Genomic DNA, 113,843 nt, shown 5'->3' on the forward strand with positions numbered 1-113,843 from the left:
CGGCGCCGCCGCGCCGGCCTCGCCTTCGTGCCGGAGGAACGCCTGGGCCGTGGTGCTGTGCCGGGCATGAGCCTGGCTACCAATGTCCTGTTGTCGCACCAGACGCGACCCTACGTGCGCAAGGGCATGATCTCGCCGAAGGCCGCCACCGGGCTGGCCACGGCGGTGATCGACCGCTTCCGCGTCAAGGCCAGCGGACCGGATGCGCTGGCGCGCAGCCTGTCCGGCGGCAACCTGCAGAAATTCATTGTCGGCCGCGAGATCGAAAGCGGCCCGAGGGTATTGATCGTGGCGCAACCGACCTGGGGCGTGGACGTGGGCGCCGCGGCGCAGATCCATAACGAGATCCTGGCGCTGAAGGCCACCGGCTGCGCCATCCTGGTGGTGTCGGAAGAACTCGACGAGCTGTTCGCGATCTGCGACCGGCTGCATGTTATCGCCAAGGGCCACCTGTCGCCGTCGGTGCCGACCGAAACTGCCACGCGCGAGCAGGTCGGCCTGTGGATGAGCGGCTTGTGGCAAGGCGGCCCCGCCAAGGCACACCCGGCGGAGGTGGCAAACCATGGCTGATGTGCGACGCCTCCTCCCCCGCTCCCCGCTAACGCTGGCACCGCGCGGGCTGCCGTCGCGCACCATGGCCTATGCCTCGCCGGTGGTTGCGCTGGCGCTGACGCTGCTGTTCGGCGCGCTGCTGTTCCTGGTGCTGGGCAAGGACCCGGTGGCCGCGCTCAAGGTCTTCCTGGCGGATCCGCTGCGCGACAAGCGCGCGATCGGCGAGGTGCTGCTGAAGACGGTGCCGCTGGTGCTGTGCGCGCTGGGGCTTTCGGTGTGCTACCGGGCCAATGTGTGGAACATCGGCGCCGACGGCCAGCTGATTGCCGGCGGCATCTGCGCCGGTGCCGTGGTGCTGTATTTCGACGTGCCGGGGCAGGCCCTGAACGGCACCGTGGTTCTGGTACTGGCTTCGCTCGCCGGCATCGCCGGCGGCATGGCGTGGGCTTCGCTCACGGCGCTGCTGAAAGACAGGTTCAACGCCAACGAGATCCTGGTCTCGCTGATGCTCACCTATATCGCGCAGCAGTTGCTGCTGTGGGTGGTCAACGGGCCGCTGAAGGATCCCAATGGCATGAACTTCCCGCAGTCCAAGGTGTTCTCGTCCGAGTTCCTGCTGCCCAACCTGATGTCGGGCTCGCGCCTGCACGCCGGCTTTGCGGTGATGCTGGTGTTGGTGGTGGTGATGACGGTGTTCGTGTTCCGCAGCTTTGCCGGCTATCGGCTGCAGGTCGGCGGTACCGCGCCGGCGGCGGCGCGCTACGCGGGCTTTTCGGCGCGCAGCGCGTTGTGGAGCGCGCTGCTGATCTCGGGCGCGACCGCGGGGCTGGCAGGCGCGTTTGAAGTGGTCGGACCGATCGGCCAGTTGCTGCCGTCGATCTCGCCGGGCTACGGCTTCACCGCGATCATCGTCGCGTTTATCGGCCGGCTGCACCCGGTCGGCACCGTCTTCGGCGGCATCATGATGTCGCTGTTCTATATCGGCGGCGAGATGGCGCAATCGCGCCTGGGCCTGCCGTCGGCCATAGGCTGGGTGTTCCAGGGCATGCTGCTGTTCTTCCTGCTGGCCTGCGACACGCTGATCGAAAACCGCCTGCGCTGGCGCGCCACCACGGCCTGAGCGGAGCAAGAAAAAACATGGAACAACTCGCTCCCCTCATTGCCACCGCCATCAACGCCGGTACGCCGCTGCTGCTGGCGGCGCTGGGCCTGCTGATCAACGAACGCTCGGGCGTGCTCAACCTGGGCGCCGAAGGCATGATGCTGGTCGCCGCGGTGGCCGGCTTCATGGTCGGCTACCAGACCCAGTCGCCGATGCTCGGCTTTGCCGCCGGCGCGCTGGCCGGCATGCTGATGGCCACGCTGTTCTCGTGGCTGGCGCTGGTGCTGGCCACCAACCAGGTCGCCACCGGCCTGGCGCTGTCGATCTTCGGCACCGGGCTGTCGGCCTTCATGGGCCAGCGCTTCGTCGGCTTCGCCATGCCGGCGCAGGCCAAGGCCGTGCCGGGACTGGCCAACCTGCCTTTCTTCGGTCCGGCGTTCTTCCAGCATCACTGGATGGTCTATTTCAGCCTGCTGCTGTGCCTTGCCATCATGTGGTTCCTGTTCCGCACGCGCGCCGGCCTGACGCTGCGCGCGATCGGCGAGTCGCCGGAATCCGCGCACGCGCTGGGCTATCCCGTGCGCACCATCCGCTTCGGCGCGCTGCTGTTCGGCGGCGCCTGCTGCGGGCTGGCGGGCGCCTACCTGTCGCTGGTCTATACCCCGATGTGGGTCGAGAACCTGGTCGCCGGCCGCGGCTGGATCGCGCTGGCGCTGACCACCTTCGCCACCTGGCGTCCGGGCCGCGTGCTGATCGGCGCGTGGCTGTTCGGCGGCGTGACCATCCTGCAGTTCTACCTGCAGGGCATCGGCGTATCGGTGCCCTCGCAGTTCCTGTCGATGCTGCCGTACGCGGCCACCATCGTGGTGCTGGCGCTGATCTCGCGCAACCCCGCGTGGATACGGCTGAACATGCCGGCATCGCTGGGGAAGCCGTTCCGGCCCGGCAATGCCTGATCGCCAGTATCTGATCGATTTTTTTGACGGAAATCCCCGAGCTACCAAACAATTCACACAAGGAGAAATCATGATCGTCACGCGCAGGAAGACCCTGGCGGCGCTGGCCGCCACCGCAGTGCTGGCCCTGGCCGGCTGTGGCAAGAAGGAAGCCGAGAAGCCTGCCGAGACCGCGGGCCCGGCCTCCGCGCCGGCTGCCGCTGCCGCGGGCGAGCCGCTCAAGGTCGCCTTCGTCTATATCGGACCGGTCGGCGATGCCGGCTGGACCTACGCGCATGACAACGGCCGCAAGGCCGTGGAAGAAAAATTCGGCAGCAAGGTCAAGACCACCTTCGTCGAAAACGTGCCCGAATCCGCCGCCGACGCCGAGCGCGTGTTCCGCGACCTGGCCAGCCAGGGCAACAAGCTGATCTTCGGCACTACCTTCGGCTACATGGAGTCGATGCTCAAGGTCGCCAAGGAATTCCCGGACGTGAAGTTCGAGCACGCCACCGGCTTCAAGACCGCCGACAACCTGGCCCAGTACGACGTGCGCACCTATGAAGGCGCGTACCTGGCCGGCGTGGTCGCCGGCAAGATGAGCAAGACCGGCAAGATGGGCGTGGTCGCGTCGGTGCCCATCCCAGAAGTGATCCGCAATATCGACTCGTTCACGCTGGGCGCCCGCAGCGTCAATCCGAACGCCACGGTCAAGGTGGTGTGGGTCAACAAGTGGTTCGACCCGGGCAAGGAGCGCGAAGCCGCCACCACGCTGATCGGCCAGGGCGTCGACATGCTGATGCAGAACACCGACTCCGCCGCGGTGGTGCAGACCGCGCAGGAGAAGGGCGTGCATGCCTTCGGCTGGGACAGCGACATGACCAAGTTCGGCGACAAGGCCCACCTGGCCGCGTCGGTGATCTCGTGGGGCGTCTACTACAACAAGGTGGTGGAAGACGTGCTGAACAACCAGTGGAAGAACGGCACCACGTGGTGGGGCCTGAAGGAAGGCATGATCGACCTGAAGTCGTTCAACGCGGTCGTGCCCGAAGATGTGAAGAAGCTGGTCGAGGAGCGCAAGAAGGGCATTGCCGATGGCAGCGCGCCGATCTGGAAGGGTCCGATCAAGGACAACACCGGGACCGAGCAGCTGGCGAAGGATCAGGTCGCGGATGACAAGTTCCTGCATGGCGTGAAGTTCTACGTCGAGGGTGTAGAAGGGAAGATTCCGGGCTGATCGGTGCACCAAAGCCGCCCGGACTAGCCTAAGCAAGGTGTTCTCCCTCTCCCGCGCGCGGGAGAGGGGAGAAAACCGCAGGCATTGGCAGCCGCACCCCCACCGCCTCTCCCATCACATTGCCCCCGCGGAACTTGAAGCCGCCAACAACGGCCCAAGCTATCTGCGTATGCGCCAGTGTCAGGCGCGCGCCATGTGAAGGAGGCCTCTCATGTTGAAGCGATTTTCGGCCCTGTGGACGCTGGTACGCCGCGACGGGCGGCTGTTCTGGTACGCGCTGCGCCACCCGGATGCCCCGGCATGGCTGAAACCCGCGGCGATCGGGCTGCTGCTGTACGCGATTTCGCCGATCGACCTCGTGCCTGACGTGGTCGCCGGGCTTGGCATCATCGACGACGTGGTGCTGATCCCGCTGGCCGTCCACCTGATCCTGAAGCGCCTGCCGCCGCATATCCTGCGCCAGGCGCAGGCGCGCGCCACAGCCACCACGGTCCGGCCGCACTGAAGCCGCCAAAGAAAAATCCCCGGGGCACTCGCTGCGCCGGGGATTTTTTATGCCTGAGCGGAACCGGATTCAGCGCGGCAGCAGGATGGTCGAGCCGGTGGTCTTGCGCGCTTCCAGGTCGCGGTGCGCCTGCGCCACTTCCGACAACGCATATTGCTGGCGGATATCGACCTTGACCTTGCCGGTCATGACCGCATCGAACAGGTCGGCCACCATCGGCTCGAGCAGCTCGCGGTGCACCACGTAGGTCATCAGCGTCGGGCGCGTCAGCCGCAGCGAACCCTTGTTGCCGAGCACCGAGAGGTCGAACGGCGGCACCGGGCCCGAAGCATTGCCGAAGCTCACCATGGTGCCGCGCGGCGCCAGGCAGTCGAGCGAGCCCTGGAACGTATCCTTGCCGATCGAGTCATAGACCGCCGGCACGCCCTTGCCGTTGGTGATTTCCTTGACGCGGTCGACGAACGACTCGCGCGTGTAGACGATGGTATGGGCGCAGCCGTTGGCGCGCGCCAGCTCTGCCTTCTCGTCCGTGCCGACGGTGCCGATCACGGTCACGCCAAGCGCCTTGAGCCACTGGCTGACGATCAGGCCCACACCGCCGGCAGCCGCGTGCAGCAGCACCGTGTCGCCCGGCTGCGCCTGGTAGCTGTCGCGGATCAGGTATTGCGCGGTCAGGCCCTGCAGCATCATGGCCGCGGCGGTGTCGAACGGGATCGCGTCCGGCAGCCGCACCACGATATCGGCCGGCATCACGCGCACCTGCGCATACGCGCCGGTCGGACGGCCGGCATAGGCGACGCGGTCGCCCACGCTCACGTGGCCGACGCCCTCCCCCACGGCCTCGACCACTCCCGCGCCTTCCATGCCCAGGCCGCCCGGCAGCGGCTGCTTGTACAGGCCGGTGCGGAAATAGACGTCGATGTAGTTCAGGCCCACCGCTTCGTGGCGCACGCGCACCTGGCCGGGGCCGGGCTCGCCCACTTCCACATCGACCCACTGCATGACTTCAGGACCGCCGGTCTGCTCGATCCGGATGGCTTTGCTCATCTGCGTCGCTCCTAGTTGTGGTGTTGCATCGATCGGGGGAATTCAGCTTGCCTGCGCGCCGTCGGCCTCGTTGGCCAGGCCCGCGATCAACAGTTCGGCAGTAGCCACGTTGGTCGCGCACGGCACGTTGTGCACGTCGCACGCGCGCACCAGCGCGTTGATGTCGGGTTCATGCGGCTGCGGCGTCATCGGGTCGCGCAGGAACACCACGGCGCGCACGCGCCCTTCGGCCAGCTGCGCGCCGATCTGCAGGTCGCCGCCCCACGGCCCCGACAGCATGCGCGTCACTTCCAGTCCGACCTCGTCGATCAGGCGGCCGCCGGTCGTGCCGGTGGCCAGCAGCTCGCATTGCGAGAGGAACGCGCGATGGCGCGTGGCGAAGGCGACGATATCGTCCTTCTTGTGGTCGTGGGCGATCAGCGCGATGCGAGGGCGTGTCATCAGTAATTCCTGGTTGGGGTGGTGAGACTGCAGCAGGCTGGTGGAAATCAGAACGTGCCGGGGTAGGCGCCGCCGTCGATCAGCAGGTTCTGCCCGGTGATATAGGCAGCCTGGCGGCTGCACAGGAAGGCGCAGGCAGCGCCGAACTCGGCCGGCTCGCCGAAGCGGCGCGTCGGGTTCTGCGCGGCACGGCGCTGCGCCACTTCCTCGACGCTCAGGCCGGCCTTCTGGGCGCCGCCTTCCATGGTCTTGCGCAGGCGATCGGTATTGAACGGCCCGGGCAGCAGGTTGTTGATGGTCACGCCATGCTGCGCCACTTCGCGCGCCACGCCCGCGACAAAGCCGGTCAGGCCCGAGCGCGCGCCGTTGGACAGCCCCAGCACGTCGATCGGCGCCTTGACCGCGCCGCTGGTGATATTGATGATGCGGCCCCACTTGCGCGCGATCATGCCGTCGACGGTGGCCTTGATCAGCTCGATCGGGGTCAGCATGTTGGCGTCGAGCGCGGCGAGCCAGTCGCTGCGCTCCCAGTCGCGGAAGTTGCCCGGCGGCGGGCCGCCGGCGTTGTTGACCAGGATGTCGAGGTCGCCCAGCCTGGCGGCGGCGTCCAGCGCCGCCTTGCGGCCTTCGGGCGTGGTGATGTCGGTCGCCACCGCGATCACGCGGCGGCCATGGCGGGCGCGCAGGTCGGCGGCGGCCTTCTCCAGCGCCTCGGCGCCGCGCGCCACGATCACCACGTCAACGCCTTCCGCCGCGAGGGCGTCGGCGCAGGCCAGGCCAAGGCCCTTGCTGGCGCCGCACACCAGCGCATGCTTGCCACGCAATCCCATGTCCATGTGTTTCTCCTTTGTCTGTTGTGTTGGTACGGCCGGGAGCGCCCGGCCGATGCATCAATTTCTCTTTGCCGAGAGCAGGTACATGCCGCCCATCACCAGCGCGCCGCCGGCCAGCTGCACGCCGCTGATCGGCTCGCCCAGCAGCCAGTAGCCGAGCAACAGCGTCGATACCGGGCCGATCATGCCGGCCTGCGAGGCCAGCGGCGCACCGATGCGCGCCACCGCGACCATGGTCATCGACACGGGCAGCACCGTGCAGAACACCGCATTGACGAGTGACAGCCACATCACCGGCGCCGGCTGCGCCAGCTCGGCCACGGGCCGGCCCAGCGCCACATACTGGATCACGCAGCAGGCGGTGGACACGCACATCGCATAGGCCACCAGCCGCAGCGAGCCGATGCGCCGCACCAGCTCGCCGCTCAGGATCAGGTAGACAGCGTACGTCATGGCACTGCCCAGGACCAGCGCGCCGCCCAGCCACACCTGGCCGCCGCTGACGTCGAGGTCATGGGCAAAGACCAGTACGATGCCGGCATACGCCAGCAGCAGCGACAGCCACTGGCGCGAACTGATCGGCCGCCGGAACACCAGCGCGGTGGCCAGCAGCACGAACGACGGCGTCAGGAACAGGATCAGCCGCTCCAGCCCGGCGGTGATGTACTGCAGGCCGATGAAATCCAGGAAGCTCGACAGGTAATAGCCGATGAAGCCGAGGAACACCACGCGCCCGCGGTCCGCCCACGACAGCGGCGCCAGGCGGCGCGACTGCCACCAGCCGATCGCCATGAACAGCGGCACGGCGAACAGCATGCGCAGCGTCAGCACCATCACGGCATCGACGTTGTAGCGGTACATCAGCTTGGCGACGATCGCCTTGGCGGAGAACAGCACCGCGCCGACGGCGGCGATGGCAAGCCCCGCGCGCTGCGGCGACGGCAGCGCGGCAGGCGCGGCGAGGGACTTCTGGGAGACGGACACGGGAATACGTGGAAAGCGGGCCGCAGGGCCGGCGCACCGGCCCCGCGCGGCCCCGCGAAGCGACCCGACGATTGTATTCGAAAAGACGCAACCGCATCGGCGGTGCCCCCGGCCCTGCCCTGCCTGCGGCCTATCCCCTACAATGGCCGCGCGCCGCCTGCGTCACGGCCGGCGCCACAATAACAACCCCAGGAGACTTCTCGCCATGCCAATCCACCCCGCACACGCCGGCCGCCGCGCGCTGCTGCTCGCTGCCCTGACCGGGGCCGCGGCGCTCGCCGCCAGCTTCAGCGCCGCCGCCGCGCCCGGCGACGGCTATCCGTCCCGTCCGATCCGCTTTGTCGTGCCCTACGCCGCCGGCGGCACCACCGACCTGGTGGCGCGCACGGTCGGCCAGCGCGTGGGCGAGAAGCTCGGCCAGCCGGTGGTGATCGAAAACCGCCCCGGCGCCGGCGGCAACGTAGGCATGGACGCGGTGGCCAAGGCCGCGCCGGACGGCTACACCATCGGCTTCGGCGCGATCTCCACCAACGCGCTCAACCCGCATATCTACAAGCAGGTGCCGTTCGACCCGCGCAAGGACTTCACCGCGATCAGCCTGCTCGGCACGTCGACCATCGTGCTGGAGGTCAGCCCGGCGCTGCCGGTGAAGACCGTCAAGGAACTGGTGGCCTACGCCAAGGCCAACCCGGGGCTGACCTATGCGACGGCGGGCACCGGCACCTCGATGCACCTGGCCGGCGCGATGTTCGCGCAGATGACGCAGACCAGCCTGACGCATGCGCCTTACAAGGGCAGCAGCCCGGCCATCAACGACATGCTGGGCGGCCATATCAGCGTGATGTTCGACAACCTGCCGGCATCGCTGCCGCATATCCAGGCGGGCAAGCTGCGTGCGCTGGCGGTGGCCGGCAAGCAGCGCTCGCCTTCGCTGCCCGACGTGCCGACGCTGGCCGAGGCGGGCTTGCAGGGCTATGCGGTCGAGCCATGGTTCGGGGTCTTTGGTCCGGCCAACCTGCCGGCGCCGGTGGTGCAGGCGCTGAACAGCGCCTTCGTCGAGGCGCTGGCCCGTCCCGATGTGCGCGAGAAGCTGGTGCAGGCGGGCTTCAATCCCAAGGGATCGAGCGCGGCCGAACTGCAGGCGCTGACGCAGTCGGAATACGAGCGCTTCGGCACGGTGGCGAAGACTGCCGGGATCACTGTGGAGTAGTAGCAGTAGCGGACCAGCAGGCAGCGGATATACTCGGGGCACGCTCATCCAACGCATCACCATCGACGTGCCCAACCCCTCCGCATCCTCCGCATCGTCAGCAGACCAGGCCGCCCCCGACTACGATTTCACCGAGCAGGTGGGCCACCTGCTGCGCCGCGCGTACCAGCGCCACGTGGCGATCTTCCAGCAGACCATCCCGGATTCGCAGCTCACCGCGGCGCAGTTCGTGGTGCTGTGCGCGGTCAGGGACCGGCAGCCGTGCTCGCTGAATGAAGTGGTGCGCGCCACGGCGATCGACCAGGCGACGGTGCGCGGCATCATCGAGCGGCTGAAGGCACGCAAGCTGATTGCGGTGTCGCATGACCCGAACGACCGGCGCAAGGTGGTGGTGACGGTGACCCCCGGGGGGCTGGCGTTGATCGACGAGACGGTGCCGTTTGCGAAGCAGATCTCGGAGCAGACGTTTGGCAGCCTGAATCCGGCGGAGCGAGTGGCGGTGACTTACCTGCTGCGGAAGATGAGCGAGATCGATGAGGGGAATGGCGGCGTGTAAGTGAGACCTCCACCATGCCGCCGGTTTGCTCCCTCTCCCGCTTGCGGGAGAGGGAGCAAACCACCAGTTGGTTAAGGGCGCTCGCTCCTTAGCGCCGCCAACACTGTCTCCGGCACGAACGGCGGCCGCCGCAGACGCACGCCGATCGCATCGAACAACGCATTGGCAATTGCCGGCGCCCCCGGCAGCGATGCCGACTCCCCTGCCCCCATCGGCGGCTCTTCCTGCCGCGGCATCAGCACCACCTCGATCGGCGGGATCTCCGGAAAGGTCAGCAACGGATAGCTGCCCCACTCGCGGCTGGCGACACCGTCGGCGTCGAAGCGCACCTGCTCCTTCAACACCCGGCTCAAGGCCTGCACCACGTTGCCGTGGATCTGGTGGCGCACGCCGTCCGGGTTGACCATCATGCCGGTGTCCTGCCCGACCACCAGTTTCTCCACGGCGATGCGGCCCGTTGCCGCCTCCACCGCCACGTCGACCACCCATGCCGCCCATGCCGCGCCGAAGCCTGGGAAGCGGCTGTGGATATAGCGCGCATAGGCAACGCCGCGCCCGCGCAGCATGCCGTCGTTGCCAGCCTTGCCACGCGAACCGTGCGCGCCCCGCTGCCAGCCCGCCGCGTCGGCCACCGCGCGCAGCAGTTCGGCTGCGCGCGTGTCCGGCAAATGACGCAGCCGGAAATCGATCGGATCGGCGCCGGCTTCGGCAGCCAGTTCATCGATCACGCATTCATGCGCGAACGAATTCGGCAGCGCCGATACGCCACGCAACCATGACGCGCGCACGATGGCGGGCGTGTCGTCGCAGCCGATGCGGCGCGCGCGGTAGTCATACGGCGGCACCGCGGTGCGGTCGCCCATTTCCAGCGTGCGCGGCGCGTTGGGCACGATGCCGGCGAGCACCAGCGCCAGCGTCGGCGCATCGTTGGACGGATAGCGGCTGGTGAAGTCATAGCCGAGCAGTTCGCCGTCGGCGCCCAGCGTTGCGCTGACATCCATCAGCTGGGCCGCGCCCTTGGGTTCCCACAGGTGCTCCTGCTCGCGCGACAGCTGCACGCGCACCGGATGGCCGACGGCGCGCGACAGCAGCGCGGCATCGGCGCAGACATCGTCCGCGCAATTGCGGCCGTAGCAGCCCGAGGCTTCCATGCGCACGATCTCGATGCGGTCCTCGCCCAGCCCGCACAGGCGTGCCAGGTCGATGCGCAGAACATGCGGATTCTGCGTGCCCGACCATACCGTCAGGCCATCCTCATGCCAGTGCGCAACCGCGCATGAGGGGCCGATCGAACCGTGCATCTGGTATGGCCAGACGTAATGGCGATCCAGCGTCTTGCCGGTACCGGCCGCAGGCATCTCGCCGTCATTCAGCAGTTCGCGCCGCGTTGCGGGGTTGGCGCGCAGCGCGGGTTCAGGGTCGGCGAGCGACGGCATCGGCGGCACGGGTTTCCACTGCACCCGCAGCTTGCGCGCGGCAAGCACCGCGTACTCTTCACGCTCGGCCACCACGCCGACGAAGTCGCCCTGCACCACCACGTCGACCAGTCCCGGCACATCGCGCACCGATTCGCGGTCGACCGCGAGCAGGCTGTTGCCGACGAAGCCGCCGCTGTCGCGCCCGGCGTAAGGTGGCCGCACCACGCGCCCATGCAGCATGCCGGGCACGCGCACGTCATGGACGAAAGTCAGCACACCGCGTGCCTTGTCGGGGATATCGACGCGTCCGGCCGGGCGGCCGACGATGCGGTAGGCCTCCACCGGCTTGATCGCCACGTCGTCTGCCAACGGCAGCGCCACGTGATCGCCTTGCACCAGCGCGCCATAGCCGATGGCGGCGTCGGCCCCGCGCACGCGGAACTCGCCATCCTGCGCTTCCAGCTGGTCGGGCGCCACGCCAAGCTGTTGCGCGGCGCGCGCCAGCAGCCACGCGCGCGCCTGCGCCGCGGCACGGCGCAGCGGGATCGCGGAAATCTGGATCGATGCGCTGGCGATGGTCGGCCCCTGGTTGGGGGTGGCTTCGGTATGGCCCAGCACCATGCGCACCCGCGACAGCGGCACGTCGAGTTCTTCCGCCACGATCTGCGCCAGCGCCGTGCGGATGCCGGTGCCAAGGTCGACATGGCCGTTGAAGGCCAGCACCTCGCCACTGTCGCGCACGGCGATGAAGATATCGGGCAGCGCCGGCACGTAGTCCGACGCCGCGCCGGGCTGGCCGGGCGCGGGACGCGCCGCCGCCTGCGGCGCGCGCGTGACCAGCAGCACGCCGACGGCCTGCAGCAACGCCAGCCGCAGTGCGCGCGGCGTGGCGGGATCGGCCTGTGCCGCGGGTTGCAGCGTTGTTGCGGTCATCGTCTTCCCATCTCCTTCAACGGGGCCCCCGTTATACTGCCAGCCAACGGAGTCAGAGCCACCAATCATCATGACGAACACCACCGCGGCGAAACCTGCCGCCAAGCAGGCTCCCAAGCGGGCTGCCCCAGGCACGCGGGCCAGGCAGGCGCAGGACAGCCGCGACCGCATCCTGAAAGCGGCGATCAAGGTCTTCGCCCAGCGCGGCTATGACGGCGGCCGCATCGAACGCATTTCGTCGCTGGCCAAGACCTATGACCGGATGATCTACTACTACTTCGGCAGCAAGGAAAAGCTGTTCGTCGAAGTGCTGGAGACCATCTACCTGCAGCTCAACGAAGCCGAGCAGCAGCTCGAGCAGGAACTCGACGCCGCCGACCCGGTGCGCGCGCTGTCGCAGCTGGTCGACTTCATCTGGCAGTACTACCTCGGCCACCCCGAATTCGTCGCGATCCTGTCCAGCGAGAACATGAGCCAGGGCAAGCACGCGAAGAAGTCGGTCCGCCTCAAGGAAATCTCCAGCTACGCGCTGTCGGTGCTCGACGGGATCCTCACACGCGGCAAGTCCGCCGGGCTATTCCGTCCCGAGACCGGCGCGCGCGATGTCTACATGGTGATCGCCTCGCTCGGCTACTTCTACAACTCCAACCATCATACGCTCAGCGCCTTCCTGGGCGAGGCCATGATGAGCCCGCCCGCCTTGGCGCACTGGCGCGATGTGATCCAGCAGACAGTGCTGCGCACGGTGACGCTGCCCGGCGCCGTGCCGGAAGCCAGCGTGCCGCCGGCTACGCCGGCGCGCAAGGCCGCACGCAACAGGCGCGCGGCTGCAGGCTGAGACGCGGCGCCGGGTCGCCTCAGGCGGCGGCGCGGACGCCCTCACCCGCAATCCGCGCCAGCGCCTCGTCGCGCGCCAGCACGGTCGCGTACTTCTGCGCCATGTCGAACAGGTTGGCATCGTGCGGCCCGATGGCGCGGTCGCCCACGCAATCGGACACCACCAGCGGGCGGAAGCCCAGCGACATCGCATCGACCACGCTGGCGCGCACGCAGCCGCTGGTGACGCAGCCGGCCACCAGCAGCGTCTGCACGCCGCGCTGCGTCAGCCACGCCGCCAGCGAGGTGCCGAAGAACGCCGACGGCACCGTCTTGCGCACCACCAGCTCGCCCGGCGCGGGCACGAGCTCGGGCACGAGCTGGCTGTTGTGGCCATCTTCCTTCAGCGTCAGCATGCCGGGCACCTTCAGCGTGAAGATGTTGTGGTCACTGTCGTCGTCGGCGAACACGATGCGGCTGTGCGCCACCGGCCAGCCCTGCTCGCGCGCGGCGCGCAGCAGCGGCTGCGTGTTGCGGATGGCCTCGGGGATATTGCCGCCACCGAACACGGCCGGGTCGGCAAAGCCGTTGACGAAGTCGATGATCAGCAGCCCGTACGGCGCTTTCAATTCCATCGACGCGCCGAACCCTTGGCGCTGGTAGGTCTGCACTGCGTCATCCATGGCGCGAATCCTTGTAGAGCGATGCGGCGGGAGCATGGTGCCCGTCCATCACCTTGCCGCGCACCACCACCGGCTCGCCGTCGAGGCTGACCGTGCAGTGGCGCACCGGGATATCGATATGGCAGGCAGTGGTGCGGCTGCCGCCTGCCTCGTTGTTGGGGCCGAACGAGCACAGGAAATTGCCTTCATACGCACGCGCGTCCATGCCGATGGTGGCCTCGCGGTCGTACATCGCCAGCGCCGACCAGCTGGCGCGCGGCTGCAGGCCCCAGCCGATATGCGACATCGCATACGCTTCCGGGTCGTTGAACGAGGCCATGTAGTCGGCCAGCAGCTCGGCATCGACACCGCCTTCGATGCGGCGCACGTAGCCGGCCTCCACCGTGATGCGGATCGGCGCCTGCAGATAGGACTTCATCGGCAGCAGGATGTCGCCGCGGTCCAGCACGATGGTGCCGTTGGTGCCGCCCTCGTCCGGCCAGGTCAGCACGAAGCCGCTCGGCCAGTGGTCCCAGCGGCCGGGCTCGTCGACAAAGCCGTACTCGCTGATTGCCGGGAATTCACCCAGCCTGCAGCGCAGATCCATGCCCGCCTCGGACACGATATGCATCTCTCCCGCGCGGCCCAGCCGTTCAGTGGCAGCCTTGACGCGGGCGCGGTCGGCCTCGGTCGGCACCAACCGGGCCAGCACTTCGGGCGGCTCCACCGCCAGCAGGATCTTGGTGCCGCCGGACAGTATCTCGTGCTGCTCGGGCGAGAACAGCAGCGTCATCAGGTCCAGCACCAAATCGCTTGCTTTCAATGCGGCAATCGCCGCCGGATTGCCGGTCAGCGGCGTGGTGCCGAGATAGGCCAGTGCGTCGCGGCTGAGCGCCTTCTCGCCGTTAACCGGCGGCAGGTCGAGCCGGTTGACGATGGCGCCCATCGACTGCGCCGCCACCATCGCCGTACGCAGCGTCTGCGGATGCGTGGCCGCGCCGGTCAGCACGGTGACGGTCTGCCCCGGCTGCAGCTTCGACAGCGTCAGCACCTGCTTCCACGCTGCGGTCAGGTCGTAATCGCTTACGGGCATGTTCCCTCCTTGATCAGTTCAGCGCCGCGCCGAGGAAGTCGCCGAAGGCACGATAGAAGCCGGGCTCATCGTCCCACGGGATCATGTGGCCGGCATTGGCGACATGCGCGACCAGCAGCGCGGGCAGCAGCCTGCGCATTTCCTGCACGTCTTCCTCGCGGATCACGTCGCCGCGGCCCGCGGTCATCAGCAGGACCGGCACATCGACCTGCGGCAGGTCGGCGTGGATATCGTCTTCATGGAAGCCGTTGAAGCTGGCCAGGATCGCGCGCTCGTCGCAGGTATGCAGCCATTGCGCGCGCAGGCGCAGCTGGTCTTCAGTCCATGTGGGGCAGAAGCGGCGCATGCCTTCCGCGTCGATGCCCTGCTGTGCCAGCCGGATCGAATCGATGTACCACGGCAATTGCGCCGGATAGGCGCGGCGCCCCGGGCCCGACACCGGCGGATCGACCAGCACCAGCCGCGTCAGGCCAGCGGGCTTGCTATGCGCGGCGCGGATGCCGATGCGCGCGCCCATGGAATGGCCGACGATGGCGTAGCGCTGCAGCCCGAGCGCTTCGGCAAACGCGATCACGTCGGCGGCCTGCGCATCGAGGCTATAGTCCAGCTCCGCGCCGGCCTGCGACAGCCCGCGGCCGCGCACGTCGAGCACATAGGTATCGAACTGCCGCCCGAACTGCTCGCCGACGAAGCCCCACGTGACCGCCGGGCTGGTGATGCCGGGCACGATGATCAAGGCATCGCGCTGCGCGCGCGCGCCGTCCTGGCCGCCATAGCGCAGGTAGTGCTGCCGGATGCCGTTGGCATGGACGTTGCCGCCGTAAAGGAAAGTACTGGTCGCCATGGCCGGCTCCTTCAGTAGGCGCCGGACAGCAGCGCGCCCGCGCCCGGCACCACCGGCTCGAGGCCCAGGCGCTTGAGCATTGCATAGGTGGTGGCGATGGCGGCGGTGACCACCGGCTTGCCCGTCATTGCCTCGACCTTGGCCACCGCCGGCAGCGACGGCATCTGTACGCAGGCGGACAGCACGATCACGTCGGCATCGGCGACATCCATCTGCGCGACGATCTCCGGCAGCCGCGACGGATCGTGGCGGCCGACGTCGAGGTTGTCGGGGATCTCCAGCGCGCGGTAGTCGACCACCTCGTAGCCCTCATTGCGGATGTAGTCGACCACCAGCTCGGTCAGCGGCTTCATGTACGGCGCCACCACGGCGATGCGCCTGGCGCCCATCACCTTGAGCGCATCGACCAGCGCGCCGGCGCTGGTGATCACCGGCGCGTCGCCGCCGTTCTCGGCGGTGTGCGCCTGCAGCCGCTGCTCGGAGACGCGGTGGTAGCCGTGGCCCATCGCCATGATCGCCACCAGGCAGGCATAGCCGAGCACGTCGACGCGGGCGTCGCTCAGCTCCACCGCGCAGCGGTCGGATTCGGCATCCATGGCCGCCAGTTCCTCCTTGACCACCTTCTTCATCCGCATGCGGCTGGAGTGGAAGGTAAAGCGCTCCGGACGCACCAGCTGGCGCGCGGCCAGCATCGCCGGGATCTCGGTTTCCATCGTGGTGTTGGAGCTCGGCACGATCTGGCCGATTCGGAAAACTTTCTGCACTGTCGACTCCGTTATCTGTTTGTCTGTCTACCCGCCTGCCCTGCCCGGATGGCCTTGCATGCTGCGAATCGATTGTAGTGTACACACTTTATATAGGCAAATAGAATCTGCACCAAGCGCGATTCACTCGTTCAGTGCATACTTAATTAACCAATCCCTTGTTTAGCGCACAAATTCACCGTATTAAAGCATCGTGCGCAGACATTCAAAAGATCATAAGGGTTTTCCATAGGATCCTCATTTTCTTCCTTGCCCTTGATATTTTGAGTGTGTACACTCGTTTTCAACGGTCGACCACATAGGTCGCCCAAGCCCCCATCGACCCATGTGTCATTGCCCCAGGAGAAATAACGTGCAAGGCAAACCGCGAATCGCAGTTGTCGGCGCCGGACTCGGAGGAACGGCCGCGGCCGCCCTGCTGCAGCGAGCCGGCTTCCAAGTCAGGCTGTATGAACAGGCACCGGCGTTCTCACGCCTGGGAGCGGGCATCCACGTGGGGCCCAACGTGATGAAGATCATGCGGCGCATCGGCATCGAGGACGCGCTCAACAACATGGGCTGCCACCCCGACTTCTGGTACAGCCGCGACGGCCTGACCGGCGAAGTGATCGCGCAGATCCCGCTGGGCGACTACGCGGAGCGGCACTACGGCGCCAGCTACCTGACCGTGCACCGCGGCGACTTCCACAAGCTGCTGACCGACGCCGTGGCGCCGGGCACGCTGTTCTTCAACAAGAAGCTGGAAAGCGTCACCGACCGGGGCGACGTGGTCGAGCTGCGCTTCACCGACGGCACGCTGGACCAGGCGGATATCGTGATCGGCGCCGACGGTGTCAACTCCCGCATCCGCGAGACCCTGCTGGGCGCCGAGCCTCCCAAGTACACCGGCTACGTCGCGCACCGCGCGGTGTTCCCGATCTCGCGCGTCAAGGGCTTCACGCACGAGCGCTGCACCAAGTGGTGGACCGACGACCGCCACATGATGGTGTACTTCGACACCAGCAAGCTGGACGAGATCTACTACGTCACCGGCGTGCCCGAGCCCGAGTGGGACATGAGCAAAAGCTGGGTGCCGAGCAGCATCGAGGAAATGCGCACCGCGTTCGACGGCTGGCACGAAGGCGTGCAGTCGCTGATCGAAGGCACGGTCGAAGTGACCAAGTGGCCCCTGCTGGAGCGTGACCCGCTGCCGCTGTGGAGCCGCGGCCGCCTGGTGCTGCTGGGCGATGCCTGCCACCCGATGAAGCCGCACATGGCGCAAGGCGCCGCGATGGCGATCGAAGATGCCGCCATGCTGACGCGCTGCTTCACCGAGACCGGCCTGGACGACTACGCCGCCGCGTTTGCGCTGTATGAAGCCAACCGCGCCGAGCGCGCCGGCAGGGTCCAGCTGGTCTCGCACAACAACACGTGGCTGCGCAGCAACGAGAACCCGGACTGGTGTTTCGGCTACGATGTGTTCAACGTGCCGCTGGTGTCGGCCGGGCGTACGCCGCTGTCCGCGGCGGCGTAACACCGACCTTAGGCCTGACCTGAACCTGCACGCCGCAGCCCCTCGCACGAAGGGGCGCGGCGTGCCTGCCGCGTGATCTGCAACTTGCCGCCCCCGATGAACACGCCTCGCCCCCTGACGCTACAAGTCAACCACGCGGAGCACACGCTCAGCGTGGCGCCCGACACGCCGCTGCTCTATATCCTGCGCAACGACCTGGCCTGCAATGGCCCCAAGTACGGTTGCGGGCTGGGCCAGTGCGGCGCGTGCACGGTGCTGGTCGACGGCCTGGCCGCGCGCTCATGCGTGCTGCCGGTCAGGGCCGCGGTGGGCCACGCGGTCACCACGCTGGAAGGCCTGGGCACGGCGGAGCATCCCGACCCGGTGCAGCAGGCCTTTATCGACGAGCAGGCCGCACAATGCGGCTATTGCCTGAACGGCATGATCATGACCGCGAAGGCGCTGCTCGCGCAGAATCCCGATCCTGACGAAGCGCAGATCCGCGAGGCGCTGCGCTTCAACCTGTGCCGCTGCGGCACGCATGTGGAAATCGTGCGCGCAGTGCAGCGCGCCGCGGTGCTGATGCGGCAGGCTGGCGTGGGAGCGGCATCGTGAAGCAGGAACTCGTGCGACAGGCCGTGCAAACCGGCGCCCTGGCGAAACATGAGCCACCGCCGGCTTCCATGTGCCTCGTCGCCCATGTGCTGACGCCGCCAGGGCTGCGCTGGATCGACGGCAAGCCGTTGGTACCACGCCTGCTCGGCGCGGAGCGCGATGCCGCGCTGGCGTTGCCCGGCGTGCGCGCGGCCGTGGTGCGCAACCAGTTTGCGGGCGTGGCCGCGGAAAGCGATGCCTTGGCGGCCGACGCCGCCAGGGCCCTGCAGGCACGCTGGTCGGCGCCGCCTCGCGCGGATGAAGCTCCCGTACCGCGCCACGCCGTTGCGCGGCGCGGTGACGCCACCCGCGCGCTCGCCAGCGCCGCCACGCGCCACGCGCAGCACTACCAGTGGCCGCTGGCCGGCACCGGGACCGAAGCGTTCTGCACCGCGATCGCGGACTGGCGCGACGGCATGCTGTATGTGTGGCTGCCAAGCCTGCGCCACGGCGCACTGCGCGAAGAACTGGCCGCGCTGCTGGGCATTGCGCCGCAACAGGTCGCGCTGGCCGGGTGGCAGGCGGCCGCCGACGCCGGCGATCCGGCCCTGCTCGCCCACCACGCGGCCGCCGACGCCGCACTGCTGGCCCATGCCGCCGGCAAACCCGTGATGCGCCGGCTGTGCGCCGGCGATATCGGCCTGTCCGGTGCGCAGCTCGCCGTATGCATCGACAGCGCGCGCAGCGGCAATGCCATCGACGCCTACGCCGCAACACTGGCCGGCACGGCTCCGCCGCCGGTGCCGCTGGCACTTTGGCTCACGCATACGGCGTCGCCCGTGACGGACACCGGCGACAGCGGCAGCGCAGTCATGCCGCCCTACCGCATTCCCGATGTCGATGTCGGCAGCGCCGGCGCTGTAGCCGCTTTCGATGCCGCACCGCTTGCGGCGGCGCGCGCCCATGTCTTTGCGCGAGAATCCCATCTCGATGAAATCGCCGCCGCATCCGGCACCGACCCGGTCGCGCTGCGGCTTTCGCACCTCGACGACTCACGCGGCTCGGCCCTCGTCAGGCAGGTCAGCGAGCGCTCCGGCTGGACGCCATCCGTTCCGCATGCCGCCACATCGGCAGGCAATGTGCGGCGCGGGCGCGGTTTTGCCTATGCGCACACCGTCGACCACGACGCCGGCCAGAGCTGGTCGGCATGGGTGGCGGAAGTCGAAGTCGATGGCACCACCGGCGAGCTGGCCGTCACGCGCGTGACGGTGGGGCATGACAGCGAATCGCTGGCGCCCGCGCAAGCCACACCTGCTGCGCGCTCGCTGGAGCAGGCTGTTGCCGACGCTACCCTGCAATTGACCGCTGTCAGCCCGGCATTCGATACCTGGCCTGCCACGGAGGCTTCTGCCAACCAATCGCTCCCCGCCGTCGCAACCAGCGCAGTATTGCCGGAGGTCCACCTGGCTGGCACGCTCACCGAGCGTGACCAACTGGCCGCAGGCCCGGCCGATACGCTGCCCGCGGCTGCCGCCGTGGCCAACGCCATCTTCGACGCCACCGGCGTGCGCCTGCGCACGCCGCCCTTCAGCGCCGAACGCATCCGCCTGGCGCTGGCCGAGAGTGAGGACAAGCGCGCCGGCAAGCGCAGCAAGCGCGGCTGGATCGCCGCCGCTGCCGCGACCGCGGCCGGCCTGTGCGCAACGCTGATGCCGTGGCGCGCGCCGATCGCGCCGGTCGCACCGCCCGGGCCCGGCTTCTATTCCGCGGCCACGCTGGAACGCGGCCGCCTGGTGGCCGCGGCAGGTGACTGCGCGGTATGCCATACCGTCCCCGGCGGCGTGAAGAATGCGGGCGGCCTGCCGCTGGAAACGCCGTTTGGCACGGTCTATAGCACCAACATCACGCCCGATGTGCAGACCGGCATCGGCAACTGGTCGTTCGCCGCCTTCGAGCGCGCGATGCGCGAGGGCATCCACCGGGACGGACGGCGCCTGTATCCGGCCTTCCCCTACACCGCGTTCGCCAAGGTCAGCGATGCCGACATGCAGGCGCTGTATGCGTACCTGATGTCGGCCGAGCCGGTGAAGTCAGAGGTGCCGCAGACCCGGCTCACGTTCCCGTTCAACCTGCGTCCGCTGCTGGCGGGCTGGAACCTGCTGTTCCATCGCGACGCACCCTTCAAGCCCGACCCCGCGCGCTCCGCGCAGTGGAACCGCGGCGCGTATCTCGCCGAGGGGCTGGGCCATTGCAGCGCCTGCCATTCGCCGCGCAACGCGCTCGGCGGGGAACAAGGCGGGCGCAAGTACCTGACTGGCGGCAGTGCCGAAGGCTGGGAGGCACCGCCGCTGACATCGCTCTCCCACGCACCGGTGCCGTGGACCGAGGCGGCGCTGTTTACCTACTTGCGCGGCGGCTATGCACCGCATCACGGCGCCGCCGCAGGACCGATGGCGCCGGTGGTGGAAGAACTCGCGCAGTTGCCCGAATCGGATGTGCGCGCGATCGCGCATTACGTCGCGTCATTCGGCACGCCGCCGCCAGCGCCTTCCGTGCTCGACGCGCAGGCTGCCAGACTCGAACAACGCAGCGCACAGGCTGCACGCACCCTCGGCGGCCCCGGTGAACGCCTATACCAGAGCGCCTGCGCGGTGTGCCATCAATCAGACCAGGGCATCGCGCAGTTTGGCGTAAAGCCGTCGCTCGCACTCAACACCAACTTGCACAGCAAGCTGCCCGACAACGTGATCCAGGTGCTGCTGCAAGGCATGCCCGCGCCGCCCAACAGCGAGCTGGGCGCGATGCCGGCCTATGCCGACACCTTCGACGACCGGCAGATCGCGCAGCTGGCGCAGTACCTGCGCGCGCGCTTTGCCCCCGACCAACCCGCCTGGCAGGACCTGGAGAACACCGTCGCGCGGCTGCGCGCGGCGCCTGCCCACTGAAGACCAGCGGAGGGCCTTCGCGGCCGGCCCGCCGCGCCTTCGCATCCATCCTGACAGTATCCGTGCCGTGCCTGGCAGGGCGCTTTGCCACCGGGCAGGGAGGCCTGCGCCGACAGATCGGCGCACTGCGCGCCAGGCGCGGGAAAACCCCAAGGAGAGAAACCGCAGTTCGGCCTTGCCCGCCAGTTTCATGTAGCTTACGCTGAACGATCATGTAGCGCGCACTACATGAGTGCCGGCATCGATACCAAAAGCCGCGCCGCGGTGCCTCCCGGCACAAGGACGGCGCAAGAACCGCGCACACAAGCGGCAGACGAGACAACAAGACCACAAGATTGGCCCTTTACATCACCGGAAGCGCTGGCCCCGGGGCTTGCGTAGTCCCTCGCCGTGCCGACCGGGAACCCGGGCCCGGACAACCAAGGGTAGACAACAAGGAGTGACTATGTCGTATCAGTACCAGGAAGGTGTTGCGAGAGGACTACCTGGCCAGGTCTGGCCTCGCTAGCTTGGGGTAGCCACAGGTTTCGCCGCATCGCGGTGCTTGGCTTCCGAATTCAAGAATCAGCCTATAAAGACAGGTAGACAAAATGTCGTCATCAATTTCCTCAATGGCAGCAACGACCATCCCCGAAGCGACGATCAGCGTGCCCCCGCAGTCAAGCGCGCGGGCATCGTCGTCCCAGACCATCACGATCGAGCAAGGCATCCGCGCAGCCGGTGTCGGCCGGTTCCAGTATCGGCTGTTCGGCATTTTCGGCCTGGTGTGGCTGGCCGACGCGATGCAGGTCCTGTCGATCGGATTCACCGCGCCTTCCATTGCCGCGACATTCGGCATCCCCGTGCCGAGCGCCTTGCAGACCGGGACGATGTTCTTCGTCGGCATGCTGATCGGCGCCTTCGCGTTCGGCCGGCTGGCGGACCGGATCGGCCGCCGGCCGGTGCTGATGATGGCGGTGATCCTTGACGCCATCTGTGGCGTCGCCTCCGCCTTCGCCCCGGATTTCCAGTGGCTCCTGCTGCTGCGCTTCCTGACCGGCATCGGCGTGGGCGGCACGTTGCCCGTCGACTACACCATGATGGCCGAGTTCCTGCCCTCTGACCGGCGCGGCCGCTGGCTGGTGCTGCTGGAGTCGTTCTGGGCCGTCGGCACGATCCTGCTCGCCGTCCTGGCGCTGGTCGCCGTCTCGCAAGGCAACGATGCCTGGCGCATGATCTTCTTTGTCACCGGCCTCCCTGCGCTGGTCGGCGTAGTGGTTCGGTTCTTTGTGCCAGAGTCGCCGCTCTACCTGAATAAATCGGGGCGCTCGGAAGAGGCCCGCGCTGTGCTGCAGCGCGTTGCCAAGGCCAATCGGGTTTCGGTCGAGATCGCCCCGCTGGAGCCGCAGAAGATGGAGCGCAAATCGGTGTTCGCGCTGTTCGCGGCCGGATGCCGGCGCCGCAGCATCTGCCTGCTTGCTGCGTGGATGCTGATCTCGATCGCCTATTACGGTGTCTTTGTCTATCTGCCGGTAAAGCTGGCCGGCCAGGGCTTTGGCTTCATGCGTGGCCAGGTCTTCCTGATCCTGCTCGCGCTGGTCCAGCTCCCCGGCTTCGCGCTCGCCGCGCACGGCGTGGAGCGCTGGGGTCGCAAGCCGACCCTGATCGGCTTCCTGCTGCTCAGCGCCGCGGGCTGCATGCTGTACAGCCTGGGCACGTCCACCGCGCTGATCGTCGGCTCCACCCTGTTGATGAGCTTCGCGCTGCTGGGCACCTGGGGCGCGCTCTACGCCTTCACGCCGGAGGTGTACCCGACGGACCTGCGGGCCAGCGGCATGGGCACCGCCGGTGCGATGGCACGATTCGGTGGCCTGTTCGCCCCTTCGATCATTGCGCCGATCATGGCCACCCAGTTCACGCTCGCGCTTGGGTTGCTTTCGTCGTTCCTGGCGGTGGCGGCGTTTGCCATCTTCATGGTGGATATCGAGTCCAAGGACCGCGCGCTGGACTGACGCCCGCCGGATAAGGCCAGCTTGCCGGGGACCGGGCCGCAGCCGCGCTGCGGCCCGCTTCCATTACAATCCGGCTACAACGGCGCGGCGGCCGGGTCCACCCGACCCGGCCGCCCGCTCCAGCCGCTTGCCCCTATCCCCGCCGAGCCCTCGCCGCCAGCCATGAAACAAGATCCGCGCTTTCCCAACCTGTTTATCCTCGACCACCCGCTGATCCAGCACAAGCTCTCGCACATGCGCGACAAGGAAACGTCCACGCGCACCTTCCGCGAGCTGCTGCGCGAGATCACGCTGCTGATGGGCTATGAGATCACGCGCAACCTGCCGCTGACCACGCGCCGCATCGACACGCCGCTGGTGGAGCTGGATGCGCCGGTGATCGCCGGCAAGAAGCTGACCATCGTCCCGGTGCTGCGCGCCGGCGTGGGCATGAGCGATGGACTGGTCGAGCTGATCCCGTCGGCGCGCATCGGCCATATCGGCGTGTACCGCGACGAGCAGCACCGCCCGGTCGAATACCTGGTGCGGCTGCCAGACCTGGAAGACCGCAGCTTTATCCTGTGCGATCCGATGGTGGCGACCGGCTACTCGGCCGTGCATGCGGTGGAAGTGCTCAAGCGCCGCGGCGTCAAGGACGAGGCCATCACCTTCGTCGCGCTGGTGGCGGCGCCGGAAGGCGTGGAGGTGTTCCAGAAGGCGCATCCGGGCGTGAAGCTGTTCGTGGCCTCGCTGGACAGCCACCTGGATGCGGATGCGTACATCGTGCCGGGCCTCGGCGACGCGGGCGACCGGCTGTTCGGCACCAAGAACTGACGCGTGCCGGCGCGGCGCGGGCTTGACCAGCCTCAATAGCCCGCGCCGCCTGGCTCCCTAAACTGGCGACACCCGCTGGCGACACCCGCTGGCGGTTCTTCCGCCGGCACATGCCGCCAACCCGAGGGAGCCAACCATGGAAGCCATCAAGATTCTCTTCAGCACCAGCACCGGCCTGATGAGCCTGGGCGTGATCGTTTTCATCATCGGCATGGGCTGGTTCTTCGCCCGGATGTTCGCGCGCAAGATGCGCGAGGATGCGGCGGCCGCGAAGGCGCAGGCCGGACAGCGGCAATAGCGCGTCCTGCGAGCTGATCGTTTGCTCCCCTACCCGGCGAGCGGGAGAGATGAGCAAACCAGCGGCTTTTCAAGGGTTCAACTACTTCTTCTTCCCTAGCAAGCTGCCCAGCACGCCACGAATCAGCTCGCGGCCCACCTGCGAACCCACCGTGCGCGCGGCCGACTTGGCCATCGACTCCAGGATCGAATCGCCGCGCCCGCTCTTGCCGGTGCCCTTGGTCAGCGTGCCGAAGATGTCGCCGGCAGTGCCAAGCCAGCCGCTGTCCTGTTCCGCTTCCGGCTTGGCTTCAGGTTTGGCGTCCGACGGCTTGCCCTTGCCATTGGCCACCGTCGGCACGCCGCCACGCAGCTTTTCGTAAGCCGATTCGCGATCCACGGCCGCTTCATAGGTCCCCGCGACCAGCGAATTCGCGATCAGTTGCCTGCGCTCCTCGTCGGTCGCCGGGCCGATGCGGCTACCCGGCGGCAGCACCCATGCGCGCTCGGTCACGCACGGCGTGCCCTTGGCATCCAGGAACGACACCAGCGCCTCGCCCACGCCCAGTTCGCCGATCGCGGTTTCCAGGTCCAGCTTCGGGTTGGCGCGCATGGTGGTGGCCGCCACCTTGACCGCCTTCTGGTCGCGCGGCGTGAACGCGCGCAGCGCGTGCTGCACGCGGTTGCCCAGCTGGCCGAGCACCGTGTCGGGGATGTCGACCGGATTCTGCGTGACGAAATACACGCCCACGCCCTTGGAGCGGATCAGCCGCACCACCTGCTCGATCTTGTCGAGCAGCGCCTTGGGCGCGTCGTTGAACAGCAGGTGGGCCTCGTCGAAGAAGAACACCAGCTTGGGCTTGTCGAGGTCGCCGGCCTCGGGCAGCTTCTCGAACAGCTCGGACAGCATCCACAGCAGGAAGGTCGCATACAGCCGCGGCGAGTTCATCAGCTTGTCCGCCGCCAGGATACTGACCACGCCCTGGCCCTTCTCGGTCTGGATGAAGTCTTCCAGGTTCAGCATCGGCTCGCCAAAGAAGACATCGCCGCCCTGCGACTCCAGCGCCAGCAGCCCGCGCTGGATCGCGCCGATCGAGGCGGCGGAGATATTGCCGTACTCGGTCGTGAACTGCGAGGCGTTGTCGCCCACGTACTGCAGCATTGCGCGCAGGTCCTTGGCGTCGAGCAGCAGCAGGCCGTTGGCATCGGCGATGCGGAACACCAGGTTGAGCACGCCCTGCTGGGTGTCGTTGAGCTCGAGCATCCGCGACAGCAGCAGCGGGCCCATGTGCGAGACCGTGGCGCGCACCGGGTGGCCCTTCTGGCCGAACACGTCCCACAACGTTGTCGGGCATCCGCCCCAGGCCGGCTCCGGCAGCCCCAGGTCGGCCAGGCGCTGCTTGAGCTTGTCGGACAACTGGCCGGATTGCGAAATGCCGGTCAGGTCACCTTTGACGTCGGCCATGAACACCGGCACGCCCAGGCGCGAAAAGCCCTGCGCCAGCGTCTGCAGCGTGACGGTTTTGCCGGTGCCGGTGGCGCCGGTGATCAGGCCGTGGCGGTTGCCCATCTGCGGCAGCAGCACCAGCTCGTGTTCGGCGTTCTTGCCGATAAGGATGGGGTCGGCCATGGTCTTCCTGGTAGCAAGTGCCGCGGGACTCGCCGCGGCAGCGGCGCGGGCAGGCCCGCGTGATAAAATCCTGGGCTGATTATAGCCAGCCGCCAGGCATATCCGTCACCTGGCGCCCGCGCCTGGCATCCCGCATTCCATCACCGCATAACACCTTTTCCGCCTCGGAGAGCATCATGGCCGGTCACTCGAAATGGGCCAATATCAAACACAAGAAAGCCGCAGCTGACGCCAAGCGCGGCAAGATCTGGACCCGCCTGATCAAGGAAATCACCGTTGCCGCCAAGCTCGGCGGCGGCGATGCCGACACCAACCCGCGCCTGCGCCTGTCGATCGACAAGGCCATGGACGCGAACATGCCCAAGGACAACATCCAGCGCGCGATCCAGCGCGGCGTGGGCGGCCTGGAAGGCGCCAACTACGAAGAGATCCGCTACGAAGGCTACGGCCTGGCCGGCGCGGCCATCATCGTCGACTGCCTGACCGACAATCGCACCCGTACCGTGGCCGAAGTGCGCCACGCGTTCTCCAAGCATGGCGGCAACATGGGCACCGAAGGCTCGGTGGCATTCATGTTCACGCACTGCGGCCAGTTCCTGTTCGCGCCCGGCACGCCGGAAGACAAGCTGATGGACGCCGCGCTGGAAGCCGGCGCCGACGACGTCGTCACCAATGACGACGGTTCGATCGAAGTGACCTGCCCGCCCAACGATTTCCCGGCGGTCAAGGCCGCGCTTGAAGCCGCCGGCTTCAAGGCCGAAGTCGCCGACGTGGTAATGAAGCCGCAGAACGAAATCAGCTTCGCCGGCGACGACGCGGCCAAAATGCAGAAGCTGCTCGACGCCCTGGAAAACCTCGACGACGTGCAGGAAGTCTTCACCAACGCGGTGATCGAAGACTAAGCTGAAGCAACAAGCCCCCCATGGCGGCGGCCCGGACTCAGACCAGGCCGCCGCCTTTTAGTATCTGTTTCTTTTCTGGCAGTGGATCATGAAAGTATTGGTTGTCGGCTCGGGTGGACGTGAACACGCGCTGGCCTGGAAATTGGCCCAATCCCCCAGGGTACAGGTGGTGTACGTGGCGCCGGGCAACGGCGGGACCGCGCTCGACAAGCGCCTGCAGAACGTTCCGCTGACGGATCCGGAGGTCATCGCCGCCTTTGCCGAGCGCGAAGGCGTGGCCTTTACCGTGGTCGGGCCGGAGGCACCGCTGGCGGCCGGCATCGTCGATATCTTCCGTGCCAAGGGCCTGCGCATCTTCGGGCCGAGCAAGGCGGCCGCGCAGCTGGAATCGTCCAAGGACTTCGCCAAGGCGTTCATGCAGCGCCATGGCATCCCGACCGCCGCCTACCAGACCTTCTCCGACGCCGCACAGGCGCATGCCTATATCGACGCGCAGGGCGCACCGATCGTGATCAAGGCCGATGGCCTGGCCGCGGGCAAGGGCGTGGTGGTGGCGATGTCGCTGGAAGAGGCCCACACCGCGGTCGATATGATGCTGGCCGACAACAAGCTGGGCGACGCCGGCGCGCGCGTGGTGATCGAGGAATTCCTGGAGGGCGAGGAAGCCAGCTTCATCGTGCTGGTCGACGGCAAGAACGTTCTGGCGCTGGCCACCAGCCAGGATCACAAGCGCCTGCTGGACGCCGACGCCGGCCCCAACACCGGCGGCATGGGCGCCTACTCCCCCGCCCCGGTGGTCACGCCCGCGCTGCACGCGCGCGCGCTGCGCGAGATCATCCTGCCGACCGTGCGCGGCATGGAGAAGGACGGCATCCCCTACACCGGCTTCCTGTACGCCGGCCTGATGATCGACAAGGACGGCAACCTGAAGACGCTGGAATTCAACTGCCGCATGGGCGACCCGGAAACCCAGCCGATCCTGGCGCGCCTGAAGACCGACCTGGTCGACGTGATGGAGCACGCCGTCGACGGCAAGCTCGACGCGATCGAGCTGGACTGGGACCGCCGCACCGCGCTGGGCGTGGTGATGGCCGCCTACAACTACCCGGACAGCCCGCGCAAAGGCGATGTCATCACCGGCATCCCGGCCGAAACCGACGACAGCGTGACCTTCCACGCCGGCACCACGCTCAAGGACGGCACCCTGCTGACCTCGGGCGGGCGCGTGCTGTGCGTGGTCGGGCTGGCCGACACCGTCAAGGCCGCGCAGCGCGCCGCCTATGCCGCGGTCGAGCAGATCCGGTTCGACGGCATGCAGTACCGGACCGATATCGGTTATCGCGCCATCAAGCGCTGATTGGCCACCGGCTGGCCGCCGGCGCGGCCTCAGCGGGCTCTGGCGACCACCTGGCCGCCCCAGCCGGTACAATCGTGACAACGCTGTGACGCAGCCGGCAGCCCCAGGGCTGCCGGAATGCCATCAGCCCGGTCCATCCGGTCCATTCGTTTTCCGCCCACCATGATCGATTCCCAGGCAGTCCGTGCCTATCTGCTCGGCCTGCAAGACCGCATCACCGACGCCATCGGCGCCATCGACGGCCAGCCGTTCCTGACCGACGCCTGGGAGAAGCCGCCCACCGAACGCCTGCGCGGCAGTGGCCGCACCCGCATCCTGGAAGGCGGCGCGGTGATGGAGCGCGCCGGCGTGGGCTTCTCGCACGTCAGCGGCGATACCCTGCCGCCGTCGGCCAGCGCCAACCGGCCTGAACTCTCCGGGCGCAGCTTCGAGGCGATGGGCGTATCGCTGGTGTTCCACCCGCGCAACCCCTACGTGCCCACGGTCCACATGAACGTGCGCTGCTTCCTGGCGGTCAAGCCCGGCGCCGAGCCGGTCTGGTGGTTCGGCGGCGGCATGGACCTGACGCCCTACTACGGCAATGCCGGCGACTGCGCGCATTTCCACGGCACCTGCAAGCAGGCGCTTGCGCCATATGGCGACGAGCTGTATCCGCGCTTCAAGCAGTGGTGCGACGAGTATTTCTTCCTGAAGCACCGCAACGAGGCGCGCGGTGTGGGCGGGATCTTCTTCGACGACTTCTCGGCGCTGGGCTTCGAGCGCAGCTTCGCCATGATGCAATCGGTCGGCGACGCCTTCCTCGACGCCTACCTGCCCATCCTGCAGGCCCGCAAGGACACGCCCTACGGCGAACGCGAGCGCGGCTTCCAGGCCTACCGGCGCGGGCGTTATGTCGAATTCAACCTGGTGTTCGACCGCGGCACGCTGTTCGGCCTGCAGTCGGGCGGACGTGCCGAATCCATTCTGATGTCGATGCCGCCGCTGGTGACCTGGCGCTATGACTGGCAACCGGAAGCGGGCAGCCCTGAAGCGGCGCTGTACACCGACTTCCTGCCGGCACGCGACTGGGCCTGACGGCAGACCTATGGCCAATCCCGCGCAAGACCATATGCCCGCCGCCGATGCGGGCGACCTTCCCGCCCGCCCCTACCGACTGGGTATCCTCGGCGGCACCTTCGACCCGCCCCATGTCGGCCACCTGGCGCTGGCGCGGCTGTGCATCGACCACCTGGGCCTGGACGAACTGGTGTGGATCCCCACCGGCCAGTCGTGGCAGAAGGGCACTGATGTGACGCCTGCTGCGGACCGCCTGGCCATGACTGAACTGGCCGCCGCCGCCCTGGGCGACACCGGCGCCAAAGTCCGCGTCAGCCGCATGGAAGTCGACCGCGCCGGCCCCAGCTACACCATCGACACCGTGCGCCAGCTGCGCGACGACTACGGCCCGCAGGCCTCGCTGTGCTGGCTGATGGGCGCCGACCAGTTGCTGCGCCTGCACACCTGGCACGGCTGGCAGGAACTGTTCGCGCATGTCCACCTGTGCACCGCCACCCGCCCGCGCTTCGAGCTGGCCGCGCTGGAAGGCCCGGTGCTGGAAGCGCTGTCGCAGCGCCAGGCCGACACGACCCTGATACAATGCACGCCCTCCGGCCGGATGTGGATCGACCAGACGCTCGCCGTCGACCTGTCTTCCACCCGCCTGCGCCAGCGCCTGGCGGCCGGCCAACCCGCAGATGACCAACTGCCGCCGGGCGTGGCACACTACATCGCCAGCCACGGGCTGTACCGCGACGCCCCGGCCAGGGCCTGACCCCCGGTTGCCCGCAACCGGCGCCCACCACCCAACCGATCTCAGCTGAACAAGAAGACACCATGGATATTCGTAAACTGCAACGCGCCATCGTCGACGGCCTCGAGGATGTCAAAGCGCAGGACATCAAGGTGTACGACACCAGCCACCTGACCGAACTGTTCGACCGGGTGGTGATTGCCAGCGGGACGTCCAACCGCCAGACCAAGGCGCTGGCAGCGTCGGTGCGGGATACGGTGAAGGAAGCCGGCGGCCATATCGTGGCGGTCGAAGGCCTGGAGACGGGCGAATGGGTGCTGGTCGACTGCGGCGACGCCGTGGTCCACATCCTGCAGCCGCAGCTGCGCCTGTACTACAACCTGGAAGAAATCTGGGGCGACAAGCCGGTGCGCATGAAGCTGGCCACCGGTGCCCGCAGCCTGGCCAAGGCCAGCGAGCCGATGGACGAGGACGAGGACGAAGTCCCGGCCGCGCGCGGCACGCGCCGTGCCAGCAGCCTGCGCCCGGCGCTGGCCCGCCTGCCCGAAGGCATGAAGGAGCCGTCGCCGCCGATGGGCCACGAGGACACCGACCCGGACGCCATTGCCACGGTGCGCAAGCCGGCGCGCAAGACTGCCGCCAAGACTGGGACCAAGACGGCAGCCACCAAGACGGCAGCCACCAAGACCGCCGGCACCCGCGCCGCCGCGCCGCGCAAGACCGCCGCTGGCACCACGGCACGCAAGACTGCACCCCGGACGGCGACCAAGACCGCTGGCAAGACGGCAGGCAAGACCGCCACCAAGACCGCGGCGGCCAAGCCGGCCGCGCGCAAGCGCACCACCCGCTCGGCCTGATGCCGCGGCGCGCGGCCGCCTGACGGCCGCGCCGCCTGCACTGGCCTCCGCACTGCCGCCAATCCGCCCTCATGCAACTGGTAATCGTGGCCGTCGGCCACAAGATGCCCGCCTGGATCGAAACCGGCTTCAACGAGTATGCCAAGCGCATGCCGCCCGAGCTGCGCATCGAGCTGCGCGAGGTCAAGCCGGAGGCCCGCTCGTCCAGCAACAACGCCACCACCGTGATGCAGCGCGAAGCCGCGCGCATCGACGCCGTGCTGGGCTCGCTGTCCAGGCAGTGCCGCATCGTCGCGCTGGACGAACGCGGCCGCGACTTCACCACCGTGCAACTGGCTGCGCAGCTGACCGACTGGCAGCGCGAGGGCGGCGATGTCGCCTTCCTGATCGGCGGCGCCGACGGGCTCGACCCGGCGCTGAAGGCGCGCGCCAGTACGCTGATCCGCCTGTCCAGCCTGACGCTGCCGCACGGCATGGTGAGGGTGCTGCTGGCCGAGCAGTTGTACCGGGCCTGGTCGGTCACGCAGAACCACCCCTACCACCGCGCCTGACACGGAACCGCGCCGCCGCGGGCGTTACAATTCACGCCACTGCCGGCCCGCCGCCGGCAGGTCCATACTCCCGCCTGCCCCGCCTGCCGCGATGCACGACTACCTCTACCTCGCCTCCCAAAGCCCGCGCCGCCGCGAACTGCTGACCCAGCTGGGCGCGCGCTACGAGTTGCTCCTTGCCGATGACGACGAGGACGCCGAAGCGCTGGAAGCCGTCCTGCCCGGCGAAACGCCCGACGACTACGTGCAGCGCGTCTGCGCGCTGAAGGCCGAAGCCGCGCTGCGCCGCCGCGAGCGCCGGGCCCTGCCCGACGCGCCGGTGCTGACCTCCGACACCACCGTCTGCCTGGGCGGCCGCATCCTCGGCAAACCCGGGGACGCCGCCGATGCGCACGCCATGCTGGCCGCGCTGGCCGGTAGCACGCACCGCGTGCTCACTGCGGTCACGGTGGTTTCCACCCTGGGCATGCACCACGCGCTGTCGGTCTCCGAAGTGACCTTCCGCCCGATGCGGCCCGACGAGATCGCGCGCTACGTCGCCAGCGGCGAGCCGCTCGGCAAGGCCGGCGCGTACGGGATCCAGGGCCGCGCGGCCGAGTTCGTCGAGCGGATCGCGGGCAGCTATTCAGGTATCATGGGCTTGCCCTTGTTTGAGACGGCGGCGTTACTTCGCCAGGCCCGCCTGCAGTTCTGAGCCGCGGCCACGCCGCCGCCCAGGACAAGACCCGGCCGCGCCGGGCAACCCCAATACCGCCGGGCCACCGGCGACCGCGTTTCACCGCTATGACTGAAGACATCCTCGTCAACATCACGCCCCAGGAGACGCGCGTTGCCATCGTGCAGCAGGCTGCCGTCCAGGAACTGCACGTCGAACGCACGCTCACGCGCGGGCTGGTGGGTAATATTTACCTGGGCAAGGTGGTGCGCGTGCTGCCCGGCATGCAGTCGGCCTTCATCGACATCGGCCTGGAGCGCGCCGCGTTCCTGCACGTGGCCGATATCTGGCACCCGCGCGACAACGACCGCAACGGCGGCACCCCGCAACTGGCGATCGAGAAGACCCTGTTCGAAGGCCAGGCGCTGATGGTGCAGGTGATCAAGGACCCGATCGGCACCAAGGGCGCGCGCCTGTCCACGCAGGTGAGCATCGCCGGGCGCACGCTGGTGTACCTGCCGCAGGATCCGCATATCGGCATCTCGCAGCGCATCGAGGGCGAAGTGGACCGTGAAGCGCTGCGCAGCCGCGTGCAGGGCCTGGTGCCGGCCGACGAGCGTGGCGGCTTTATCGTGCGCACCATCGCCGAAGAAGCGACCGACGAGGAACTCGGCAACGACATCGCCTACCTGCGCAAGATCTGGGGCACGATCCGCCAGAACGCCACCACGCTGCCAGCGCCGGCGCTGCTCTACCAGGACCTGAACCTGGCCCAGCGCGTGCTGCGCGACTTCATCAACGACGCCACCGGCGTGATCCAGATCGATTCGCGCGAGAACTACCAGATGCTGGTGGAGTTCGCCAAGGAGTACACGCCGGCGGTGCTGTCGCGGCTGTCGCACTACACCGGCGAGCGGCCAATCTTCGACCTGTTCAATATCGATGCCGAGATCGAGAAGGCGCTGTCGCGCCGGGTCGACCTGAAGTCGGGCGGCTACCTGATGATCGACCAGACCGAGGCGATGACGACGATCGACGTCAACACCGGCGGTTATGTCGGCGCGCGCAATTTCGACGACACGATCTTCAAGACCAACCTGGAGGCGGCCCACACCATCGCGCGGCAACTGCGGCTGCGCAACCTCGGCGGCATCATCATCATCGATTTCATCGATATGGAGAATGCCGAACACCGCGAAGCGGTGCTGTCCGAACTCAAGCGCGCGCTGTCGCGCGACCGAACCCGCATTACCGTCAACAACTTCTCGCAGCTCGGGCTCGTAGAGATGACGCGCAAGCGCACGCGCGAATCGCTGGCGCACGTGCTGTGCGAGCAATGCCCGGTGTGCCACGGCAAGGGCCAGGTCAAGACGCCGCGCACGGCGTGCTACGACATCCTGCGCGAGATCATGCGCGAGTCGCGCCAGTTCAATCCGCGCGAATTCCGCATCCTGGCCTCGCAGGAAGTCATCGACCTGTTCCTGGAAGAAGAAAGCCAGCACCTGGCGATGCTCGGCGATTTCATCGGCAAGCCGATCTCCCTGCAGGTCGAATCGACCTTCCACCAGGAGCAGTACGACATCATCCTGATGTAGTCATTGCCTGACGCCATGCTGCGGGATGGTCCTACTCCTAATTCGTCTTCGATCCGCTATAACTAAGCGAAGGTCGAGGGTTGCGAGAAGGAGTCCAGCATGAACGCCACGAAACATGGGGCCTGCCTGCTGGCCGTCCTGGTGTGCTCCGCCTGCGTGCCGCTGCCGATCGCGCAGCGCCGGCCGCCCCCACCGCCCCCCGCCGCACCGGTTGCCGAAGCGCCGCCACCGAAGGCACGCGCGGCCCCGATCGCCCCCAAAACCATTACCATCGCCGGCGCATGCAAGCGCACCGAGGAAGACGGCTTCCGCGAGGACGCGCTGATGGACGTCACCGCCAACAAGGTGGAAGCGTTGAAATGGAAACTGTGGGTATCGCGGCGCGGCAGCTGCGAGTTCAACCTGATCCAGTTCCGCCAGGTACGCACGACGCCGCACATCGAACTGCAGGCCATCGACGGCAGCCAGTGCAAGCTGCTGGTGTGGCAGGACCCGCGCCGCGTGACGCTGGCGCATAACCGCTGCGAGAAATACTGCACGCCGGGCATCTACGAGCAGGCCTGGCCAGTGCTGTTCGACCCCAAGAGCGGAAATTGCGCCGAGGTGCGCTGAGCCTCCCCGGCGCGCCGGCTCTCGCTGGCTCTCGCTGGCTCTACTTCGCCTTGGGCACGCGGCCCATCAGGTAGAACTCGTCGTTCGGGCGCATGCTGATGGTGTTGGCCATCCGGTTCGACAGCCCGAAGAACGCGGTGATCGCGGCGATATCCCACGCGTCTTCGTCGGAGAACCCATGCTCGCGCAGCGCGGCAAAATCCGCGTCGCCGACGTCATGCGACGCCTCACACACCTTCATCGCAAAGTCGAGCATGGCCCGCTGGCGCGGGGGAATATCGGCCTTCAGGTAGTTCACCGCAACCTGGTCCGCTACCAGCGGCTTCTTCTCGTAGATGCGCAGGATCGCGCCATGCGCCACCACGCAATACAGGCACTGGTTGGCGCCGGAAGTCGCCACCACGATCATCTCGCGCTCGCCCTTGGTCAGGCCGCCCTCCTTGAGCATCAACGCGTCGTGGTAGGCGAAGAAGGCACGGAATTCGTCGGGGCGATGCGCCAGCGCCAGGAAGACATTAGGGACAAAGCCGGCCTTGTCCTGGACTTCCAGGATGCGGGTGCGGATGTCGTCGGGGAGGTCCTTGAGCGCGGGGACAGGGTAGCGGCTGATGGGGAAGGCTGTGGCGGGCATGGTTGTCTCCTGTTGGCGATATGTTCTCGTCGACCTTGTCGGCCCTGATGGTTATTGCCGGGTACTGCTTCAAAGTCTACCGGATCGCCGGGACAAGGCCGTGCACCATGTTGCTCATGCATCGCAAAACCAGATGCCTGCGGGATAAGGCATACTACGTCCCTTCCTGAACAAGGCGAGCGCCCCTGGCCGCATGCGCCAACCCTTCCCGATGAAACGTATTCTCATCGTCAAGCTGACCTCGCTGGGCGACATGGTATTCACGCTGCCGCTGGTCGCCGACCTGCAGCGCGCATTCCCCGGCGTGAAGATTGACTGGATCGCGGACTCCTACTGCGCCGACGTGCCGCGCTGGAACCCAAATATCGAGCGTGTCATCGCCGCGCCGCTGCGCAGCTTCAAGAAGGCACGCAGCTGGGCCGGGCTGCGGGAGATCTTCCGCGCACTGCGCGAATTGCGGCGCGAGAAGTACGATGCGGTGCTGGACGTCCATGGCGTGTACAAGAGCGCGATCGTGACTCGGCTGGCGCGCACACGGCACCGCTGGGGCTATCCGGTGGCGGAACTGGGCGAAAGCGGTGCGCGCCACCTGTACAACCATGTCTTTGCGCCGTACATCGAGGCAGACTGCGCCCGGCAACGGATGCGCCGCGCGGTCAGCCGCGCATTTGGCTTCGAGCTGACCAAGGATATGGACTACGGCCTGGAAATGTCGCCGGACACGCCCGAGCCGGCGGCCAAGGGCCCATACGCCATGCTGTTCCATTCCACGTCGAGCGAAGAAAAGAAGTGGCCAATCGCCGACTGGATCAGCGTGGGCAGCGCCATTGCAGCGCGCGGCCTGCGCGTGCTGGTGCCCTGGGGCAACGAGTCGGAGCGCAAGGAGGCCGAGACCATTGCGGCCAGCGTGCCGGGCGCCGAGGTGATGCCGCGCCTGAGCATCACTGGCGTGGCGCAGATGGTAGGCAAGTCGTCGCTGGTGGTCGGCATGGACACCGGTTTCGTGCATATCGCCGACGCGCTGCGCCGGCCCACGGTGATCCTGTTCACGACGACTTCCAGGCACCTGTACGGAGTTGCCGAGCCGGGCCGCGCCGTCTCGCTCGGCGGCCACGGCGACGTGCCAACGCGGGCCGCGGTGCTGGCGGCCATCGATGAAGTAATGGGGGTGCAGCCGCCGGTGGCTTCGGCAAACTGAGCGAAGCGCCCAAAAGCAAAAAGGCCGGCGCATATGCCGGCCTTTGTCTTTTACATTGGTTTAATGGGTGGCGAACTGGATCCGGTGCAGGCCGGCGTAGAGGCCATTGGCCGCCAACAGTTCCGCATGCGTGCCCTGCTCCGCCACCCGGCCGTGGTCCAGCACGGCGATACGGTCGGCATTCTCGATGGTCGACAGCCGGTGCGCGATCACCAGCGTGGTCCGGCCCTTCATCAATTCTTCCAGCGCCGCCTGCACCTGGCGCTCGGATTCGGAATCCAGCGCCGAAGTGGCCTCGTCCAGGATAAGGATTGGCGCATCCTTGTACAGCGCGCGGGCGATCGCCAGCCGTTGCCGCTGCCCGCCGGACAGCTTCATGCCATTGTCGCCGATATTGGTGTTCAGGCCTTCCGGCAGGCCCTTGACCGTCTCGGTCAGGTACGCTGCCGCCAGAGCGCGCTCGACGCGCCCCATGTCGATCTGTTCCGACTGCGCCCCATAAGCCACATTCGCCGCCACGGTGTCGTTGAACAACACCACGTCCTGGCTGACAAAGGCGATCTGGTTTCGCAGGTCCTTCAGCGCCAGTTCCGACAACGGCTTGCCGTCGAGCAGGATCCGGCCCGCGGTGGGATCGAAGAAGCGTGGCACCAGGTTGACCAGCGTGGTCTTGCCGCTGCCTGACGGGCCCACCAGCGCGACCACCTCGCCCGGGCTGACGCGCAGATCGATGCCCTCCAACGCGGCACGCGGCGCCTCGCCATAACGGAAGCCGACACGCTCGAAAGCCAACTCGCCGTGGGCACGGCCGATTGCCTTGCCACCATCCTGGGGCTCGACTGGCTCGTCGATCAGGCGGAAGATCATTTCCGCCGCGGTGATGCCGCGCGTCAGCGGCTGGTTGATGTCAGTCAGGTGCTTGAGCGGCGAGATCAGCAGCAGCATCGCCATCACGAAACCGGTAAAGCCACCCACCGTGGTCTGGTTGCCCTGGGCCTGCACCATCGCGATGGTGATGATCACCGACAGCGCCAGCGCAGCCAGGAACGCCGTGACCGGCTGGTTCAGCCCGCCGGCGACCGCCATGCGCATCGAATAGTTCTTCAGCCGCTCGGCCACGGTGCGGAAGCGCGCCAGCTCGTAGCGCTCGCCGCCATGCAGCTTCACCACCTTGTAGCCGCCAACGGCTTCTTCCACCACATAGGCCGCGTTGTTGGTGTAGGTCTGGTGGTCGCGGTTGAGCTTGCGCAGCCGGCGGTTAATCTTGGACATCAGGTAGCCGATCACCGGCAGGATCACCGCCACGATCAGCGTCAGGCGCCAGTTTGTGTAAAAGAGGTAGATCAACAGCGCGACCACGGTCAGCGAATCGCGCACCAGCGTAATGAACACGCTGGTCAGGATCTGCAGCACCTGGTTGACCTCGAAGATCACCGCGTTGATCAGCGATGCCGCTGTGTTGCGGTGAAAGAACGCAGCCGGCGCGTGCAGCAGGCGCTGGAACATCTGCATGCGCATCTTCAGCAGCACGCGGTTCGAGATCAGGTTCAGCAGATATCCGGAAGCGAACTGCGCCACCCCGCGGATCAGCGCCACGCCGGTCAACAGGGCGGGCACATGCCATAGCGTTCCGGCGTATTGGCCACCGAAGCCCTTGTCGAGCAGGTCATTGACGACCTTGGGAATGACGCCTTCGCTGGCGGCGACCACCGCCATGGCTATGATGGCGCCGATAAAGACGCGGAGCTCGGGGCGCAGGTAAGACCAGAGCCGTCGCGCCATGGACTGCGACTCTGATGCCGTTTGACTGGACAAGAACGATTCCTCAGGAAGACTGAAACAGGCGGGCGCGCGTCGGGCAGCGCCGGCGCGAAGCTGCGGGATCACACAAGGTACAATGCGGCTCCCGGCTCATGCCCCCGTCGCACCACGCTATCCGCCAATGAGGATTTCCGCTGTCATCATTACCCGTAACGAGGCGCATAACATCCGCGCCTGCCTGGAAAGCGTGAAATGGTGCGACGAGGCGATTATAGTGGATTGCATGAGCGAGGACGCCACACGCGAAATTGCCCGGGAAATGGGCGCGCGGGTGGTTGAGACCGCCGACTGGCCGGGCTTCGGGCCGCAAAAGAACCGCGCGGTCGATGCGGCGAGCGGCGACTGGATCCTGAGCCTGGATGCCGACGAGCGCATCGGCGAAGCCTTGCGTGACGAGATCCTGCAATCGATCGCCCGCGCGGATGCTGACGGCTATGAAATGCCCCGCCTTTCCGAGTTCTGCGGCCGCTTCATCCGACATGGCGGCTGGTATCCCGACTATGTCACGCGCGTGTTCCGAAACGGCAAGGGGCGCTTTACCGACGCCTTGGTCCATGAGCGCCTGATCGTCGAAGGCCGGGTCGGCAGGCTCACCCAGGCGCTGATCCACCACAGCTACCGCGACTACTCCGACGTGCTGCGAAAGGTCGAGTCGTATTCCAGCGCAGGCGCGCTGCAGGCCTTGCGCAGCGGCAAGCGCTCCAGCCCCGCCGGCGCCCTGGGGCATGGCCTGTGGGCATTCCTGCGCACCTGGCTGATACGCGGGAGCATCCTCGACGGCACGGAGGGCTTCGGCGTGGCACTGATGAACGGACAGGCCAGCTACTACAAGTACCTGAAGCTCTGGCACCTGCAGCGCCAGCCGGAACAGTCGCCGCGCTGACCCAGCGGCCGCCCCGGCGGCCCGCCCATTTCCTATCGCAGAACCTCATGAGAACTGGCATCTCCTGCAACCGCTTCGGCCGAGGCGGTGGCTTCGAACGCTACGCCATGGATCTCGTGCGCGGCATGATCGCGCGCGGCGAGCGGCCGGCGGTATTTGCGCGCCGGTTCGACCGGGGCCTGCCGGAACTTGCCGCTATCGACGCACACGCGGTCCACGTGCGCTGGCTGCCGGGCAAGATGCGCGATTACGTGTTTTCCTGGAGCATGCGCCACGCCCACCGGCATTGCGACGTGCTGATCGGCTGCAATCGCGTGGTCGGCGCCGACCTTGCCATCTGCGGCGGAACGCACCGCGGCTACCTGCTAGCGGCGCAGCGCCACGCGACGTTCTGGGACCGGCGCCAGATCGCGCTGGAAAGCCGGCACTACGCTGCCGCGCGCCACGTGGTTGCCCACTCACGGCTGATGGCGCAGGAACTCAGGACGCTTTACGGTGTGCCGGAATCAAAGCTCTCGCTGCTGTATCCGCCGGTGGACTGCACGCGCTTCGGCACAGTGGACGCTGCGCACCGCGCCCGCTTGCGCGCCGCCTTTGGCTTCGGCGACGCGCCGGTCTTCCTGTTTCCTTCCTCGGATCATCGCCGCAAGGGGCTGCCGCTGCTGGAGCGGGCACTGGCGGCGAGCAACAGCGGCGCCATCATCGCCGTGGCCGGCCGCCCGGTGGGCGAAGCCCTGCCCGGTGTGCGCGAACTGGGTTACTGCGACAACATGGCCGACCTGTATCGCGCCGCGGACTACACCGTGCTGGCTTCGAACTATGAGCCGTTCGGGCTGGTGGGAGTCGAGTCGGTGCTGTGTGGCACCCCGGTGATCATGGCGGACAACATCGCCTGCCTGGAGGTGATCGCACCGGAGGCGGCGCTGACCTTCTCGCGCCAGGACGTCGCACAGTGCGCTAGCGCCATGGCGAAGGCAGCGGCGCTGGCCAGGACCGGCAATGCCCGGATCGCGGCCCCGCTGCAAGCCCTGTGCTACAACCCCGAGCCGGCCGCACACCTCGACGCGCTGCTGGCCCTGGCCGGCACCAGTCAGCACGCCTGAGCCGCACGGGCTGGCGGGTGCCGGTTCAGGCGGCGCCCTGCCTGCGGCGATTGGCGATGATGCCCAGCAATGTGGCCGTCGTTAGCGCATAGAACGCGGTATTCATCACCAGCGAGAAGACATCGATGGTCAGGCCATAGATGATCGTGCCGAACACCAGCACCAGACCCATGGTCGCGGCATTGGCCGTATCGGGATCACGGGAATGGCGATGACTCCAGAAGTAGCAGGCCGACCCCACATAGAGCAGCAACAGGGCGGCAAGGCCGACCAGGCCCATCTGCGCCAGCGTCGAGAAGATTTCGTTGTGCGAATGCGGATGGATGATTTCCTGCGAAGCCCGCCCCTGCCCGGCCATCTCTTCCAGGCTGCCCTTCAGGCGGCCCTTGCCGACCCCAAGCACCGGATGCTCCTGGAACAGCTCCCACGATGCGCGCCACAGTTGCATACGCAGGCCAATCGAGTTGTTCTCATCGCCCACAGCCATGCGGTGGAAATCGGAGACTGCGGCATGAAACCGCTCCTGCACCACCGTTGTGTTCGCCAGGCCCGACAAGCACAGCGCCACCAGCAGCACGCTGGCAATGCGCCAGACCGGCGTTGGCCTGTGCACCCGGCTGAAGCGCCCGGCGAACAGCCACAACATCACCGGCGCGGCGATCCAGGAACCACGGCTCTCCGAAGCGTATGAGGCATAGCATCCCGCCAGCAAGCCGGCCAGGCGCAGCACCCACTCCCAGCGGGGCCGCGGCGTGCCGTCGCCCAGCGAGATAACGCCCATGAAGCCCAGCGCCAGGGCAGTGCCGCCGAACGGGATAGGGTTGGTGAAGGGGTTGCCGGCCCGACCCGATATCACCCAATCATCCGGGGCAACCATGCTGACCACGGACCAGGCCGCCGCGCCGAAGGCGCCGGCGACGAAGCCCCACTGCACCGGCCGAAGGTCCCGGGCGGGCACGGCGGCGAGCAGCGCGAAGATCGGGGCGACGAACAGCAGCCGCGACGGGGCATCAAGGGCAGGACCGATGAAGGTACCGCTGATCGCCTGCTGCAGCACGATGACGAGTGGATACGCCGACATCGCGGCGACATACCATTTGTATTCAGCGAGCGTGGCCGCGGCCTGGCGCCGGTTGGAGGCATCGGACAACCAGACCAGTGCGGCGGCCATTGCCAGGAAATAGCAGTAGCCGGTCCCGCCCTGATACGTCAGGATAAGACCGGGAGAAAGCGCGGCAGACACAGCGGCCACGCGGACGGCGTACAGATTCAATTGCATTCAGGAAACTCTTACGCGGCAACGACAGCCACTGGCGAACTGATACACAGAGTTACGTTTGGGCTGGCCATGTGCACTGACCGCTACCGGTGCCGCGCCGCGACATGCACCGGAGGCCTGGCAACATTGGCGATGGCCCTGGCTGACTTTGACTTTTTGCATTATACCGGCCCACCGACCCCGCCCTGCCGCCGGCCGGAGGGGATCGGCATAGCCCACGTGGTATCGTTCTGCCTGGCTTAACACCGGGATATCCCATGAGTCTTGCCCGCGAGGAAGCGGGGCACGCCGCACCGCTTGCCAAAGCGGTCCTTCCGCCGGTCTCGCTCCTGCTGATCACTTACAACCAGGAAGCGTTCATCGCGCACGCCATCCGCGGCGCACTGGCACAGGACTATCCGGACCTGGAGATCTTGATCTCCGACGACGCGTCTACGGACACCACCTTTGCCGCGGCCCGGCAGGCCCTGGAAGGCTACGAGGGACCTCACAAAGTGACGCTGCTGCGCAATCCCGAGAATCTTGGCATCAGCGCCCATCTCAGCAAGCTGGTCGCTCAGTCCCATGGCGAGCTGATCTTCGTGGCGGCGGGCGACGATTTCTCGCTACCGACCCGCTGCAGCGAGGTGGTCCGGGCATGGCAGGCACACGGCGGCAAGCCGGATCTGATCGTCACGGACCTCGTCGACATGGCCCACGATGGGACCTTGCACGGCGACATCCGGCACAGCGACCTCGAGCCCTATGTCTCGTTCGAATACTGGGCGGCCCACCCTCCGCACGTCATCGGCGCGTCACATACCTGGACTCGGCGCATGTTCGAACGCTTTGGGCCGATCGCGCCCGGCATGATGTCCGAGGACCAGATCACCACGCTGCGCGCATCGCTGATGGGGGGTGCGCTGAACGTGCGCCGCCCGCTGGTGCATTACCGGCGCGGCGGCACGTCAGGCAAACGCAAGTGGCGTACGCCGGCCGACTTCGTGCAGCGCATTCGCTTCACCAATCGGAGTTCACTGGCGGAAACGCTGCAATTCATCGCGGATGCCGAACGGGCTGGCTGTGGCAATGCCATGCGCGAACTGAAGGCACGCAAGCTGGCGCGCGAGCAATACACCGCGGACATCTTCTCGGCACCGGACAATGTGGCGCGGCTGAAAGTGCTGTTTGGCGCGCGCCGGGTCACGCTGGGCCACCGGCTGCGCATGTTCCTGTACGCGGCCGTGCCGTCGGCCTACGCGCCTTTCTACTTCCTGGGCAACCTGTTCCGGCGCGGCTAAAGGACAGGGCCGCACGGGTGGCTCCCCGCCGCCCGATCACTCATACACCGTATTCACGCTCTCCGCCGACAGCGCCTGGCGCAGCGCGCCCAGCGCCTCGTCGGACGGCACCACCTGCCACTCCGGCCCCAGCACGGCTTCGCACGACGCGGTCCGGGCCTGGTAGCCGATCCGCACCGGCAGACCCTGGGCACCCGTGGCGCGTGCCAGGTGCGGCATCAGCAGTTCGCGCAGCAACCCGGTCGAAGAATTGCCGTTCATCGCCAGCCGCACCGCCGTCGCAAAGCGGATCCGTGCCGCGGTCAGGTCCATCACCGACTCCGCGGTAAAGCGCACGCCGCCGGTAAAGGTATCGTGCCGCGCATTGCCGGTGGCGATCAGCAGTTCATCCTCGCGGAACATCTGCCGGTTGGCGTCGAAGACCTCGTTGAACACCGTCATCTCGACCAGGCCGGTGCCGTCGTCCAGCGTCACGATCAGCATCTTGCCGCGCTGGGTCATCTGGGTGCGGATGCCGGAGATCACGCCGGCGATGGTCTTGCCGCGCACGTCGCGGCCGAAGCCGCCGCCGTTGCCCTGCACTTCCTTTTCCAGCGAGGCCAGCGTGCCCTTGTTGAAGCGGCGCACCTCGTCGCGATAGGCGTCGAACAGGTGGCCGGAGAAGTAGTAGCCGAGCGCCTGCTTTTCTTCCTGCAGCGTGCGCTTGGGGCTCCAGCGCGGTTCGTCGAGCAGTTCTGGGCGGTGCGCTTCGCCGGCATCGCCCATCAGGTCGAACAGCGAGACCTGGTTGGCGGACTCGGCCTTCTGCTCCGCGGCCTCCATGGCGATCGGCACCGAGGCCAGCAGCTGGGCGCGGTTGTCGTTCAGGCTGTCGAAGGCGCCGGCGCGGATCAGCGCTTCCATGGTGCGGCGGTTGACCTGGCGGCGGTCGACGCGCTCGCAGAAGTCGAACAGGTCCTTGAACGCCCCGCCCTCTTCGCGCGCGCGCAGGATGTCTTCGATCGCGCCCTGCCCGCTGCCCTTGATGCCGCCCAGGCCATAGCGGATGGTCTTGGGGTCGGTCGGCGCGAAGCGGTACTCGCTGGCGTTGACGTCAGGCGGCAGCACCGCGATCTTGTTGAGCTTGCAGTCCTCGTAGAGGATCTTGACCTTGTCGGTGTCGTCCATGGCCAGCGACATGTTGGCTGCCATGAATTCGGCCGGATGGTGGGCCTTGAGCCAGGCGGTGTAGTACGCCAGCAGCGCATACGCGGCCGCGTGCGACTTGTTGAAGCCGTAGCCCGCGAACTTCTCCATCAGGTCGAAAATGTCGTCGGCCTGCTGCGCGTTGAGGCCGTTCTTGTCCGCCCCCTCGCGGAACATGACGCGATGCTGCGCCATCTCCTCGGGCTTCTTCTTGCCCATCGCGCGGCGCAGCAGGTCGGCGCCGCCAAGCGAGTAGCCGCCGATGATCTGCGCCATCTGCATCACCTGCTCCTGGTAGACCATGATGCCGTAGGTCTCTTTCAGGACGGGTTCGACGCGCGGATCGGGATACTCCACCTTCTCGCGGCCGTGCTTGCGCGCGCAGAAGCTGGGGATCAGGTCCATCGGGCCCGGGCGGTAGAGCGCCACCAGCGCGATGATGTCCTCGAAGCGGTCAGGCTTGGCGTCCTTCAGCATGCCCTGCATGCCGCGGCTTTCCAGCTGGAACACGGCGACCGTGTTGGCGGTCTTGAGGATGTCGAAGGCGGGGCCGTCGTCGAGCGGGATCTGGCTGCAGTTCCAGTCGGCCTTGCTCGGGTCGAGGCGGCGGATATAGCGCTCGGCCCAGTCCAGGATGGTGAGCGTGGTCAGGCCCAGGAAGTCGAACTTGACCAGGCCGGCGGCCTCGACGTCGTCCTTGTCGTACTGGCTGACGACGCCGCTCATGCCGTCGTTCTGCGCGCCCTGCGTGTACAGCGGGCAGAAATCGGTCAGCCTGCCGGGCGCGATCAGCACGCCGCCGGCGTGCATGCCGACGTTGCGCGTCATGCCTTCGACGCGCTGCGCCAGCTCCAGCAGCTGGCGCACTTCTTCCTCGTTGTTCTCGCGCTCGGTCAGTAGCGGCTCTTCTTTCTTCGCTTCCTCGATGGTGACCAGCTTGCCCGGCTTGAACGGGATCAGCTTGGCGATGCCGTCGACAAAGCCATAGCCCAGGTCGAGCACGCGGCCCACGTCGCGCACCGCGGCCTTGGCGGCCATGGTGCCGAAGGTGGCGATCTGCGACACCGCGTCCTTGCCGTACTTCTCCTTCACGTACGTGATCACGCGATCGCGGCCGTGCTGGCAGAAGTCGATATCGAAGTCGGGCATCGATACCCGTTCCGGGTTCAGGAAACGCTCGAACAGCAGCGCGTACTTGAGCGGATCGAGGTCGGTAATGCCCAGCGCATACGCGACCAGCGAACCGGCACCGGAACCCCGGCCGGGCCCGACCGGCACGCCGTTGTTCTTGGCCCAGTTGATAAAGTCCGCCACGATCAGGAAGTAGCCGGGAAAGCCCATCTTGATGATGGTGCCGGTCTCGAACTCCAGCCGTGCGTAATATTCCGGGCGCTTCGCTTCGCGTACCGCTTCGTCCGGAAACAGCACCGCCATGCGCTTCTCGAGGCCGTCCTTGGCCATGAAGACGAGGTAGTCGTCCAGCGACATGCCGTCCGGCGTCGGGAACAGCGGCAGGCGCGGCTTGCCCAGTTCCAGCGTCAGGTTGCAGCGGCGCGCGATCTCGACCGCGTTCTCCAGCGCCGAGGGGATATCCGCGAACAGCGCGCACATCTCGTCCTGGGTCTTGAAGTACTGGTCGGTGGTAAAGCGCCGCGTGCGGCGCGGGTTGGCCAGCAGCTCGCCCTCGGCGATACACACGCGCGCCTCGTGCGCGGTGTAGTCGTCCGGCGTCATGAACTGCACCGGATGCGTGGCGACCACCGGCAACTGCAGTTCGGCCGCCAGTTGCACGGCCTGCTGCACGTAGGCATCGGTGCCGGCATGGCCGGCGCGCTGCAGTTCGATATAGAAGCGCTGCGCGAACACCGATGCCCAATGCTGCGCGGCACGGCGCGCGCCGTCGGCATTGCCGTTGGCCAGCGCCATGCCGATATCGCCGCCCATTGCGCCGGACAGCGCGATCAGGCCGGTGGCGAGCGGCATGTCGTCTTCGCCCGGCTCCAGGAACCACGACGGATCGATCTCGGCGCGGCCGCGGTGCTGGTTGCCCAGCCACGCGCGCGACAGCAGCATGCACAGGTTCAGATAGCCGCGCCGGTCCTGCACTAGCAGCAGCAGGCGTGCGGGCTTGTCGCGGTCTTCGGCATTGGTCAGCCAGACATCGGCCCCGACCACCGGCTTCACGCCCTTGCCGCGCGCTTCCTTGTAATAGCGGATCAGCCCGAAGGCGTTGGCAAGATCCGTCAGGGCGAGCGCGCCCATGCCATCGGCGGCGGCGGCCTTGACGGCGTCGTCGAGGCGGACGATGCCGTCCACGACGGAGTATTCGGAATGCAGGCGGAGGTGGACGAAGCGGGGTGCGGACATGGGCGACATTGTACCGGCTCGACCCGCCTGCCGGCCTCCAATATTGCGTGCAGGCGACGCGTGCCGGCCGCTGCGCAAAGCTGATCGGGGTGCTTGGGAATGAGCGGCAGAAGCGCCCGCTCGCGTTATAATTTCGCCTTTCCTATCAGGCAGTTATCGCAAGCCGCCAACGCCCTTCCCGCCCTCCCGGGTGCGGCCGTGCAGGCGCCGTCCCTCATGCAGATCGTAAATATTTCCGCTTACAAGTTCGTCTCGCTGGACGACATCGAGACCCTGCGCCCGGCCATGCGCGAGCGCTGCGAAGCGGCCGGCCTGAAAGGCACGATCCTGCTCGCGCCCGAGGGCATCAACATGTTCCTGGCCGGCCCGCGCGAAGCCATCGACGGCTTCATGGTGTGGCTGCATGCCGACGCGCGCTTCGCCGATATCGCGCCCAAGGAAAGCCTGTCGGAGAACCAGCCCTTCAAGCGCATGCTGGTGCGTGCCAAGAAGGAGATCATCACCATGAAGATGCCGCTGATCCGCCCCGAAGACGGCCGCGCGCCGTCGGTGCGGCCGGTGGACCTGAAGCGCTGGCTGGACCAGGGGCATGACGACGAAGGCCGCCCGGTGGTGATGCTCGATACGCGCAATGACTTCGAGGTGGCGGTCGGCACCTTCGCCGATGCGGTCGAGTACGACATCGCCAAGTTCAGCGAATTCCCCGAGGCTGTCGCCGCGCACAAGGCAGAGCTGGAAGGCAAGACCGTGGTGTCGTTCTGCACCGGCGGCATCCGCTGCGAGAAGGCGGCGATCCACATGCAGGAAGTCGGCGTCGAGCGCGTATACCAGCTCGAGGGTGGCATCCTGAAGTATTTCGAGGAAGTCGGCGGCAGCCACTATCGCGGCGACTGCTTCGTCTTCGACTACCGCACCGCGCTAAACCCGAACCTGGAGCCCGCCGGACCCAAGCAGTGCTTCGCCTGCCGTGCCGTGGTCACGCCGGAAGAACAGCAGAGCCCGCACTACGTGATCGGCAAGAGCTGCCCGCACTGCATCGGCACGAAACAGGCCGCAGCCTGACAGAACGCCGGCGGCGGCCGCTCAGGCCGCCAGCAGGTGGTAGAGATTGCGCAGCATGCCCGCGGTGGCGCCCCAGATAAAGCGGTGGCCGCCGCTCTCGCGCGGATAGGGCATGGCGTAGAACAGGCGTTCGCCGTCGACCCAGCGGAACAGGCGCCGCTCATGGTGTAACGGGTTCATCAGGAAGGCGAGCGGCACTTCGAAGACATCGGCCACTTCCGAGGCATCCGGGCGCAGCGTGAATCCATCGCGCACCAGGCCGACCACCGGACTGACGTGGAATCCCGTGCCAGTGATGTAGTCAGGCAGTGCGCCCAGCACTTCCACGTAGTCGCGCGCCAGACCCACCTCTTCTTCCGTTTCACGCAGCGCCGTGTCGATACGGTTCTTGTCCCACTGCTCCTGCCTGCCGCCCGGGAAGCTGATCTGCCCCGCATGCGCACTCAGGTTGGCATTGCGCTGGGTCAGCAGCACGGTCAGGCCATCGCGGCGTTCCACCAGCGGCACCAGCACGGCGGCATCGCGCAGGCCGCGGCTGCGGTCGTAGACGCGCGATTCGTCGGTCAGCTCCGGCGCCCAGGCCGGCGGCACCTCGAAGCGGTGGCGGATGAAGTCGACCTGCAGGCGCGGCTCGCTCAATGGCGCATTGCGCAGGTCGGTGTCGACGACGGGAAGGGATTCGGGATCGAAGGCGGGACGCATAGCAACCGCAAGTATGACAGAAGCGCGCGATTCGGCGCCGCAGCAAAATCGGATGTTGCCCGAACGCCAATGCAGCATGCAAAAAGGGCACCCATGGGGTGCCCTTCCTGGGGAAACGCTGGCCGGGTCGCCCCGGCCGGCATGTCCGGCTTACTCCGCAGCCTTGGCAGCGGCGGCAGCCTTCGACACCAGCTTTTCCTTGATACGTGCGGACTTGCCCGAACGCTGGCGCAGGTAGTACAGCTTCGCGCGACGCACGTCGCCGCGACGCTTCACTTCGATGGCAGCGATCAGCGGCGAGTACAGCTGGAACGTACGTTCCACGCCTTCACCCGACGAGATCTTGCGCACGATGAAGGACGAGTTCAGGCCGCGGTTACGCTTGGCGATCACTACGCCTTCGTAGGCCTGCACGCGCTTGCGGTTACCTTCCACCACGTTCACGCTGACGATCACGGTGTCGCCGGGTGCGAATGCGGGGATGGTCTTGTTCGCGGTCAGACGCGCGATCTCTTCCTTCTCGATCTGCTCGATGAGGTTCATCGTTTTTTCTCCGTTACCATCGTGCCGGCGTTGTATGCCCCAGGCATGTCCCGGGCCCCGGCAGAGGATGGGGTTTTACCTGGCGGGAGTTGCCTCCCGCCCTTCCTTCGCCGCCCATTCCGACAAGAATTTCTCGTCGGCGCGGGACAGCAAACCTTGTTCGCGAGCCGCCTCGATCAGGTCGGGGCGCTTTCTCGCGGTATTGGCCAGCGCCTGCTGGCGCCGCCATTTCTCGATCTCGGCGTGATGGCCCCCGAGCAATATCTCGGGCACCCGCACGCCTTCATATTCTTCCGGCCGCGTGTAGTGCGGACAATCCAGCAGGCCGTTGACGAAGCTGTCCTGCACCGCGGACTGCGCGTCGCCCAGCACGCCGGGCAGGTGGCGCACCACCGCGTCGATCAGCGCCATCGCCGGCAGTTCACCGCCTGACAGCACGAAGTCGCCGAGGCTGATTTCCTCGTCCACGCGGCGGTCGATCAGCCGCTGGTCGATGGCCTCATAGCGGCCGCACAGCAGGACCAGGCCCGGCCGTTCGGCCAGTTCCATCACCTTGGCGTGCGACAGCGTCTTGCCTTGCGGCGACATCAGCACCACGTGCGGCTGCGGCACGCCGGCCTGCGCCTGCGCTGCCACTGCGGCATCGATCGCATCGTCCAGCGGCTTGGCCAGCATCACCATGCCGGGGCCGCCGCCATAGGGGCGATCGTCGATGGTGCGGTAATTGTCGACCGTGAAATCGCGTGGATTCCAGCTGCGCAACGCATACCGCTGTTGCTTGGCTGCCCGGCTGGTAATGCCCCAGTCGGTCAGCGCGCGGAACATCTCGGGAAACAGCGTGATCACATCGAACTGCATCCGCTCTCCCCTCCTGGGCACAATGCCGGGCCTGGCCCCGGGCTCAGTAATCGAGTCCCCAGTCCACCACGATGCGCTTGCCGGCGGTATCGACCGTGCGCAGGAACGCATCGACAAACGGGATCAGCCGTTCGCCGGCCTTGCCGTCCGGCAGCGCGTACGCGACCTGCAGGATCTGGTGGGCACCGTTATCGATCAGGCCGGATACTTCGCCCAGCAACTCGCCTTGCTCGTTGCTGACGCTGCAGCCGATCAGGTCGACCCAGTAAAACTCATCTTCTTCCGGCGCCGGAAAATCCGCACGCCGGATCCACACGCGACGGCCCCGGAGCGCTTCCGCAAGATTGCGGTCGGCAACGCCGGCGGCATTCGCCACCACCGTACCGCTGTGCTCGCGCGACTGCGCGATCTTCACGCAGACCGGCTGGGCCTGCTGCGCCCCGGCGGCAACCAGCCCCGCCTGCGGCGGCGCCAGCAACCACCAGCGACGCGCATGCAGCAGGGCGGATGCGTCATTGGCATGCGGCTGGACCTTGATCCAGCCACGGATGCCGTAGGCCGCGCCGACATAGCCGACTTCCACCAGGTCTTCCGGCAGGGCGTCGGCATACAGCAGCGCCGTGGGCATCTTGGGGGCCTTGGGGGCCTCACCCTGCGGGCCCTGCGGCCGGTTCAGCGGCCGCTGCTTGCGTTCAGTCACGTGCGCAACGAAGAACGTGCCCTTGCGGGCACGCTATAGTTCGCTCAGTCCGATGGACCGGCGGCAATCAGGCAGCAGCCTTGGTGCCTTGCTTGACCAGGCGGGCAACGGTCGGCGACAGCTGGGCGCCAACGCCTTGCCAGTAGGCCAGGCGGTCTTGCGCCAGGCGCAGGCCTTCTTCGCCTTCCGAAGCCAGCGGGTTGTAGAAGCCAACGCGCTCGATGAAACGGCCATCGCGACGGTTGCGCGAATCGGTAGCGACGATGTTGAAGAACGGGCGCTTCTTGCTGCCGCCGCGAGCCAGACGGATAACGACCATGGGATGATTCCTCAGAAAACGGGTGTCCGGGTGTTCAAACGAACACGAAACGCAAGAGTATAGCCCAGTTTCCGAGGCCAAACAAACACTTAGGTGATTGACGTGCCGGTGCCGTGCAGGCATCGTGGCAAAAACCGCGACGGGAGGCCTGCCATGCGTCCGCATCTGCACTTCTTGCTTCGTACTGCAAGGCGGTCCGCCCTGCTCGCCGTGGTTCTGCTGGCAGGCAGCGCGGCGGCGGCGCTGCCGCTCGAGCAGATCAAGCTGCCGGCCGGCTTCCGCATCGACGTGTTAACGCAGGAGGTGCCGGGCGCGCGCGCCATGGCGCTGTCGCCGTCGGGCACGCTCTTCGTGGGTTCGTTGCGCGAGGGCAAGGTCTACGCGGTCACCGACGCGCTCGGCGGCCGACCGCGCGTGCGCACTGTTGCCAGCGGGCTGCGCATGCCGGCCGGGGTGGCGCTGCGCGATGGCAGCCTGTACGCCTCGTCGGTGTCCAGGATCGTGCGCGTCGACAATATCGAAGCGCGGCTGGACAACCCGCCGGCACCGGTGGTGGTAAGCGACCGCTTTCCGTCAGACGATCACCACGGCTGGAAATTCATCGCCTTCGGGCCGGACGGCTACCTGTACGTCCCGGTCGGCGCGCCCTGCAATATCTGCGCGCCCGACGAGAACCGCTACGCCAACATCATGAAGATGAAGCCCGATGGTAGCGACCTGCAGGTGGCGGCCCGCGGGGTGCGCAATACCGTCGGCTTCGACTGGCACCCGGCCACGCGCGAGCTGTGGTTCACCGACAACGGCCGCGACCGCATGGGCGACGATGTTCCCGACGACGAGCTGAACCGCGCGACGGCGAACAACCAGCATTTCGGCTATCCGTATTGCCACGCCGGCAACGTCGCCGACCCGGAATACGGCAGCAAGCGCCCCTGCTCGGAATTTGTCCCGCCGGTGGCGCGGCTGGGCGCGCACGTGGCCGCGCTCGGCATGCGCTTCTATACCGGCAGCCAGTTTCCGGCGGCATACCGTAACAATGTCTTCATTGCCGAGCATGGCAGCTGGGACCGTAGCCAGCCATCCGGCTACCGCGTGGTGCGCGTGGTGCTGGACGAGTCCGGCAAGGCCGTCCGGCAGGAGGTGTTTGCCCAGGGCTGGCTGCGCGGCAGGCCGTGGGGCCGCCCGGTCGACGTGCTCGTCGCCCCTGACGGCTCGCTGCTGGTCAGCGACGACCTGGCTGGCGCGATCTACCGGATCCGCTACGCACCGTAGCTGGAGACGGCACAAGCGCAGCCCGCAAAGAGCCGCCAAAACACCAGGAATGGCAAGGCCATGTGTCCGAAACAATCCGTTACACCGGTAACTCGCTTGGCATAGCGCGACCTGATGGCCGATGCGTACCATGAACCCATCTTCCAACAGCAACTTAGCGCGACAGGAACCTGGGAATCCGCATGATCACCCGCTCTCTCCTGCGCGACCTGGTGGCTGGCATCCTGGTGGCCTCGGGCCTGGTCGGCGCGGTAGCCGCCAGTCATGCCCAGGTCGCGTTCTGGCAACAAAGCCGTGCTGATGCCCGGCCGGTGCGGCTGCAGGCTGGCGATGGCTGGCAGGTCGCCAGCGTGCGCGCCGAAAGCCGCGACCACGTACAGGCGCAGATCGACCGCATGGAAGCTCGCGCCCGCGCAGACGACCGCCTGAGTGGCCGCCGCGCCGCCGCCATGCAGGGCGCTCGCGACGACAACCGTGTGCGCGCCCAGGATCAGCGCAGCAACCCTTCCGACGCCCGCAACGACTCGCGCCCCACCAGCGTCGGTCCCGGCTGGCAGGCACACGGCCGCGACAACGGCGGACGCTGAATCCCCATGCGGCTGGCGCTCGCGTGGCGCCGGCGCCCTGGGAAGCGCGCCGAGGAACTCGCTGCGGAACTCGCCCCGCGCCCCCATTGTCTTTATCTGAGTGTGTGCCCCACTTTCCGGGTGCCACACACAGGCTGCCGCCCGGCGCTGCCCGGGGCTCACAGCGTGCCGTCCAGTGCAGACGGCAATCGAACTGACCTGCCTCTGCCCGACACCTCCTGTCGGACCCGATCACGACAGCTCGGGCGCAGCCTCCAGAATGACAATAATTCCGTGAGGTTTGTCATGTCACCCCTTCTAAGCGACCTGGTCGAACACGCCGGCCAGTTATCGCTGTCCGTCCTGTTCATGGGTATCCTTACCCTGGTCCTTTACGGCGAAACGCATATCAGCGAACACGCCGCCACCTTTATCAAGAGCCTGCTTACGGGCGGCTGGCATTAGCGTCGCCCTGCGCGTCTGCTGATGCACTTCCACTCCCTGGCCGTAACCGCCGGCGTACAATGACTGCCGGCTGGCACGCGTGTGCCGCCGTTTTTCCCGAACCGCCACGCACGCCCCTACGCCATGCCTGCCGCCACGCCAGCCAGTCCCGCAACCACTCGCGCCACCACCCCGGCACGCGGCAAGTCCAAGCTGCTGACGGTCGCGCTGGCGTTCCTGTTCGGCAGCCTCGGGGCGCACCGCTTCTACCTGGGCGGGCTGCGCGACGTGTACGGCTGGGTTCACCTGCTGGGGCTGCTGGCCGGCGTCGTCGGCATTGCCTCGATGGCGACCGATGCCGGGACGCCCGCGCTCAACTGGACGTTCGCCGTTGCCGGCGGAGTCTCGGTCATCAGCGCCTTCCTTGGCGCCATCGTCTATGGCCTGCGCCCGGACGACAAGTGGGACGCGCGCTTCAATCCCCATGGCAAGCCCACGCGCTCCGGGTGGCCGGTCGTGATCCTGGTGATCCTGTCGCTGCTGATCGGCACCGGCCTGCTGATGGCGGGGCTGGCCATCAGCTTCCAGACCTTCTTCGAATCGCAGGTCGAGGCGGCGCGCGAGCTGTCGCAATAGCCGCGCCGGCGGCATTCACTGCGACCTGATCGACCACGTACGCGGCAACCTGCGGGCGGATGATGGCAGGTGATCCGCGATGCCCACCCTGCCGGCATTCGCTTGAGCACCGCGGCGGGCGCCAAAAGCTGCCTGCATTTGCGCGTGGTCAATGCGGCCGCAATCGGCAATTCCCCTTTCGCGCAAATCGCCCATACTGGAAAGACCGTCCGATCCTGGCGGCGACATGCGCGGCAGAGCGTGGCTCTGGCGGCGCAAAGGAGCACCAATCGACATGCCAACGTATGACGAAGGACGCCTGGCAGCCATCGCCGTCAGGCTGGCGCTGTCCTCCGGACTGCCGCCATCGAGCGCGAAGGCCGCGCTGGACCTGGCCAGCCGCATGATCGGCGACCAGCAGGCCACTGAAGCAGCTCAGAACAAGGAGCCTTGCGGATCGTCCTTGCCGCGTGGTCCCGCGGGCGGCCGGAATCGCGAAGTATCCAGTTCGAACCGGTTATAGCGGAAGCCGAGCCGGTCGGCGGCCTTGTAGAAGCGCTGACGTAGCAAGTCCGCCCACACGCCCGTGCCCCGCATGCGCGTGGCAAAGCTGGCATCGTAGGCTTTGCCTTCGCGCATGTCGCGAACGCGGTTCATGACCCGCTCGGCGCGATCGGGGAAATGCGCCAGCAGCCATTCCTCGAACAGCGGCCGCACCTCCCAGGGCAGCCGCAGCACGATGTAGTTCGCATAGACGGCGCCCGCCTCTCGCGCCGCTTCCAGCACACGCTCAAGGTCAGGCTCGGTGATGAACGGGATCACCGGGGCAATGCTTACGCCTACCGGAATGCCGGCGTCGGTCAGCGTGCGGATGGTACGCAGTCGGCGTGACGGCGTCGCCGCGCGTGGCTCGAGCGTGCGCGCGATGTCCGCATCCAGCGTGGTGATGGTGACCGCCGCCACCGCGAGCCGCTTGGCGGCCATCGGCGCCAGCAGGTCGATATCACGCTCGATCAGTGAAGACTTGGTGATCAGTGCGACCGGATGGTCGTGTTCGCTCAGCACCTCGAGGATGCCGCGGGTAATGCGCTGCTCGCGCTCGATCGGCTGGTAAGCGTCGGTGTTGACGCCCAGCGCGATGGTCTCGCAGCGGTACGAGGGCCGCGCCAGCGCCTCGCGCAGCTTCTCGGCAGCGTTGGACTTGGCGAACAGCCGGGTCTCGAAGTCGAGCCCCGGCGACAGCTCAAGGTAGGCGTGCGTGGGCCGCGCAAAGCAGTAGATGCAGCCGTGCTCGCAGCCGCGGTACGGGTTCAGCGACACGTCGAACGGGATATCCGGCGACGCGTTGCGGGTCAGGATCGTGCGCGCGCGTTCGATGCGTACCTGCGTACGCAGCGGCGGCAATGGCGCTTGCGGTGACGGAGTGGTGTTGGAGGCAGCCTCCGGATGCGCCTGCCCGACGGCAGTCGCCGGCTCTTCCATTGCCGGACTACCCCAGCCGTCGTCGAAGGTCTCGCGCTGGTCTCGCTCGAAACGTCCCTGCAGGTTGCTGACCGCGCCGCGTCCCTTGCGCGCGACGGGCGCCCGCGGGCCCGCCTGCGTATCGGCGGCGGCGGTGGACGTGTCTTTGAAGGGATTGGTGGGGCGCTTCATGATTGCCCGGCTTCGTTGGCCTGGCGTGGGTGGTCAGGTCGGCTGGCTCTTGTCCTCGACCGAGATTGCAAGCGTTTCCTTGATTTCTTCCATGACGACATAGCTTTTCGACTGCGCGGCACCGGGCAGTTGCAACAGGATGTCGCCCAGCAGCCGCCGGTATTCGCCGATCTCGCGGATGCGCGCTTTGATCAGGTAGTCGAAATCGCCCGACACGAGGTGACACTCCAGCACTTCCGGGATGCGCAGCACCTCGCGCCGGAACTGCTCGAACATATTGCCCGATTTGTTGCCGAGCGAGATCTCCACGAACACTAGCAGTGCACTGCCCAGCAGGGTCGGATTCAGCCGCGCGTAGTAGCCCATGATGACACCATCGCGCTCCAGGCGCTTGACCCGCTCGATGCACGGCGTGATGGTCAGGCCGACCGCCTCCGCCAGGTCTTTCATCGAGATCCTGCCGTCTGCCTGCAGCAGCGTCAGGATCCTGCGGTCGAGCCGGTCGAGCGTGCGTACGGGCTGGCGGCTGGTTCTCATTAGTTTTTCCTGTTTTACTGAGAAATTCGGTAACTATGACTGGATTGTATTCAATAGTATAGAGACAAATCCTTCTTCAACCTGAGATCGTAGTTGGGAGCCCCCGAAATGCGTGTTCTCGTACTTGGCAGTGGCGTCATCGGCGTCACCAGTGCGTGGTATCTGGCCAAGGCCGGTCATGAAGTGACCGTCGTCGATCGCGAAGCCGGACCCGCGCTGGGCACAAGCTTTGCCAACGCGGGGCAGATCTCCCCGGGCTACGCGTCGCCGTGGGCGGCGCCCGGCGTGCCGCTGAAGGCGATCAAGTGGATGTTCCAGGACCACGCTCCGCTGTCCATCCGTCCGGACGGCACGCTGTTCCAGCTGCAATGGATGTGGCAGATGCTGCTGAACTGCAGTGCCGAGCGCTATGCCGTGAACAAGGAGCGCATGGTGCGGCTGGCCGAATACAGCCGCGACTGCATCCGCGCATTGCGCGCGGAAACCGGCATCGCTTATGAAGGCCGCCAGCAAGGCACGCTGCAGGTGTTCCGCACCGACGAGCAGCTGCAAGGCGCGGCCAAGGACATCGCCGTGCTGGAAGAAGCCGGCGTGCCCTACCAGTTGCTTTCGCGCGAAGAACTCGCCGCGAGCGAACCGGCGCTGGCCGCTGTCAGCCACAAGCTGAGCGGCGGCCTGCGCCTTCCCAACGATGAAACCGGCGACTGCCAGTTGTTCACGACGCGGCTTTCGCAGATGGCCGAGCTGCTGGGCGTCAGGTTCCTGTACAACCGTTCGATCGACAGCCTGCTGACGCGGGGCGATGCCGTCACCGGCGCCATCGTCAACGGCGAGCCGATCTCCGCCGACCTGGTGGTCGTGGCGCTGGGCAGCTGGTCGACGCAGCTGGTGAAGCCGTTCCTGTCGGGCATGTCCAACCTGCCGGTGTACCCGCTCAAGGGCTTCTCGATCACGGTGCCGCTCAGCGACGCCTCGCGCAGCCCGGTGTCGACGGTGCTGGATGAAACCTACAAGGTCGCCATCACCCGCTTCGACGACCGCATCCGCGTCGGCGGCATGGCGCAGATCGTCGGCTATGACCGCAGCCTCGACCCGGCCAAGCGCCGCACGCTCGAACACGTGGTCACCGACCTGTTCCCCGGTGCCGGCGATGTCAGCCAGGCCACCTTCTGGACCGGCCTGCGCCCGATGACGCCGGACGGCACGCCGATCGTCGGCCCGACGCAGGTACGCGGCCTGTGGCTGAACACCGGACACGGCACGCTCGGCTGGACCATGGCCTGCGGCTCCGGCAAGCTGCTGTCGGACCTGGTCTCCGGGACTTCGCCGGCGATCCGTGCCGATGACCTGTCGGTGGGACGCTATCTCAAGCCCACGCGCCATCACCTGGCACCGCGGCCGGCGCATGCCTGACAACGGCGACACACAGGCAATACAAGGGCGGCCCTACAGGCCGCCCTTTTTGTTTGCTGATATCGCCTACCCCCGTAGCTATCAATAGACGCAAAAAAGCCGTTCGCGGGAGATCCCGGGAACGGCTCCTTTTGCGAACATGGCCGGCCGTATCATCCACCTCACGGCCGGCAAGCTGACGGCATCAGCCCAGCGCGGCCACCAGTTCCGGCACCACGGTATTCAGATCGCCCACCAAGCCGTAGTCGGCCACGGAGAAGATCGGGGCCTCGGCATCCTTGTTGATCGCGACGATCACCTTGGAGTCCTTCATGCCGGCCAGGTGCTGGATCGCGCCGGAGATACCGACGGCGATGTACAGCTGCGGCGCGACGATCTTGCCGGTCTGGCCGACCTGGTAGTCGTTCGGCACGAAGCCGGCGTCAACGGCGGCGCGCGAGGCACCCAGCGCGGCGCCCAGCTTGTCGGCCAGCGGCGTCAGCACCTTGGTGTAGTTCTCGCCCGAACCCACGCCACGGCCACCCGAGACGATGATCTTGGCGGCGGTCAGTTCCGGACGGTCGCTCTTGGCCACTTCGCGCGAAACGAACTGCGAAACGCCCGCGTCGGCCACAGCCGGCAGGGTCTCGACGGCGGCCGAGCCACCTTCGGCAGCGGCGGCGTCAAACGCGGTGCCGCGCACGGTGATCACCTTGATCTTGTCTTCCGACTTGACCGTGGCGATGGCGTTGCCGGCGTAGATCGGACGCTCGAAGGTGTCCGGGGCGTCGACCTTGGAGATTTCCGAGATCTGGGCCACGTCCAGCTTGGCGGCCACGCGCGGCAGGATGTTCTTGCCGTACGGGGTGGCCGGAGCCAGGATGTGCGAGTAGTCGTTGGCGATGGCCAGCGCCTGCTCGGCCACGTTTTCGGCCAGGCCGTCGCCGAAGTAGGCGGCGTCGGCCAGCAGGACCTTGGTCACGCCGGCGATCTTGGCGGCGGCGTCGGCCGCGGCCTTGGCGTTGGAACCGGCCACCAGCACGTGCACGTCGCCGCCGCATTGGGCTGCGGCGGTCACGGTGTTCAGCGTGGCGCCCTTGATCGATTGATTGTCGTGTTCAGCAATGACGAGTGCAGTCATGTTCTATCTCCCCGGCGATCAGATAACCTTGGCTTCGTTCTTCAGCTTCTGCACCAGCGTCGCGACGTCCGGCACCATCACACCAGCGCTGCGCTTGGCAGGCTCGACCACCTTCAGGGTCGACAGGCGCGGCTTCACGTCGACGCCGAGGTCTTCCGGCTTGACGGTATCCAGCGGCTTCTTCTTCGCCTTCATGATGTTCGGCAGCGTGACGTAGCGCGGCTCGTTCAGGCGCAGGTCGGTCGTCACCACGGCCGGCAGCTTCAGCGATAGCGTTTCCAGGCCGCCGTCGACTTCACGGGTCACCGACGCCTTGCCGTCGGCAACCACCACCTTCGAGGCGAACGTGGCTTGCGGCAGGCCGGCCAGCGCGGCCACCATCTGGCCGGTCTGGTTGGAGTCATCGTCGATCGCCTGCTTGCCCAGGATCACCAGCTGCGGCTGTTCCTTGTCGATCAGCGCCTTCAGCAGCTTGGCCACGGCCAGCGGTTGCAGGTCTTCGTTCGACTCCACCAGGATGCCGCGGTCGGCACCGATGGCCATCGCGGTGCGCAGGGTTTCCTGGCACTGCGTGACACCGCACGACACGGCGACGACTTCGGTGACGACGCCGGCTTCCTTCAGGCGCACGGCCTCTTCCACGGCGATTTCGTCGAACGGGTTCATGCTCATCTTGACGTTGGCCAGATCGACGCCCGTGCCGTCCGCCTTGACGCGGACCTTGACGTTGTAATCCACCACCCGCTTGACTGCGACGAGTACTTTCATGCGCTCACTCCACTGATAGCTGATAGTCAGAAATTTTGTTCGCTCGTCATTATAACCACCGGGTTGGCGGCTCTCCTGTTTTTCGAACGATCGTACTATTTTATCGGCAAAATGATGCCGGGCATAGCCCGGCATCCACCAGCCGTCAGGAGATTGTGCCGGAAACTGAGGCTTACACGCATCGTCTGATTGGACGGAAGCCTCAAAGTGACCGGTACATAACCGCGATTGCCAAGGATTACCAGGCGGTGATCACGGATTCCTTGAAGGTCGAATTCACGTATTGCTTGATTTCAGGCGAGTGGTACGCCTTCACCAGCTTGGCCACCCAGGGCTTGCCCTTGTCGGCCTCGCGGATCGCGATCAGGTTGGCGTACGGACCCTTCGGGCCTTCCATGGCGATCGCATCCTTGGTCGGCGACAGGCCGGCCGATTCCGCGTAGTTGCCGTTGATCGCGGCGGCATCCAGGTCATCCAGCGAGCGCGGCAGCTGCGCGGCGTCCAGCTCGACGATGCGGATCTTCTTCGGGTTCTCGGCGATGTCCAACGGGGTCGCCTTCAGGCCGGCGTTAGGCTTGAGCTTGATTACGCCCTTGCTCTGCAGCAGCAGCAGGCCGCGGCCGCCGTTGGTCGGATCATTGGGCACGCCCACGCGCGCGCCCTGCTTGAGCTGGTCGAGCGACTTGATCTTCTTGGAGTACACGCCCATCGGGAAGGTCACGGTGTAGGCGATGTGCGTGAACTTGTAGCCGCGGTCCTTGATCTGGGCTTCCAGGTAAGGCAGGTGCTGGTAGCTGTTGGCATCCAGGTCGCCGGCGGCCAGCGCGGCGTTGGGCTGGATGTAGTCGCTGAACTCGACTACCTGGATGTTCAGGCCGTCCTTGGCGGCGACCTTCTTCACCTGTTCCATGATCTGCGCGTGCGGGCCGCCGGTGACGCCGATCTTGATCGGTTTCTCCTGGGCGATCGCGCCGGTGGCCAGCGAGGCGCCGAGCGCGGCGCCGAGAATCCATTGCAGCAGGTTGCGACGTTGCATGATGTACGTTCCTATTTCTAGAAGTAGTTTGGTTCAGCGGTGGCTGATGCGCCGGACCAGCCAGTCGCCGAAGCTCTGCACGGCCTGCACGAAGATGATCAGGATCACCACCACCGCCACCATCACCTCGGTGATGTAGCGCTGGTAGCCATAGCGGATGCCCAGGTCGCCCAGGCCGCCGCCGCCGATCGCACCGGCCATGGCCGAGTAGCCGACCAGGCTGACGAAGGTGATGGTCAGGCCGGCGACGATGCCAGGCATGGCCTCCGGCAGCAGCACCTTCCACACGATCTGGCCGGTCGTCGCACCCATCGACTGGGCGGCCTCGACCAGGCCCTTGTCGACCTCGCGCAGCGCGCTTTCGACCAGGCGGGCAATAAAGGGAATCGCCGCGATGGTCAGCGGGACGATCGCTGCAGTGGTACCGATCGACGAACCCACGATAAAGCGCGTGAACGGGATCACCACCACCAGCAGGATGATGAACGGGATCGAACGCACCGCGTTGACCACCACGCCGATGGTGCGGTTGAACAGCGGGTGCGACAGCACGCCACCGCGATTGGTCAGGTGCAGCAGCACGCCCAGCGGCACGCCCAGCAGCGAGCCGACCACGCCGGAGATCGCCACCATCAGCAGGGTCTCGTTGAACGAGGTCAGGAACAGGTCAAACATTTCAGACCACATGCTCGAACTCCTCCACCACGACGCCTTGCGCCTGCAGGTATTCCATTGCTGCCTTCACGTCGGCCAGCTCGCCAGTGGCCATGATCGCCAGCGAGCCGAAGGCCTGGCCCTGGATCTCGTCGATGTGGCCGTGCAGGATGTTGAAATCCAGCCCGTAGCGGCGGATCGCCTGCGCCAGTACCGGCTGGTCGACGCCCTCGCCGGTGAAGGCGAGGCGGTAGACGTGGTCGCGGCCATTGCCGAGCCGGCTTTCGACGCGCTTGAGCACGCTCGCCGGCAGCTCCTGCGAAATGACATCGCCGATCATGGCGCGCGTGACGTCGTGCTGCGGACGCAGGAACACGTCGATCACGCGGCCCTGCTCGACCACCTGGCCGGCCTCGAGCACGGCGACGCGGTCGCACACCTGCTTGATGACCTCCATCTGGTGCGTGATCATCACGATGGTCAGGCCCAGTTCGCGATTGATCTGCCTGAGCAGTTCCAGGATGGAACGCGTGGTTTCCGGATCCAGCGCCGAAGTGGCTTCGTCCGACAGCAGCACCTTGGGCTTGCTCGCCAGCGCGCGCGCGATACCCACGCGCTGCTTCTGCCCGCCGCTGATCTGCGCCGGGTGGCGGTCCTTCAGCGCCGACAGGCCGACCAGCTCCAGCAGCGGCAGCACGGTTGCGGCGATTTCCGCCTTGGGCTTGCCCGCCAGTTCCAGCGGCAGCGCCACATTGTCATAGACGGTGCGCGACGACAGCAGGTTGAAATGCTGGAAGATCATGCCGATCTCGCGCCGGGCCAGGCGCAGCGCGCCGTTGTCCAGCGCGGTCAGGTCCTGGCCGTCGACGACGACGCGGCCGCTGCTGGGCCGGTTCAGCAGGTTGATGGCGCGAACCAGCGTGCTCTTGCCGGCGCCGCTGCGGCCGATGATGCCGAAGACTTCGCCCGCTGCAATCGACAGGCTGACGTCCCGCAATGCATGCACGTCGCCAGACGCGCCCGGGAAGCGCTGCGACAGTCCTTGCAGTTCGATCATGTAAAGGTGACCAAAAGAAAACGGCAACAGGCGAGTTTGTCTCGAGCGCTGTTGCCGCACTTATTTTTGTGAAGCCGGTATTTTATGCGATTCGCTTCATACCATAAACGAATTTTTATCGATGTCTTTATGCACAGCCAGCATAAAGAACCACAATAAGTCGACTATTCGCCACGCCACGACGGCGTGCGCTTGTCGAGAAAGGCCTGCACGCCTTCCAGCGCCGAGTCATCCATCATGTTGCAGGCCATGGTCTGGCCGGCGAGCTGGTAGGCGGCCTCGATACCCATTTCAAGCTGGCGGTAGAACAGCCCCTTGCCGGCGGCGACGGCCGCTGCCGGCTTGGCGCAGATACTGGCGGCCAGCCGCGCCACCTCGTCGTCCAGTGCGGCGGCCGGCACCACGCGGTTGACCAGCCCGCGCTCGCGCGCGGTGGCGGCATCGATCATATCGCCGGTCAGCAGCATTTCCATGGCCTGCTTGCGGTGCAGGTTGCGAGACAGCGCCACGCCCGGCGTCGAGCAGAACAGGCCGAGGTTGACGCCGGACACCGCAAAACGCGCGTCGTCGGCGGCGACCGCGAGGTCGCACATCGCCACCAGCTGGCAGCCGGCCGCGGTGGCGATACCTTGTACCCGCGCAATCACTGGCTGCGGCATCTTCTGGATCGCCATCATCACGCGCGTGCAGCGGTCGAACAGGCGCCGGTAGTAGTCGTGCGACGGCGTCGCGCGCATCTCGCGCAGGTCATGGCCGGCGCAGAAGGCCTTGCCCGCACCGGCCAGCACCACCACGCGCACGGCGTCGTCGGCGGCTAGCCGGCGGAAGGTCTCGGCCAGCGCGTCCAGCAGGCCTTCGGACAAGGCGTTGAAGGCCTGGGGCCGGTTCATGGTCACCCGCACCACGCCGGCGGCATCGCGCGTTTCGGTCAGCAGCGGCGCGTCCACGCGCGCATCGTTCTCGGCCATGGCGGATGCCTCCTATCGTTCCAGCAGGACTTTCAGGTGGGCCAGCACGCTGCGGCCGAGCGCGCTCAGGTTATAGCCGCCTTCCAGGCAGCTGACGATACGCCCCTGCGCGTGCGTGCGCGCCACGTCGACAAGCTGGCCGGTGATCCACGCATAGTCCTGCTCCACCAGGCCCATCTGCCCGAGGTCATCCTCGCGGTGCGCGTCGAAGCCGGCCGAGATAAACAGCATCTGCGGGCGGAACTCGTGCAGGCGCGGCAGCCAGATGGTCTCGACCACCTCGCGCACGGCCATGCCGTTGGTGTAGGCCGGCAGCGGGATGTTTGCCATATTAGCCTCCAGGTGCTCGGTGCCGCTGTACGGGTAGAACGGGTGCTGGAAGAAACTGCACATGAGCACATGCTCGTCGCCGCGGAAAGCCGCCTCGGTGCCGTTGCCGTGGTGGACATCGAAATCGATGATGGCGACGCGCTCCAGCCCATGCGCCTGCAGCGCGTGGCGTGCGGCAATGGCCACGTTGTTGAAGAAGCAAAAGCCCATGGCGCGGTCCGGCTCGGCATGGTGGCCAGGCGGGCGCACGCAGCAGAAAGCGTTCTCGAACTCGCCCGAGATCACCGCATCGGTCGCTGCCACCGCGGCGCCGGCGGCCAGCTTGGCCGCGCTCAGGGTGTGGGCGTTCATCGATGTATCCGGGTCGATCGGGTAGTAGCCGCTGGCCGGGCTGGTGCTTTCCAGCGAATCGACATAGTCGGGCCGGTGCACGCGCTCGATCTGCTCGCGCGTGGCCGGCGTGGGCTCGCGGCGCTCCAGCAGCCCGTCCAGGCCGTGCGAAATCAGGTGATCCTCGATCGCCTGCAGGCGTTCCGGACACTCGGGATGAAAATGACCCATCTCGTGCCGCTGGAACTCGGGGTGCGTGTAATAGCCTGTCGGCATCTCTTATCGTCGCTCGGTTGTCTCCATTCGCTACGTTAGCACAGGGCGGGCCTTGCCACCCAATGCGCGTCCTCGCTGGCGAGCCCGGGTTAGCCGGTTCGCGCGCCGGGTCGCGCAAGCTGGCGCCGGGTTGCTGCAGTGGCATCCGCTATACTCGGTGCGACTTGCAAAGGACACCATGACCGACCCCCAGCGCTCACTGCGACGCCCCCTGCTGGGCGCCGCGCTTTCCGCTGCCGCACTCGGACTCTGCGGCCTCTCCCCCAGCCTTCTCGCCGCCGGCAAGCGCCGCGTCAGCGTGCGTGAAGAAGAAATCGAACCCGGCCGCTACCGCGACAACCCGCAAACCCGCGCCTTTATCGATGAAATGGTGGCGCGCCACAGCTTCGACCGCGGCGCGCTGCAGGACTGGTTCGGCCAGGCGGTCTATTCCTCGACCGTGGTGCGGCTGATCATGCCGCCCGCCACCACCGGGCGCAAAAGCTGGCGCGCGTACCGCTCGCGCTTTATCGAGCCGATCCGCATCAATGCCGGCGTGCGTTTCTGGCAGGACAACCGCGACACGCTGCGCCGCGCCGAGGCCGAATTCGGCGTGCCGGCATCGGTGATCGTCGGCATCATCGGCGTGGAGACCATTTATGGGCGCGACATGGGCACGTTCCGCGTGCTCGATTCGCTGTCGACGCTGGCCTTCGACTATCCCGACACGCCGAACCGCGCCGCGCGCTCCACGCTGTTCCGCAACCAGCTGGCCGACTACCTGCTGTGGTGCCGCGATACGCGCACCGATGTGTACTCGGTGCTGGGCTCATACGCCGGCGCGATCGGCATCCCGCAGTTCATGCCGACCAGCCTGCGCGAATACGCCGTCGACTACGACAACAATGGCCGCATCGACCTGCGCAACAGCCCGACCGATGCGATCGGCAGCGTGGCGCGTTTCCTGCAGCTGCATGGCTGGGAACCGGGCCGGCCGGTGGTATGGCGCATTGCCGGCGACAGCGGTAGCCTTGGCGTCGCCACCGCGGCCGCGGATGGCGAACCGTGGCCGACGCGCACGCTCAACCAGCTGACCCGCGCCGGCCTGCGCGTGGACGAGCCCATCGACACGGCGCGCGAAGGCGAGACCGGCGTGCTGGTGGTGGACCTGCCCACGCCGGACCAGCCGACCGAGTACCTGCTGGGCCTGCGCAACTTCTATGTGCTGACGCGCTACAACCGCAGCTTCTTCTACGCACTGGCGGTGTACCAGCTGGGCGAAGCGGTCAAGGCGGCAATGGGCTGAGCCACGCCTGACACCCAGACGCAAAAAAACCTCGCTTGCGCGAGGCTTTCTTGTCTGCGGCCGCCGCCCGGATCAGGCCCGGATCAGGCCCGGATCAGGCCGGGAGCAGGCGGGAACATCAGGCCGGAAACACGCCGGTCGACAGGTAGCGGTCGCCGCGATCGCACACCACGAAGACGATGGTGGCGTTCTCCACTTCCTCGGCGATCCGCAACGCCACGCACAATGCGCCGGCCGCCGAGATGCCGCAGAAGATACCCTCCTCAGCCGCCATGCGGCGTGCCATGTGCTCGGCATCGGCCTGGCTCACCGGCTCGGTGCGGTCGATATGCGCGGGATCATAGATCTTGGGCAGGTAGGCTTCCGGCCACTTGCGGATGCCCGGGATGCGCGAGCCTTCGGCCGGCTGGGCGCCAATGACCTGGATCGCCGGGTTCTGCTCCTTCAAATAGCGCGACACGCCGGTGATGGTGCCGGTCGTGCCCATCGCCGAAACAAAATGGGTGACACGCCCGTCGGTATCGCGCCAGATCTCGGGGCCGGTGCCTTCGTAGTGGGCTTGCGGGTTGTCGGGGTTGGCGAACTGGTCGAGGATCACGCCCTTGCCTTCGCGCTCCATCGCGTCCGCCAGGTCGCGGGCGTATTCCATGCCGCCCTTCACCGGCGTCAGGACAATCTCCGCACCGTAGGCCGCCATGCTCTGCCGCCGCTCCAGGCTCAGGTCCTCGGGCATGATCAGCACCATCTTGTAGCCGCGGATGGCGGCCGCCATGGCCAGCGCAATGCCGGTATTGCCCGAAGTGGCCTCGATCAGCGTATCGCCCGGCTTGATGCGGCCCCGCGCCTCGGCGCGGGCAATCATCGATACCGCCGGGCGGTCCTTGACCGACCCGGCGGGGTTGTTGCCTTCCAGCTTGCCGAGAATCACATTGCCGCGCGCGTCGTTGGCGGCACCGGGAATGCGCTGCAGTCTGACCAGCGGCGTATTGCCGATGGTGTCTTCAATTGTCTTGTAAGCCATGGGGGAGGGGGTGGGCGATGGTAGGTCAGGTTCGCCGGCCATTGTAATCCAGTCACCTTTCCCTCGCCGACAGGCGGGATTTGCGCAAACGCGCCCCGCCTCGCTCCCCTTCCCTGCGCTACTCAGTCGGCCTCGTGGTTGCCTTCGCCCAGCAGGTGGTACAGCAGAATGCAGCCAAAGGTTGCGGTACCGATGCCACCCAGCGTCATGCCGCCCAGCTTCAGCGTCAGGTCGCCGGCGGCCACCGTCAAGGTGGCGCCGACCGTGATCAGGTTGCGCGAGCTGGAGAAGTCCACCCTGTTCTGCACCCAGATCCGGCCCGCGGTCGCGGCGATCAGGCCGAACACCACGATGGTCAGCCCGCCGATCACCGGCCCCGGGATGGTCAGGATCAGCGCACCGAACTTGGGCGAAAAGCCCAGCAGGATGGCCACCGCCGCCGCCACCACGAAGATCAGCGTGGAGTAGATCTTGGTGACCGCCATCACGCCCATGTTCTCGGCATAGGTGGTCACGCCAGTGCCGCCGCCGCTGGCCGACAGCATGGTCGCGATGCCGTCGCCGATAAACGCGCGGCCGATATACGGATCGAGGTTGCGGCCCGTCATCACGCCAATCGCCTTGATGTGGCCAAGGTTCTCAGCCACCAGCACGATCGCCACCGGCGCGATCAGCAGCATGGCGCTGACCTCGAACACCGGCGCGCTGAACGCAGGCAGGCCGAACCAGCTCGCCGCGGCAACGCCGGAGAAGTCGATCGGCTTGCCGAGGCCCATCACGCTGGTGCCCACGTAGTAGGCAAGGTACCCCGCCAGTCCGCCGATCAGTACCGGCAGGCGGCCAAGCATGCCCGGCGCGCGCACCGCAACCAGGCCCACGGCAAGCACCGTCAGCAGGCCCACCCAGGTATCGAGCGACGAGCCGCTGACCGCCTTGACCGCAACCGGGGCCAGGTTCAGCCCGATGGCCGCGACGATCGCGCCGGTGACCACCGGCGGCATCAGCTTTTCCACCCAGGCGTAGCCCACTGCCTGCACCACCAGGCCGATCACTGTGTAGAGCGCGCCCGCTGCAATGATGCCGCCCAGTGCCACCGGGATATTGGGGTTGGGGCCGCTGCCGGCATAGCCGGTGGCGGCGATCACCACGGCGATAAAGGCAAAGCTGGAGCCGAGATAGCTGGGCACCCGGCCACGCACGCACAGGAAAAAGATCAGCGTGCCGATACCGGAAAACAGGATGGCGATATTGGGATTGAAGCCCATCAGGATCGGCGCGATGGCGGTCGAGCCGAACATCGCCACCACGTGCTGGATGCCGGCCAGCAGCGTCTGGCCGGCCGGCAGCCGTTCGTCGGGCCCGATTACCCCTTCGGTCTTGAGCCGCCATTTCGGCAGGAAACCCGCGTCCTCGCCATTCGCCATATGTTGTGCTCCCTGTGTCCGGGCGGGCCGCTGCGTCAGCGGCCGCCGCGATTGTGGTTGGTGATCGCCGCCAACCGGCTGCATATTGCCGGCCGGCGCGCGCGCGCGGCAGATCCTGCCGGCGCGGCGTCCGCATGATACTCCGCAGCCGGATGGCTGCGAAGCCGCACAGGTGTAGCACGAGACGTACCAGCAACGACGAGCCCGGACGCATCCGGAGCCGGCACAGGGAGACAGGCTCCGGTTGAAGCTTCAGCGCGCTGCCTTGGCGGCACCGGCTGGCGGCGCGGCAGCCGCCTTGGCGGGCTTGGCAGCGGGAGCCGAGGGTGCCGGTGCAGCAGCGGCGGCGGCGCCGAATACCAGCCCCCCTTCCTGCAACCTGGCCACGGACTTCGGCCCTACGCCGCTGACACGCTCGGCAAGATCGGCGGCATCCTTGTACGGACCGCGCTTGTTGCGCTCGTTGACGATATTGCGTGCGGTGGCGGGGCCGACGCCCTTGACCGACGTCAGCGCGGCCTCGTCGGCCGTATTGACGTCGATGGCGGCATGCGCCGCGCCGCCCGCGCACAGGCACATCGCAGCCAGCAGGGAAAAACGACGGACGAGTTGCCAGACCCAATGCTTGAACATGAAAGCTCCTTTGCTGTGGATGGTGTGAAGTACCACCCCGCCATCGCGGCGAGGCCAGCTCAGGATAGGTTCAGCGCGCCACGACGGCGCATACGGCAACACAAGTTGACACCGGCCGCACGAAAACGTGTCGGCCGGTCATCGGGATCGAGGAAATGCTGGATGCGGTCGTCAGCCGTTGCGCCCGATCAGCCAGCGGCAGTAGCGCGCCACGCCTTCCTCGACCGTCAGAAAGGCCTCACCGTAGCCGGCGCCGCGCAGCTTCGACACATCGGACTGCGTAAAGCACTGGTACTTGCCGCGCAGCGCGTCGGGGAACTTGACGTACTCGACCAGGCCTTCCTGTACCAGCTCTTCCAGCGACAGGCTCGGCTTGCCTTCCGCCTCGCGCAGCGTATTGACCACGGTGACGGCGATGTCGTTGAACGGCTGCGCCCGGCCGGTGCCCAGGTTGAAGATGCCGGACTTCTCGGGATGGTCAAGGAAGTACAGGTTGACCTTGACCACGTCCTCGACCGAGATGAAGTCGCGGCTCTGCATGCCGGGACCATACCCGCCGTAGTCGCCGAACAGCTTCACGGTACCGTCGGCGCGGAACTGGTTGAAATTGTGGAAAGCCACCGACGCCATGCGGCCCTTGTGGTTCTCGCGCGGGCCATACACGTTGAAATAGCGGAAGCCGACGATCTGCGACAGTGCAGACGGCAGCCTGCGCCGCACAATCTGGTCGAACAGGAACTTGGAGTAGCCGTACACGTTCAGCGGACGCTCGAACTCGCGGTCCTCGCGGAACACCTGCGAGGCGCCGTAGGTCGCGGCCGACGAAGCATAGAGGAACTGCGCGCCCTGCTCCAGGCAACTCTCCATCAGCGACAGCGTGTAGCGGTAGTTGTTCTCCATCATGTAGCGCCCGTCGCTCTCCATGGTGTCGGAGCAGGCGCCTTCGTGGAACACCGCGCGGACCTTGCCGAACTGTCCCTTTGCAAAGCGCTCGAGGAAGTCCTCCTTGTCCAGGTAGTCGGAGATCTCGCAGTCGACGAGGTTGTGGAACTTGTCGGCGCGGGTCAGGTTGTCGACGGCGATGACATTGGTCTCGCCCCGTTCGTTCAGGCCCTTGACGAGGTTGCTGCCGATAAAGCCGGCGGCGCCGGTCACGATGATGGTCATGGTTGCTTCAGTAATGGGCGCCGCGCGTCACGGGGCGGTGCCGAACAATTCAGGGTAGGTAACGACGGCGGTGCCGAGCTTGCCGACCACGATGCCGCCGGCGCGGTTGGCATGCTGCACGGCTTCCTTGAGCGTCACGCCCGCGCCCAGCATGGTCGCCAGCGTGGCGATCACGGTATCGCCGGCACCCGATACATCATAGACCTCGCGCGCCTGGGCCGAGACGTGCAGCACTTCGGCTTCCGTGTAGAGCGTCATGCCCTCCTCCGAGCGCGTCAGCAGCAGCGCCTCCAGTTGCAGTTCGCGGCGCAGGTTCTGCGCGCGGATGGTGAGGTCGGCCTCGGTCTTCCAGGCGCCGACCACGGCACGCATCTCGGAGCGGTTGGGGGTGATCAGCGTGGCGCCGCGGTAGCGCGAGTAGTCGTCGCCCTTGGGGTCGATCAGCACCTTGCGGCCGGCTGCGCGGCCGGCGTCGATCATGCGGGAAACGTGCGTCAGGCCGCCCTTGCCGTAGTCGGACAGCACCAGCACCTGGTAGTCGTTGATCAGGCCCTGGAACCGGTCCTGTACCGCGGCCAGCACTTCGTGCGCCGGGGCGTTTTCGAAGTCCACGCGCAGCAGTTGCTGCTGGTGGGCGACTACGCGCAGCTTGATAGTGGTATTTAGCTTGGAGTCGCGGTGCAGGTAGGGCTCGACGTGGCTCTCGGCGAGCAGCGCCTCGAGCGTGCGCGCCGGCTCGTCGTCGCCGACGACGCCCAGCATGCCCACGCGCGCGCCCAGCGCAGCGGCGTTGCGCGCCACGTTGGCGGCGCCGCCCAGGCGCTCGTCGCTGCGCTTGACCTGCACCACCGGCACCGGGGCTTCCGGCGAGATGCGTTCGACGTCGCCGAACCAGTAGCGGTCCAGCATCATGTCGCCGACCACCAGGATATGGGACTGCCGGATCTGTTCCTGCGGGATGGTCTTGTTCATGAAGATCCTTGGCGATTGCGAGGCAGCCAGCGCCGCCTCGTCAGCATGTCGTTGATCAGTCGTTGACCCGTGCACGCTCTATTTGTTCGCGGAATCGTGCGCCGCCTGTTGTCCGGGCCGGGCCGCGCGGCCGATGGCGTGGTACTCGACGCCGCTCTCGGCCATCGCCTGGGGCTCGTACAGGTTGCGCCCGTCGAAGATCACCGGCGTCTTCAGCCGCCGCTTGATCTGGCCGAAATCCGGGCTGCGGAATACCTTCCATTCGGTCACGATGGCCAGCGCGTCGGCACCGTCCAGCGCATCCATCTGGTTGTCGTGGAAGCTGACGCGCGCCATCGCGTCCGGCAGGTCGGACAGGTCGGACTCCAGTGCGCGGCGTGCTTCAACCATCGACACCGGGTCGTGCACGCGCAGCGCAGCGCCGCGCGACACCAGCTCCCGCGCCAGGACCCGCGACGGCGCCTCACGCATATCGTCGGTATTGGGCTTGAAGGCCAGCCCCCACATGGCAAAGGTGCGGCCGGCAAGGTCGTCGCCGAAGCGGCGCACGATCTTCTCGCCCAGCACGCGCTTCTGCGCACCGTTGACCGCTTCCACCGCCTCGAGCACGCGCATGGACTTGCCATGGTCGGCCGCGGTGCGCATCAGCGCCTGCACGTCCTTGGGAAAGCACGAACCGCCGTAGCCCGCGCCGGCATACAGGAAACTGTAGCCGATGCGGGGATCCGAGCCGATACCCATGCGCACAAGTTCGATATCGGCGCCGACCTCGTCGGCCAGGTTCGCCAGTTCGTTCATGAACGAGATCCGCGTGGCCAGCATCGAATTGGCGGCGTACTTGGTGAACTCGGCGGAACGCACATCCATGTAGAACGTGCGCTCATGGTGCCGGTTGAACGGCGCGTACAGCGTGCGCATGGTGGCCTGCGCATGGCGGCCGGCGGCGTCCGGGTTACAGCCCAGCACGATGCGGTCGGGGCGCATGAAGTCCTCGACGGCGGCGCCCTCCTTCAGGAACTCGGGGTTCGACACCACCGAGAACTGCAGGTCTTCCAGCCCGCGCGCGGCCAGTTCCTCGCGGATCGCGGCCGTGACGCGGTCGCCCGTGCCCACCGGCACGGTGGATTTGTCGACCACGACCTTGAAGCCGGTCATGTGCCGACCGATATTGTGCGCCGCGGCCAGCACGTACTTGAGGTCCGCCGAGCCGTCTTCGTCCGGCGGCGTGCCGACGGCGATGAACTGCACGTCGGCATGCTCGACGCTGGCGGCGACGTCGGTGGAAAAAACCAGGCGGCCGGCGGCGCGGTTGCGCTGGATCAGCTCCTGCAGGCCCGGCTCGTAGATCGGCACGCCGCCCGCATTGAGCAGCGCGATCTTCTTTTCGTCCAGGTCGAGGCAGAACACATCGTTGCCCAGCTCCGCCAGGCAAGCGCCGGTGACGAGGCCGACGTAGCCGCTGCCGATAATGGTGACTTTCATGGCTTCAGGTCAGATTCTGTGGTGCTGCGCGCCGGGCTCAGCCGAGCGTCTCGGAACGCCGCGGGGCGTAGGTTTCCCAGCGGTTGCAACCCGGGCATTGCCAGTAGAACAGGCGGGCGCGGAAACCGCATTCGCGGCAGGTGTAGCGCGCCAGGTTGCGCGTGCGCGCCTGCAGCAGGTCGCGGATCGCGCCGGTTTCCTGATCGCGCTCGCTGGCGCCGTCCTCGGCGGGGGCATCGGCACCTGCCGGCACTTCGGCCGAGGTGACGGCGGCCTGCGCCTCAAAGTACTTTGTCAGCGCCAGCAGCGTGGGCTGGCGCCGCAATTGCTCGCGCATCAGGCGCGCCGCGGCCTCGGGGCCGTTCGTTTCGAGCTCGGCCTTGTAGGCGGTGTCGAGCAGTTCCGGCGCGAGCTTGCCCTTGAGCAGGCCGTGCAGCCACTCCAGCGCCGTACCTTCCTGCTGCAGGCTGGCGTAGGCCTTGACCACGCGGTCGGCGACCAGCGGCAGATAAGAGGCGTCCTGTCGTTCGATGCCCAGCCAGTGGCCGAGCGCGGCACGGGCGTCGCCAGCGGCGGCCGCCACGTCGCCCAGCAGGATGGGCGCGCGCACATTGGCCGGATTTTCTTCGATGGCCTGGTTCAGCCACTTCACCGCATCTTCGGGACGCTTGCGCTGCAGCGCATCCTGCGCCAGTTCGCAGCAGAACTGGGCGATCTGCAGGCTGTAGCTCTTCTGCTCCAGCGTCTGCAGTTCGCGCGCGGCGTCGATGGCCTTCTGCCACTCTTTCTCGACCTCGTACAGCTCGAGCAGCACGCGCTTGGCCGAGGCTGCGTACGGGCCGGACATCAGCCGGCGCAGCGACTCTTCGGCGCGGTCCAGCAGGCCGGCGCGCAGGAAGTCCTGGCCCAGTTCGTAGAGCGCATGTTCGCGCTCCGGCTCGGGCAGGTCGGGACGGGTTGCCAGGTTCTGGTGCACGCGGATGGCGCGCTCGGTTTCGCCGCGGCGGCGGAACAGCGCGCCAAGGGCAAAGTGAAGTTCGGTGGTCTCGGGATCAAGGCGGGCCACCTCGATAAAGGCGTCGATGGCCTTGTCGGGTTGCTCGTTGAGCAGGAAGTTGAGGCCCTTGAAATACGAACGCGGCAGCGCGCCCTGCTCGCTGATAAGCTGCCGCACGTCGAAGCGCGCCGCCATCCAGCCGAGGCCAAAGACAAGTGGCAGCGCCAGCAACCACCAGGTTTCAAACATCATGGATCAGACTTTCGGGCCGACTACGTTGTAAGGGACCGGCTTGGCGTCGCGCGGCGTGGCCGTGCTTGCAGCGGCCGGCTGCGGCGATGCTGAAGCGGCGGCCGCCTGCACCTGCGTCAGTGCGCGGCGCAGCTTGGCGACCTCCATGCGCTGGCGCATCAGGCCGGGCGCCACCGAGGCCAGCGCCGCGACCGCGCCAAGCACAAAGGCGGCGAACAGGATCAGGATCAGCGGGGCGTGCCAGACGGCGTTGAAGAACAGCTGCAGCGAAGCGTCGGCGGTATTGCGCAGCGCCAGCACGAACAGCAGCACGAATACGACGATACGGACGATCCAGGCGAACAGTTTCATGCAGGTAGGCAGCTTGGCAGCGTGACGGGCAGCGTGACGTTTAAGCGGCGCCGGCGCTTGCGCGCGGGCCGGCAATGACCCCGGCATTGTAGCGGAATCACTTCCTCGATTCGGTAACGCGGCGGTTACGGGAGGCTAACGCGCGTGGCTCTGCGGGCGCTGACACGTATTGCGCGGCGATGCCTCATCGGGCGCGAGCAGCAGGCATAGCGCTGCAGAATAAAAAAAAGCGCCCTTTGGGGCGCTTTTTTTGACTTGCCAGACAACTGGGCAGGCAGCCGATGCTCAGGGCCGGACCAGGTTCAGTCCGCCCTCGTGCAGCGGCGCTGCAGCGGCGCCAGTGCTTGCCTTGCCCGGCACGGCCTGGGCCGTACCGACGGAATGGCCGTTGCCATTGACGCCCGCAGGCGCCGGCTGGCTGCGGTCAACCCGTTCGCGCAACTCCTTGCCCGCCTTGAAGTGCGGCACCCGTTTTTCAGGTACCAGCACCCGTTCGCCGGACTTGGGATTGCGCCCCACGCGAGGCGGACGCTTGTTCAGACCAAAACTGCCGAATCCGCGGATCTCGATGCGATGGCCATCGGCCAGCGCCTCGGACATCGCGTCGAGTATCGTTTTGACCGAGATGTCCGCATCCCGCAGCAGCAGCTGCGGGAAGCGGGCAGCCAGTTTTTCGACGAGCTCCGACTTGGTCATGGGCATACGCGCAAGCGCGGGGGCCTGCGATTACTGGTTGTCCTGGCCGAGCTTGGCCTTCAGCAGGGCGCCGAGGTTGGTCGTGCCAGCCGTGCCGGTGTCAGCCTGGAACTTCTGCATCGCTTCTTGCTGCTCTGCGCTGTCCTTGGCCTTGATCGACAGGTTGATATTGCGCGACTTGCGGTCGACGTTCACCACCAGGGCGGTGATCTGCTCGCCTTCCTTCAGCACGTTGCGGGCGTCTTCCACACGGTCAGCGGAGATTTCCGAAGCACGCAGGTAGCCTTCCACGTCGTCAGCCAGCTGGACCACGGCGCCCTTGGCGTCAACGGCCTTGATGGTGCCGGTAACGATCGAGCCCTTGTCGTTGGCCGAGATGAAGTTGTTGAACGGATCGCCCGACAGCTGCTTGATGCCCAGCGAGATGCGCTCCTTGTCGACGTCGATGCCCAGAACCACGGCTTCGACTTCGTCGCCCTTCTTGTACTTGCGCACGGCGTCTTCGCCGGACTCTTGCCAGGACAGGTCGGACAGGTGCACCAGGCCATCGATGCCACCAGGCAGGCCGATGAACACGCCGAAGTCGGTGATCGACTTGATCTGGCCGCTCAGCTTGTCGCCCTTCTTGTGGTTGCGCGAGAAATCGTCCCACGGGTTGGCCTTGCACTGCTTCATGCCCAGGCTGATACGACGCTTGTCTTCGTCGATATCCAGGACCATGACTTCCACTTCGTCGCCCAGCTGGACAACCTTCGACGGAGCCACGTTCTTGTTGGTCCAGTCCATTTCCGACACGTGCACCAGGCCTTCGATGCCGGCTTCGATCTCGACGAACGCGCCGTAGTCGGTCAGGTTGGTCACCTTGCCGAACAGGCGGGTGCCTTGCGGGTAGCGGCGCGAGATGCCGACCCACGGATCTTCGCCCAGCTGCTTCACGCCCAGCGAGACGCGGTTCTTTTCCTGGTCGAACTTGAGGATCTTGGCGGTGATTTCCTGGCCAACCGACAGCACTTCGCTCGGGTGGCGGACACGGCGCCAGGCCAGGTCGGTGATGTGCAGCAGGCCGTCGATGCCGCCCAGGTCAACGAACGCACCGTAGTCGGTGATGTTCTTGACGATACCGTTGACGATGGCGCCTTCCTTCAGGGTTTCCATCAGCTTCTGGCGCTCTTCGCCCAGGGTCGCTTCGACCACGGCGCGGCGCGACAGCACCACGTTGTTGCGCTTGCGGTCCAGCTTGATGACCTTGAATTCCAGGGTCTTGCCTTCGTACGGGGTGGTGTCCTTGATCGGACGCACGTCAACCAGCGAGCCCGGCAGGAACGCGCGGATGCCGTTGACCATGACCGTCAGGCCGCCCTTGACCTTGCCGGTCACGGTACCCGAGATGATCTCGCCGTCTTCCAGCGCCTTCTCGAGGTTCAGCCACGATGCCAGACGCTTGGCCTTGTCGCGGGACAGGATGGTGTCGCCATAGCCGTTCTCGAGTGCGTCGATGGCCACGGAGACGTAGTCGCCGGCCTGCACTTCGAGTTCGCCCTGGTCGTTCAGGAACTCCTCCACCGGCACAAATGCCTCGGACTTGAGGCCGGCATTGACGACCACGAAGTTGTGGTCGATGCGCACGACTTCAGCGGAGATCACTTCGCCAGCCTTCATATTGGAGCGGGCGATCGATTCCTCGAACAGTGCGGCAAAGGATTCGTTAGTTTGCAGGTCGGACATAAACGTAAGGTGAAATCCGCAGTACGCTGGCCGGCGCGACTATCGCGCTCAGTCTGCCAGTGCAGCGGGGTCAGGTTTTACACAAGCCAGCGTCGGGCCGATCAGGCATGTCCGGGCTGGCCCCATCTGGTGCGGGCGAGGTCCGTTCGCTTGTCATGCGTCCGATGCATTCATGCACCGGACCGCACAGCGGCAAACCACTCCAGCACCTGCGCCACTGCCTGATCCACCGTCATGTCGGAGGTATCCAGCAGCTTTGCATCCTCGGCGGGACGCAGCGGTGCGGCGGCGCGGTTGCGATCCCGCGCGTCGCGCGCCTCGAGGTCACGCAAAAGGTCTTCGATATTAGCAGAAATTCCCTTATCAATCAATTGTTTATAGCGCCTGCGAGCACGCGCTTCAACACTTGCCGTGAGGAACACTTTCAACTGGGCGTCCGGAAAGATCACGGTGCCCATGTCCCGGCCGTCGGCGACCAGGCCTGGCAGCTTGCGGAAGTCGCGCTGCAGCTGGGTCAGCGCGTCGCGCACCGGCTGGTGCACGGCGATGGCCGAGGCGCGGTTGCCGATGGCCTCCGCACGGATCGCCAGGCTGACTTCCTCTCCCTGCAGCCAGACCCGGTCCGGGCCGAACTTCACTTCAAGGCGCGAGGCGACCTTTGCCAGGGTGTCCACGTCGGCCAGGTCAACGCCGGCGCGATCGCTGGCCAACGCCACCAGCCGGTACAGGGCCCCGCTGTCGAGCAGATGGAATCCCACCGCGTCGGCGACCTTGTGTGCGACCGTTCCCTTGCCCGAGGCGGTCGGCCCGTCAATGGTGATGACGCTGACAATAGTCATTGGTTATGAAACTCAAAGAAACGATTTATTGTTAAACCAACTGAGAATCATTATCATTTGATTCATGGCGCTTCGCCGCAATCGCGGCCAGCACCCTCCAGTTTTCAGTTGCGAGGCAATCTACCATGGCAAAAACCCTGACGTTCGGCATCATGCACCTCGGCATCGCTTTCAGCGTGACGTATGCGCTGACCGGCAGCCTTGCCATCAGCGGTGCCATCACGTTCATCGAACCGGCCGTCAATACCGTGGCGCACTACTTCTTCGATCGCTACTGGGAACGGCGCGAGCGCCGCCAGGCTCCTGCCAGCGGCGAAGCAACCAGGACCCGCGCCACGACCGGCGACCTGGTCAGCGCGTAACGCCGGCAAATACGCTGAAGTAGTCCGGGAACGTCTTCGCCACGCAACCCGGGTCGTTGATCCGCACCGGCAGCGGCCCGAATGCGGCCAGCGAGAAACACATCGCCATGCGATGGTCATCATAGGTGCCAATGCCGTCCGCCGGGGTCTGCCAGGCGGGCGGCGGCGTCACACGCAGATAGTCCGCCCCTTCTTCCACGACTGCGCCCAGCTTGCGCAGTTCCGTTGCCATCGCGGCGATCCGGTCGGTTTCCTTGACGCGCCAACTGGCGATATTGGTCAGGGTCGTGGTGCCTTCGGCAAACAGCGCCGCCACCGCCAGCGTCATGGCCGCGTCGGGGATGTGGTTGCAGTCGAGCTCGATGCCGTGCAGCCGGCCATCGTCGCGTTCCGTACCGCGCACTTCGATCCAGTTGTCGCCCGCCATGATGTTGGCGCCCATGCGGTTGAGCGCATCGGCAAAACGCACGTCGCCCTGGATGCTGGTCATGCCCACGCCCTCGACCCGCACCGGCCCGCCGCCGATCGCCCCGGCCGCCAGGAAATACGATGCCGAGGACGCATCGCCCTCCACATAGATCTCGCCGGGTGACTGGTAGGCCGCGCCGGCCGGCAGCACGAAGCGTTCCCAGCCCTGCCGCTCGACCTGGATGCCGAAACGCGCCAGCAGGTTCAGCGTGATCTCGATATAGGGCTTGGAAATCAGCTCGCCCACCACCTCGATCTCGATCCGTCCGCTGTCGCTCTGCGCCATCGGCAGGCTCATCAGCAGCGCGGTCAGGAACTGGCTCGACACATCGCCGCGCACGCGGATCGGCGCGTCGATGCGGATGCCGGCGGGCTGGATATGCAGCGGCGGGAAACCTTCATTGCCAAGGTAGTCGATCACCGCGCCGACCTGGCGCAGGCCGTCGACCAGGTCGCCGATCGGCCGCTCGTGCATGCGCGGCACGCCCGATAGCTTGTAGCTGCCGCCCTGCAGCGCCAGCGCGGCCGTCAGCGGGCGGATCGCCGTGCCGGCGTTGCCCATGAACAGCTCGGCCGACTTGTTCGGGAAATTGCCGCCGGCGCCGGCCACGATGTAATCGGCGCCGTCCTGCCGCCACGCCACGCCCAGCGTGCGCAGCGCCTGCAGCATCACGCGGGTGTCGTCGGAATCGAGCAGGTCGCGCACGCGGGTTTCGCCGGTGGCCAGCGCGGCCAGCAGCAGCACGCGGTTGGAGATGCTCTTCGAGCCCGGCAGCCGCACGGTGCCGGTGGCGCGAGTCAGGGGGCCAAGCGTCAGGTGTTCCATGGTCTCGGTAGGCGCCGGGGCGCCTCGGGGTTCGTATTACGGTTCGATATGGTTGTTGCCCGCGGCGCGTTCGGCGCCCCAGGCCAGCCGGGTCTTGCTGGCGCGCGTGAAGATGCGTTCAAGCGCGTCGCCGTCGCCCTTCTCGATCTGCGTCTTCAGGTGCGCAAGCACCGACTGGTAGGTGCCCAGTTCACGCAGCAGCGCCTCGCGGTTGGCTACGCAGATGTCGCGCCACATTTCCGGCGACGAGGCCGCGATGCGCGTGAAATCGCGGAACCCGCCACCGGCAAAATCCAGCTTCAGCGCAGCGTCTTCGGCATTGGCCACTTGCGCCACCAGCGCGTACGACAGCACGTGCGGCAGGTGGCTGACCGACGCGAACACCGCGTCGTGCTGCACCGCCGACATCACGTGGCATTGCGCGCCGGCTTGCTCCCACATTGCGCGGACCGCCGCGACATCGGCGCGCGAATTCTCCTGCAACGGGCACAGCACGGTTTTCTTGCCGACATACAGGTCGGCGAGCGCGGCTTCCACGCCGTTGAGCTCGCGCCCGGCGATCGGATGCGCCGGCACGAACTGCGCGACCTTGTCGCCCAGCGCGGTCTTGGCCGCCATGATCACGTCGGACTTGGTGCTGCCCGCATCGGTGACGATGGTGCCGGGCTGCAGGTGCGGCTCCAGCGCATGCAGCAGCGCAAAGTTCTGCGCCACCGGCGCGCACAGCACGATTACGCTGGCGCCGCGCGCGGCATCGGCGAGCGTCGCCGCCTCGTCGATCACGCCAAGGTCCAGCGCCTTCTGCAGCGACGCGGGCGAGCGGCCCACGCCGACCACCGTGCCCGCCACGCCGGCACGCTTGAGCGCCAGCGCGAGCGAGCCGCCGATCAGGCCGACGCCGACAATGACAACACGGGAAAAATGCAAAGCACTCACGATTTCAGGCCCGACGGGCAGTGGCTCGGCCGGGCCGAGCGATAGCAAAAAGGCACGGCGCCGGGCACAGCGGCCCGGCGCGAATCGCCGCGATTGTAGCGGGGCTTACGCCAGCGCCCGCTCCAGTGCCGCAATGAAGGCCGCGTTTTCCTCGGGCAGGCCGATGGTCACGCGCAGCCAGCGCGGCAGGTTGTAGTTGCCCACCGGGCGCACGATCACGCCCTGCTTGAGCAAGGCCAGGTTGACACGTGCACCGGCACCGTCGTCGTCGCCGACGCGGACCAGCACGAAGTTGCCCGACGACGGCACGTATTCGAGCCCGAGACGATCGCAAGCCTCGATCAGCTGCGCCTTGCCCGCACGGTTCAGCTCCGCGCTACGGCGCAGGAACTCGGCATCGCCCAGCGCCGCGATCGCCGCGGCCTGCGCCACGCTGTTGACATTGAACGGCTGGCGGATGCGGTTAAGCAGATCGGTCAGCGCCGGCTGTGCCACTGCATAGCCGATGCGCAGCCCCGCCAGGCCATACGCCTTGGAGAAGGTGCGCGACACCATCAGGTTGGGATAGCGGCGCACCCACTCGATCGAATCGTATTGCTGGTCGGCATCCAGGAATTCGTTGTAGGCCTCGTCCAGCACCACCACCACGTTCGGCGGCACCGACCGCAGGAAGGCCTCGATCTGCGCAGCCGGCAGGAAGGTGCCGGTGGGATTGTTGGGGTTGGCGATAAAGACCAGCCGCGTATCCGGCGCGATCGCCGCGCCCATGGCATCGAGATCGTGGCCGTAATCGCGCGCCGGCACTTCGATGGCCCGGGCGCCGATCTCCTGTGTCGCCAGCGCATAGACCGCGAACGAGTACTCGGCATAGACGATCGACTGGCCGGGCTCGACCAGCGCATGTGCGGCCAGCTCAAGGATGTCGTTGCTGCCGTTGCCGAGCGTGAGCCAGTCCTCCGGCACGCCGAAACGCGCCGACAAAGCGGCCTTCAGCGCAAAGCAGTTTGAATCAGGGTACCGCCCCAGGTCGGCGACGGCGGCAGCCACGGCGCGCTGCGCCGACGCCGGCATGCCCAGCGGATTCTCATTGGAGGCGAGCTTGACGATGCCGGCCTCGTCCAGGCCGAACTCGCGCGCGACTTCGGAAATCGGCTTGCCGGCCACGTACGGCGAGATCGCCCGCACATAGTCCGGTCCGAACACCGTGCCGCCATGCTTACCCTGTTCTGCCATCTTGTCTCCTTGCTCCGGTTGCGCTGGCCTTGGTTATTCACCTTACTTGCTCGACGGATACGAGCCCAGCACCTTCAGATAGGCCGCGTTGCGGCGCAGTTCGTCGATGGCGCGTGCCACCGCCGGCTCATGCTGGTGCCCTTCGACGTCGACGTAGAAGTAATACTCCCACGCACCGCTGCGCGCCGGACGCGATTCGAAGCGGCACATCGACACGCCGTTCTCGGCCAGCGGCGCCAGCAGCTGGTACACCGCGCCGGCCTTGTTCGGCACCGACAGGATCATCGAGGTCTGGTCGCTGCCCGACGGCTCGGTCTCGTAGCGGCCGATCACGGCGAAACGCGTGCGGTTGTGCGGATCGTCCTGGATATGCGTGCGCACCAGGTGCAGGTGGTAGCGGTTCGCAGCCGATTCGCCGGCGATCGCCGCGACGGTGGGGTCCTCGCTGGCCATGCGCGCGGCTTCGGCATTGCTCGACACCGCCTGGCGCTCCAGGTGCGGATAGTTGGCCGTCAGCCAGTGCTGGCACTGCGCCAGCGCCTGCGCGTGCGCGCGCACCACGGTCACGCCCTTCATGTCGGGCGTCGACGCCATCAGGTTGTGATGCACCTTCAGCGCGATCTCGCCGCTGATCTTCAGCGACGTCTGCAGGAACAGGTCGAGCGTGCGCGACACCGCGCCCTCGGTCGAGTTTTCCACCGGCACCACGCCGTATTCGACAGTGCCTGCCTCCACCGCGCGGAACACTTCGTCGATGCTGGGGCAAGGCACGCCGCTCACCTCATGGCCGAAGTGCGCATACAGCGCCTGCTCCGAGAACGTGCCGGCCGGGCCCAGGAAAGCGACTTCCAGCGGCTTCTCCAGCCCGCGGCAGGCGGACATCACCTCGCGCCAGATCGCGGCCACGCTCTCGCCCAGCAGCGGACCCGGATTGGCACCCTGCACCTTGCGGATGACCTGCAGCTCGCGCTCCGGGCGGAACACGGGCGCGCCATACTTCTTCTTGACCTCGCCAACCGCGAGCGCGAGCTTGGCCCGCTGGTTCAGCATGGCCAGCAGTTCGCGGTCCACCGTGTCGATCTGCTCTCGCAGCGGCGCCAGCTCGACCGACAGGTTGCGTTCGGCCTCGCTCAGGTGGTTGCCGTTGGGCTGCGTCTCCTCGTGCGCAGGGGTGCTGTCTTGACTTGTCATTGTATGAATCCGGTGGGCCGCCGGGGCGCGGCGGCCGGGGAAAAACCTGTCCGCGCCAGCCCGCGCGCGCGATGGCGCGTGGGCTGTGTCGCGGACACGCGCCTCAGGCCGAGGTGCGTTCGAACTCGCGCATGAAATCGATCAGCGCCGTCACACCTTCCAGCGGCATCGCGTTGTAGATGCTGGCGCGCATGCCGCCCACGGTCTTGTGTCCCTTGAGTTGCACCAGGCCATTGGCGCGTGCCTGCGCCAGGAAGGCATCGTTGCGCGATTCGTCGCCGAGGAAAAACGGCACGTTCATGCGCGAACGGCAGCCCGGAGCGATCTCGTTGCGGTAGAAGTCGCTCTGGTCCAGGAAGTCGTACAGCGCCGTAGCCTTGGCGATATTGCGCTGTTCGATCGCCGGCACGCCGCCCTGGCGCTTGAGCCATTTGAAGACCAGTCCGGCGATGTAGATGGCGTACGTCGGCGGCGTGTTGTACATCGAATTGTTCTCGGCCACCTGGCGCCAGTTGAATGCCGACGGGCACAGCGGATGCGCGTGGCCCAGCAGGTCCTCGCGCACGATCACGATGGTGACGCCGGCCGGGCCGATATTCTTCTGCGCGCCGCCGTAGACCACCTGCACGCGCGACCAGTCGATCGGGCGCGACAGGATATGGCTGGAAGCATCGGCCACCACCACGCGCTTGCCCTTGACCTGGCCGATATCGGGAATGTCCTGGAACTCGACGCCAACAATGGTCTCGTTGGTGCACAGGTGCACGTAGGCGGCGTCATCCGACAGCTTCCAGTCGGCAACAGCGGGAATGCGGTGGAATTTTTCCGCCTCGTTGGACGCGGCGATATTGACCGTACCGTAGCGGCGCGCTTCCTGCTCGGTCTTGATCGACCAGGTGCCGGTGACGACGAAGTCGGCCTTGGGCTGCTCGGCATTGCGCAGGCGCATCAGGTTCAGCGGCACGATGCCGTTTTCGCCAATGGCCCCGCCCTGCAGGAACAGCACGCGGAAATTGTCGGGGATATGCAGCAGCTCACGCAGGTCGGCGATGGCCTCGTTGTGGATGCCCTCGAACTCGCGGCTGCGATGGCTCATCTCCATCACCGAAACCCCGGTCCCGCGCCATGACAGCATTTCCTCGGCAGCCTGTTGCAGCACTTCGGCCGGCAGCATGGCCGGGCCCGGGGAGAAGTTGTAGACGCGTTCGGCCAATGCACGCTGCATCATGCCGGCAAGAGCGGGATTCTGGGGATCGTTCATGAGACGGGGAAAGGAAAAATGGCTGCCGGAGTTACCCAAGCAGCCATTATCCCTCAAACCCGTGCCCGGTTGGGCGCCCGGGGTTGGACCCCGGTGCAGCGCCGGCCCGCGCGAGGCGGCCTTAGCGACACATTACGGCGCATTGCGGCGCAATGCCTCAGGCCCCTGCGGCGAAGATCACTTCGACGCGGCGGTGATTTCCTTCTCGGCCGCGTCGCGCATCGACTTGCCGACCTGCGGGCCGTACTTCTGCATCATCGAGCCCCAGATCTCCTGGGTCGCCTTGCCCTGGTTGGCCATGAACTTCTGGCCGGTCGGCGACTTCAGGAACGTGGTCAGATCCTTCAGTTCCTGCGTGGAGTAGTACTTGCCGAAGGCGTCGTAGTGGGCCTGGATGGCGTCCTTGCGGAAACCGTCGGTGTTGAATGCCGTGCCGGCGCCGTCAACCATGCGCTGGACCGCGCCGTTCTTCTTCAGCTTTTCAACCGCGGCCTGCTTCTGCTTGTCGCTCAGGGTCTTGTTCTCGACCAGAACCTGCTCCAGCACCAGCGGGGCTTCCTGCTTGGCGCCTTGTTGCCAGTTTTCTGCCTGGCCCTTGACGGCCTGGTCAGCCTGCATGACGGAAAGCAGTTCCTTGATGGCTGCCGTCTTTTCCGCGTCCTGTGCATGGGCATGCTGCGCCACCATGAAGGTCGGAACGAAAGCGGCCAGAACAGCGATACGTCGATAGGTTTTGAGCATTGTGACTCCCTGGTAAATACGTCCGTTTTAGTCCGGACAGCCGCAAGTCGAGTTCCGGCTGACGTCCTGTTGTTGCAACAATTTACGTTTTAACGCGCGATGGGGCCAATTGGTTACGAATTGGCGTCGGCATCGGCGTTACCGCCCGCCTCTTCCGTCTCTTCCGGGCCGGCGCCATTGTCGGCGTCGCTCTCGACGATGCGCTGCAGGCCGGACAGCTTGGTACCCTCGTCGACGTTGATCAGCGTGACGCCCTGCGTGGCCCGGCCCATTTCACGGATTTCACCGACGCGGGTACGGATCAGCACACCGCCGGTGGTGATCAGCATGATTTCGTCTTCCGGCGAAACCAGCGCCGCCGCCACGACGCGGCCGTTGCGCTCGCTGGTCTGGATCGCGATCATGCCCTTGGTGCCGCGGCCGTGTCGAGTGTACTCGGCGATCGGCGTGCGCTTGCCGTAACCGTTCTCGGTCGCGGTCAGAACGCTGCCACGTCCGCCCGCCTCCGCTTCCTCGGCGGATTCGGCGGGCGCAACCAGCATGGCGATCACGGCCTGGCCGTCCTCCAGGTTCATGCCGCGCACGCCTCGTGCCTGGCGGCCCATGGGGCGCACGTCGTTTTCGTCGAAACGCACCGCCTTGCCGGCATCCGAGAACAGCATCACGTCATGCTGGCCGTCGGTCACGGCAGCACCGATCAGGTAGTCGCCCTCGTCCAGGTCGACGGCAATGATGCCGGCCTTGCGCGGGTTGGAGAACTCGGTCAGCGCGGTCTTCTTGACCGTGCCGCGTGCGGTGGTCATGAAGATAAAGTGCTCGGCGTCGAACTGGCGCACCGGCAGGATCACGTTGATCTTTTCGCCGTCAGACAGCGGGAACATGTTGACGATCGGACGCCCGCGCGAGTTGCGGGAACCCTGCGGCACTTCATAGACCTTCAGCCAGTACAGCCGGCCGCGGTTCGAGAAGCACAGGATGTAGTCGTGGGTATTGGCCACGAACAGGGTGTCGATCCAGTCGTCTTCCTTGGTTGCCGTCGCCTGCTTGCCGCGCCCGCCGCGCTTCTGCGCGCGATACTCGGAGATCGGCTGGCTCTTCATATAGCCGCTGTGCGACAGGGTGACCACCATGTCCTGCGGCGTGATCAGGTCCTCGGTGTCCAGCTCGGTCGCGTTCAGTTCGATCTGCGAACGGCGGTCATCGCCGAACTCGGCGCGGATAGCGGTGAGTTCATCGGTGATGATTGCAGTAATGCGCTCGGGACGGGCCAGGATATCCAGCAGATCGGCGATTTCCGCCATGATGTCGCGGTATTCCTGGACGATCTTGTCCTGCTCCAGCCCGGTGAGGCGTTGCAGGCGCATTTGCAGGATTTCCTGCGCCTGGCCGTCTGACAGCTTGTAGAGGCCGTCGGCCTGCATGCCGAACACCGCCGGCAGGCCGTCCGGCCGGTACGATGCGCGCCCCCCGGGGGTCTCGCTCTCGGCACGTGCAAGCATCTCGCGCACCAGGCCGGAATCCCAGGCCTTGGACATCAGCTCCTGCTTGGCGATCGGCGGCGTGGGCGCGGCCTTGATGATGGCGATGAACTCGTCGATATTCGCCAGCGCCACGGCCAGGCCTTCCAGCACATGGCCGCGTTCGCGCGCCTTGCGCAGCTCGAACACGGTGCGGCGGGTCACGACCTCGCGGCGGTGCGCGAGGAAGTACTCCAGCATCTGCTTCAGGTTCAGCAGGCGCGGCTGGCGGTCGACCAGCGCCACCATGTTCATGCCGAAGGTGTCCTGCAGCTGGGTGTTCTTGTACAGGTTGTTAAGAACGACCTCGGGGACCTCGTTGCGCTTGAGCTCGATCACCACGCGCATGCCCGACTTGTCCGACTCGTCGCGGATATCCGAGATGCCCTCGATCTTCTTTTCCGTAACCAGCTCGGCGATGCGCTCAAGCAAGGTGCGCTTGTTCACCTGGTAGGGCAGCTCGTCGACGATGATCGCCTGGCGCTGGCCCCGGTCGATATCCTCGAAGTGCGTCTTGGCGCGCATGACCACGCGGCCGCGGCCGGTGCGATAACCTTCGCGCACACCCTGGATGCCATAAATAATGCCGGCGGTCGGAAAATCCGGAGCCGGAATCAATTCAATCAGTTCATCCACCGTCGCCTGCGGATTGCGCAGCAGATGCAGGCAGCCGTCGACGATTTCATTCAGGTTATGCGGGGGGATATTGGTGGCCATACCCACTGCAATACCCGAGGAACCATTGATTAGCAGATTGGGAATACGGGCCGGGAGAATAGAAGGCTCTTTTTCGGAGCCGTCATAGTTGCTGTCGAAATCGACGGTTTCCTTGTCGATGTCATGCAGCATCTCGTGGGCGATTTTCGACAGGCGGATTTCGGTATAACGCATGGCCGCGGCGTTATCGCCATCGACCGAACCGAAATTGCCCTGCCCGTCCACCAGCATGTAGCGCAGGGAGAAGTCCTGCGCCATGCGGACAATGGTGTCGTATACAGCAGTGTCACCGTGCGGGTGATACTTACCAATCACATCCCCGACAATACGGGCCGACTTCTTGTACGGACGGTTCCAGTCGTTGTTGAGCTCGTGCATCGCAAACAGCACGCGCCGGTGCACCGGTTTCAGGCCGTCCCGCACATCGGGAAGCGCGCGCCCGACGATCACGCTCATGGCGTAGTCGAGATAGGAGCGGCGCATTTCCTCTTCGAGGGAGACCGGAAGGGTTTCTTTTGCGAATGGATCCATTGCGGCGTGGTTTATGCGGCAGGTTTAAGCGAATGACAGGCCCTTTTGCACGTGGCGCCGGCAGGCGCCTGACGGCTGGGCAACGTGCCATTCTAACATGCCGGCATCCCCGACTTACCGCCCCCGGACAGCCTCGCCGGAGCCAGCCGGCGGCCTTGCCCGAATCCCGGAAACCCTGATGCCACAAGGCTTTGCGGGCGACACAAGACCTATGTTGCACAAACACCACAGGCCCAAAACCCATGGGGCGAATCGAATATATTTACTTCTTAGGAAACGACCCTTGTGGCACAATTCCCCAGCGAAGAGCCAGACATTGTTCGAAGTGGAGCATACACCACATCGAGAATGTTATACTCCGAAGAATGTATGACTTGTTTTCGTCCATTTGCTCGCAGTAACCCTGCGGTGATCTCATCCTGAGAGGAGAAATATGAAAAAATTTGCCAAGCTCGCGCTCGTTGCAGCTACCGCAGTAATGGCTGCATCCGCTCAAGCCCAGTCCGTCCCCTACGAAAAGAAGGCAGTGAACGATAACTGGGGCAACGGTACGAGCGAGTACGTGTGGAAGAATGGCACGAACGAGCTCTGCTGGCGCGACAGCTCCTGGACTCCGGCCACCGCCAATGCCCTGTGCGACGGCGCGCTGGCTCCCGCAGCACCGGCACCGGCACCGGCCCCGGTGGCTCCGCCGGTCGTGTCGAGCGAGAAGGTCACTTTCGCTGCTGACACCCTGTTCGACTTCGACAAGGCTGTCCTGAAGCCGGAAGGCAAGGCCAAGCTGGACGACCTGGTCTCGAAGCTGCAAGGCATCACCCTGGAAGTCATCATCGCCGTTGGCCACACCGACTCGTTCGGCTCGGACAAGTACAACGATCGCCTGTCGATCCGCCGTGCTGAATCGGTCAAGGCTTACCTGGTGAGCAAGGGCGTTGAAGCCAACCGCGTCTACACCGAAGGCAAGGGCAAGCGCCAGCTGAAGGTCGACCCGAAGTCGTGCAAGGGCAACCGCAAGGCCCAGATCGCCTGCCAGCAGCCGAACCGCCGCGTGGAAGTCGAAGTGGTCGGCACCCGCAGCGCACGTTAATCGGATCCTTTCCGATCAAGAAAGCCCAGCGCAAGCTGGGCTTTTTTTTTGATACAGTTGCCCACACACCTCCTCCGCCGGCGTGGGCAGTTGCCGCCGGCCCGCATACGATGACGTTGCCCTCCCAGACCCTGTCCACCCATCCCGATCCGCTGCGCCGGAACGCCGACCCCAAGGAAATCGACAAGTTCAGCGAGCTCGCCCACCGCTGGTGGGATCCCGAGAGCGAGTTCAAGCCGCTGCATGAACTCAATCCGCTGCGCCTGGGCTGGATCGACGGCATTGCCGGACTGGCGGGCAAGCGCGTGGTCGACGTGGGCTGCGGCGGCGGCATCCTGTCCGAGAGCATGGCGCGCCTCGGTGCGACCGTGCGCGGCATCGATCTCTCCGGCAAGGCGCTCAAGGTCGCGGACCTGCACAGCCTGGAGTCCGGCGTTGCCGTCACCTACGAGGAAATCGCGGCGGAAGCGCTGGCGGCGCGCGAGCCGGGCAGCGTGGAGGTCGTGACGTGCATGGAGATGCTCGAGCACGTACCGGATCCGGCCTCGATCGTGCAAGCCTGCGCGACGCTGGTAAAGCCGGGCGGCTACGTTTTCTTCTCGACCATCAACCGCAACCTGAAGGCCTACCTGCTGGCCATCGTGGGCGCCGAGTACGTGCTGAACATGCTGCCGCGCGGCACGCACGATTATGAAAAATTCATCACCCCGTCGGAACTGGCGCGCTTCGCCCGCAACGCAGGGCTTGACCTGATCGAGATGCGCGGCATGACCTACAACCCGCTGTCGCAGGTCTATGCGCTCGGCCGCGACACGGATGTGAATTACATGATGGCGTTCCGCCGGGTGTCGGCATGAGCGGGGGCATCGCAGGCGTCTTCTTCGACCTCGACGGCACGCTGGCGGACACGGCGCCCGACCTGGCCGCCGCCGCCAACCGGCTGGTCGTCGAGCGCGGCCGCCCGCCGGTGGCGTATGAGAAGCTTCGGCCCGTCGCCTCGCATGGCGCGCGCGGCCTGCTCGGCGCGGCGTTCGGGCTGGTGCCCGACGATGCCGACTTTCCGGCGTTGCGGGATATCTTTCTCGACTATTACGAAGCCGACATCGCCGTGCACACGCGCCTGTTCGACGGCATGCCGCAAGTGCTGTCGGCGCTCGAAGCAGCGGGCATCCCCTGGGGCATCGTCACCAACAAGATTGCGCGTTTCACGGTGCCGCTGGTCGCCGCCATCGGGCTGGCGCCGCGCGCCAGCGCAGTGGTCAGCGGCGACACCACGGCCCACGCCAAGCCCCACCCCGCCCCGCTGCTGCACGCCGCCGCGAGTGCCGGTGTCGACCCACGCCGCTGCGTGTACGTCGGCGACGACCTGCGCGACATCCAGGCGGGCAAGGCCGCCGGCATGATGACGGTCACGGCCGCCTATGGCTACTGCGGCGACGGCGAGCCGCCGGAGGCATGGGGCGCCGACCACCTGGTGCGCCATCCGGCCGAGCTGATCCCGCTGCTGGTCCCCGTCGCGGTCGGCTAGCGGCGTGGCGGCCAGCGCACAGCTGGTGGCCATGGAACTCCCCGAGACACTTTCCATCCAACCGGGTACAATCCAGCTTCTTCTCACTGGGGCCGACCTGGTTTCGACGTGGGTTACAAAGCAGTGGAGGGCATACCGAGGACCCGTCACCTCGTTAATCAATGGGAATGCAATAACTGCTAACGACGAACGTTACGCACTGGCAGCCTAAGGGCCGCCGTCCTCGCACTGGCTCGCTGACGGGCTAGGGTCGCAAGACCACGCGAGGTCATTTACGTCAGATAAGCTCCGGAAGTGTCACGGGTCCGGGGACGAAAATTTAGTGACTCGCCGTCGTAGAGCGTGTTCGTCCGCGATGCGCCGGTTAAATCAAATGACAGAACTAAGTATGTAGAACTCTCTGTGGAGGGCTTGCGGACGCGGGTTCGATTCCCGCCGGCTCCACCAGTCAACACTTCGGAGACCTCCATCTCCGAAGCCCGGGAAACCCGTGATGACCAGCGTCTTCACGGGTTTTTTGTTTCCGGCGCACGCGGCGCGGCATGATCGGTTTCCGAGGTGACAACCGGGCGATCAGCCATTCCCATGACTGCGCGATACTACGAGACCAGCCCGGTGGCATCGAGCGGACTCGCAAATATCGTCGCAACGTTCTCGATGAACTACCATTAGCGTTCGCCGAACCGGGAAAGGCGACCGCCGCGCATTGGCGGCGGCACAGCGTTTCCTCGGGCATCCGGACGATTACAATACCCCGCCGAAGTCCTCCACATCTCTCCCCATGTCCGACTATCCCCGCTATACCATCAACCGCGCCATGGTCGCGCTGGTTCCGGAACAGCCGTTCCTGGACTGGATCCAGGCGGTCGATCCACAGCCGGTTGCCGGTCTCACGCTAGAGCAGGTGCGCGAGGACCAGAGCGTGTTCCTGCTGCCCGAAGAACTCGCGGATACGCACGCCAACGCGGTCCACTGGGTCGAGAAGCGCTGGCAGGAGTTCTTCGAATTCATGCTGGGCGAATGGTTCGACGATTCGCTATGGCCCGAGACCCTGACGCTGGAGATGTTCCGGGAGTGGTTCAGCGTACGCTACCACTCCATGGTCTTCGACATGGCGCCAGATGCGCCGATGATGCACGATGATTGGGACGAGGACGACGACTCGTCGGAGATGTTGCATTAGTCCTGCCCGCGCAGGGCACGGGTATTGCATCAACGGGCCGCCGTGGCCCGTTTTTCGTGTCCGCAAGCTGCTGAGCAGCGGTGACATTGTCAGCCTGGGCGCCGCAACTGCCGAAATTTTCCTAACGCATTCGGAATTTTCCGGTCATGGGCACAGAGCGGTACGACTAAAGTTGGCTCGTCCTTCAACCGCAAGGCAGCGCCGACTGCAGCGAACCCGAACTTCGCGCGGTCACAGCCGGCCTCCGCTACTGCCGACACCTATGCACATAGCCCTACCCATCGCCGCTCGCCTGCTCCGTGCGCTCAAACGCGGGCTAATGCTCGCCGCCTGCCTGGCAGCCCCGAGCCTCGCTCATGCCGACTGCACTGCCACGCCTGCCATGCCCTACCTCCAGACCATGAACAACATGGCGGTAGCGGTTAACCTGCCGGTGGGGAGCACCATTCCCGGCACGACGCGCTACTACACATTCACCGGCGCCTGTACCGAGAAACCGCCTGCCGTGGTAGCCGGCGCGCCCATCATCTCCTGCTACTACGGATCAGGCAGTGAAGTCATGCCTGGCGTCTATTCGACCGGTGTGGCCGGCATCGGCATCCGCTTGCGCAACGCCGCAGGGCAGCCGATGACCAATGCGAAAGGCATCAACTGCGATACGCGGACGGCCAACCTTGGCAGCCTGAATAACGACTTGACCTATTCCGTATCGGTATCGGTTGAGTTCGTCAAGACGGGCCCAATCGCAGGCGGCGATCTTGACCCAACCCAGACACGCTTTGGCTTCGGCGTGTACCAAGGCTCGCTTTCAGGCGCGCTCGGTGGCGGCTACGTCAACTACATCGGCTTTTCGGGCAATGCCTCGCCACGTGAGATTGCCTGCACAGTCAACTACCCCGCCGTGGTGACGTTGCCCAATGTCAGCGCCCGCACGCTGGCCACACAAGGCGCCGCCGGTAATACACCCTTCTCGATCCAACTGACCTGCAGCGGGGCTGCCATCGTCGGCCTGACACTGGACGGCGGGGGGAGCACGCCGGTGCAGTCGGCACCCAATGGCATCCTCGGCATCGCTGGCGCCGGCACGGGCGGCGTGGCCAGCAACGTGGGCGTGCAGATCGTCGACGCCATCGGCAGCGCGCCCGTGCCGCTGCAAGTACGGAATGCCATGGGCAACGTTGCCGCCAACGTGCCTTCCACCTACCGCTTCGGTGCGCGCTATGTCTCGCTGGGGGGCGCGCCATCGCCTGGCAGCGTGTCGAGCGCCATGATATTTACGCTCGACTACCAGTAAACGAAACGCTGCGTCGCCAGCCTGCCGTCAAAGGAACCGGTCCAGCAGCTTGCGGCTGTGCTTGTCCAGCGCCATCAGGTCACGGATCAGGTAATGAATGCCGTGGCTGTCGGACACCATCAGCGTGTTGCCTGACAGGCGACGGATCGCTTCTTCCCCGCGCAGCACGAGAGAGGTACGCCCGCGATCAGTCTGCACGGTCCATACGCTCGGCGTGGCAAAGGTCGACACCTCAACGATGCGCTCGATCTCCGGCATGAACTCGCGCGATGCGAGTTCTTCTTCGATCATCCTGCGCTCGTTGGCGGGAAGGGCCTCAAGCCGCGGAATCCACACCACCTCGTGCCCATCGGCGCTCATCATGCCGATGCCGCCTTGCGGCGCGGAGATCGGAAAGGCCCGCACCGGCACCACCCCTTCATAGATCGTGCCGTCGCCATGGTTCAGCGTCAGGCGGCCAAACGGATTGCGCGACAGCGTGAAGGCCGCGCTGGCTGCGGCATTGGTGTCCGCCCAGGTCATATCAGTGGGCATTGGCCACCTCCGGCAGTTCGGTCACGGCTTCGCGCTCGTCGTCATCCTCGGTATCGACGTTACGCGCCTGCGCCTGGTACAGCTTGAAGTAAGCGCCCTCGCGCAACAGCAGTTCGTCGTGGCTGCCGACTTCGACGATCTTGCCGCGGTCCATCACCACCAGGCGGTCGGCCTTGCGCAGCGTCGACAGGCGGTGCGCGATGGCGATGGTGGTGCGGCCTTGCACCAGGTTGTCGAGCGCCTTCTGGATTTCCTTCTCGGTCTGCGTGTCCACCGATGACGTCGCCTCGTCCATGATCAGGATGCGCGGGTTGATCAGCAGCGCACGCGCGATCGAGATGCGCTGGCGTTCGCCACCCGACAGCGCCTGGCCGCGCTCCCCTACCAGCGAGTCGTAGCCGTGCGGCAGGCGCAGGATGAACTCGTGCGCATGCGCGGCGCGCGCGGCAGCGATGATCTCCTCGCGCGTGGCATCCGGCTTGCCGTAGGCAATGTTGTCGGCGATGGTGCCGAAGAACAGGAACGGCTCCTGCAACACCAGGCCGATATGGCGGCGGTACTCGGACACCGGCAGCGAGCGGATGTCGACGCCGTCGACACGGATCGCCCCCTCGGAAACATCGTAGAAGCGACAGATCAGGTTGACCAGCGTGCTCTTGCCCGAGCCGCTGTGCCCGACCAGCCCGATCATCTCGCCCGGTGCGATCGACAGGTCCAGCCCGCGGATCACCGCCCGGTTGCCGTAGCGGAAGCCCAGGTCGCGCATGTCGATGGCGCCTTCGACCTTGTCGAGCTTGGTCGGACGCACCGGCTCCGGCACGCTCGAGACGTGGTCGAGGATGTCGAAGATCCGCTTGGCCCCCGCCGCGGCCTTCTGCGTCACCGAAACGATGCGGCTCATCGAATCGAGGCGCGTATAGAAGCGGCTGATATAGGTCAGGAAGGCAACCAGCACGCCCACGGTGATGGCGCTGTGCGATACCTGCCAGATGCCGAACACCCATACGATCAGCAGCCCGATCTCGGTCAGCAGGGTCACGGTCGGCGTGAACAGCGACCATACCGCGTTGACGCGGTCGTTGATGGCCAGGTTGTGCTTGTTGGCCTCGCGGAAGCGCGTCACTTCGCGCTTTTCCTGCGCGAAGGCCTTGACCACCCGGATACCGGGGATGGTGTCGGCCAGCACGTTGGTGATCTCCGACCAGATACGGTCGATCTTCTCGAAGCCGTGCCGCAGGCGGTCACGCACCAGGTGGATCATCCAGGCGATGAACGGCAGCGGCACCAGCGTCACCAGTGCCAGCCACGGGTTGATCGAGACCAGGATCACGGCCGTCATCACGATCATCAGCACGTCGGTGGCGAAGTCCAGCAGGTGCAGGGACAGGAACACGCAGATGCGGTCGCTTTCCGAGCCGATGCGCGCCATCAGGTCGCCGGTGCGCTTGCCACCGAAATATTCCAGCGACAGCTTAAGCAGATGTTCGTAGGTCGTTGTGCGCAGATCCGCACCGATGCGCTCCGACACGCGTGCCAGCAGATAGGTACGCGCCCATCCCAGGCTCCATGCCACCAGCGCGGCGCCAAGCAGGCCCCCCAGGTACATGCGCACGCGGTCGTAATCGATCGGTACCCCGTTCTGGTACGGAATCAGCACCTTGTCCATCAGCGGCATGGTCAGGTACGGCGGTACCAGCGTGGCGCCGGTGGACAGCACCGTCAGCAGGAAACCGGCCAGCAGCTGCCAGCGGTAGGGCCGGGCAAAGCGCCACAGGCGCAGTAGCGCCCAGGTCGACGGTGGCGTTTCCAGCTCGCGGTTGCACTGCGGGCACTCCTCTTCATCCGGGGGCAGCGGCGCCTTGCAGGTCGGGCACGCGACTTCGCCAGGCTCGCCAATTTCGGTAGCGGAGGTGGCATCGCGGCGCATCTCGAACTGGTCGGCCAGCCGCAGCGCGGCAGGATTGTAACCAAGCGTATATCGCCAGCTGGCCAGCCGACCCTTTGGGCCGGCCAGTTCGAGGGTGCCGACCCCCGCATGATCGGTATGGGAAAGGCGCAGTTCGGGCGAGATGTTCCATTCCCGCACATTTTTTTCACCTGGCGGGCGGGCAACGATGCGCTGGTCCGTCACAACCAGCCACCCTTGGGTAAAATGCAGCCTCGCGTCGAGGTCCAGCACCAGTCCGGCCAGGACGTTTTCGCCGGGACGGAGCCACGTTCCGGATTCGGCACGCCACGGCTCGTCGGCGGGGAAGGTGTTGAGGGCAGGCAGGGAGGACTGGGTCATGGATGGCGCAGCATGCAGCGTCCAGGGGAAAAGGACATAACTTGAAACAAATTTAGGCCGGGCGCCCACTGGCTGCCCGTGAATTCGCCCGCAGTATACATAACGACGTAAATAACAGCGAACCCGCGGGTTGCCCTGATGCACTGCACAAACACTTTTAATCGAAGAAAGTCAACCTGTACTAAGCTGTAACGTTATTGAAAGGTTAGGCTTCCATTTCTCGGGCGTTCCGCCCACTGCCTCAAGCAAATTCAATGAAAAAGAAGGACATTGAGATTTTCGATGTCATGTCGCTGCGCGGCCCGAATATGTGGACATATCGGCCCGTGCTGGAGGCATGGGTCGATATCGGGGAACTGGAGGACTTTCCCTCCAACACGATTCCGGGGTTCTACGAGCGCCTGTCGGCATGGCTGCCCTCGCTGATCGAGCATCGCTGCAGCATCGGCGAGCGCGGCGGCTTCCTGCAGCGCCTGAAGGAAGGCACCTGGCCCGGCCATATCCTGGAACACGTGACGCTTGAGCTGCAGAACCTGGCGGGCATGCCCGGCGGCTTCGGCAAGGCGCGCGAGACTCCGGTGCGCGGCGTGTATAAGGTGATCGTCCGTGCCTGGCACGAAGAAGTCACCCGCGCCGCCCTGTTCAGCGCGCGCGACCTGGTCATGGCCGCGATCGAGGACCGTCCCTTCGACGTCCCCGCCGCCGTGGACAACCTGCGCCGCCTGGTCGACGAGCACTGCCTCGGCCCCAGCACCGCATGCATCGTCGATGCCGCCGACGACCGGGACATCCCCGCCATCCGCCTGTCGGACGGCAACCTGGTCCAGCTGGGCTATGGCGCGCGCCAGCGCCGCATCTGGACGGCCGAGACCGACCGCACCAGCGCCATCGGCGAAAGCATCTCGCGCGACAAGGACCTGACCAAGAGCCTGCTGGAGTCGTGCGGCGTGCCGGTGCCGGAAGGCCGCATGGTCGACTCGCCGCAGGACGCCTGGGACGCCGCCGAAGACATCGGCGTGCCGGTGGTGGTGAAGCCCTACGACGGCAACCACGGCCGCGGCGTCTTTACCAACCTGGTCACCCGCGAGGAAGTCGAGACTGCCTACGCCGTGGCGCTGGGCGAAGGCAGCGGCGTCATCGTCGAGCGCTTCATCCCCGGCAACGAACACCGCCTGCTGGTGGTGGGCGGCCGCATGGTTGCCGCCGCGATGGGCGAGACCGCCTGCGTGGTCGGCGACGGCAAGTCCACCATCGACGAGCTGATCGAGCTGCAGATCAATTCCGATCCGCGGCGCGGCAGCACCGAAGATCACCCGCTGAACCGCGTGCGCCTGGATGCCGCCGCGCGGCTGGAGCTCAAGCGCCAGGGCATGGATGGCAGCTCGGTGCCGGCGGAAGGCCGCACCGTGCTGATCCAGCGCAACGGCAACGTCGCCTTCGACGTGACCGACCGCGTCCACCCGAGCGTGGCCGCGCATGCATCGCTGGCCGCGCGTGTGGTCGGACTGGACATCGCCGGCGTGGACCTGGTGGCCGAGGACATCTCGCGCCCGCTGGCCGAACAGCGCGGCGCCATCGTCGAGGTCAACGCCGGTCCGGGCCTGCTGATGCACATCAAGCCGGCCGAAGGCACGCCGCGTCCGGTTGGCCGCGCCATCGTCAACCACCTGTTCCCCGAGTCCGAGCAGGACGACTGCGGGCGCATCCCGGTGGTCGGCGTGACCGGCACCAACGGCAAGACCGTGGTGGCGCGCCTGGTCGCGCGCCTGCTGCAGCTGTCGGGCAAGCAAACCGGCCTGGCCAGCAGCGACGGCCTGTTCCTGGACCGCCGCCTGGTGCAGGGCGGCGACCGCGCCAACTGGGACGCCGGCCACCGCATCCTGATGAACCGCGCGGTCGAGGCCGCCGTGTTCGAGAACGACAGCGGCAGCATCCTGTCCGAAGGCCTGGTCTATGACCGCTGCCAGGTCGGCGTGGTCACCAACTTCGACCAGCCCGACCACCTCGGCGACTACTACGTCGAGGACGAGGACCGCATGTACAACGTGCTGCGCACGCAGGTCGACGTGGTGCTCAAGGATGGCGCCGCGGTGCTGAATGCGCGCGACGAGCGGCTGGTCGAGATGGCCGAGCTGTGCGACGGCGACGTGATCTTCTTCGGCCTGACGCCCGAGCTGCCCGCGATCATGTCGCATCGCGCCGCAGGCAAGCGCGCGGTGTATGTGCGCGAAGGCAAGATCGTGCTGGCCGTCGGCAGCAAGGAAACGCCGCTGGTCGACGTGGCCGCGGTGCCGCTGACCTACGCCGGCCGCGTGGCGTTCCAGGTCGAGAACGTGCTGGCGGCCGTCGCCGCGGGCTGGGCGCTGGGCATCTCCAACGACCTGATCCGCGCCGGCGTGGTGACGTTCGACGTCGGCCAGGTCGACGTGCCTGGCCGTTTCACGCTGTTCGAGCGCAACGGCGCCACCGTGGTCGTCGACGACGCCCACAACGCGCCCGCGCTGGAAGCGCTGGCGGCCGCGCTGGACCGCTTCCCGTCCGAACGCCGCATGGTCGTCTACGGCGCCGGCGTGCAGCGCCGCGATGAAGACCTGGTGCGCCAGGGCAAGGTGCTGGGCCAGCATTTCGACCGCGTCTTCCTGTGCGAAGACCGCAGCGTCAAGCGCGACCTGCCCGATGCCGAGGCGCGCGCGCTGCTCAAGCAAGGGCTGTACGAAGGCCGCCGCGTGACCAAGATCATCGACGAAGGCGCACGTGCCAATGCCATCGAGACCGCGCTCGGCCAGCTGGTGCCGGGCGACCTGCTGGTGCTGCAGTGCGACGAGGCCGCCACCGCGGCCACCGTCGACCTGGTGCACCACTGGATGGGCCAGCCTGCGCGCCGCGCCTGACGCGGCGCCCGAACACAGCGCATAGAAGACACGGAACCGTTCCATGGAAGTCTCCCGTATCCGGGCCCTGCGGGGCCCGAACCTGTGGTGCCGCCACACCGCCATTGAAGCCATCGTGGCCTGCCAGGACACCGCCGACATGCTGTCGGACCTGCCCGGCTTCGAAGACCGGCTGCGCGCGCGCTTTCCCGAGATCGGGCCGCTGCGCCCAGACGAGGAATCGGGCGAGCTCTCGCTCGCGCACGTGCTGGAAGTCGCCGCGTTGCGCCTGCAGGCGGCCGCCGGCTGCCCGGTCACGTTCAGCCGCACCGCGCAGACGGTGGAGCCCGGCACCTACCAGGTGATCGTGCAGTACAGCGAGGAAGAAGTCGGCCGGCTCGCGTTCGGGCTGGCCGAGGCCCTGTGCCTGGCCGCGCGCGACGACTCCGCCTTCGACCTGGCCGACGCGCTGCATCGCCTGCGCGACCTGGACGAAGACGTGCGCCTGGGGCCCAGCACCGGCTCGATCGTCTACGCCGGCGTGGCGCGTGGCATCCCCTACCGGCGCCTGACGCAGGGCTCGATGGTGCAGTTCGGCTGGGGCAGCAAGCAGCGCCGCATCCAGGCCGCCGAGACCGACCGCACCAGCGCCGTGGCCGAATCGATCGCGCAGGACAAGGAACTGACCAAGAGCCTGCTGCACGCCGCCGGCGTGCCGGTGCCGCTGGGCCGCTCGGTGCGCAGCGCCGAGCAAGCCTGGGCCGCCGCGCAGGAAATCGACGCCCCGGTGGTGGTCAAGCCGCGTGACGGCAACCAGGGCAAGGGCGTGGCGGTGCGGATCCGCACCCGCGAGGAAGTGATGACGGCCTACGAGGTCGCCTCGGACATCAGTTCCGACGTGATCGTCGAGCGCTACATCCCCGGCCATGACTTCCGCCTGCTGGTGGTGGGCAAGCAGCTGGTGGCGGCCGCACGCCGCGACCCGCCGCAAGTGACCGGCGACGGCGTGCACACCGTGCGCCAGCTGGTCGAGGAAGTGAACCGCGATCCGCGCCGCGGCGAAGGCCATGCCACCTCGCTGACCAAGATCCGCTTCGACGATATCGCGCTGGCCGTGCTGGCCAAGCAGAACCTGACCGCCGACTCCGTGCCGGCCAAGGGCACGCGCGTGGTGCTGCGCAACAACGCCAACCTGTCCACCGGCGGCAGCGCCACCGACGTGACCGACGACGTCCACCCGGACATCGCCGCGCGCGCCGTGGCCGCGGCGCAGATGGTGGGCCTGGACATCGCCGGCGTCGACGCCGTGTGCGAGACCATGCTCAAGCCGTTCGAGGAACAGGCCGGCGGCATCGTCGAGGTCAACGCCGCGCCGGGCCTGCGCATGCACCTGCAGCCGTCGTACGGCAAGGGCCGCGCGGTGGGCGAGGCGATCATCTCGACCATGTTCTCCGATGGCGACGATGGCCGCATCCCGGTGGTGGCCGTCTCCGGCACCAACGGCAAGACCACGACGGTGCGCCTGATCACCCATATCATGGCCACCAGCGGCCTGCGCATGGGCATGACCGGCACCGACGGCGTCTATATCCAGGGCGAGCGCATCGACACCGGCGACTGCAGCGGCCCGCGCAGCGCGCGCAACGTGCTGCTGCACCCCGATGTCGACGCGGCCGTTTTTGAAACCGCGCGTGGCGGCCTGCTGCGCGAAGGCCTGGCCTTCGACCGTTGCGACGTGGCCGTGGTGACCAACGTCGGCGAAGGCGACCACCTGGGCCTGTCGTACATCAATTCGGTGGAAGACCTGGCGGTGCTCAAAAGCGTGATCGTGCAGAACGTCGCGCCGCACGGCATGGCCGTGCTCAACGCCGGCGACCCGATGGTGGTGCGCATGGCCGACGCCTGCCCCGGCAGCGTGACCTTCTTCGCGCACGATCCGAACCAGCCGGCGATGGCCACCCACCGCGCGCAAGGCAAGCGCGTGGTCTTTGTCGACGGCGCCGAGATCGTGGCGTCGGAGGGCGATACCCAGGTGCGCATCGCGCTGGCGGAGATCCCGCTGACGCGCAACGGCACCATCGGCTTCCAGGTCGAGAACGCGATGTCGTCGATCGCCTCGGCGTGGGCGCTGGGCATCGACTGGGCCATCATCCGCCGCGGCCTGGCCACCTTCGTCAATGACGCCGCGACGGCTCCCGGCCGCTTCAACGTGTTCGACTACAAGGGCGCCACTCTGATCGCCGACTACGGGCACAACCCGGACGCGATCCAGGCATTGTGCAACGCGGTCGAGACCATGCCGGCCGGCCGCCGCGTGGTCGTGATCAGCGGTGCCGGCGACCGCCGCGACGAGGACATCCGCCGTCAGACGCAGATCCTGGGCGGCGTGTTCGACGAAGTGGTGCTGTACCAGGACCAGTGCCAGCGCGGCCGTGCCGACGGCGAGGTGCTGGCGCTGCTGCGCGAAGGCCTGCAGGGCGCGCAGCGCACCAGCCAGGTCGAGGAAATCCGCGGCGAATTCCTGGCCATCGATACCGCGTTGTCGCACCTGAAGCCGGGCGACCTGTGCCTGGTCCTGGTGGACCAGGTGGAAGAGGCGCTGGGGCATATTGCCAGGCGCATCGCGCAGGGCTGAGCGCGCGGGCCGGCAACGGCCCGCATTGCCGAAAAGAAGAGCCAGCTCTCCGGAGCTGGCTCTTTTGCTTTGGCAGCGGCGCGGCTCAGTGCCTGCCCGGCAGCGACAGCTTGCGCTCCAGCATATGCTGCAGCCCGGACAGCCCGGTGCTCAACACCCAGTAGATCGCCGCCACCGCCAGGTACAGCGGCAACGGCTGGTATGTCGCCGCGATGACCTCCTGCGCGGTGCGCAGCAGTTCGGTCACCGTGATCACCGACACCAGCGACGTATCCTTGATCAGGCTGATCAGGCTGTTCGACAGGCTCGGCACCGCCAGCCGCAGCGCCTGCGGACCCACCACGTAGCGCAGCGCCTGCGCCGGCGTCAGCCCCAGGCTGTACGCCGCCAGCCATTGGCCCCGCGCCACGCCGAGGATGGCGCCGCGCATGCTTTCCGACAGGTACGCCCCCACGTTCAGGCTCAGCGTCAGCACGCCGGCCGGCGTGGGCTCCAGCGCGATGCCGACGCCCGGCAGCCCGTAGTACACGACGAAGATCTGCACCAGCAGCGGCGTGCCGCGCATGATGCTGACGTAGGCGCGCGCCACCGCCTTGAGCGCGCGGCTGTGGCTGATGCCCATCAGCGCGACCACGGTGCCAAGCACCAGTCCGAACACCATCGACCACAACGCGAACTTGATGGTCAGCAGCGTGCCCTGCAGCAGCACGGGCAGGGAATCGATGACGAGCTGGAGAGCGGACATGGGCGTGGCGGCGGACTGAAGGTAATAAAACAAAGCGGCGCGGCAGCCCTGCAGGCCGCCGCGCCGCGACATGATACCGCCCGCCTCGCGGGCCGGCTTAGTTGATCCGCTTACTTGATGCGCTTACTTGATGCGCTTAGTTGACCGGCTTACTTGACCGGCTTGCCGGCGGGCTTGGTCACGTCGGTGCCAAACCACTTCACCGACAGCTTGCCAAGCGTGCCGTCCTTGCTCAGGTCTTCCAGCGCGTGGTTGATGGCCTGCGCGAACTTGGGATTGTCCTTGCGGAACGGGATGGCCACCTGCGTGGTCGCGCCCGCCACGATCGCGCCCGCCCGCAGCGGCAGGTTGGCGGTCTTGACCAGGTAGGCGACCATGAGCCGGTCATTCAGCGCGGCGTCGACGCGCTGTGCCGCCAGGTCGCGCAGGTACTCGGGCGCGCCGGGATAGGTCTTGACGTCGATGCCGGCCACCGACTTGGCCAGCTCGTTGTAGTTGCTGCCCAGGCTGACGCCGAGCTTGTGGCCCTTCAGGTCTTCCAGCGACTTGAACTGGCGCTTGTCGTCCTTGCGCTGGATCAGCTGCGCATCCGAGTAGACGTAGGGCGTGGAAAAGTCCAGCACCTGCTGGCGCTGCGGCGTGACGTTGACCTGGTTGACGATCACGTCGAACTTGCCTGCCTGCAGTCCGGCAATGATGCCGCTCCATTCGGTGGTGACGAACTCGGGCTTGACCCCCAGCTTGCCTGCGACCGCGCGCGCGACATCGACGTCAAACCCTTCCAGCTCGTTCTTGGCGCCGCGGAAGCCGAACGGCGGGTACGTGCCCTCCAGCCCGATCTTGAGCACGCCGGCCTGCTTGACGGTGTCGAGCAGGTCGGCGGCATGGGCCGCGGTGGCCGCCAGGCCGGCCCCCGCCATCAGCGAGGCCGCCAGCAGCGACTTGAACCAGCCAGTACGAATCGATCGCATATGTTCTCCAGTGGATGCGGATAGGCAGTAAGTGGGCAGGCAACGCCGGCTGGCCTCTCGTGGAAGGCTGCCGGCCGGTTGTGCTGCTATGAGCCTATATCGGGCTCTACACTACCGCAAACGCTATCGATGGCGAAATAACGATTCATTATGGCTATATAACCGCCGGGGCGATGCATCCGCCACGGCGGCTATGCCCTTCGCCGTTACTGGTAGGCCTTGTCGTTGGGCGCCGCGAACAGTGCCTTCATGTCGGCCGACAGCGGGTAGTTCATGTTGATGTTGCGGGGCGGGATCGGCGACATGAACCACTTGTTGTAGAGCTTCTCCGCGCGGCCGCTGGTCTGCAGGTCGGCGATCACGCCGTCGGCCAGCTTCTTGAACGAAGGGTCGTCCTTGCGGAACATGCAGGCGTAGTTCTCGATCTGCAGCGGCGCGCCGACCACCATCCAGTCGCCGGCGCTCTTGGCCTTGGTGCGCTCGCCATACAGCAGCGGCTCGTCGATGACGAAGGCCGCAGCGCGGCCGCTTTCCAGGATCAGGAAGGACTGGCCATGGTCCTTGGTGCTGATCAGGTTCATGTTCATCGCCTTCTCGCCGTTCATCTTGACCAGCAGGCGCTCGCCGGTGGTGCCGGCGGTGGTGACCACGTTGCGGTCCTTCAGGTCGGTGAACTCCTTCACGCCCGAGTCTTTCTTGGTCAGCATCTTGATGCCGTAGACGAACAGGCTGTTGGAGAACGCCACCTGCTTCTGGCGCTCCAGGTTATTGGTGGTGCTGCCGCACTCGATATCGATGGTGCCGTTCTGCACCAGCGGGATGCGGTTCTGCGAAGTGATCGGCGTCAGCCGCACCTGCAGGTTCGGCATCTTCAGCTCGCTCTTCACCTTGTCGACGATCTGCAGCAGGATCTCGTGCGAGTAGCCCATCACCTCCTTGCCGTCGGTGTACGAAAACGGGATCGACGATTCGCGGTAGCCCAGCGAGATCACGCCGCTGTCCTTGATCTTCTTCAGCGTGTCGCCGTCGGCAGCCTGGGCCGCGCCGGCGGCCAGCAACAGCGTGGCAGCCGCGAGCATACGTCGGGTGGCAAGGCGGGTGTGCAATGGTTTCATGTCGCGCTCCTTGTAGTGGGGCTTGGTCATTGAGGCTCGTTTTCTCGAGGTAATGCGGTAATGCGAACTCATGGGTACTGCAGGAACCATTGCTTCATGCCGCTGCGCTACGCGCGCGCGGCATCGAAATCCGCGGCGTCGAGGGCCGGGCGCCGCCCCGCCAGCCGGTCGGCCAGCAGGCCGGCGCTGCCCATCGCCAGCGTGAAGCCCAGCGCGCCATGGCCCAGGTTCAGCCACAGGCCCGACACGCGCGACGGCCCGATCAGCGGCAGCCCGTCCGGCGTGGCCGGGCGCAGGCCCGCCCACGGCTGCAGCTGCGCCAGCGGCAGGTCCGGCACGATGCCGTCGAACAAGGCGCGCGTCTGCGCCACCAGCGTGCCGACCCGCTCCGGGTCGATGCGGGTGCCGCCGCGCACCAGGTCGGCCATGCCCGCCACCCGCAGTGTATTGCCGATCCGCGCGTAAACGATCTTGTTGGCGAAATCCGTCACGCTGATATGCGGGGCGCGCGCGCCACTGGCCAGCGGTACGGTGATGCTGTAGCCCTTGAGCGGCCACAGCATCGGCCGCACACCCAGCGGACGCAGCAGCGGCACGCTGCCGATGCCGCCCGCGACCACGACCACGTCGGCCGGCACCTCGCCGGCATCGGTGCGCACCCCGGTCACGCGTCCGCCCTGCTGCTGCAGTCCGTGCACCACGGTGCCGAAGCGCAGCGACACGCCAGTGCGGCCGCCGCCGTGTTGCAGCAACCGTGCCAGCGACACGCAGAAGCGGTGGCAGTCGCCCACCTCCTCGCTCGGCGTATAAATGGCGCCGGCGATCTCTTCGCGGATGCCGGCCAGCGCGGGCTCCAGCGCGACGCAGGCATCGCGGTCCAGCGCCTGCTGCTCGCAGCCCAGGCTGGCCTGGTAATCCAGCAGCCGGCAGGCCGAGGCGAACGCCGCTTCGTCGCGGTGCACTACCAGCTTGCCGCGCCGCGCAAAATCGAAGCCGAAGCCGCTGTCCTCGTGCTCGTGCTGCGCCACGAACGCCTGCAGCTGGTCGCGCGAATAGAAGCCCAGGCGCAGCAGCTTGCGCGTGGTGGCCTCGCTGGTGCCGGCATTGCAGGCGCCCATGAAGGCCGCCAGCCAGCGCCATTGCGCGGGATCGGCCACCGGGCGGAAGCGCATCGGCGAATCGCGCCGCAGCAGCCAGCCCGGCACCTTGCCCATCACGCCCGGCCCGGCCAACGGCGCCACGTAGCTGTAGCTGAGCTGCCCGCCGTTGGCAAAGCTGGTTTCCTCGCCGGGACCCTGGTGCCGTTCCAGCACCGTCACCTCATGCCCGTCCTGGGCCAGGCGCCACGCCGTTGTCATGCCGACCACCCCGGCGCCCACGATCACTACCCGCATTGACTTCCTTGTTGCATCAAAAGACCGATGCCAGAGGGTAGATCAGCGGGGCCGGCTTGCCCAATGCGAATACGTGCCAGAATATGTCTTCAGGCTATGGATGGCCTGTGCCTATCGTTCCAGACGTCCCTAATTCCAGACGCCCTAAGCCAATGCGCCTGCGCCAGATCGAGGTTTTCCGCGCCGTAATGCTGACCGGCACCGTCAGCGAAGCCGCGCGCCTGCTGCACGTGTCCCAGCCCGTGGTCACGCGCGTGCTGCAGCATGCCGAGGCCTCGCTCGGCTTCCGCCTGTTCGAGCGCGTGCGCGGGCGGCTGCAGCCGACTCCCGAGGCCAACGCCTTGTACGGCGATGTCGAAAGGCTATACGGCGAGATCGAGCGCGTGCGCCGCGTCTCGGAAAGCCTGCGCCACAAGGGCGCCGGGCGCCTGCGCGTGGCGGCCACGCCGAGCCTGGCCAACCCGCTGCTGGTGCCGGCGGTGCGGCGCTTCTGCGCGCGCCACCCCGACACCCAGGTGCAGGTGCTGACCCACCATACCGACGAGATCGTCGGCGCGCTGCTGGCCAACCAGATCGACCTGGGTTTCGCCTTCTCGCCGCCGCGCCACGAGGCCATTTCCAGCGAACCGGTGGCCAGCGGCCGCATGTTGCTGGCGGTGCCGCGCGGCCAGCCGCTGCCCGCCGCGGGACGCCGCCGCCAGGTGCCGATGCAGCGGCTGATGGATCGCCCCTTCATCGGCTATGACGACAACAGCTCGCTCGGCCTGCTGGTGCGCCAGACGCTGGCGCGGCACGCGCTCGAGCCGCGCTCGACGCTGGAGGTGCAGACCTATTCGCTGGCGCTGGCGCTGGTCGATGCCGGACTTGGCCTGACGCTGCTGGACCAGTACACCGCGCTCAGCGCCAATCCCGGCCATGTCGCGCTGCATGACGTGGCGCCGGAACTGCCGTTCGAGATCCAGATGCTGCGCGCCAGCCACCGCGCCGGTTCCAGCCTGGCCGACGACCTGCGCGTGCAGTTTGCGCAGGCCGCGCAGGAACTGGCAGCAACGCTGCCGCAACGGCTGGAAGCGCCGGTGGTCAGCCTGGACGGCGCACTGCCGGGCGGCGCCAGGGTGCGCACGGCCATACTGGAATGACGGCCGCGCCGGCGCCGATTTGACAGCTTCACAGGCGGTGCACCATCATCAAGCCGCCTGCACTCGCTGGCCGCATGCGCCACACCGCCTATGTTCGTCCTGACCCTGACCGCCCTTGTCCTGGTCAGCGCCTTCTTCTCCATCTCCGAGATCGCGCTGACCGCCGCACGCCGCACCAAGCTGCAGGTCTTGTCCGAGCGCGGCGATGGCCGCGCCACGCGCGTACTGCTGCTCAAGGAAGAGCCAGGGAATTTCTTCACCATCGTGCAGATCGGCGTCAACAGCGTGGCCATCCTCGCCGGTATCCTCGGCGAGAAGCACGTGTCCGACCTGCTGCTGGAAACGCTGTCGCCGTATATGCAGGTGGTCCACGCGCAGCGCGTGGCCAATATCGGCTCGTTCCTGATCGTGACGCTGCTGTTCATCCAGTTTGCCGACCTGATCCCCAAGCGCATCGCGATGACATTCCCGGAAGCGTGCGCGCTGGCCGTGATCGACCCGATGCTGACGCTGCTGCGCGTGCTCAAGCCACTGGTGTGGGTCTTCAACGCCGCCGCCGATGCCGCGCTGCGGCTGCTGCGCCTGCCGACCAAGCCGGTCGACCAGATCACCACCGAGGACATCGCCGCCATGGTCGATGCCGGCGCCGAGGCGGGTGTGCTGCACAAGCATGAGCTGCACCTGATCGAGAACGTGTTCGAACTCGGCTTCAAGGGCATCACCGCGATCATGACGCCGCGCGACGACGTGGTCTGGCTGAGCCTGGACGAGCCCGCTGACAGCGTACGGCGCAAGCTGGTCAACCAGCCGCATGCGCAATACCCGGTGTGCGGGCACGACCTGGACGATGTGCAGGGCTATATCGATTCCAAGGACATCCTGCAGCTGCTGCTGGCCGACGAGAGCGCCGCGGTGATCGGCAATATCGGCCGCCACCATGACAAGAACGTGCTGGTGATCCCCGACACGCTGACGCTGTCCGAGGGACTGACGCGCTTCCGCGAGATGCACCAGAACTTTGCCGTGGTGATGAACGAGTACGGGCTGGTGGTGGGCATCGTCACGCTCGACGATATCGTCGGCGCGCTGATGGGCGACATCCTCTATTCCAGCGAAGACGAGCAGATCGTGCGCCGCGACGACAGCTCGTGGCTGGTCGACGGCCTGACGCCGCTGGTGGACCTGAAGAAAGCGCTGGAACTCGATGCCCTGCCCGGCGAGGACTATGTCGACACCGCCGGCGGGCTCGTGATCTACGCGCTCAAGCGCATCCCGAAGAAATCCGAGTCGATTACCGTGGCGGGCTATCGCTTTGAAGTGCTGGACATCGACCATCACAAGATCGACCAGCTGCTGGTATCGCGCCTGCCCGCGCCAGAAGAGCCTGCTGCGCAGCAACCGTAGCTGTAACCGCGCCTGCCTGCCGATAACGCTCCAGCGTATCCGGCATGCGGAACCAGGCCACGTAGCCGAACGCCACCACCACCGCGGCTGCCGCCACCGCGCCGAGCCGCCACGGCGCCACCGCATCCCGTGGCGCCGGCACATGGAGCGTATGGTAGGCAGTGCCGAGCAACGCGATCCACGCCAGTCCCAGCGCGTAGCCCGCGGCCACGTCGGACAGCCAGTGCATGCCCAGGTACAGCCGCGACACCCCGATCGCCGCCACCGCCACCACGGTCAGCGCCAGCACCGGGATGCGCACGCGCCATGGCTGGCGCAGGCACAGCAGGAACGCCAGGAAACCGTACGTCACCATGCTGCTGGTGGCGTGGCCGCTGGGAAACGAATACGACTCCAGCCCGCTGTAGATGCTGGCCGGCCGCACCCGCGCCATGCCGAGCTTGAGCGCCATCACGCAGGCGCGCGCGCCCAGCAGCGCCGCGGACCAGTACAGCGCCGTGACCCACGCGCGCAGCCACCACAGCCACGCGAACACCGCCACGCCGACCGCGACCGAGATGCGCGCACCGCCCAGCTCGGTCACCGCGACCATGGCGATATCGAGCCAGTCGCGGCGCCATGCGCGCCCCTGCGCGAACACAAGCTGGTCGAGACGGACCACTTGGTCGCCCTGCGCGATTTCGGCGGCGAGCCAGAACAGCGCTGCCCCGCAAGCCAGCAGCGCGGCGCCGGCCACGAGCACCAGCAGCAATTCGGCGATATCGCGTTCCAGCACGCGCAGCGTCAGCGTGCTCACGCGGCGCGGGCGATCCTGTGCGGCCACGCGCGTCGACAAGGCACCGGCGCCCCAGACGCGCATGCCGTCGAGCCAGCGCACCAGCGGGCGCAACAGCGCCACCAGCAGCGGCACCACGCACAGCAGCAGCACCGTGGCGAGCGTGAACAGGCCGAGCAAACCCAGCGCCGTCCCGGGCGTCAGCCAGGCATCGGCAACCGTGCCCACGCGCGCCGGCAGTTCAGGCACGCGCAGCCTGCGCGCCGCCGATGCGCGCGATATTGGCGCGCGCGGGCGCCTCGCAGTCGGCAAAGGGCGGCGTCAGGAACAGCCGCGGCCGCTGCGCCAGCTCGCCCAGGAAGGCCGCGCGCCGGCGCCCGAACTCCGCCAGCAGCGCATCGCCCTGCAAGCCGGTGCGCGCGGCCAGCATGGCGCGGTTCTCCGCGAAGACATCGGCGCTGTGGGCATCGAATACGTCAGGAGGCGCGGCCAGCCGGAACAGGTCGAGATCGAGCACGCTGTCCGCGCCGTCGATGGTCGGCGTATGCGTGCGCGTGTCGCGCACGATCTGCGCGGCACGATCGAGCGCCGCGCGCTCCAGCGCCGGTGCAATCGTCTCGATCAACGCAGCTGATGCCGATTCGTTGTGCTCGCAGCCCGGCACATAGACCGCGTCGTGGCACAGCACCGCCAGCGCCTGCGCCGGATCCAGCGCGACGCCGCGCGCGTGGGCGACTTCGAACATTTCCAGGATATGGCGGGGGCCGTGGTAGTGCCGGTACGGCGTGTCATGCAGCCCCAGCACATCCAGCACCGTCTTGCGCGGCAGGAAGTCGAGGCAGGCCAGCGCCGCGGGCCAGTCCGGAGCGAAGCGCGGCACCTCTCCGTGCGGCGTCGCCACGGGCTCGCTGAACACGTCGGCGCGGCGCACCCAGAGCAATGCGGGATCGCGCAGCGCGCGATAGACGACTGCCGGCGCGAGGTCGGCCTCCAGGCGTCCGATGCCGACCACCGCATAGGCACCGCCCTTGTGGTGGCGGTACGGCATACCGGCAATCAGATTGGGGTCGTCGGGAAGTTCCGCGGGGTCGCCGTGGAATTCGGCAGGCGTGGGGGATGGCTGTGTCATCGGTGGCCTCGTTCATGGCGGTCCGCTGGATCGCCATGATAGTGCACCGCAAGGCGCTGGCAGCGATGAAACCGACCGCCGGAAAAAACAAAACCGACGCTCACTTCCGCGAGCATCGGTCCGAGTTTTACTACACTGTTGTTGCCTGCCGGCGGTCGAGACCGACAGCTTTTTGTCATGGCGGAGAGGGTGGGATTCGAACCCACGGTACCGTCGCCGGTACGCCTGATTTCGAGTCAGGTACATTCGACCACTCTGCCACCTCTCCGGTAACTGCTTTGCCGTGTGGCGAAACCGAGATTATAGCCACACCGCACCAGCCAGCGCAAGAGGCCGGAAACAGATTTTTTACAGCTCCGGTTCCAGGCGAGTGACGCCGCCCATGTAAGGCTGCAGCGCGGCCGGCACCGTGACCGAGCCGTCGGCGTTCTGGTAGTTCTCGAGGATGGCCACCAGCGTGCGGCCCACGGCCAGGCCCGAGCCGTTCAGCGTGTGCACCAGCTCCGGCTTGCCCTGCCCCGCGCGCATGCGTGCCTGCATGCGGCGCGCCTGGAAGTCGCCCATGTTCGAGCACGAGCTGATCTCGCGGTAGGTATTCTGCGCGGGGATCCACACTTCGAGGTCATAGGTCTTGGTGCTGCCGAAGCCCATGTCCCCCGTGCACAGCACGATGGTGCGGAACGGCAGTTCCAGCTTCTTCAGGATCGCCTCGGCGTGGCCGGTCAGTTCTTCCAGCGCGTCGAACGATTGCGCGGCCGGAACGATCTGCACCATCTCGACCTTGTCGAACTGGTGCTGGCGGATCATGCCGCGCGTGTCCTTGCCGTACGAACCTGCTTCCGAGCGGAAGCACGGCGTATGCGCGACGAAGCGCAGCGGCAGCTTCTCGCCGGCGACGATGGCGTCGCGCACGATATTGGTCAGCGGCACCTCGGCGGTCGGGATCAGGTAGAAGTTTTCGATGCGCTCGCCTTCCTCGCTGCCGACCTTGCGCGGCACCTTGAACAGGTCTTCCTCGAACTTGGGCAACTGGCCGGTGCCGCGCATCGACGCGGCGTTGACGATATACGGCACGTACATTTCGGTATAGCCGTGTTCCTGCGTATGGGTGTCGAGCATCAGCTGCACCAGCGCGCGGTTCATGCGCGCCACGCCGCCGCGCAGCATCGAGAAGCGCGAGCCGGTCACCTTGACCGCGGTATCGAAATCCAGGCCCAGCTTTTCGCCCACGTCGACGTGGTCGCGCACGGCAAAGTCGAACTGGCGCGGCTCGCCCACGCGGCGCACTTCGACGTTCTGGGTCTCGTCATTGCCCACCGGCACGCTTTCGTGCGGCAGGTTGGGGATCGACAACATCAGCTCCGCCAGATGCGCCTGGATCTCGTCGAGCCGCGCGGCCGAGGCCTTGAGTGTGTCGCCGATGCCACCGACTTCGGCCATCACGGCCGAGGCGTCCTCGCCCTTGCCCTTGAGCATGCCGATCTGCTTGGACAGGCTGTTGCGGCGCGCCTGCAGTTCCTCGGTCTGCGTCTGCAGTTGCTTGCGTTCGGCCTCGAGTGCCTGGAACGCCGCCACGTCGAGTTGGAAGCCGCGCGTGGCAAGGCGTTGCGCCACGGCGTCGATGTCTTTGCGGAACAGCTGGATGTCGAGCATGTTGCTTGAGGTGAAGTGCAGGGCCAGCGACATGCCGGCGGACCCGCCATTTTACTGCACCCGCATGGGCCGGGACGAGCGAACTGGCGGCGGAAGACGCCGCTGGCCTGCGGAAGCTACTGGTCCTTGCCGCCGCCCTTGTCACCGTCCTTGCCAGCTTTCTCCCGCGCTTTGACCGCGCGCTGCTCGCGATGCCAGGCGTCGTCCAGCTCGCGCAGGTGGCGCAGCTTCTCGGCGATCTTGCCTTCCAGCCCGCGCGGCACCGGCTGGTACCAGCCCTGCGCCTTCAGGTCGTCCGGAAAATAGTGCTCGCCGGCGGCGTAGCCTTCGGGCTCGTCGTGCGCGTAGCGGTAGGCATGGCCGTAGCCAAGCTCCTTCATCAGCCTTGTCGGCGCATTGCGCAGGTGCACCGGCACCGCTCGCGACTTGTCCTTGCCGACGAAGGCGCGTGCCGCGTTGTACGCGTTGTAGCCGGCATTGGACTTGGGCGCGATGGCCAGGTAGATCAGCGCCTGGCCCAATGCGAGTTCACCCTCAGGCGAGCCCAGCCGCTCATAGGTCTCGGCCGCGTCCAGCGTGATGCGCGCGGCGCGGGGATCGGCCAGCCCGATGTCTTCCCACGCCATGCGCACGATGCGCCGCGCCAGGTAGCGCGGATCGGCGCCGCCGTCGATCATGCGGCAGAACCAGTACAGGGCGGCGTCGGGGTCCGAGCCGCGCACCGACTTGTGCAGCGCGCTGATCTGGTCGTAGAAGGCATCGCCGCCCTTGTCGAAGCGGCGCAGGTTTTCCGACAGCGCGCTGCCCAGCAGCGCGGTATCGATCTGCGCGGCCCCGGCGGTGCGTGCGGCACGCGCCACGATCTCTATGTTGTTCAGCAGCTTGCGCCCGTCGCCATCGGCCGAGGCCACGATCAGCTGCAGCGCCTCGTCCTGCCACGCGATGCCGCCGAGCTCTTCGCTGGCGCGCAGGGCCAGCTGCGTCAGCTCGGCATCGTCCAGGCTCTTGAGCACGTAGACCGCCGCGCGCGACAGCAAGGCGCCGTTGACCTCGAAGGATGGATTCTCGGTGGTCGCGCCGATGAAGGTGAACAGCCCGCTCTCGACGTGCGGCAGGAAGGCATCCTGCTGGCTCTTGTTGAAGCGGTGCACCTCGTCGACGAACACCAGCGTGCGCCGCCCGTGCGCGCGGAACTGTTCGGCGCGCTCCACCGCCTCGCGGATGTCCTTGACGCCCGACAGCACCGCCGACAGCGCGATGAACTCGGCGTCGAAGGCATCGGCCATCAGCCGCGCCAGCGTGGTCTTGCCCACGCCGGGCGGGCCCCACAGGATCATCGAATGCGGCTCGCCCGACTCGAACGCCACGCGCAGCGGCTTGCCCGGGCCCAGCAGGTGCTGCTGCCCGATCACCTCGTCGATGGTGCGTGGGCGCAGGCGCTCGGCCAGCGGTTGCCGGGAACGGTCAGGGGTATCGGAGAACAGCGAGTCCGCCACGTCATCAAACCTTGCGATTGCAGAACGCCACAGTGTAGACCATCGGCGCGCCGCGCTTGGTGCCGCGCCTGGTGCCGCGCCTGGTGCCGCGCCTAGTGCCGGGCCAGCGTGCCGGGCTAGGCGGCAAAGGCGACCACGTCCTCGATCTCCGCGCGGATGCCGATGCGCTCGCCCACCGCGTGGTTGTGGTGCGAGGGCACCAGCGCCAGCACCCGGCCGCCGCTGGCCAGCCGCAGCGTGTACAGGATCTCGGCGCCCCGGAAGGCCTTGTGCATCACCTCCGCCTGCATCGGGCTGGCGTCGTCGTGGACGATGTCGTCAGGACGTACCAGCACGTCGACCGGGGCATCCGCGGGCAGCTGCAGGGGCACCGCCGGGTGCAGCATGCCCAGCTCCACTTCGATCCGCCCATCGCCGCGCAGGTGCCCCGGCATCAGCACCCCCTGCCCGATAAAGCCGGCGACGAAGCGCGACGCCGGGCGGTGGTACAACTCGTGCGCACTGCCCCACTGCTCGATCACGCCGTCATGCATCACGCCGATCTCGTCGGCCATGGCAAAGGCCTCGTACTGGTCATGCGTAACCAGGATGGCGGTGGTGCCTTGTGCCTTCAGGATCGCGCGCACTTCCAGGCTCAGGCGCTCGCGCAGATCGACATCGAGGTTGGAGAACGGCTCGTCGAGCAGCAGCAGTTCGGGCCGCGGCGCCAGTGCGCGCGCCAGCGCCACCCGCTGCTGCTGGCCGCCCGAGAGCTCGTGCGGATACTTGCGGCCCGAGCCGGCAAGCCCGACCAGCTGCAGCACCTCTTCCACCCGCTCCGCACGCTCTGCACGGCCGGCGCGGGTCAGACCGAAACCGACGTTGGCGGCCACGTCCAGGTGCGGGAACAGCGCGTAGTCCTGGAACACCATGCCGATGCGGCGCTGCTCCGGCGGCACCAGCGCGTCCGACGACGACACGGTCCTCCCGTCCAGCACAATGCGGCCGTCCTGCAACGGCTCGAAGCCGGCGATGGCGCGCAGCACGGTGGTCTTGCCGCAGCCGCTGGGGCCCAGCAGGCAGGCGATGTTGCCGCGCGCCAGCGCAAACGACAGGCCCTTGACCACCGCTTGCCGGCCGAACGCATGCCGGATACGGTCGACCTCGATGACGGCGGCGCTGGCGGCAGCCTCGTGGGTGCCGCTGCGAGCCATCGGCCGCGTGCGTGCCTGGGCTTCGGGTAATCGGGAATAGGAATCGGTTCGCATGTGCGCATTATAGGGACGTGGCGTCGCGCCGCGGGCCCTCTAGTGCCCGGCATTGCTAAAATGGGGCAGCCCGCTGCCGCGCCGGCGCCACATTGTCCGGGCGCGCTCCCATCGAATCCACCGCATGCTCCTACCCAGCCGCCGCCGCTTCCACCCCCTGACCCTGGCCACGCTCGCGATGGCGCTGCTGATCGCCGTGCCCGTGCTGGTGGTCGCCTCGGCCGTGCTGCTGCCCGCCGGCGAGACCTGGCGCCACCTGATCGACACGGTGCTGGCAGAGTATGTGATCAACACCATCTGGCTGCTGCTGGGCGTGGCCGCGGGCGTGCTGCTGCTTGGCGTGACCACCGCATGGCTGGTCTCGACCTACCGCTTCCCAGGCCATGCCGTGATGGAATGGGCGCTGGTACTGCCGATGGCGATGCCGGCCTATGTGATCGCCTACGCCTACACCGATGCGCTGCAGTTCGCCGGGCCGGTGCAAGGCTGGCTGCGCGAACTGACCGGCTGGAAGGCGCGCGACTACTGGTTCCCGGACATCCGCTCGCTGGGCGGCGCCATCGCGCTGTTTTCGCTGGTGCTGTATCCCTACGTCTACCTGACGGCGCGCGCCGCCTTCCTGCAGCAGACCCAGAACACGATCGAAGCCGCGCGCTTGCTCGGCCACGGCACCTGGAGCCGGCTCTGGCGCGTGGTGCTGCCGCTGGCCCGGCCCGGCATCGTCGCCGGCACCGCGCTGGCGATGATGGAAACGCTGGCCGACTTCGGCACCGTGGCGTACTTTGCCATCCCCACGTTTTCCACCGGCATCTACCGTGCATGGTTTTCGCTCGGCGACAAGAATGCGGCGGCACAGCTGTCGGCATGCATGCTGCTGTTCGTCGCCGCGATCCTGCTGATGGAGCGCGCCAGCCGCGGTCGGGCGCAGGTCTACGGCAACCAGCGCCGCGCCGCGGCATGGAAGCTCGGCGGCACGCGCGGCTGGCTCGCGCTGGCGGCCTGCGCCGTGCCGGTGCTGCTGGGCTTCCTGGTGCCGGCGCTGATGCTGTGCCGCATGGCCTTTACCGACGGCGACGCCCATTTCGGTCCGCGCTTTGTCGGGCTGGTGCGCAACAGCTTCCTGCTGGCCAGCGCGACGGCGCTGGCGGCCGTGCTGGTGGCGCTGGCGATCGGCTACGCCGGACGCGCCGCGAACGGCCGGCGCGGGTGGCTGATGCGCGGGCTGACGCGGCTTTGCGGCATGGGCTATGCGCTGCCCGGGTCGGTCATCGCCGTGGGTGTGCTGGTGCCGGTGGCGCGCTTCGACAATGCCTTGTCGGCATGGCTGCAGCAGCAGTTCGGGCTGTCGGTCGGTTTGCTGCTGACCGGCGGCATCGCGGCGCTGGTGTATGCGCTGCTGGTGCGTTTCCTGGGCGTAGCGCTGCAGACGGTCAATGCGGGCCTGGGCAAGATCACGCCCAGCATGGACGCCGCCGCGCGCAGCCTCGGCCACGGCCCCGGCGCCACGCTGCGGCGCGTGCATTTCCCGATGCTGCGCGGCAGCCTGCTGACGGCGGCGCTGATCGTCTTTGTCGATGTGATGAAGGAGCTGCCGGCTACCTTCGTGATGCGGCCGTTCAACTTCGATACGCTGGCCGTGCAGGCGTACAACCTCGCTGCCGACGAACGCCTGACCGAAGCCGCGACCGCGTCGCTGGTGATCGTCGCCGTCGGCCTGCTGCCGGTGATCGTGCTGTCGCGCACGATCCGGCGCGAGGCGCAGCGCTGAG

General features: G+C 66.7%; 102 protein-coding genes, 1 tRNA gene and 1 other RNA gene (1 of these 104 only partly in view). 46 read left to right on the forward strand and 58 right to left on the reverse strand.

Going from position 1 to position 113,843, the window contains the following annotated elements:
• The 5 genes from IPF36_RS13650 to IPF36_RS13670 all read left to right on the forward strand — a co-directional run.
• Positions 1–570 carry the end of an ABC transporter ATP-binding protein gene (locus IPF36_RS13650; RefSeq protein WP_195428221.1) on the forward strand. The gene continues 990 nt to the left of window position 1, outside the view, so the window shows 570 of its 1,560 coding nt (coding positions 991–1,560); its start codon lies off the left edge, out of view; the stop codon is at positions 568–570.
• Positions 563–1,672 (forward strand): ABC transporter permease, encoded by a 1,110-nt coding sequence (locus IPF36_RS13655; protein WP_135704818.1) that lies wholly within the window; start codon positions 563–565, stop codon positions 1,670–1,672. Before IPF36_RS13650 ends, IPF36_RS13655 begins: the two co-directional genes overlap by 8 nt.
• A gap of 17 nt (positions 1,673–1,689) precedes the next feature.
• Positions 1,690–2,610, forward strand: coding sequence for an ABC transporter permease (locus IPF36_RS13660; protein WP_133094069.1), 921 nt, complete (start codon positions 1,690–1,692; stop codon positions 2,608–2,610).
• Between the two features lie 70 nt (positions 2,611–2,680).
• Complete coding sequence (locus IPF36_RS13665; protein ID WP_195428222.1) at positions 2,681–3,826, forward strand: BMP family ABC transporter substrate-binding protein; 1,146 nt, start codon at positions 2,681–2,683, stop codon at positions 3,824–3,826.
• Positions 3,827–4,037: 211 nt separating this feature from the next.
• Positions 4,038–4,331, forward strand: coding sequence for a YkvA family protein (locus IPF36_RS13670; RefSeq protein ID WP_062797448.1), 294 nt, complete (start codon positions 4,038–4,040; stop codon positions 4,329–4,331).
• A 69-nt stretch (positions 4,332–4,400) separates the two neighbouring features.
• Here IPF36_RS13670 and IPF36_RS13675 read toward each other — a convergent pair whose 3' ends face one another.
• Genes IPF36_RS13675 through IPF36_RS13690 form a run of 4 tightly spaced genes read right to left on the reverse strand, consistent with a single transcriptional unit; the run spans position 4,401 to position 7,597 of the window.
• Positions 4,401–5,378 (reverse strand): quinone oxidoreductase, encoded by a 978-nt coding sequence (locus IPF36_RS13675; RefSeq protein ID WP_195428224.1) that lies wholly within the window; start codon positions 5,376–5,378, stop codon positions 4,401–4,403.
• Positions 5,379–5,420: 42 nt separating this feature from the next.
• Complete coding sequence (locus IPF36_RS13680; protein ID WP_195428350.1) at positions 5,421–5,822, reverse strand: methylglyoxal synthase; 402 nt, start codon at positions 5,820–5,822, stop codon at positions 5,421–5,423.
• 44 nt (positions 5,823–5,866) lie between these two features.
• Complete coding sequence (locus IPF36_RS13685) at positions 5,867–6,655, reverse strand: SDR family oxidoreductase (RefSeq protein WP_133094065.1); 789 nt, start codon at positions 6,653–6,655, stop codon at positions 5,867–5,869.
• Between the two features lie 54 nt (positions 6,656–6,709).
• Positions 6,710–7,597: a DMT family transporter gene (locus IPF36_RS13690; protein ID WP_133094238.1), complete on the reverse strand. Its 888-nt coding sequence runs from the start codon at positions 7,595–7,597 to the stop codon at positions 6,710–6,712.
• Between the two features lie 244 nt (positions 7,598–7,841).
• Here IPF36_RS13690 and IPF36_RS13695 point away from each other — a divergent pair, with 244 nt between their 5' ends.
• Positions 7,842–8,846: a tripartite tricarboxylate transporter substrate binding protein gene (locus IPF36_RS13695; RefSeq protein WP_135704815.1), complete on the forward strand. Its 1,005-nt coding sequence runs from the start codon at positions 7,842–7,844 to the stop codon at positions 8,844–8,846.
• A 67-nt stretch (positions 8,847–8,913) separates the two neighbouring features.
• Positions 8,914–9,402: a MarR family winged helix-turn-helix transcriptional regulator gene (locus IPF36_RS13700; RefSeq protein ID WP_133094063.1), complete on the forward strand. Its 489-nt coding sequence runs from the start codon at positions 8,914–8,916 to the stop codon at positions 9,400–9,402.
• 71 nt (positions 9,403–9,473) lie between these two features.
• Here the strand turns inward: IPF36_RS13700 and IPF36_RS13705 are convergent, their stop codons facing one another.
• Positions 9,474–11,753, reverse strand: coding sequence for a molybdopterin cofactor-binding domain-containing protein (locus IPF36_RS13705; protein WP_195428226.1), 2,280 nt, complete (start codon positions 11,751–11,753; stop codon positions 9,474–9,476).
• 70 nt (positions 11,754–11,823) lie between these two features.
• On the opposite strand from IPF36_RS13705, the gene IPF36_RS13710 reads away from it, so the two are divergent.
• Complete coding sequence (locus IPF36_RS13710) at positions 11,824–12,591, forward strand: TetR/AcrR family transcriptional regulator (RefSeq protein ID WP_195428228.1); 768 nt, start codon at positions 11,824–11,826, stop codon at positions 12,589–12,591.
• A 19-nt stretch (positions 12,592–12,610) separates the two neighbouring features.
• On the opposite strand, the gene IPF36_RS13715 is transcribed toward IPF36_RS13710, so the two are convergent.
• From IPF36_RS13715 to IPF36_RS13730, 4 genes are read right to left on the reverse strand one after another with little or no spacing between them, the layout of a single operon-like run.
• On the reverse strand, positions 12,611–13,252 hold the full coding sequence (locus IPF36_RS13715) for an N-carbamoylsarcosine amidohydrolase (RefSeq protein ID WP_133094060.1): 642 nt from the start codon (positions 13,250–13,252) through the stop codon (positions 12,611–12,613).
• Positions 13,245–14,324 carry a 2,5-dihydroxypyridine 5,6-dioxygenase gene (locus tag IPF36_RS13720; protein WP_135704812.1) on the reverse strand — a complete coding sequence of 360 codons (1,080 nt, stop codon included), beginning with the start codon at positions 14,322–14,324 and terminating at the stop codon, positions 13,245–13,247. The genes IPF36_RS13715 and IPF36_RS13720 overlap by 8 nt, the downstream gene beginning before the upstream one ends.
• Positions 14,325–14,337: 13 nt before the next feature.
• Positions 14,338–15,168 (reverse strand): alpha/beta fold hydrolase, encoded by an 831-nt coding sequence (locus IPF36_RS13725; RefSeq protein ID WP_133094058.1) that lies wholly within the window; start codon positions 15,166–15,168, stop codon positions 14,338–14,340.
• Between the two features lie 11 nt (positions 15,169–15,179).
• Positions 15,180–15,932, reverse strand: coding sequence for an Asp/Glu racemase (locus IPF36_RS13730; protein ID WP_368671147.1), 753 nt, complete (start codon positions 15,930–15,932; stop codon positions 15,180–15,182).
• Between the two features lie 352 nt (positions 15,933–16,284).
• Here IPF36_RS13730 and IPF36_RS13735 point away from each other — a divergent pair, with 352 nt between their 5' ends.
• The 6 genes from IPF36_RS13735 to IPF36_RS13760 all read left to right on the forward strand — a co-directional run bounded on the left by IPF36_RS13735 (position 16,285) and on the right by IPF36_RS13760 (position 24,065).
• On the forward strand, positions 16,285–17,445 hold the full coding sequence (locus IPF36_RS13735) for an FAD-dependent monooxygenase (protein WP_195428231.1): 1,161 nt from the start codon (positions 16,285–16,287) through the stop codon (positions 17,443–17,445).
• A 96-nt stretch (positions 17,446–17,541) separates the two neighbouring features.
• A complete protein-coding gene (locus tag IPF36_RS13740; RefSeq protein ID WP_135704809.1) occupies positions 17,542–18,039 on the forward strand; it encodes a (2Fe-2S)-binding protein in 498 nt (165 codons plus the stop codon).
• Positions 18,036–20,963, forward strand: coding sequence for a c-type cytochrome (locus tag IPF36_RS13745; RefSeq protein ID WP_195428233.1), 2,928 nt, complete (start codon positions 18,036–18,038; stop codon positions 20,961–20,963). The genes IPF36_RS13740 and IPF36_RS13745 overlap by 4 nt, the downstream gene beginning before the upstream one ends.
• A gap of 590 nt (positions 20,964–21,553) precedes the next feature.
• Positions 21,554–22,954: an MFS transporter gene (locus tag IPF36_RS13750; RefSeq protein ID WP_218959576.1), complete on the forward strand. Its 1,401-nt coding sequence runs from the start codon at positions 21,554–21,556 to the stop codon at positions 22,952–22,954.
• Positions 22,955–23,116: 162 nt separating this feature from the next.
• On the forward strand, positions 23,117–23,767 hold the full coding sequence (gene upp / locus IPF36_RS13755; RefSeq protein WP_116317432.1) for a uracil phosphoribosyltransferase: 651 nt from the start codon (positions 23,117–23,119) through the stop codon (positions 23,765–23,767).
• Positions 23,768–23,903: 136 nt separating this feature from the next.
• Positions 23,904–24,065, forward strand: a complete 162-nt coding sequence (locus IPF36_RS13760) for a DUF3149 domain-containing protein (RefSeq protein WP_133094054.1) — start codon at positions 23,904–23,906, stop codon at positions 24,063–24,065.
• A gap of 81 nt (positions 24,066–24,146) precedes the next feature.
• Here IPF36_RS13760 and IPF36_RS13765 read toward each other — a convergent pair whose 3' ends face one another.
• On the reverse strand, positions 24,147–25,673 hold the full coding sequence (locus IPF36_RS13765) for a helicase HerA-like C-terminal domain-containing protein (RefSeq protein WP_195428235.1): 1,527 nt from the start codon (positions 25,671–25,673) through the stop codon (positions 24,147–24,149).
• A 176-nt stretch (positions 25,674–25,849) separates the two neighbouring features.
• Between IPF36_RS13765 and IPF36_RS13770 the strand changes: the two genes are divergently transcribed.
• From IPF36_RS13770 to IPF36_RS13810, 9 genes are all read left to right on the forward strand, one after another.
• Positions 25,850–26,575: a YebC/PmpR family DNA-binding transcriptional regulator gene (locus IPF36_RS13770; RefSeq protein ID WP_133094052.1), complete on the forward strand. Its 726-nt coding sequence runs from the start codon at positions 25,850–25,852 to the stop codon at positions 26,573–26,575.
• 88 nt (positions 26,576–26,663) lie between these two features.
• Complete coding sequence (gene purD, locus IPF36_RS13775; protein WP_133094051.1) at positions 26,664–27,932, forward strand: phosphoribosylamine--glycine ligase; 1,269 nt, start codon at positions 26,664–26,666, stop codon at positions 27,930–27,932.
• A gap of 162 nt (positions 27,933–28,094) precedes the next feature.
• Positions 28,095–29,006, forward strand: a complete 912-nt coding sequence (hemF, locus tag IPF36_RS13780) for an oxygen-dependent coproporphyrinogen oxidase (protein WP_133094050.1) — start codon at positions 28,095–28,097, stop codon at positions 29,004–29,006.
• A gap of 10 nt (positions 29,007–29,016) precedes the next feature.
• Positions 29,017–29,742 carry a nicotinate-nucleotide adenylyltransferase gene (locus tag IPF36_RS13785; protein ID WP_195428238.1) on the forward strand — a complete coding sequence of 242 codons (726 nt, stop codon included), beginning with the start codon at positions 29,017–29,019 and terminating at the stop codon, positions 29,740–29,742.
• Positions 29,743–29,804: 62 nt separating this feature from the next.
• Positions 29,805–30,578 carry a ribosome silencing factor gene (rsfS, locus tag IPF36_RS13790; protein WP_135704806.1) on the forward strand — a complete coding sequence of 258 codons (774 nt, stop codon included), beginning with the start codon at positions 29,805–29,807 and terminating at the stop codon, positions 30,576–30,578.
• A 71-nt stretch (positions 30,579–30,649) separates the two neighbouring features.
• A complete protein-coding gene (gene rlmH, locus IPF36_RS13795) occupies positions 30,650–31,129 on the forward strand; it encodes a 23S rRNA (pseudouridine(1915)-N(3))-methyltransferase RlmH (RefSeq protein ID WP_133094047.1) in 480 nt (159 codons plus the stop codon).
• A 91-nt stretch (positions 31,130–31,220) separates the two neighbouring features.
• Complete coding sequence (locus IPF36_RS13800; protein WP_135704805.1) at positions 31,221–31,823, forward strand: nucleoside triphosphate pyrophosphatase; 603 nt, start codon at positions 31,221–31,223, stop codon at positions 31,821–31,823.
• An 89-nt stretch (positions 31,824–31,912) separates the two neighbouring features.
• Positions 31,913–33,379: a ribonuclease G gene (gene rng / locus IPF36_RS13805; RefSeq protein ID WP_133094045.1), complete on the forward strand. Its 1,467-nt coding sequence runs from the start codon at positions 31,913–31,915 to the stop codon at positions 33,377–33,379.
• A gap of 99 nt (positions 33,380–33,478) precedes the next feature.
• Positions 33,479–33,991, forward strand: coding sequence for a hypothetical protein (locus IPF36_RS13810; protein WP_133094044.1), 513 nt, complete (start codon positions 33,479–33,481; stop codon positions 33,989–33,991).
• A 40-nt stretch (positions 33,992–34,031) separates the two neighbouring features.
• Here IPF36_RS13810 and IPF36_RS13815 read toward each other — a convergent pair whose 3' ends face one another.
• Positions 34,032–34,622, reverse strand: coding sequence for a peroxidase-related enzyme (locus IPF36_RS13815; protein WP_135704804.1), 591 nt, complete (start codon positions 34,620–34,622; stop codon positions 34,032–34,034).
• A gap of 211 nt (positions 34,623–34,833) precedes the next feature.
• Between IPF36_RS13815 and waaC the strand changes: the two genes are divergently transcribed.
• Positions 34,834–35,820 (forward strand): lipopolysaccharide heptosyltransferase I, encoded by a 987-nt coding sequence (gene waaC, locus IPF36_RS13820; RefSeq protein ID WP_195428257.1) that lies wholly within the window; start codon positions 34,834–34,836, stop codon positions 35,818–35,820.
• A 60-nt stretch (positions 35,821–35,880) separates the two neighbouring features.
• On the opposite strand, the gene msbA is transcribed toward waaC, so the two are convergent.
• Positions 35,881–37,602, reverse strand: a complete 1,722-nt coding sequence (gene msbA, locus IPF36_RS13825) for a lipid A export permease/ATP-binding protein MsbA (RefSeq protein ID WP_195428259.1) — start codon at positions 37,600–37,602, stop codon at positions 35,881–35,883.
• Positions 37,603–37,762: 160 nt separating this feature from the next.
• Between msbA and IPF36_RS13830 the strand changes: the two genes are divergently transcribed.
• Positions 37,763–38,524 carry a glycosyltransferase family 2 protein gene (locus IPF36_RS13830; protein WP_195428262.1) on the forward strand — a complete coding sequence of 254 codons (762 nt, stop codon included), beginning with the start codon at positions 37,763–37,765 and terminating at the stop codon, positions 38,522–38,524.
• Positions 38,525–38,571: 47 nt separating this feature from the next.
• Entirely contained in the window at positions 38,572–39,627 is a 1,056-nt protein-coding gene (locus IPF36_RS13835; protein WP_195428264.1) for a glycosyltransferase family 4 protein, read from the forward strand.
• Between the two features lie 25 nt (positions 39,628–39,652).
• Here the strand turns inward: IPF36_RS13835 and IPF36_RS13840 are convergent, their stop codons facing one another.
• Positions 39,653–40,906, reverse strand: a complete 1,254-nt coding sequence (locus IPF36_RS13840; protein WP_195428266.1) for an O-antigen ligase — start codon at positions 40,904–40,906, stop codon at positions 39,653–39,655.
• Positions 40,907–41,163: 257 nt separating this feature from the next.
• On the opposite strand from IPF36_RS13840, the gene IPF36_RS13845 reads away from it, so the two are divergent.
• Entirely contained in the window at positions 41,164–42,186 is a 1,023-nt protein-coding gene (locus IPF36_RS13845) for a glycosyltransferase (RefSeq protein WP_195428268.1), read from the forward strand.
• A 36-nt stretch (positions 42,187–42,222) separates the two neighbouring features.
• On the opposite strand, the gene dnaE is transcribed toward IPF36_RS13845, so the two are convergent.
• Entirely contained in the window at positions 42,223–45,738 is a 3,516-nt protein-coding gene (gene dnaE, locus IPF36_RS13850) for a DNA polymerase III subunit alpha (protein ID WP_135704802.1), read from the reverse strand.
• Positions 45,739–45,954: 216 nt separating this feature from the next.
• On the opposite strand from dnaE, the gene IPF36_RS13855 reads away from it, so the two are divergent.
• Positions 45,955–46,800 carry a sulfurtransferase gene (locus IPF36_RS13855; RefSeq protein WP_135704801.1) on the forward strand — a complete coding sequence of 282 codons (846 nt, stop codon included), beginning with the start codon at positions 45,955–45,957 and terminating at the stop codon, positions 46,798–46,800.
• A 21-nt stretch (positions 46,801–46,821) separates the two neighbouring features.
• On the opposite strand, the gene IPF36_RS13860 is transcribed toward IPF36_RS13855, so the two are convergent.
• From IPF36_RS13860 to rpsP, 5 genes are all read right to left on the reverse strand, one after another.
• On the reverse strand, positions 46,822–47,502 hold the full coding sequence (locus IPF36_RS13860) for a CoA pyrophosphatase (RefSeq protein ID WP_133094034.1): 681 nt from the start codon (positions 47,500–47,502) through the stop codon (positions 46,822–46,824).
• A 150-nt stretch (positions 47,503–47,652) separates the two neighbouring features.
• Positions 47,653–48,045, reverse strand: a complete 393-nt coding sequence (rplS, locus tag IPF36_RS13865; protein WP_133094033.1) for a 50S ribosomal protein L19 — start codon at positions 48,043–48,045, stop codon at positions 47,653–47,655.
• Between the two features lie 75 nt (positions 48,046–48,120).
• On the reverse strand, positions 48,121–48,903 hold the full coding sequence (gene trmD, locus IPF36_RS13870) for a tRNA (guanosine(37)-N1)-methyltransferase TrmD (protein ID WP_133094032.1): 783 nt from the start codon (positions 48,901–48,903) through the stop codon (positions 48,121–48,123).
• Positions 48,904–48,946: 43 nt separating this feature from the next.
• Positions 48,947–49,531 (reverse strand): ribosome maturation factor RimM, encoded by a 585-nt coding sequence (gene rimM / locus IPF36_RS13875; RefSeq protein ID WP_133094235.1) that lies wholly within the window; start codon positions 49,529–49,531, stop codon positions 48,947–48,949.
• A gap of 139 nt (positions 49,532–49,670) precedes the next feature.
• Positions 49,671–49,922: a 30S ribosomal protein S16 gene (gene rpsP / locus IPF36_RS13880; protein WP_133094031.1), complete on the reverse strand. Its 252-nt coding sequence runs from the start codon at positions 49,920–49,922 to the stop codon at positions 49,671–49,673.
• 153 nt (positions 49,923–50,075) lie between these two features.
• Between rpsP and IPF36_RS13885 the strand changes: the two genes are divergently transcribed.
• The 4 genes from IPF36_RS13885 (at position 50,076) to IPF36_RS13900 (ending at position 52,840) form a co-directional block, all read left to right on the forward strand.
• Complete coding sequence (locus IPF36_RS13885; RefSeq protein WP_195428270.1) at positions 50,076–51,194, forward strand: sorbosone dehydrogenase family protein; 1,119 nt, start codon at positions 50,076–50,078, stop codon at positions 51,192–51,194.
• A 182-nt stretch (positions 51,195–51,376) separates the two neighbouring features.
• Positions 51,377–51,781 carry a hypothetical protein gene (locus IPF36_RS13890; RefSeq protein WP_135704797.1) on the forward strand — a complete coding sequence of 135 codons (405 nt, stop codon included), beginning with the start codon at positions 51,377–51,379 and terminating at the stop codon, positions 51,779–51,781.
• A gap of 285 nt (positions 51,782–52,066) precedes the next feature.
• Positions 52,067–52,225: a hypothetical protein gene (locus IPF36_RS13895; protein WP_165971452.1), complete on the forward strand. Its 159-nt coding sequence runs from the start codon at positions 52,067–52,069 to the stop codon at positions 52,223–52,225.
• Positions 52,226–52,348: 123 nt separating this feature from the next.
• Positions 52,349–52,840, forward strand: coding sequence for an NINE protein (locus IPF36_RS13900; protein ID WP_195428355.1), 492 nt, complete (start codon positions 52,349–52,351; stop codon positions 52,838–52,840).
• Positions 52,841–53,254: 414 nt separating this feature from the next.
• Here the strand turns inward: IPF36_RS13900 and IPF36_RS13905 are convergent, their stop codons facing one another.
• Together IPF36_RS13905 and IPF36_RS13910 are read right to left on the reverse strand one after the other, a co-directional pair.
• Positions 53,255–54,472, reverse strand: a complete 1,218-nt coding sequence (locus IPF36_RS13905; protein WP_255519761.1) for a PA0069 family radical SAM protein — start codon at positions 54,470–54,472, stop codon at positions 53,255–53,257.
• A 33-nt stretch (positions 54,473–54,505) separates the two neighbouring features.
• Positions 54,506–55,009: an Lrp/AsnC ligand binding domain-containing protein gene (locus tag IPF36_RS13910; protein WP_133094028.1), complete on the reverse strand. Its 504-nt coding sequence runs from the start codon at positions 55,007–55,009 to the stop codon at positions 54,506–54,508.
• 108 nt (positions 55,010–55,117) lie between these two features.
• On the opposite strand from IPF36_RS13910, the gene IPF36_RS13915 reads away from it, so the two are divergent.
• Positions 55,118–56,422, forward strand: coding sequence for a D-amino acid dehydrogenase (locus tag IPF36_RS13915; protein ID WP_133094027.1), 1,305 nt, complete (start codon positions 55,118–55,120; stop codon positions 56,420–56,422).
• Positions 56,423–56,606: 184 nt separating this feature from the next.
• On the opposite strand, the gene IPF36_RS13920 is transcribed toward IPF36_RS13915, so the two are convergent.
• The 7 genes from IPF36_RS13920 to IPF36_RS13950 all read right to left on the reverse strand — a co-directional run bounded on the left by IPF36_RS13920 (position 56,607) and on the right by IPF36_RS13950 (position 62,961).
• On the reverse strand, positions 56,607–57,542 hold the full coding sequence (locus IPF36_RS13920) for an electron transfer flavoprotein subunit alpha/FixB family protein (RefSeq protein WP_029045693.1): 936 nt from the start codon (positions 57,540–57,542) through the stop codon (positions 56,607–56,609).
• Between the two features lie 18 nt (positions 57,543–57,560).
• Positions 57,561–58,310 (reverse strand): electron transfer flavoprotein subunit beta/FixA family protein, encoded by a 750-nt coding sequence (locus tag IPF36_RS13925; protein ID WP_029045694.1) that lies wholly within the window; start codon positions 58,308–58,310, stop codon positions 57,561–57,563.
• Positions 58,311–58,548: 238 nt separating this feature from the next.
• Positions 58,549–59,346, reverse strand: a complete 798-nt coding sequence (locus tag IPF36_RS13930) for a MetQ/NlpA family ABC transporter substrate-binding protein (protein WP_135704794.1) — start codon at positions 59,344–59,346, stop codon at positions 58,549–58,551.
• A 33-nt stretch (positions 59,347–59,379) separates the two neighbouring features.
• A complete protein-coding gene (locus IPF36_RS13935; protein ID WP_116317402.1) occupies positions 59,380–60,033 on the reverse strand; it encodes a methionine ABC transporter permease in 654 nt (217 codons plus the stop codon).
• Positions 60,023–61,057, reverse strand: coding sequence for a methionine ABC transporter ATP-binding protein (locus IPF36_RS13940; RefSeq protein ID WP_133094023.1), 1,035 nt, complete (start codon positions 61,055–61,057; stop codon positions 60,023–60,025). Before IPF36_RS13940 ends, IPF36_RS13935 begins: the two co-directional genes overlap by 11 nt.
• A gap of 164 nt (positions 61,058–61,221) precedes the next feature.
• Positions 61,222–62,025, reverse strand: a complete 804-nt coding sequence (locus tag IPF36_RS13945) for an enoyl-CoA hydratase (RefSeq protein WP_195428272.1) — start codon at positions 62,023–62,025, stop codon at positions 61,222–61,224.
• 12 nt (positions 62,026–62,037) lie between these two features.
• The gene (locus tag IPF36_RS13950; protein ID WP_195428274.1) at positions 62,038–62,961 is read right to left on the reverse strand and encodes a histone deacetylase family protein; all 924 of its coding nucleotides are present in this window, start codon (positions 62,959–62,961) and stop codon (positions 62,038–62,040) included.
• A 178-nt stretch (positions 62,962–63,139) separates the two neighbouring features.
• Here IPF36_RS13950 and mltB point away from each other — a divergent pair, with 178 nt between their 5' ends.
• Complete coding sequence (gene mltB / locus IPF36_RS13955; RefSeq protein WP_195428276.1) at positions 63,140–64,246, forward strand: lytic murein transglycosylase B; 1,107 nt, start codon at positions 63,140–63,142, stop codon at positions 64,244–64,246.
• Between the two features lie 118 nt (positions 64,247–64,364).
• Here mltB and cysM read toward each other — a convergent pair whose 3' ends face one another.
• The 11 genes from cysM to cmk all read right to left on the reverse strand — a co-directional run bounded on the left by cysM (position 64,365) and on the right by cmk (position 75,805).
• Positions 64,365–65,267, reverse strand: coding sequence for a cysteine synthase CysM (gene cysM, locus IPF36_RS13960; RefSeq protein ID WP_133094019.1), 903 nt, complete (start codon positions 65,265–65,267; stop codon positions 64,365–64,367).
• Between the two features lie 122 nt (positions 65,268–65,389).
• Positions 65,390–66,691 carry a solute carrier family 23 protein gene (locus IPF36_RS13965; protein WP_195428278.1) on the reverse strand — a complete coding sequence of 434 codons (1,302 nt, stop codon included), beginning with the start codon at positions 66,689–66,691 and terminating at the stop codon, positions 65,390–65,392.
• A 252-nt stretch (positions 66,692–66,943) separates the two neighbouring features.
• Positions 66,944–67,324 carry a helix-hairpin-helix domain-containing protein gene (locus IPF36_RS13970; protein ID WP_135704788.1) on the reverse strand — a complete coding sequence of 127 codons (381 nt, stop codon included), beginning with the start codon at positions 67,322–67,324 and terminating at the stop codon, positions 66,944–66,946.
• Positions 67,325–67,495: 171 nt separating this feature from the next.
• Positions 67,496–68,491, reverse strand: coding sequence for an ADP-glyceromanno-heptose 6-epimerase (gene rfaD / locus IPF36_RS13975; protein ID WP_195428279.1), 996 nt, complete (start codon positions 68,489–68,491; stop codon positions 67,496–67,498).
• 27 nt (positions 68,492–68,518) lie between these two features.
• Positions 68,519–69,463, reverse strand: a complete 945-nt coding sequence (gene rfaE1 / locus IPF36_RS13980; RefSeq protein WP_133094015.1) for a D-glycero-beta-D-manno-heptose-7-phosphate kinase — start codon at positions 69,461–69,463, stop codon at positions 68,519–68,521.
• 78 nt (positions 69,464–69,541) lie between these two features.
• Positions 69,542–70,945, reverse strand: a complete 1,404-nt coding sequence (locus IPF36_RS13985) for a UDP-glucose/GDP-mannose dehydrogenase family protein (protein ID WP_133094014.1) — start codon at positions 70,943–70,945, stop codon at positions 69,542–69,544.
• A gap of 37 nt (positions 70,946–70,982) precedes the next feature.
• Positions 70,983–72,194, reverse strand: coding sequence for a lipopolysaccharide assembly protein LapB (gene lapB / locus IPF36_RS13990; RefSeq protein WP_133094013.1), 1,212 nt, complete (start codon positions 72,192–72,194; stop codon positions 70,983–70,985).
• Positions 72,195–72,197: 3 nt separating this feature from the next.
• A complete protein-coding gene (locus tag IPF36_RS13995) occupies positions 72,198–72,545 on the reverse strand; it encodes a lipopolysaccharide assembly LapA domain-containing protein (RefSeq protein ID WP_133094012.1) in 348 nt (115 codons plus the stop codon).
• A gap of 285 nt (positions 72,546–72,830) precedes the next feature.
• Positions 72,831–73,241, reverse strand: a complete 411-nt coding sequence (locus tag IPF36_RS14000) for an integration host factor subunit beta (RefSeq protein ID WP_135704782.1) — start codon at positions 73,239–73,241, stop codon at positions 72,831–72,833.
• Between the two features lie 30 nt (positions 73,242–73,271).
• Positions 73,272–74,966, reverse strand: coding sequence for a 30S ribosomal protein S1 (gene rpsA, locus IPF36_RS14005; protein ID WP_133094010.1), 1,695 nt, complete (start codon positions 74,964–74,966; stop codon positions 73,272–73,274).
• 170 nt (positions 74,967–75,136) lie between these two features.
• On the reverse strand, positions 75,137–75,805 hold the full coding sequence (gene cmk, locus IPF36_RS14010) for a (d)CMP kinase (RefSeq protein ID WP_135704780.1): 669 nt from the start codon (positions 75,803–75,805) through the stop codon (positions 75,137–75,139).
• A gap of 125 nt (positions 75,806–75,930) precedes the next feature.
• Here cmk and IPF36_RS14015 point away from each other — a divergent pair, with 125 nt between their 5' ends.
• Positions 75,931–76,167 (forward strand): DUF2061 domain-containing protein, encoded by a 237-nt coding sequence (locus IPF36_RS14015; RefSeq protein ID WP_133094009.1) that lies wholly within the window; start codon positions 75,931–75,933, stop codon positions 76,165–76,167.
• Here IPF36_RS14015 and aroA read toward each other — a convergent pair.
• From aroA to gyrA, 7 genes are all read right to left on the reverse strand, one after another.
• A complete protein-coding gene (gene aroA, locus IPF36_RS14020; protein ID WP_133094008.1) occupies positions 76,157–77,461 on the reverse strand; it encodes a 3-phosphoshikimate 1-carboxyvinyltransferase in 1,305 nt (434 codons plus the stop codon). The two genes, IPF36_RS14015 and aroA, sit on opposite strands and share 11 nt — an antisense overlap.
• A 36-nt stretch (positions 77,462–77,497) precedes the next feature.
• Positions 77,498–78,397: a prephenate dehydrogenase/arogenate dehydrogenase family protein gene (locus IPF36_RS14025; RefSeq protein WP_133094007.1), complete on the reverse strand. Its 900-nt coding sequence runs from the start codon at positions 78,395–78,397 to the stop codon at positions 77,498–77,500.
• A 105-nt stretch (positions 78,398–78,502) separates the two neighbouring features.
• Positions 78,503–79,630, reverse strand: a complete 1,128-nt coding sequence (hisC, locus tag IPF36_RS14030) for a histidinol-phosphate transaminase (RefSeq protein ID WP_195428281.1) — start codon at positions 79,628–79,630, stop codon at positions 78,503–78,505.
• 42 nt (positions 79,631–79,672) lie between these two features.
• A complete protein-coding gene (gene pheA / locus IPF36_RS14035) occupies positions 79,673–80,821 on the reverse strand; it encodes a prephenate dehydratase (RefSeq protein WP_133094005.1) in 1,149 nt (382 codons plus the stop codon).
• Positions 80,822–80,924: 103 nt separating this feature from the next.
• Positions 80,925–82,082: a 3-phosphoserine/phosphohydroxythreonine transaminase gene (gene serC / locus IPF36_RS14040; RefSeq protein ID WP_133094004.1), complete on the reverse strand. Its 1,158-nt coding sequence runs from the start codon at positions 82,080–82,082 to the stop codon at positions 80,925–80,927.
• Between the two features lie 177 nt (positions 82,083–82,259).
• Positions 82,260–82,823 carry a DUF2059 domain-containing protein gene (locus IPF36_RS14045; RefSeq protein WP_029045717.1) on the reverse strand — a complete coding sequence of 188 codons (564 nt, stop codon included), beginning with the start codon at positions 82,821–82,823 and terminating at the stop codon, positions 82,260–82,262.
• Positions 82,824–82,936: 113 nt separating this feature from the next.
• Entirely contained in the window at positions 82,937–85,588 is a 2,652-nt protein-coding gene (gene gyrA / locus IPF36_RS14050; protein WP_133094003.1) for a DNA gyrase subunit A, read from the reverse strand.
• A gap of 433 nt (positions 85,589–86,021) precedes the next feature.
• Between gyrA and ompA the strand changes: the two genes are divergently transcribed.
• The 6 genes from ompA (at position 86,022) to IPF36_RS14080 (ending at position 90,680) form a co-directional block, all read left to right on the forward strand.
• Positions 86,022–86,675, forward strand: coding sequence for an outer membrane protein OmpA (ompA, locus tag IPF36_RS14055; RefSeq protein WP_029045719.1), 654 nt, complete (start codon positions 86,022–86,024; stop codon positions 86,673–86,675).
• Positions 86,676–86,785: 110 nt separating this feature from the next.
• On the forward strand, positions 86,786–87,532 hold the full coding sequence (gene ubiG / locus IPF36_RS14060) for a bifunctional 2-polyprenyl-6-hydroxyphenol methylase/3-demethylubiquinol 3-O-methyltransferase UbiG (protein ID WP_133094002.1): 747 nt from the start codon (positions 86,786–86,788) through the stop codon (positions 87,530–87,532).
• Positions 87,529–88,203, forward strand: coding sequence for a phosphoglycolate phosphatase (gph, locus tag IPF36_RS14065; RefSeq protein ID WP_133094001.1), 675 nt, complete (start codon positions 87,529–87,531; stop codon positions 88,201–88,203). Before ubiG ends, gph begins: the two co-directional genes overlap by 4 nt.
• 88 nt (positions 88,204–88,291) lie before the next feature.
• Positions 88,292–88,650: a transfer-messenger RNA gene (gene ssrA / locus IPF36_RS14070) on the forward strand.
• Between the two features lie 334 nt (positions 88,651–88,984).
• Complete coding sequence (locus tag IPF36_RS14075) at positions 88,985–89,386, forward strand: hypothetical protein (protein WP_133094000.1); 402 nt, start codon at positions 88,985–88,987, stop codon at positions 89,384–89,386.
• Between the two features lie 400 nt (positions 89,387–89,786).
• Positions 89,787–90,680 carry a fimbrial protein gene (locus tag IPF36_RS14080; RefSeq protein WP_255519762.1) on the forward strand — a complete coding sequence of 298 codons (894 nt, stop codon included), beginning with the start codon at positions 89,787–89,789 and terminating at the stop codon, positions 90,678–90,680.
• A gap of 27 nt (positions 90,681–90,707) precedes the next feature.
• On the opposite strand, the gene IPF36_RS14085 is transcribed toward IPF36_RS14080, so the two are convergent.
• Both IPF36_RS14085 and IPF36_RS14090 read right to left on the reverse strand, forming a co-directional pair.
• The gene (locus tag IPF36_RS14085) at positions 90,708–91,214 is read right to left on the reverse strand and encodes a DUF1854 domain-containing protein (RefSeq protein ID WP_255519763.1); all 507 of its coding nucleotides are present in this window, start codon (positions 91,212–91,214) and stop codon (positions 90,708–90,710) included.
• The gene (locus IPF36_RS14090) at positions 91,204–93,501 is read right to left on the reverse strand and encodes an ABC transporter ATP-binding protein (RefSeq protein WP_135704772.1); all 2,298 of its coding nucleotides are present in this window, start codon (positions 93,499–93,501) and stop codon (positions 91,204–91,206) included. The genes IPF36_RS14085 and IPF36_RS14090 overlap by 11 nt, the downstream gene beginning before the upstream one ends.
• A 254-nt stretch (positions 93,502–93,755) precedes the next feature.
• On the opposite strand from IPF36_RS14090, the gene cphA (IPF36_RS14095) reads away from it, so the two are divergent.
• Both cphA (IPF36_RS14095) and cphA (IPF36_RS14100) read left to right on the forward strand, forming a co-directional pair.
• Entirely contained in the window at positions 93,756–96,392 is a 2,637-nt protein-coding gene (cphA, locus tag IPF36_RS14095; RefSeq protein ID WP_195428283.1) for a cyanophycin synthetase, read from the forward strand.
• Positions 96,393–96,435: 43 nt separating this feature from the next.
• Positions 96,436–99,006: a cyanophycin synthetase gene (gene cphA / locus IPF36_RS14100; RefSeq protein ID WP_195428285.1), complete on the forward strand. Its 2,571-nt coding sequence runs from the start codon at positions 96,436–96,438 to the stop codon at positions 99,004–99,006.
• An 85-nt stretch (positions 99,007–99,091) separates the two neighbouring features.
• On the opposite strand, the gene IPF36_RS14105 is transcribed toward cphA (IPF36_RS14100), so the two are convergent.
• From IPF36_RS14105 to IPF36_RS14120, 4 genes are all read right to left on the reverse strand, one after another.
• On the reverse strand, positions 99,092–99,751 hold the full coding sequence (locus IPF36_RS14105) for an amino acid ABC transporter permease (protein WP_133093995.1): 660 nt from the start codon (positions 99,749–99,751) through the stop codon (positions 99,092–99,094).
• 149 nt (positions 99,752–99,900) lie between these two features.
• A complete protein-coding gene (locus IPF36_RS14110) occupies positions 99,901–100,722 on the reverse strand; it encodes a transporter substrate-binding domain-containing protein (RefSeq protein WP_133093994.1) in 822 nt (273 codons plus the stop codon).
• A 206-nt stretch (positions 100,723–100,928) separates the two neighbouring features.
• The gene (locus IPF36_RS14115) at positions 100,929–101,837 is read right to left on the reverse strand and encodes a glutamate/aspartate ABC transporter substrate-binding protein (RefSeq protein WP_195428361.1); all 909 of its coding nucleotides are present in this window, start codon (positions 101,835–101,837) and stop codon (positions 100,929–100,931) included.
• A 107-nt stretch (positions 101,838–101,944) separates the two neighbouring features.
• On the reverse strand, positions 101,945–103,231 hold the full coding sequence (locus tag IPF36_RS14120) for a D-amino acid dehydrogenase (RefSeq protein ID WP_195428287.1): 1,287 nt from the start codon (positions 103,229–103,231) through the stop codon (positions 101,945–101,947).
• Positions 103,232–103,383: 152 nt separating this feature from the next.
• On the opposite strand from IPF36_RS14120, the gene IPF36_RS14125 reads away from it, so the two are divergent.
• Together IPF36_RS14125 and IPF36_RS14130 are read left to right on the forward strand one after the other, a co-directional pair.
• Entirely contained in the window at positions 103,384–104,370 is a 987-nt protein-coding gene (locus IPF36_RS14125; protein WP_133093992.1) for a LysR family transcriptional regulator, read from the forward strand.
• A gap of 90 nt (positions 104,371–104,460) precedes the next feature.
• Positions 104,461–105,774 (forward strand): hemolysin family protein, encoded by a 1,314-nt coding sequence (locus tag IPF36_RS14130; RefSeq protein ID WP_195428289.1) that lies wholly within the window; start codon positions 104,461–104,463, stop codon positions 105,772–105,774.
• Here the strand turns inward: IPF36_RS14130 and IPF36_RS14135 are convergent.
• From IPF36_RS14135 to IPF36_RS14160, 6 genes are all read right to left on the reverse strand, one after another.
• Positions 105,662–106,798 carry a phosphatase PAP2 family protein gene (locus IPF36_RS14135; RefSeq protein WP_195428291.1) on the reverse strand — a complete coding sequence of 379 codons (1,137 nt, stop codon included), beginning with the start codon at positions 106,796–106,798 and terminating at the stop codon, positions 105,662–105,664. The two genes, IPF36_RS14130 and IPF36_RS14135, sit on opposite strands and share 113 nt — an antisense overlap.
• Positions 106,791–107,678 (reverse strand): DUF1653 domain-containing protein, encoded by an 888-nt coding sequence (locus IPF36_RS14140; protein WP_195428293.1) that lies wholly within the window; start codon positions 107,676–107,678, stop codon positions 106,791–106,793. The genes IPF36_RS14135 and IPF36_RS14140 overlap by 8 nt, the downstream gene beginning before the upstream one ends.
• A gap of 178 nt (positions 107,679–107,856) precedes the next feature.
• A tRNA-Ser gene (locus IPF36_RS14145) sits at positions 107,857–107,946 on the reverse strand.
• Between the two features lie 80 nt (positions 107,947–108,026).
• On the reverse strand, positions 108,027–109,331 hold the full coding sequence (serS, locus tag IPF36_RS14150) for a serine--tRNA ligase (RefSeq protein ID WP_195428363.1): 1,305 nt from the start codon (positions 109,329–109,331) through the stop codon (positions 108,027–108,029).
• A 116-nt stretch (positions 109,332–109,447) separates the two neighbouring features.
• Positions 109,448–110,827: a replication-associated recombination protein A gene (locus IPF36_RS14155; protein WP_133093988.1), complete on the reverse strand. Its 1,380-nt coding sequence runs from the start codon at positions 110,825–110,827 to the stop codon at positions 109,448–109,450.
• 116 nt (positions 110,828–110,943) lie between these two features.
• On the reverse strand, positions 110,944–112,074 hold the full coding sequence (locus IPF36_RS14160; RefSeq protein ID WP_195428295.1) for an ABC transporter ATP-binding protein: 1,131 nt from the start codon (positions 112,072–112,074) through the stop codon (positions 110,944–110,946).
• Between the two features lie 124 nt (positions 112,075–112,198).
• Between IPF36_RS14160 and IPF36_RS14165 the strand changes: the two genes are divergently transcribed.
• Positions 112,199–113,842: an iron ABC transporter permease gene (locus tag IPF36_RS14165; protein ID WP_195428297.1), complete on the forward strand. Its 1,644-nt coding sequence runs from the start codon at positions 112,199–112,201 to the stop codon at positions 113,840–113,842.
• Position 113,843: the final 1 nt, after the last annotated feature.

Origin of the sequence: Cupriavidus sp. IK-TO18, assembly GCF_015549295.1 — a bacterium.
Lineage (GTDB): Bacteria > Pseudomonadota > Gammaproteobacteria > Burkholderiales > Burkholderiaceae > Cupriavidus > Cupriavidus oxalaticus_A.

Bases quoted from the DNA above. Each gene is read 5' to 3' on its own strand.
- IPF36_RS14120 (WP_195428287.1), bottom strand. From the start codon at position 103,231: ATGCGGGTAGTGATCGTGGGCGCCGGGGTGGTCGGCATGACAACGGCG.
- trmD (WP_133094032.1), bottom strand. From the start codon at position 48,903: ATGCAGTTCGATGTGATCACGCTGTTTCCCGAGATGTTCCGCGCGCTG.
- hemF (WP_133094050.1), top strand. From the start codon at position 28,095: ATGATCGATTCCCAGGCAGTCCGTGCCTATCTGCTCGGCCTGCAAGAC.
- IPF36_RS13985 (WP_133094014.1), bottom strand. From the start codon at position 70,945: ATGAAAGTCACCATTATCGGCAGCGGCTACGTCGGCCTCGTCACCGGC.
- IPF36_RS13950 (WP_195428274.1), bottom strand. From the start codon at position 62,961: ATGCCGACAGGCTATTACACGCACCCCGAGTTCCAGCGGCACGAGATG.
- aroA (WP_133094008.1), bottom strand. From the start codon at position 77,461: ATGGAACACCTGACGCTTGGCCCCCTGACTCGCGCCACCGGCACCGTG.
- cphA (WP_195428283.1), top strand. From the start codon at position 93,756: ATGAAAAAGAAGGACATTGAGATTTTCGATGTCATGTCGCTGCGCGGC.
- IPF36_RS13715 (WP_133094060.1), bottom strand. From the start codon at position 13,252: ATGGATGACGCAGTGCAGACCTACCAGCGCCAAGGGTTCGGCGCGTCG.
- IPF36_RS13765 (WP_195428235.1), bottom strand. From the start codon at position 25,673: ATGGCCGACCCCATCCTTATCGGCAAGAACGCCGAACACGAGCTGGTG.
- IPF36_RS13785 (WP_195428238.1), top strand. From the start codon at position 29,017: ATGGCCAATCCCGCGCAAGACCATATGCCCGCCGCCGATGCGGGCGAC.
- IPF36_RS14130 (WP_195428289.1), top strand. From the start codon at position 104,461: ATGTTCGTCCTGACCCTGACCGCCCTTGTCCTGGTCAGCGCCTTCTTC.
- rsfS (WP_135704806.1), top strand. From the start codon at position 29,805: ATGGATATTCGTAAACTGCAACGCGCCATCGTCGACGGCCTCGAGGAT.
- IPF36_RS13670 (WP_062797448.1), top strand. From the start codon at position 4,038: ATGTTGAAGCGATTTTCGGCCCTGTGGACGCTGGTACGCCGCGACGGG.
- IPF36_RS13935 (WP_116317402.1), bottom strand. From the start codon at position 60,033: ATGTGGTCTGAAATGTTTGACCTGTTCCTGACCTCGTTCAACGAGACC.
- IPF36_RS13815 (WP_135704804.1), bottom strand. From the start codon at position 34,622: ATGCCCGCCACAGCCTTCCCCATCAGCCGCTACCCTGTCCCCGCGCTC.
- purD (WP_133094051.1), top strand. From the start codon at position 26,664: ATGAAAGTATTGGTTGTCGGCTCGGGTGGACGTGAACACGCGCTGGCC.
- IPF36_RS13685 (WP_133094065.1), bottom strand. From the start codon at position 6,655: ATGGACATGGGATTGCGTGGCAAGCATGCGCTGGTGTGCGGCGCCAGC.
- IPF36_RS14160 (WP_195428295.1), bottom strand. From the start codon at position 112,074: ATGCGAACCGATTCCTATTCCCGATTACCCGAAGCCCAGGCACGCACG.
- IPF36_RS13655 (WP_135704818.1), top strand. From the start codon at position 563: ATGGCTGATGTGCGACGCCTCCTCCCCCGCTCCCCGCTAACGCTGGCA.
- gyrA (WP_133094003.1), bottom strand. From the start codon at position 85,588: ATGGATCCATTCGCAAAAGAAACCCTTCCGGTCTCCCTCGAAGAGGAA.
- cmk (WP_135704780.1), bottom strand. From the start codon at position 75,805: ATGACTATTGTCAGCGTCATCACCATTGACGGGCCGACCGCCTCGGGC.
- IPF36_RS13900 (WP_195428355.1), top strand. From the start codon at position 52,349: ATGCCTGCCGCCACGCCAGCCAGTCCCGCAACCACTCGCGCCACCACC.
- IPF36_RS13930 (WP_135704794.1), bottom strand. From the start codon at position 59,346: ATGCAACGTCGCAACCTGCTGCAATGGATTCTCGGCGCCGCGCTCGGC.
- IPF36_RS13720 (WP_135704812.1), bottom strand. From the start codon at position 14,324: ATGCCCGTAAGCGATTACGACCTGACCGCAGCGTGGAAGCAGGTGCTG.
- waaC (WP_195428257.1), top strand. From the start codon at position 34,834: ATGAAACGTATTCTCATCGTCAAGCTGACCTCGCTGGGCGACATGGTA.
- IPF36_RS13910 (WP_133094028.1), bottom strand. From the start codon at position 55,009: ATGAGAACCAGCCGCCAGCCCGTACGCACGCTCGACCGGCTCGACCGC.
- IPF36_RS13695 (WP_135704815.1), top strand. From the start codon at position 7,842: ATGCCAATCCACCCCGCACACGCCGGCCGCCGCGCGCTGCTGCTCGCT.
- IPF36_RS13710 (WP_195428228.1), top strand. From the start codon at position 11,824: ATGACGAACACCACCGCGGCGAAACCTGCCGCCAAGCAGGCTCCCAAG.
- IPF36_RS14045 (WP_029045717.1), bottom strand. From the start codon at position 82,823: ATGCTCAAAACCTATCGACGTATCGCTGTTCTGGCCGCTTTCGTTCCG.
- IPF36_RS13890 (WP_135704797.1), top strand. From the start codon at position 51,377: ATGATCACCCGCTCTCTCCTGCGCGACCTGGTGGCTGGCATCCTGGTG.
- IPF36_RS13845 (WP_195428268.1), top strand. From the start codon at position 41,164: ATGAGTCTTGCCCGCGAGGAAGCGGGGCACGCCGCACCGCTTGCCAAA.
- IPF36_RS13675 (WP_195428224.1), bottom strand. From the start codon at position 5,378: ATGAGCAAAGCCATCCGGATCGAGCAGACCGGCGGTCCTGAAGTCATG.
- serS (WP_195428363.1), bottom strand. From the start codon at position 109,331: ATGCTCGACATCCAGCTGTTCCGCAAAGACATCGACGCCGTGGCGCAA.
- IPF36_RS13905 (WP_255519761.1), bottom strand. From the start codon at position 54,472: ATGAAGCGCCCCACCAATCCCTTCAAAGACACGTCCACCGCCGCCGCC.
- rlmH (WP_133094047.1), top strand. From the start codon at position 30,650: ATGCAACTGGTAATCGTGGCCGTCGGCCACAAGATGCCCGCCTGGATC.
- IPF36_RS13940 (WP_133094023.1), bottom strand. From the start codon at position 61,057: ATGATCGAACTGCAAGGACTGTCGCAGCGCTTCCCGGGCGCGTCTGGC.
- gph (WP_133094001.1), top strand. From the start codon at position 87,529: ATGAGCGGGGGCATCGCAGGCGTCTTCTTCGACCTCGACGGCACGCTG.
- serC (WP_133094004.1), bottom strand. From the start codon at position 82,082: ATGAACGATCCCCAGAATCCCGCTCTTGCCGGCATGATGCAGCGTGCA.
- dnaE (WP_135704802.1), bottom strand. From the start codon at position 45,738: ATGTCCGCACCCCGCTTCGTCCACCTCCGCCTGCATTCCGAATACTCC.
- rplS (WP_133094033.1), bottom strand. From the start codon at position 48,045: ATGAACCTCATCGAGCAGATCGAGAAGGAAGAGATCGCGCGTCTGACC.
- IPF36_RS14165 (WP_195428297.1), top strand. From the start codon at position 112,199: ATGCTCCTACCCAGCCGCCGCCGCTTCCACCCCCTGACCCTGGCCACG.
- IPF36_RS13770 (WP_133094052.1), top strand. From the start codon at position 25,850: ATGGCCGGTCACTCGAAATGGGCCAATATCAAACACAAGAAAGCCGCA.
- IPF36_RS13705 (WP_195428226.1), bottom strand. From the start codon at position 11,753: ATGACCGCAACAACGCTGCAACCCGCGGCACAGGCCGATCCCGCCACG.
- IPF36_RS13725 (WP_133094058.1), bottom strand. From the start codon at position 15,168: ATGGCGACCAGTACTTTCCTTTACGGCGGCAACGTCCATGCCAACGGC.
- mltB (WP_195428276.1), top strand. From the start codon at position 63,140: ATGACCGACCCCCAGCGCTCACTGCGACGCCCCCTGCTGGGCGCCGCG.
- msbA (WP_195428259.1), bottom strand. From the start codon at position 37,602: ATGGCGCGACGGCTCTGGTCTTACCTGCGCCCCGAGCTCCGCGTCTTT.
- IPF36_RS13915 (WP_133094027.1), top strand. From the start codon at position 55,118: ATGCGTGTTCTCGTACTTGGCAGTGGCGTCATCGGCGTCACCAGTGCG.
- IPF36_RS13970 (WP_135704788.1), bottom strand. From the start codon at position 67,324: ATGTTCAAGCATTGGGTCTGGCAACTCGTCCGTCGTTTTTCCCTGCTG.
- IPF36_RS13920 (WP_029045693.1), bottom strand. From the start codon at position 57,542: ATGACTGCACTCGTCATTGCTGAACACGACAATCAATCGATCAAGGGC.
- IPF36_RS14140 (WP_195428293.1), bottom strand. From the start codon at position 107,678: ATGACACAGCCATCCCCCACGCCTGCCGAATTCCACGGCGACCCCGCG.
- ompA (WP_029045719.1), top strand. From the start codon at position 86,022: ATGAAAAAATTTGCCAAGCTCGCGCTCGTTGCAGCTACCGCAGTAATG.
- IPF36_RS14080 (WP_255519762.1), top strand. From the start codon at position 89,787: ATGAACAACATGGCGGTAGCGGTTAACCTGCCGGTGGGGAGCACCATT.
- IPF36_RS13760 (WP_133094054.1), top strand. From the start codon at position 23,904: ATGGAAGCCATCAAGATTCTCTTCAGCACCAGCACCGGCCTGATGAGC.
- rfaD (WP_195428279.1), bottom strand. From the start codon at position 68,491: ATGACCATCATCGTGACCGGCGCCGCCGGCTTTATCGGCAGCAACCTC.
- IPF36_RS14000 (WP_135704782.1), bottom strand. From the start codon at position 73,241: ATGACCAAGTCGGAGCTCGTCGAAAAACTGGCTGCCCGCTTCCCGCAG.
- IPF36_RS14015 (WP_133094009.1), top strand. From the start codon at position 75,931: ATGGCAAAAACCCTGACGTTCGGCATCATGCACCTCGGCATCGCTTTC.
- IPF36_RS13810 (WP_133094044.1), top strand. From the start codon at position 33,479: ATGAACGCCACGAAACATGGGGCCTGCCTGCTGGCCGTCCTGGTGTGC.
- IPF36_RS13855 (WP_135704801.1), top strand. From the start codon at position 45,955: ATGCAGATCGTAAATATTTCCGCTTACAAGTTCGTCTCGCTGGACGAC.
- IPF36_RS13840 (WP_195428266.1), bottom strand. From the start codon at position 40,906: ATGCAATTGAATCTGTACGCCGTCCGCGTGGCCGCTGTGTCTGCCGCG.
- rpsA (WP_133094010.1), bottom strand. From the start codon at position 74,966: ATGTCCGACCTGCAAACTAACGAATCCTTTGCCGCACTGTTCGAGGAA.
- IPF36_RS13750 (WP_218959576.1), top strand. From the start codon at position 21,554: ATGTCGTCATCAATTTCCTCAATGGCAGCAACGACCATCCCCGAAGCG.
- upp (WP_116317432.1), top strand. From the start codon at position 23,117: ATGAAACAAGATCCGCGCTTTCCCAACCTGTTTATCCTCGACCACCCG.
- lapB (WP_133094013.1), bottom strand. From the start codon at position 72,194: ATGATGTTTGAAACCTGGTGGTTGCTGGCGCTGCCACTTGTCTTTGGC.
- IPF36_RS13665 (WP_195428222.1), top strand. From the start codon at position 2,681: ATGATCGTCACGCGCAGGAAGACCCTGGCGGCGCTGGCCGCCACCGCA.
- IPF36_RS14125 (WP_133093992.1), top strand. From the start codon at position 103,384: ATGCGCCTGCGCCAGATCGAGGTTTTCCGCGCCGTAATGCTGACCGGC.
- ubiG (WP_133094002.1), top strand. From the start codon at position 86,786: ATGACGTTGCCCTCCCAGACCCTGTCCACCCATCCCGATCCGCTGCGC.
- rfaE1 (WP_133094015.1), bottom strand. From the start codon at position 69,463: ATGAACAAGACCATCCCGCAGGAACAGATCCGGCAGTCCCATATCCTG.
- IPF36_RS14075 (WP_133094000.1), top strand. From the start codon at position 88,985: ATGTCCGACTATCCCCGCTATACCATCAACCGCGCCATGGTCGCGCTG.
- IPF36_RS14110 (WP_133093994.1), bottom strand. From the start codon at position 100,722: ATGCGATCGATTCGTACTGGCTGGTTCAAGTCGCTGCTGGCGGCCTCG.
- IPF36_RS14085 (WP_255519763.1), bottom strand. From the start codon at position 91,214: ATGCCCACTGATATGACCTGGGCGGACACCAATGCCGCAGCCAGCGCG.
- IPF36_RS14115 (WP_195428361.1), bottom strand. From the start codon at position 101,837: ATGAAACCATTGCACACCCGCCTTGCCACCCGACGTATGCTCGCGGCT.
- rpsP (WP_133094031.1), bottom strand. From the start codon at position 49,922: ATGGTCGTTATCCGTCTGGCTCGCGGCGGCAGCAAGAAGCGCCCGTTC.
- IPF36_RS14090 (WP_135704772.1), bottom strand. From the start codon at position 93,501: ATGACCCAGTCCTCCCTGCCTGCCCTCAACACCTTCCCCGCCGACGAG.
- cphA (WP_195428285.1), top strand. From the start codon at position 96,436: ATGGAAGTCTCCCGTATCCGGGCCCTGCGGGGCCCGAACCTGTGGTGC.
- IPF36_RS13995 (WP_133094012.1), bottom strand. From the start codon at position 72,545: ATGAAACTGTTCGCCTGGATCGTCCGTATCGTCGTATTCGTGCTGCTG.
- IPF36_RS13830 (WP_195428262.1), top strand. From the start codon at position 37,763: ATGAGGATTTCCGCTGTCATCATTACCCGTAACGAGGCGCATAACATC.
- pheA (WP_133094005.1), bottom strand. From the start codon at position 80,821: ATGACAAGTCAAGACAGCACCCCTGCGCACGAGGAGACGCAGCCCAAC.
- IPF36_RS13835 (WP_195428264.1), top strand. From the start codon at position 38,572: ATGAGAACTGGCATCTCCTGCAACCGCTTCGGCCGAGGCGGTGGCTTC.
- IPF36_RS13740 (WP_135704809.1), top strand. From the start codon at position 17,542: ATGAACACGCCTCGCCCCCTGACGCTACAAGTCAACCACGCGGAGCAC.
- rng (WP_133094045.1), top strand. From the start codon at position 31,913: ATGACTGAAGACATCCTCGTCAACATCACGCCCCAGGAGACGCGCGTT.
- cysM (WP_133094019.1), bottom strand. From the start codon at position 65,267: ATGGCTTACAAGACAATTGAAGACACCATCGGCAATACGCCGCTGGTC.
- IPF36_RS13965 (WP_195428278.1), bottom strand. From the start codon at position 66,691: ATGGCGAATGGCGAGGACGCGGGTTTCCTGCCGAAATGGCGGCTCAAG.
- IPF36_RS13800 (WP_135704805.1), top strand. From the start codon at position 31,221: ATGCACGACTACCTCTACCTCGCCTCCCAAAGCCCGCGCCGCCGCGAA.
- IPF36_RS13925 (WP_029045694.1), bottom strand. From the start codon at position 58,310: ATGAAAGTACTCGTCGCAGTCAAGCGGGTGGTGGATTACAACGTCAAG.
- IPF36_RS14105 (WP_133093995.1), bottom strand. From the start codon at position 99,751: ATGTCCGCTCTCCAGCTCGTCATCGATTCCCTGCCCGTGCTGCTGCAG.
- IPF36_RS13860 (WP_133094034.1), bottom strand. From the start codon at position 47,502: ATGCGTCCCGCCTTCGATCCCGAATCCCTTCCCGTCGTCGACACCGAC.
- IPF36_RS13945 (WP_195428272.1), bottom strand. From the start codon at position 62,025: ATGGCCGAGAACGATGCGCGCGTGGACGCGCCGCTGCTGACCGAAACG.
- hisC (WP_195428281.1), bottom strand. From the start codon at position 79,630: ATGGCAGAACAGGGTAAGCATGGCGGCACGGTGTTCGGACCGGACTAT.
- IPF36_RS13895 (WP_165971452.1), top strand. From the start codon at position 52,067: ATGTCACCCCTTCTAAGCGACCTGGTCGAACACGCCGGCCAGTTATCG.
- IPF36_RS13660 (WP_133094069.1), top strand. From the start codon at position 1,690: ATGGAACAACTCGCTCCCCTCATTGCCACCGCCATCAACGCCGGTACG.
- rimM (WP_133094235.1), bottom strand. From the start codon at position 49,531: ATGCCCACGGCGCTGCTGTATGCCGACGCCCTGCCGGAAGACCTGGTG.
- IPF36_RS13885 (WP_195428270.1), top strand. From the start codon at position 50,076: ATGCGTCCGCATCTGCACTTCTTGCTTCGTACTGCAAGGCGGTCCGCC.